117 protein-coding genes and 2 tRNA genes (1 of these 119 running past the window's edge) are annotated in these 115,343 nt (G+C 35.6%); 62 read left to right on the plus strand and 57 right to left on the minus strand.

Annotation, left to right across the window (positions count from 1 at the left end; genetic code table 11):
- Positions 1-792 carry the 3' portion of a phytanoyl-CoA dioxygenase family protein gene (locus ACRXC1_RS15865; RefSeq protein ID WP_433660267.1) on the plus strand. The gene continues 132 nt to the left of window position 1, outside the view, so only the last 792 of its 924 coding nucleotides appear in the window; the start codon falls outside the window, past its left edge; it ends in the stop codon at positions 790-792.
- Here ACRXC1_RS15865 and ACRXC1_RS15870 read toward each other — a convergent pair.
- Positions 778-1,557 carry a glycosyltransferase family 2 protein gene (locus ACRXC1_RS15870; RefSeq protein WP_433660269.1) on the minus strand — a complete coding sequence of 260 codons (780 nt, stop codon included), beginning with the start codon at positions 1,555-1,557 and terminating at the stop codon, positions 778-780. The genes ACRXC1_RS15865 and ACRXC1_RS15870 overlap by 15 nt on opposite strands.
- Before the next feature lie 133 nt (positions 1,558-1,690).
- Between ACRXC1_RS15870 and ACRXC1_RS15875 the strand changes: the two genes are divergently transcribed.
- Complete coding sequence (locus ACRXC1_RS15875; protein WP_433660271.1) at positions 1,691-2,752, plus strand: MraY family glycosyltransferase; 1,062 nt, start codon at positions 1,691-1,693, stop codon at positions 2,750-2,752.
- A gap of 67 nt (positions 2,753-2,819) precedes the next feature.
- On the opposite strand, the gene ACRXC1_RS15880 is transcribed toward ACRXC1_RS15875, so the two are convergent.
- The 3 genes from ACRXC1_RS15880 to ACRXC1_RS15890 form a co-directional block, all read right to left on the minus strand.
- Complete coding sequence (locus ACRXC1_RS15880; protein WP_021267602.1) at positions 2,820-3,044, minus strand: ATP synthase F0 subunit C; 225 nt, start codon at positions 3,042-3,044, stop codon at positions 2,820-2,822.
- A gap of 66 nt (positions 3,045-3,110) precedes the next feature.
- Positions 3,111-3,914 (minus strand): F0F1 ATP synthase subunit A, encoded by an 804-nt coding sequence (gene atpB / locus ACRXC1_RS15885; RefSeq protein WP_433660274.1) that lies wholly within the window; start codon positions 3,912-3,914, stop codon positions 3,111-3,113.
- A 2-nt stretch (positions 3,915-3,916) separates the two neighbouring features.
- Positions 3,917-4,285 (minus strand): hypothetical protein, encoded by a 369-nt coding sequence (locus ACRXC1_RS15890; protein ID WP_433660276.1) that lies wholly within the window; start codon positions 4,283-4,285, stop codon positions 3,917-3,919.
- Positions 4,286-4,341: 56 nt separating this feature from the next.
- On the opposite strand from ACRXC1_RS15890, the gene ACRXC1_RS15895 reads away from it, so the two are divergent.
- Entirely contained in the window at positions 4,342-5,514 is a 1,173-nt protein-coding gene (locus ACRXC1_RS15895) for an O-antigen ligase family protein (protein WP_433660278.1), read from the plus strand.
- Positions 5,515-5,556: 42 nt separating this feature from the next.
- Here the strand turns inward: ACRXC1_RS15895 and ACRXC1_RS15900 are convergent, their stop codons facing one another.
- The 7 genes from ACRXC1_RS15900 to dnaA all read right to left on the minus strand — a co-directional run bounded on the left by ACRXC1_RS15900 (position 5,557) and on the right by dnaA (position 16,194).
- Complete coding sequence (locus ACRXC1_RS15900) at positions 5,557-5,757, minus strand: hypothetical protein (RefSeq protein WP_433660280.1); 201 nt, start codon at positions 5,755-5,757, stop codon at positions 5,557-5,559.
- 2 nt (positions 5,758-5,759) lie between these two features.
- Entirely contained in the window at positions 5,760-6,596 is an 837-nt protein-coding gene (locus ACRXC1_RS15905) for a tetratricopeptide repeat protein (RefSeq protein WP_433660282.1), read from the minus strand.
- Positions 6,544-9,057 (minus strand): DNA gyrase subunit A, encoded by a 2,514-nt coding sequence (gene gyrA / locus ACRXC1_RS15910; protein WP_433660284.1) that lies wholly within the window; start codon positions 9,055-9,057, stop codon positions 6,544-6,546. Before gyrA ends, ACRXC1_RS15905 begins: the two co-directional genes overlap by 53 nt.
- A gap of 9 nt (positions 9,058-9,066) precedes the next feature.
- Positions 9,067-11,529, minus strand: a complete 2,463-nt coding sequence (gene gyrB, locus ACRXC1_RS15915; protein ID WP_393098978.1) for a DNA topoisomerase (ATP-hydrolyzing) subunit B — start codon at positions 11,527-11,529, stop codon at positions 9,067-9,069.
- A 64-nt stretch (positions 11,530-11,593) separates the two neighbouring features.
- Positions 11,594-12,676 carry a DNA replication/repair protein RecF gene (recF, locus tag ACRXC1_RS15920; RefSeq protein WP_433660286.1) on the minus strand — a complete coding sequence of 361 codons (1,083 nt, stop codon included), beginning with the start codon at positions 12,674-12,676 and terminating at the stop codon, positions 11,594-11,596.
- 4 nt (positions 12,677-12,680) lie between these two features.
- Positions 12,681-13,793 (minus strand): DNA polymerase III subunit beta, encoded by a 1,113-nt coding sequence (gene dnaN / locus ACRXC1_RS15925; RefSeq protein WP_433660288.1) that lies wholly within the window; start codon positions 13,791-13,793, stop codon positions 12,681-12,683.
- Positions 13,794-14,562: 769 nt separating this feature from the next.
- Complete coding sequence (dnaA, locus tag ACRXC1_RS15930) at positions 14,563-16,194, minus strand: chromosomal replication initiator protein DnaA (RefSeq protein WP_433660290.1); 1,632 nt, start codon at positions 16,192-16,194, stop codon at positions 14,563-14,565.
- A 242-nt stretch (positions 16,195-16,436) separates the two neighbouring features.
- On the opposite strand from dnaA, the gene rpmH reads away from it, so the two are divergent.
- From rpmH to ACRXC1_RS16020, 18 genes are all read left to right on the plus strand, one after another.
- Positions 16,437-16,589, plus strand: coding sequence for a 50S ribosomal protein L34 (rpmH, locus tag ACRXC1_RS15935; RefSeq protein WP_103218603.1), 153 nt, complete (start codon positions 16,437-16,439; stop codon positions 16,587-16,589).
- Positions 16,589-16,948 carry a ribonuclease P protein component gene (rnpA, locus tag ACRXC1_RS15940; RefSeq protein ID WP_393098986.1) on the plus strand — a complete coding sequence of 120 codons (360 nt, stop codon included), beginning with the start codon at positions 16,589-16,591 and terminating at the stop codon, positions 16,946-16,948. Before rpmH ends, rnpA begins: the two co-directional genes overlap by 1 nt.
- An 81-nt stretch (positions 16,949-17,029) precedes the next feature.
- Positions 17,030-18,502, plus strand: a complete 1,473-nt coding sequence (gene yidC, locus ACRXC1_RS15945; protein ID WP_433660293.1) for a membrane protein insertase YidC — start codon at positions 17,030-17,032, stop codon at positions 18,500-18,502.
- A 6-nt stretch (positions 18,503-18,508) separates the two neighbouring features.
- A complete protein-coding gene (locus ACRXC1_RS15950; protein ID WP_433660295.1) occupies positions 18,509-20,056 on the plus strand; it encodes a tRNA modification GTPase in 1,548 nt (515 codons plus the stop codon).
- Positions 20,057-20,197: 141 nt separating this feature from the next.
- Entirely contained in the window at positions 20,198-22,039 is a 1,842-nt protein-coding gene (mnmG, locus tag ACRXC1_RS15955) for a tRNA uridine-5-carboxymethylaminomethyl(34) synthesis enzyme MnmG (protein WP_393098993.1), read from the plus strand.
- Positions 22,036-22,701 (plus strand): 16S rRNA (guanine(527)-N(7))-methyltransferase RsmG, encoded by a 666-nt coding sequence (locus ACRXC1_RS15960; RefSeq protein WP_392910764.1) that lies wholly within the window; start codon positions 22,036-22,038, stop codon positions 22,699-22,701. Before mnmG ends, ACRXC1_RS15960 begins: the two co-directional genes overlap by 4 nt.
- A 36-nt stretch (positions 22,702-22,737) precedes the next feature.
- Positions 22,738-23,589: a ParA family protein gene (locus ACRXC1_RS15965; protein WP_392910762.1), complete on the plus strand. Its 852-nt coding sequence runs from the start codon at positions 22,738-22,740 to the stop codon at positions 23,587-23,589.
- Positions 23,590-23,605: 16 nt separating this feature from the next.
- On the plus strand, positions 23,606-24,574 hold the full coding sequence (locus tag ACRXC1_RS15970) for a ParB/RepB/Spo0J family partition protein (RefSeq protein WP_433660298.1): 969 nt from the start codon (positions 23,606-23,608) through the stop codon (positions 24,572-24,574).
- 103 nt (positions 24,575-24,677) lie between these two features.
- The gene (locus tag ACRXC1_RS15975; protein ID WP_103218611.1) at positions 24,678-25,010 is read left to right on the plus strand and encodes a bactofilin family protein; all 333 of its coding nucleotides are present in this window, start codon (positions 24,678-24,680) and stop codon (positions 25,008-25,010) included.
- 144 nt (positions 25,011-25,154) lie between these two features.
- Positions 25,155-25,598, plus strand: coding sequence for a hypothetical protein (locus tag ACRXC1_RS15980; protein WP_392910759.1), 444 nt, complete (start codon positions 25,155-25,157; stop codon positions 25,596-25,598).
- Positions 25,599-25,621: 23 nt separating this feature from the next.
- Complete coding sequence (locus ACRXC1_RS15985; RefSeq protein WP_433660301.1) at positions 25,622-26,149, plus strand: hypothetical protein; 528 nt, start codon at positions 25,622-25,624, stop codon at positions 26,147-26,149.
- Positions 26,150-26,165: 16 nt separating this feature from the next.
- A complete protein-coding gene (atpH, locus tag ACRXC1_RS15990) occupies positions 26,166-26,705 on the plus strand; it encodes an ATP synthase F1 subunit delta (RefSeq protein ID WP_393061761.1) in 540 nt (179 codons plus the stop codon).
- A 25-nt stretch (positions 26,706-26,730) separates the two neighbouring features.
- Positions 26,731-28,239, plus strand: a complete 1,509-nt coding sequence (atpA, locus tag ACRXC1_RS15995; RefSeq protein WP_433660434.1) for a F0F1 ATP synthase subunit alpha — start codon at positions 26,731-26,733, stop codon at positions 28,237-28,239.
- Positions 28,240-28,256: 17 nt separating this feature from the next.
- Positions 28,257-29,129: an ATP synthase F1 subunit gamma gene (atpG, locus tag ACRXC1_RS16000; protein ID WP_392910753.1), complete on the plus strand. Its 873-nt coding sequence runs from the start codon at positions 28,257-28,259 to the stop codon at positions 29,127-29,129.
- Between the two features lie 10 nt (positions 29,130-29,139).
- Positions 29,140-30,558: a F0F1 ATP synthase subunit beta gene (atpD, locus tag ACRXC1_RS16005; protein WP_392910751.1), complete on the plus strand. Its 1,419-nt coding sequence runs from the start codon at positions 29,140-29,142 to the stop codon at positions 30,556-30,558.
- 57 nt (positions 30,559-30,615) lie between these two features.
- On the plus strand, positions 30,616-31,026 hold the full coding sequence (gene atpC / locus ACRXC1_RS16010) for an ATP synthase F1 subunit epsilon (protein WP_433660304.1): 411 nt from the start codon (positions 30,616-30,618) through the stop codon (positions 31,024-31,026).
- Positions 31,027-31,131: 105 nt separating this feature from the next.
- The gene (locus tag ACRXC1_RS16015) at positions 31,132-32,691 is read left to right on the plus strand and encodes a hypothetical protein (RefSeq protein ID WP_433660306.1); all 1,560 of its coding nucleotides are present in this window, start codon (positions 31,132-31,134) and stop codon (positions 32,689-32,691) included.
- Positions 32,692-32,733: 42 nt separating this feature from the next.
- Entirely contained in the window at positions 32,734-33,225 is a 492-nt protein-coding gene (locus ACRXC1_RS16020; RefSeq protein WP_433660308.1) for an outer membrane beta-barrel protein, read from the plus strand.
- Positions 33,226-33,272: 47 nt separating this feature from the next.
- Here the strand turns inward: ACRXC1_RS16020 and ACRXC1_RS16025 are convergent, their stop codons facing one another.
- Entirely contained in the window at positions 33,273-34,451 is a 1,179-nt protein-coding gene (locus tag ACRXC1_RS16025; protein ID WP_393061765.1) for a patatin-like phospholipase family protein, read from the minus strand.
- Between the two features lie 78 nt (positions 34,452-34,529).
- Here ACRXC1_RS16025 and ACRXC1_RS16030 point away from each other — a divergent pair, with 78 nt between their 5' ends.
- The 4 genes from ACRXC1_RS16030 to radA are packed head-to-tail and all read left to right on the plus strand — an operon-like array spanning position 34,530 to position 39,583.
- Complete coding sequence (locus tag ACRXC1_RS16030) at positions 34,530-34,844, plus strand: hypothetical protein (protein ID WP_146037886.1); 315 nt, start codon at positions 34,530-34,532, stop codon at positions 34,842-34,844.
- Positions 34,816-36,303 carry a hypothetical protein gene (locus tag ACRXC1_RS16035; RefSeq protein ID WP_392909553.1) on the plus strand — a complete coding sequence of 496 codons (1,488 nt, stop codon included), beginning with the start codon at positions 34,816-34,818 and terminating at the stop codon, positions 36,301-36,303. Before ACRXC1_RS16030 ends, ACRXC1_RS16035 begins: the two co-directional genes overlap by 29 nt.
- A gap of 32 nt (positions 36,304-36,335) precedes the next feature.
- Positions 36,336-38,213: an NAD-dependent DNA ligase LigA gene (gene ligA, locus ACRXC1_RS16040; RefSeq protein WP_433660311.1), complete on the plus strand. Its 1,878-nt coding sequence runs from the start codon at positions 36,336-36,338 to the stop codon at positions 38,211-38,213.
- Positions 38,213-39,583, plus strand: coding sequence for a DNA repair protein RadA (radA, locus tag ACRXC1_RS16045; RefSeq protein ID WP_393061771.1), 1,371 nt, complete (start codon positions 38,213-38,215; stop codon positions 39,581-39,583). The genes ligA and radA overlap by 1 nt, the downstream gene beginning before the upstream one ends.
- 12 nt (positions 39,584-39,595) lie before the next feature.
- On the opposite strand, the gene glpK is transcribed toward radA, so the two are convergent.
- Positions 39,596-41,074, minus strand: coding sequence for a glycerol kinase GlpK (glpK, locus tag ACRXC1_RS16050; RefSeq protein ID WP_433660314.1), 1,479 nt, complete (start codon positions 41,072-41,074; stop codon positions 39,596-39,598).
- A gap of 37 nt (positions 41,075-41,111) precedes the next feature.
- On the minus strand, positions 41,112-41,330 hold the full coding sequence (locus tag ACRXC1_RS16055; protein ID WP_021267463.1) for a hypothetical protein: 219 nt from the start codon (positions 41,328-41,330) through the stop codon (positions 41,112-41,114).
- A gap of 53 nt (positions 41,331-41,383) precedes the next feature.
- On the opposite strand from ACRXC1_RS16055, the gene ACRXC1_RS16060 reads away from it, so the two are divergent.
- Positions 41,384-41,947 carry a TlpA family protein disulfide reductase gene (locus tag ACRXC1_RS16060; RefSeq protein WP_433660316.1) on the plus strand — a complete coding sequence of 188 codons (564 nt, stop codon included), beginning with the start codon at positions 41,384-41,386 and terminating at the stop codon, positions 41,945-41,947.
- Here ACRXC1_RS16060 and hutI read toward each other — a convergent pair.
- The 8 genes from hutI to ACRXC1_RS16100 are packed head-to-tail and all read right to left on the minus strand — an operon-like array spanning position 41,940 to position 49,696.
- Positions 41,940-43,166 carry an imidazolonepropionase gene (hutI, locus tag ACRXC1_RS16065; protein ID WP_433660318.1) on the minus strand — a complete coding sequence of 409 codons (1,227 nt, stop codon included), beginning with the start codon at positions 43,164-43,166 and terminating at the stop codon, positions 41,940-41,942. The two genes, ACRXC1_RS16060 and hutI, sit on opposite strands and share 8 nt — an antisense overlap.
- Positions 43,166-44,704: a histidine ammonia-lyase gene (gene hutH, locus ACRXC1_RS16070; RefSeq protein WP_433660320.1), complete on the minus strand. Its 1,539-nt coding sequence runs from the start codon at positions 44,702-44,704 to the stop codon at positions 43,166-43,168. Before hutH ends, hutI begins: the two co-directional genes overlap by 1 nt.
- A gap of 25 nt (positions 44,705-44,729) precedes the next feature.
- Positions 44,730-45,383 (minus strand): ribulose-phosphate 3-epimerase, encoded by a 654-nt coding sequence (gene rpe / locus ACRXC1_RS16075; RefSeq protein WP_392909563.1) that lies wholly within the window; start codon positions 45,381-45,383, stop codon positions 44,730-44,732.
- A gap of 22 nt (positions 45,384-45,405) precedes the next feature.
- A complete protein-coding gene (gene fmt, locus ACRXC1_RS16080; protein WP_433660322.1) occupies positions 45,406-46,350 on the minus strand; it encodes a methionyl-tRNA formyltransferase in 945 nt (314 codons plus the stop codon).
- Positions 46,350-46,940: a peptide deformylase gene (gene def / locus ACRXC1_RS16085; RefSeq protein WP_392861439.1), complete on the minus strand. Its 591-nt coding sequence runs from the start codon at positions 46,938-46,940 to the stop codon at positions 46,350-46,352. The genes fmt and def overlap by 1 nt, the downstream gene beginning before the upstream one ends.
- 55 nt (positions 46,941-46,995) lie before the next feature.
- Positions 46,996-48,102: an LptF/LptG family permease gene (locus tag ACRXC1_RS16090; RefSeq protein ID WP_433660325.1), complete on the minus strand. Its 1,107-nt coding sequence runs from the start codon at positions 48,100-48,102 to the stop codon at positions 46,996-46,998.
- Entirely contained in the window at positions 48,099-48,806 is a 708-nt protein-coding gene (locus ACRXC1_RS16095; RefSeq protein ID WP_433660327.1) for a hypothetical protein, read from the minus strand. Before ACRXC1_RS16095 ends, ACRXC1_RS16090 begins: the two co-directional genes overlap by 4 nt.
- A gap of 11 nt (positions 48,807-48,817) precedes the next feature.
- Positions 48,818-49,696 carry a hypothetical protein gene (locus ACRXC1_RS16100; protein ID WP_433660329.1) on the minus strand — a complete coding sequence of 293 codons (879 nt, stop codon included), beginning with the start codon at positions 49,694-49,696 and terminating at the stop codon, positions 48,818-48,820.
- Between the two features lie 142 nt (positions 49,697-49,838).
- Between ACRXC1_RS16100 and ACRXC1_RS16105 the strand changes: the two genes are divergently transcribed.
- Both ACRXC1_RS16105 and ACRXC1_RS16110 read left to right on the plus strand, forming a co-directional pair.
- Complete coding sequence (locus ACRXC1_RS16105) at positions 49,839-50,864, plus strand: hypothetical protein (protein ID WP_433660331.1); 1,026 nt, start codon at positions 49,839-49,841, stop codon at positions 50,862-50,864.
- Between the two features lie 96 nt (positions 50,865-50,960).
- The gene (locus ACRXC1_RS16110; RefSeq protein ID WP_433660333.1) at positions 50,961-52,928 is read left to right on the plus strand and encodes a hypothetical protein; all 1,968 of its coding nucleotides are present in this window, start codon (positions 50,961-50,963) and stop codon (positions 52,926-52,928) included.
- A gap of 36 nt (positions 52,929-52,964) precedes the next feature.
- Here the strand turns inward: ACRXC1_RS16110 and ACRXC1_RS16115 are convergent, their stop codons facing one another.
- Positions 52,965-54,425 (minus strand): hypothetical protein, encoded by a 1,461-nt coding sequence (locus ACRXC1_RS16115; protein ID WP_433660335.1) that lies wholly within the window; start codon positions 54,423-54,425, stop codon positions 52,965-52,967.
- Between the two features lie 127 nt (positions 54,426-54,552).
- Here ACRXC1_RS16115 and ACRXC1_RS16120 point away from each other — a divergent pair, with 127 nt between their 5' ends.
- The 5 genes from ACRXC1_RS16120 to ychF all read left to right on the plus strand — a co-directional run bounded on the left by ACRXC1_RS16120 (position 54,553) and on the right by ychF (position 59,201).
- Positions 54,553-56,358 carry a transglycosylase domain-containing protein gene (locus tag ACRXC1_RS16120; protein ID WP_433660337.1) on the plus strand — a complete coding sequence of 602 codons (1,806 nt, stop codon included), beginning with the start codon at positions 54,553-54,555 and terminating at the stop codon, positions 56,356-56,358.
- A 71-nt stretch (positions 56,359-56,429) separates the two neighbouring features.
- Positions 56,430-56,505, plus strand: a tRNA-Gln gene (locus ACRXC1_RS16125).
- 29 nt (positions 56,506-56,534) lie between these two features.
- Positions 56,535-57,482, plus strand: coding sequence for a ribose-phosphate diphosphokinase (locus ACRXC1_RS16130; protein WP_392861450.1), 948 nt, complete (start codon positions 56,535-56,537; stop codon positions 57,480-57,482).
- A gap of 11 nt (positions 57,483-57,493) precedes the next feature.
- Positions 57,494-58,075, plus strand: a complete 582-nt coding sequence (gene pth / locus ACRXC1_RS16135; protein ID WP_392909577.1) for an aminoacyl-tRNA hydrolase — start codon at positions 57,494-57,496, stop codon at positions 58,073-58,075.
- A 16-nt stretch (positions 58,076-58,091) separates the two neighbouring features.
- On the plus strand, positions 58,092-59,201 hold the full coding sequence (ychF, locus tag ACRXC1_RS16140) for a redox-regulated ATPase YchF (protein ID WP_392909578.1): 1,110 nt from the start codon (positions 58,092-58,094) through the stop codon (positions 59,199-59,201).
- A 109-nt stretch (positions 59,202-59,310) separates the two neighbouring features.
- Here the strand turns inward: ychF and ACRXC1_RS16145 are convergent, their stop codons facing one another.
- Both ACRXC1_RS16145 and ACRXC1_RS16150 read right to left on the minus strand, forming a co-directional pair.
- A complete protein-coding gene (locus ACRXC1_RS16145) occupies positions 59,311-61,362 on the minus strand; it encodes a lytic transglycosylase domain-containing protein (protein ID WP_433660340.1) in 2,052 nt (683 codons plus the stop codon).
- The gene (locus ACRXC1_RS16150; RefSeq protein ID WP_103218644.1) at positions 61,346-61,909 is read right to left on the minus strand and encodes a hypothetical protein; all 564 of its coding nucleotides are present in this window, start codon (positions 61,907-61,909) and stop codon (positions 61,346-61,348) included. Before ACRXC1_RS16150 ends, ACRXC1_RS16145 begins: the two co-directional genes overlap by 17 nt.
- A 149-nt stretch (positions 61,910-62,058) precedes the next feature.
- On the opposite strand from ACRXC1_RS16150, the gene ACRXC1_RS16155 reads away from it, so the two are divergent.
- The 4 genes from ACRXC1_RS16155 (at position 62,059) to ACRXC1_RS16170 (ending at position 65,309) form a co-directional block, all read left to right on the plus strand.
- Entirely contained in the window at positions 62,059-63,201 is a 1,143-nt protein-coding gene (locus tag ACRXC1_RS16155) for an Mrp/NBP35 family ATP-binding protein (RefSeq protein ID WP_433660343.1), read from the plus strand.
- Between the two features lie 3 nt (positions 63,202-63,204).
- Positions 63,205-63,738, plus strand: coding sequence for a hypothetical protein (locus ACRXC1_RS16160; protein ID WP_433660345.1), 534 nt, complete (start codon positions 63,205-63,207; stop codon positions 63,736-63,738).
- A 9-nt stretch (positions 63,739-63,747) separates the two neighbouring features.
- The gene (locus tag ACRXC1_RS16165) at positions 63,748-63,939 is read left to right on the plus strand and encodes a hypothetical protein (protein WP_021267727.1); all 192 of its coding nucleotides are present in this window, start codon (positions 63,748-63,750) and stop codon (positions 63,937-63,939) included.
- Between the two features lie 203 nt (positions 63,940-64,142).
- Positions 64,143-65,309 (plus strand): hypothetical protein, encoded by a 1,167-nt coding sequence (locus ACRXC1_RS16170; protein WP_433660347.1) that lies wholly within the window; start codon positions 64,143-64,145, stop codon positions 65,307-65,309.
- Between the two features lie 206 nt (positions 65,310-65,515).
- Here ACRXC1_RS16170 and ACRXC1_RS16175 read toward each other — a convergent pair whose 3' ends face one another.
- From ACRXC1_RS16175 to ACRXC1_RS16200, 6 genes are all read right to left on the minus strand, one after another.
- Positions 65,516-66,469, minus strand: coding sequence for an electron transfer flavoprotein subunit alpha/FixB family protein (locus ACRXC1_RS16175; RefSeq protein ID WP_392909586.1), 954 nt, complete (start codon positions 66,467-66,469; stop codon positions 65,516-65,518).
- Between the two features lie 14 nt (positions 66,470-66,483).
- Positions 66,484-67,272: an electron transfer flavoprotein subunit beta/FixA family protein gene (locus tag ACRXC1_RS16180; protein ID WP_392909587.1), complete on the minus strand. Its 789-nt coding sequence runs from the start codon at positions 67,270-67,272 to the stop codon at positions 66,484-66,486.
- Positions 67,273-67,274: 2 nt separating this feature from the next.
- Complete coding sequence (locus tag ACRXC1_RS16185; RefSeq protein ID WP_392988976.1) at positions 67,275-68,417, minus strand: acyl-CoA dehydrogenase family protein; 1,143 nt, start codon at positions 68,415-68,417, stop codon at positions 67,275-67,277.
- Between the two features lie 111 nt (positions 68,418-68,528).
- On the minus strand, positions 68,529-68,996 hold the full coding sequence (folK, locus tag ACRXC1_RS16190; RefSeq protein ID WP_433660350.1) for a 2-amino-4-hydroxy-6-hydroxymethyldihydropteridine diphosphokinase: 468 nt from the start codon (positions 68,994-68,996) through the stop codon (positions 68,529-68,531).
- The gene (locus tag ACRXC1_RS16195; RefSeq protein ID WP_433660352.1) at positions 68,996-69,196 is read right to left on the minus strand and encodes a hypothetical protein; all 201 of its coding nucleotides are present in this window, start codon (positions 69,194-69,196) and stop codon (positions 68,996-68,998) included. Before ACRXC1_RS16195 ends, folK begins: the two co-directional genes overlap by 1 nt.
- Positions 69,186-70,133 (minus strand): hypothetical protein, encoded by a 948-nt coding sequence (locus tag ACRXC1_RS16200; protein ID WP_392909591.1) that lies wholly within the window; start codon positions 70,131-70,133, stop codon positions 69,186-69,188. The genes ACRXC1_RS16195 and ACRXC1_RS16200 overlap by 11 nt, the downstream gene beginning before the upstream one ends.
- A 120-nt stretch (positions 70,134-70,253) precedes the next feature.
- On the opposite strand from ACRXC1_RS16200, the gene ACRXC1_RS16205 reads away from it, so the two are divergent.
- From ACRXC1_RS16205 to ACRXC1_RS16220, 4 genes are all read left to right on the plus strand, one after another.
- Positions 70,254-70,913 carry a LysM peptidoglycan-binding domain-containing protein gene (locus ACRXC1_RS16205; RefSeq protein ID WP_433660355.1) on the plus strand — a complete coding sequence of 220 codons (660 nt, stop codon included), beginning with the start codon at positions 70,254-70,256 and terminating at the stop codon, positions 70,911-70,913.
- Between the two features lie 70 nt (positions 70,914-70,983).
- Positions 70,984-71,736 (plus strand): hypothetical protein, encoded by a 753-nt coding sequence (locus ACRXC1_RS16210; protein WP_392909594.1) that lies wholly within the window; start codon positions 70,984-70,986, stop codon positions 71,734-71,736.
- A 39-nt stretch (positions 71,737-71,775) separates the two neighbouring features.
- Positions 71,776-72,690, plus strand: a complete 915-nt coding sequence (locus ACRXC1_RS16215; protein WP_433660357.1) for an aminoglycoside phosphotransferase family protein — start codon at positions 71,776-71,778, stop codon at positions 72,688-72,690.
- Positions 72,683-73,510 (plus strand): nucleotidyltransferase family protein, encoded by an 828-nt coding sequence (locus tag ACRXC1_RS16220; RefSeq protein WP_433660359.1) that lies wholly within the window; start codon positions 72,683-72,685, stop codon positions 73,508-73,510. The genes ACRXC1_RS16215 and ACRXC1_RS16220 overlap by 8 nt, the downstream gene beginning before the upstream one ends.
- Here the strand turns inward: ACRXC1_RS16220 and ACRXC1_RS16225 are convergent.
- Entirely contained in the window at positions 73,498-73,686 is a 189-nt protein-coding gene (locus tag ACRXC1_RS16225) for a DUF362 domain-containing protein (protein ID WP_084710518.1), read from the minus strand. The genes ACRXC1_RS16220 and ACRXC1_RS16225 overlap by 13 nt on opposite strands.
- Before the next feature lie 68 nt (positions 73,687-73,754).
- Here ACRXC1_RS16225 and ACRXC1_RS16230 point away from each other — a divergent pair, with 68 nt between their 5' ends.
- Genes ACRXC1_RS16230 through ACRXC1_RS16240 form a run of 3 tightly spaced genes read left to right on the plus strand, consistent with a single transcriptional unit; the run spans position 73,755 to position 75,261 of the window.
- Positions 73,755-74,429 (plus strand): hypothetical protein, encoded by a 675-nt coding sequence (locus ACRXC1_RS16230; RefSeq protein ID WP_433660362.1) that lies wholly within the window; start codon positions 73,755-73,757, stop codon positions 74,427-74,429.
- A gap of 18 nt (positions 74,430-74,447) precedes the next feature.
- Positions 74,448-74,885, plus strand: coding sequence for a hypothetical protein (locus ACRXC1_RS16235; protein WP_392909600.1), 438 nt, complete (start codon positions 74,448-74,450; stop codon positions 74,883-74,885).
- 31 nt (positions 74,886-74,916) lie between these two features.
- Entirely contained in the window at positions 74,917-75,261 is a 345-nt protein-coding gene (locus ACRXC1_RS16240) for a hypothetical protein (RefSeq protein WP_392909601.1), read from the plus strand.
- Between the two features lie 13 nt (positions 75,262-75,274).
- On the opposite strand, the gene ACRXC1_RS16245 is transcribed toward ACRXC1_RS16240, so the two are convergent.
- Entirely contained in the window at positions 75,275-76,108 is an 834-nt protein-coding gene (locus ACRXC1_RS16245; RefSeq protein ID WP_021267579.1) for a TIM barrel protein, read from the minus strand.
- A gap of 208 nt (positions 76,109-76,316) precedes the next feature.
- Between ACRXC1_RS16245 and ACRXC1_RS16250 the strand changes: the two genes are divergently transcribed.
- From ACRXC1_RS16250 to lspA, 4 genes are read left to right on the plus strand one after another with little or no spacing between them, the layout of a single operon-like run.
- Entirely contained in the window at positions 76,317-77,075 is a 759-nt protein-coding gene (locus ACRXC1_RS16250) for a hypothetical protein (RefSeq protein ID WP_433660365.1), read from the plus strand.
- The gene (locus ACRXC1_RS16255) at positions 77,072-78,949 is read left to right on the plus strand and encodes an ATP-binding protein (RefSeq protein WP_433660367.1); all 1,878 of its coding nucleotides are present in this window, start codon (positions 77,072-77,074) and stop codon (positions 78,947-78,949) included. The genes ACRXC1_RS16250 and ACRXC1_RS16255 overlap by 4 nt, the downstream gene beginning before the upstream one ends.
- Positions 78,950-78,960: 11 nt before the next feature.
- Entirely contained in the window at positions 78,961-80,463 is a 1,503-nt protein-coding gene (locus tag ACRXC1_RS16260) for a sigma-54-dependent transcriptional regulator (RefSeq protein ID WP_433660369.1), read from the plus strand.
- Complete coding sequence (lspA, locus tag ACRXC1_RS16265; RefSeq protein ID WP_392861487.1) at positions 80,460-80,960, plus strand: signal peptidase II; 501 nt, start codon at positions 80,460-80,462, stop codon at positions 80,958-80,960. The genes ACRXC1_RS16260 and lspA overlap by 4 nt, the downstream gene beginning before the upstream one ends.
- A gap of 2 nt (positions 80,961-80,962) precedes the next feature.
- Here the strand turns inward: lspA and ACRXC1_RS16270 are convergent, their stop codons facing one another.
- A complete protein-coding gene (locus ACRXC1_RS16270) occupies positions 80,963-81,403 on the minus strand; it encodes an indolepyruvate ferredoxin oxidoreductase subunit alpha (RefSeq protein ID WP_392909607.1) in 441 nt (146 codons plus the stop codon).
- Positions 81,404-81,574: 171 nt separating this feature from the next.
- On the opposite strand from ACRXC1_RS16270, the gene icmF reads away from it, so the two are divergent.
- Together icmF and ACRXC1_RS16280 are read left to right on the plus strand one after the other, a co-directional pair.
- Entirely contained in the window at positions 81,575-84,724 is a 3,150-nt protein-coding gene (icmF, locus tag ACRXC1_RS16275) for a fused isobutyryl-CoA mutase/GTPase IcmF (RefSeq protein ID WP_433660372.1), read from the plus strand.
- Positions 84,724-85,278 (plus strand): cob(I)yrinic acid a,c-diamide adenosyltransferase, encoded by a 555-nt coding sequence (locus tag ACRXC1_RS16280; RefSeq protein WP_392909610.1) that lies wholly within the window; start codon positions 84,724-84,726, stop codon positions 85,276-85,278. Before icmF ends, ACRXC1_RS16280 begins: the two co-directional genes overlap by 1 nt.
- 7 nt (positions 85,279-85,285) lie before the next feature.
- Here the strand turns inward: ACRXC1_RS16280 and ACRXC1_RS16285 are convergent, their stop codons facing one another.
- Entirely contained in the window at positions 85,286-85,840 is a 555-nt protein-coding gene (locus ACRXC1_RS16285; RefSeq protein WP_433660375.1) for an FHA domain-containing protein, read from the minus strand.
- Positions 85,841-85,927: 87 nt separating this feature from the next.
- On the opposite strand from ACRXC1_RS16285, the gene ACRXC1_RS16290 reads away from it, so the two are divergent.
- The gene (locus ACRXC1_RS16290; RefSeq protein WP_392909613.1) at positions 85,928-86,263 is read left to right on the plus strand and encodes a HesB/IscA family protein; all 336 of its coding nucleotides are present in this window, start codon (positions 85,928-85,930) and stop codon (positions 86,261-86,263) included.
- Here the strand turns inward: ACRXC1_RS16290 and ACRXC1_RS16295 are convergent.
- Positions 86,260-86,709 carry an FHA domain-containing protein gene (locus tag ACRXC1_RS16295; protein WP_392909615.1) on the minus strand — a complete coding sequence of 150 codons (450 nt, stop codon included), beginning with the start codon at positions 86,707-86,709 and terminating at the stop codon, positions 86,260-86,262. The two genes, ACRXC1_RS16290 and ACRXC1_RS16295, sit on opposite strands and share 4 nt — an antisense overlap.
- Before the next feature lie 152 nt (positions 86,710-86,861).
- Here ACRXC1_RS16295 and ACRXC1_RS16300 point away from each other — a divergent pair, with 152 nt between their 5' ends.
- Positions 86,862-88,385, plus strand: a complete 1,524-nt coding sequence (locus tag ACRXC1_RS16300) for a CDC27 family protein (RefSeq protein ID WP_433660378.1) — start codon at positions 86,862-86,864, stop codon at positions 88,383-88,385.
- Here the strand turns inward: ACRXC1_RS16300 and ACRXC1_RS16305 are convergent, their stop codons facing one another.
- Positions 88,386-89,690 (minus strand): aKG-HExxH-type peptide beta-hydroxylase, encoded by a 1,305-nt coding sequence (locus tag ACRXC1_RS16305; RefSeq protein WP_433660380.1) that lies wholly within the window; start codon positions 89,688-89,690, stop codon positions 88,386-88,388.
- Between the two features lie 113 nt (positions 89,691-89,803).
- Positions 89,804-89,878 (minus strand) — tRNA-Asn (locus tag ACRXC1_RS16310).
- Positions 89,879-90,057: 179 nt separating this feature from the next.
- On the opposite strand from ACRXC1_RS16310, the gene ACRXC1_RS16315 reads away from it, so the two are divergent.
- Positions 90,058-90,576, plus strand: a complete 519-nt coding sequence (locus ACRXC1_RS16315) for a hypothetical protein (protein ID WP_433660382.1) — start codon at positions 90,058-90,060, stop codon at positions 90,574-90,576.
- Here ACRXC1_RS16315 and ACRXC1_RS16320 read toward each other — a convergent pair.
- From ACRXC1_RS16320 to ACRXC1_RS16330, 3 genes are read right to left on the minus strand one after another with little or no spacing between them, the layout of a single operon-like run.
- Complete coding sequence (locus ACRXC1_RS16320) at positions 90,573-92,084, minus strand: aldehyde dehydrogenase family protein (protein ID WP_392909620.1); 1,512 nt, start codon at positions 92,082-92,084, stop codon at positions 90,573-90,575. The genes ACRXC1_RS16315 and ACRXC1_RS16320 overlap by 4 nt on opposite strands.
- 9 nt (positions 92,085-92,093) lie before the next feature.
- Positions 92,094-93,095: an arginine N-succinyltransferase gene (locus ACRXC1_RS16325; protein ID WP_433660384.1), complete on the minus strand. Its 1,002-nt coding sequence runs from the start codon at positions 93,093-93,095 to the stop codon at positions 92,094-92,096.
- 19 nt (positions 93,096-93,114) lie between these two features.
- Complete coding sequence (locus tag ACRXC1_RS16330; RefSeq protein WP_392909623.1) at positions 93,115-94,482, minus strand: aminotransferase class III-fold pyridoxal phosphate-dependent enzyme; 1,368 nt, start codon at positions 94,480-94,482, stop codon at positions 93,115-93,117.
- A gap of 72 nt (positions 94,483-94,554) precedes the next feature.
- On the opposite strand from ACRXC1_RS16330, the gene ACRXC1_RS16335 reads away from it, so the two are divergent.
- The 5 genes from ACRXC1_RS16335 to ACRXC1_RS16355 are packed head-to-tail and all read left to right on the plus strand — an operon-like array spanning position 94,555 to position 98,368.
- A complete protein-coding gene (locus tag ACRXC1_RS16335; protein WP_392909625.1) occupies positions 94,555-95,202 on the plus strand; it encodes a tetratricopeptide repeat protein in 648 nt (215 codons plus the stop codon).
- Between the two features lie 9 nt (positions 95,203-95,211).
- Positions 95,212-95,811: a cyclic nucleotide-binding domain-containing protein gene (locus ACRXC1_RS16340; protein ID WP_433660387.1), complete on the plus strand. Its 600-nt coding sequence runs from the start codon at positions 95,212-95,214 to the stop codon at positions 95,809-95,811.
- Complete coding sequence (locus tag ACRXC1_RS16345; RefSeq protein WP_433660389.1) at positions 95,804-96,835, plus strand: AI-2E family transporter; 1,032 nt, start codon at positions 95,804-95,806, stop codon at positions 96,833-96,835. Before ACRXC1_RS16340 ends, ACRXC1_RS16345 begins: the two co-directional genes overlap by 8 nt.
- Before the next feature lie 51 nt (positions 96,836-96,886).
- Positions 96,887-97,624, plus strand: coding sequence for an outer membrane protein assembly factor BamD (gene bamD, locus ACRXC1_RS16350; RefSeq protein ID WP_392909628.1), 738 nt, complete (start codon positions 96,887-96,889; stop codon positions 97,622-97,624).
- A 12-nt stretch (positions 97,625-97,636) separates the two neighbouring features.
- Positions 97,637-98,368 carry a tetratricopeptide repeat protein gene (locus ACRXC1_RS16355; protein ID WP_103218681.1) on the plus strand — a complete coding sequence of 244 codons (732 nt, stop codon included), beginning with the start codon at positions 97,637-97,639 and terminating at the stop codon, positions 98,366-98,368.
- Between the two features lie 78 nt (positions 98,369-98,446).
- Here the strand turns inward: ACRXC1_RS16355 and fliW are convergent, their stop codons facing one another.
- From fliW to flgF, 12 genes are all read right to left on the minus strand, one after another.
- Entirely contained in the window at positions 98,447-99,001 is a 555-nt protein-coding gene (gene fliW / locus ACRXC1_RS16360; protein ID WP_021267423.1) for a flagellar assembly protein FliW, read from the minus strand.
- A gap of 77 nt (positions 99,002-99,078) precedes the next feature.
- Positions 99,079-99,312 (minus strand): carbon storage regulator CsrA, encoded by a 234-nt coding sequence (gene csrA, locus ACRXC1_RS16365; protein WP_021267493.1) that lies wholly within the window; start codon positions 99,310-99,312, stop codon positions 99,079-99,081.
- Positions 99,313-99,428: 116 nt separating this feature from the next.
- Positions 99,429-100,466 (minus strand): flagellar hook-associated protein FlgL, encoded by a 1,038-nt coding sequence (gene flgL / locus ACRXC1_RS16370; protein ID WP_433660393.1) that lies wholly within the window; start codon positions 100,464-100,466, stop codon positions 99,429-99,431.
- A gap of 16 nt (positions 100,467-100,482) precedes the next feature.
- The gene (gene flgK, locus ACRXC1_RS16375; RefSeq protein WP_433660395.1) at positions 100,483-101,949 is read right to left on the minus strand and encodes a flagellar hook-associated protein FlgK; all 1,467 of its coding nucleotides are present in this window, start codon (positions 101,947-101,949) and stop codon (positions 100,483-100,485) included.
- Between the two features lie 11 nt (positions 101,950-101,960).
- The gene (gene flgN / locus ACRXC1_RS16380; RefSeq protein WP_392909632.1) at positions 101,961-102,464 is read right to left on the minus strand and encodes a flagellar export chaperone FlgN; all 504 of its coding nucleotides are present in this window, start codon (positions 102,462-102,464) and stop codon (positions 101,961-101,963) included.
- The gene (flgM, locus tag ACRXC1_RS16385) at positions 102,464-102,796 is read right to left on the minus strand and encodes a flagellar biosynthesis anti-sigma factor FlgM (protein WP_392909634.1); all 333 of its coding nucleotides are present in this window, start codon (positions 102,794-102,796) and stop codon (positions 102,464-102,466) included. Before flgM ends, flgN begins: the two co-directional genes overlap by 1 nt.
- The gene (locus tag ACRXC1_RS16390; protein ID WP_021267622.1) at positions 102,789-103,232 is read right to left on the minus strand and encodes a hypothetical protein; all 444 of its coding nucleotides are present in this window, start codon (positions 103,230-103,232) and stop codon (positions 102,789-102,791) included. The genes flgM and ACRXC1_RS16390 overlap by 8 nt, the downstream gene beginning before the upstream one ends.
- 129 nt (positions 103,233-103,361) lie before the next feature.
- Positions 103,362-104,366 carry a flagellar basal body P-ring protein FlgI gene (locus ACRXC1_RS16395; RefSeq protein WP_392909636.1) on the minus strand — a complete coding sequence of 335 codons (1,005 nt, stop codon included), beginning with the start codon at positions 104,364-104,366 and terminating at the stop codon, positions 103,362-103,364.
- A 3-nt stretch (positions 104,367-104,369) separates the two neighbouring features.
- Positions 104,370-105,131 carry a flagellar basal body L-ring protein FlgH gene (locus ACRXC1_RS16400; protein WP_433660398.1) on the minus strand — a complete coding sequence of 254 codons (762 nt, stop codon included), beginning with the start codon at positions 105,129-105,131 and terminating at the stop codon, positions 104,370-104,372.
- Positions 105,128-105,970 carry a flagellar basal body P-ring formation chaperone FlgA gene (gene flgA / locus ACRXC1_RS16405; protein ID WP_433660400.1) on the minus strand — a complete coding sequence of 281 codons (843 nt, stop codon included), beginning with the start codon at positions 105,968-105,970 and terminating at the stop codon, positions 105,128-105,130. Before flgA ends, ACRXC1_RS16400 begins: the two co-directional genes overlap by 4 nt.
- A gap of 17 nt (positions 105,971-105,987) precedes the next feature.
- Positions 105,988-106,833, minus strand: coding sequence for a flagellar basal-body rod protein FlgG (gene flgG, locus ACRXC1_RS16410; RefSeq protein ID WP_021267403.1), 846 nt, complete (start codon positions 106,831-106,833; stop codon positions 105,988-105,990).
- Positions 106,834-106,839: 6 nt separating this feature from the next.
- Positions 106,840-107,625, minus strand: a complete 786-nt coding sequence (flgF, locus tag ACRXC1_RS16415; protein ID WP_433660403.1) for a flagellar basal-body rod protein FlgF — start codon at positions 107,623-107,625, stop codon at positions 106,840-106,842.
- Positions 107,626-107,807: 182 nt separating this feature from the next.
- On the opposite strand from flgF, the gene xseB reads away from it, so the two are divergent.
- From xseB to ACRXC1_RS16435, 4 genes are all read left to right on the plus strand, one after another.
- Positions 107,808-108,017, plus strand: a complete 210-nt coding sequence (gene xseB, locus ACRXC1_RS16420) for an exodeoxyribonuclease VII small subunit (protein WP_433660405.1) — start codon at positions 107,808-107,810, stop codon at positions 108,015-108,017.
- A complete protein-coding gene (locus tag ACRXC1_RS16425; RefSeq protein WP_392909640.1) occupies positions 108,010-108,789 on the plus strand; it encodes a hypothetical protein in 780 nt (259 codons plus the stop codon). Before xseB ends, ACRXC1_RS16425 begins: the two co-directional genes overlap by 8 nt.
- Positions 108,786-111,527, plus strand: a complete 2,742-nt coding sequence (locus ACRXC1_RS16430) for a penicillin-binding protein 1A (protein WP_392909642.1) — start codon at positions 108,786-108,788, stop codon at positions 111,525-111,527. The genes ACRXC1_RS16425 and ACRXC1_RS16430 overlap by 4 nt, the downstream gene beginning before the upstream one ends.
- A gap of 72 nt (positions 111,528-111,599) precedes the next feature.
- Positions 111,600-112,490 carry an energy transducer TonB family protein gene (locus tag ACRXC1_RS16435; RefSeq protein WP_433660408.1) on the plus strand — a complete coding sequence of 297 codons (891 nt, stop codon included), beginning with the start codon at positions 111,600-111,602 and terminating at the stop codon, positions 112,488-112,490.
- Between the two features lie 3 nt (positions 112,491-112,493).
- On the opposite strand, the gene ACRXC1_RS16440 is transcribed toward ACRXC1_RS16435, so the two are convergent.
- The 4 genes from ACRXC1_RS16440 to ACRXC1_RS16455 all read right to left on the minus strand — a co-directional run bounded on the left by ACRXC1_RS16440 (position 112,494) and on the right by ACRXC1_RS16455 (position 115,304).
- Positions 112,494-112,787: a hypothetical protein gene (locus ACRXC1_RS16440; RefSeq protein ID WP_392909644.1), complete on the minus strand. Its 294-nt coding sequence runs from the start codon at positions 112,785-112,787 to the stop codon at positions 112,494-112,496.
- 187 nt (positions 112,788-112,974) lie between these two features.
- The gene (gcvH, locus tag ACRXC1_RS16445) at positions 112,975-113,355 is read right to left on the minus strand and encodes a glycine cleavage system protein GcvH (RefSeq protein ID WP_392861533.1); all 381 of its coding nucleotides are present in this window, start codon (positions 113,353-113,355) and stop codon (positions 112,975-112,977) included.
- Positions 113,355-114,425 (minus strand): glycine cleavage system aminomethyltransferase GcvT, encoded by a 1,071-nt coding sequence (gene gcvT, locus ACRXC1_RS16450; RefSeq protein ID WP_433660411.1) that lies wholly within the window; start codon positions 114,423-114,425, stop codon positions 113,355-113,357. The genes gcvH and gcvT overlap by 1 nt, the downstream gene beginning before the upstream one ends.
- A 15-nt stretch (positions 114,426-114,440) precedes the next feature.
- Positions 114,441-115,304, minus strand: coding sequence for a bifunctional 5,10-methylenetetrahydrofolate dehydrogenase/5,10-methenyltetrahydrofolate cyclohydrolase (locus tag ACRXC1_RS16455; protein ID WP_433660413.1), 864 nt, complete (start codon positions 115,302-115,304; stop codon positions 114,441-114,443).
- Positions 115,305-115,343: the final 39 nt, after the last annotated feature.

Consider the following 115,343-nt stretch of genomic DNA (forward strand, 5'->3'; position numbering starts at 1 on the left):
TTTATAAAACTACAAAATGAAGAATCAAGTTTTTTAAAATCGATGAAGCAAAATGGCTACTATATTTTCAACTATAAGCTTCCAGAGAACTTAGTTTCAGAAATTAATCGAGAGATTGCTAAACAAGAATACAATATAAGAAATGTTAACGGTAATAACCAACTAGTTCATTATAAAAAATTCAATGTCGCTCCGGAATCTAATCGTTACGATCTTGCCGCAAACAGTATTCTTCAAATAGAAGACTTAATTGATCTTTCCTCTTCCCAAACACTTGTAAACCTTGCCCAAAACTATCTAGGAACAAAACCAATATTAGATTTAATCACATTATGGTGGTCATATCCTACAGATAATACAGCTCTTAAAAATATTGGTGCACAAATGTATCACTTTGATATGGATAAAATTAAGTTCATCAAATTCTTTGTCTATCTAACAGATGTAGAAATGGATAATGGTCCACACTGTCTATTCAAAGGCTCACATAATAAGCTTCCACTTAAACTTAGAAAGAAGGGCCGCTTCACTGATCAAGAAGTTGCTCAAGCATATGGTGCAGACAAAGAAGTTAAAATTACCGGAAAACCAGGTTCAATTATTGCAGTAGATACTAGATGTATTCACAAAGGTGATCCTATCCTTAAAGATTCAAGATGTATTTTTCAATTACAATTTAGTAATTCAACATTTGGAAAAGAATACGAAAATGTTAATGCTCCACTATTTATCAATAACCTTAAAGAAAAGAAAATTTATGATAAATCAATTTACCAATTATTTCACGAGTAAATTTTTAAAAATTCTAAAATAGCTAATTAGAAAGTAAGTCATAAAATAGAACGGAAATGTTAAAGTCTTATAAGATCTTAAAACACGTAAGACTTTTAGTGAGTGTTTAATCTTATTGCGCGAAAGACTACTTAAAAGAATTCGATAAGCAATAAGATTCTCTTTAATTAAAACAGCTTTTGATCCATCTTTTAGTAAAGATAGCCATAGGTAGTAATCTTCTACTCCACTAAATTCTTTTGCTTCATTAAAATTATAGCTCAACTTATCTTTTTTAATTAATACAGATGAAAGATAAATCGTATTTTTAATTAAAGTACTATTATAAGAAATATCCCTTGTTTTAATTTCATTTAAATTATCCTTAAAGTTATAACTTTCACCATCAAGAAAATCATATTTTAAAGAAGAAACTAAGACAGCATTAGAGCTTTCAAGGTATTGAAGTTGAATTTCTAATTTCTTAGGATGCCATATATCATCTGCATCTAGGAAAGCAATATAATCACCAGAACTACAATTCACGCCTATATTTCTAGGGCCTGCAGGTCCACCATAATTTTGTTCACACTTTTTTAATATGAATTTTACATTGCAATTAGAAAGATAATTTTGGACAACTTCATAAGTATTATCCTTAGAACAATCATCAACTACGATAATTTCTAAATTTTTATGTGTTTGGTTTACAACGGATTCTAAAGTTTCAACAATGTATTGCGAAGCATTGTATACAGGAATAATAACTGAGACTAAGTCGTTCATTTTAATGTGCCATAATTTTAATAAGTAAGAATATTAGATATATCATGTAGATTATAGCAGAAAAATGTTTAATAATAATAACTAAATTAAGAGATTTAAATATTCTATTTAGAATGTAAAAGTAAATAATATTATGATTTTTAAAGTACTCCTCTATCTATTTTCTGCATTTATCATTACATATGCAACAATTCCAATTCTTATTAAGTTTGCAGAATTTACGAGACTGTATGCAGAGAAAAATCATAGAACATGTCATGAAACACCAATTCCATCACTAGGCGGAATTGCTCTATTTATGGGAATATGTTTTTCATCTCTATTACTAACACCAAATGCTGAATTTGGAACAATTCAATACTTACTGGCCACTCAATTTATTATTTTCTTTCTTGGGCTTAAAGATGACATCTTTGTACTTTCTGCAAAAAAGAAACTATTAGTACAAGTTATATGCGCACAAATTATCTTTTTTTATTCAGGTGTAAAAATAGATAATTTCTACAATGTTCTTGGTATTGGTGAACTAAATGAAGTTAGCTCTAATATAATTACGACTTTAACGTTTGTTGGCCTTATAAATGCTTTTAATCTAATTGATGGAATTAATTGGTTAGCAGGACTTATTTCCATATCAGCATGTTTATTCTTAGCAACATGGTTTGGTATTAATGGTTTTCAAGTTGAACTTGGCGTCACTCTCTCACTTATAGGATCTTTACTGGCTTTCCTAAAATTTAACAAAACTCCTGCAAAAATATTTATGGGAGACACAGGCTCACTCCTAATAGGCCTGACTATATCCTATCTTCTTATAAGATTTATAAATTTAAATCACAAATCTACTGATTTAGTTTTTCAATTCAGATCAGCACCTTCAATAGCTGTAGCAGTTGTCTTTGTTCCTCTACTCGATACCCTAAGAGTAATGTTTCTAAGAATACTAAGTGGGCACAGTCCTTTTACACCTGATCAAAATCACTTACATCACATACTTCTGAAACGTGGACTTACACATATACAAGCTTCACTAGTGTTATTCACTATAAACTGTATCTGTATTATCGTGGCCATCACACTTCATAGGGTTACAGGAAAAATTGTAATACCGACGATGTTTATCTTCCTATTCACTTTCTTTAATTTGATCGCTTTTAATCGAATGGGAAGAAAGTATCTTAATGTTACAATTTAAAAATTAGATATAAAAAAAGGCAGTCCTAAGACTGCCTTCCTTTAAAAATCAATTTTAGATTTTCGAATTAACCAGCAAGGAATACTGAGATAAGTACGAAAATTACAAGTGATTCCATAAGTGCTAGACCAAGGATCATTGGAGTTTGAATCTTGTCAGCAGCAGATGGGTTTCTTGCGATACCTTCTAGAGCAACAGATGCAGCTCTTGATTGTGCAGCAGTACCACCGTATGCAGCGATAGCCATTGCTAAGAAATACGCGATGTACTTAATTGCTTGAGTGTTTTCCATAATAGTCTCCTAAAACGTTAGTTACTTTGATCAAGTAACAGTTAAATTATTAAGTTTAAGTTTTAATTAGTGTGCGTGGTGCTCATCATGATCGTGGTGAGCAGTTGCAAGACTAATATAAACCATTGATAACATTGTAAATACGTAAGCTTGGATAAAACAAACTAGAAGTCCAAGTAAGTAGAATGGAATTGCAGCACCAAACATACCAACATTCACACCAAGAATTTCAAGGTTAAGGAATGTTGTAAGTACGTGGTGGTCACCCATCATGTTACCTCTAAGACGTAATGCTAGAGATAGTGGACGAATAAAGTTTGAAAGAATCTCAATTGGGAAAATTAAGATTGCCATGTACCAAAGTGGACCTGCAAAGTGTGCAAGGTAGTTCATTGTACCAAGTTCTTTACAACCTTTGATGTTGTAGTAAACAAATGAAAGTACACCAAGAGCAAGAGTTGTGTTGATGTATTCAGTTGGAGGTAAGAAACCTGGAACAAGACCAATTACGTTCGCTAAGAAAATTGTAATAAATAGGAACGAAATGAACTTGAAGTATTTTGGTGCATCGTCTTCACCAAGAACTGCACGACATTGAGTGTAGATAAATGATCCATACATCTCAACGATGTTTCTTAAAGAAATTCCTCTATCTGGTACTACAGTCTCATCTAGAGTCATTTTAGAAACACGCATTCTATAAAGAAGTGCTACAAGTAAAATGATGATAGCAACGAAAGACTTAGTGAAGATGTGATCCACATAACCTAAGTGAAGAGCATGTGAAATTTCTCCTAACCAAAGGAAACCACCTGCTGCCTGTGCATTTGTTGCTAATAAAGTAGTTAAAAGAAGGGCTATTTTTTTCATTATTAGTCCTTTTTGATGCTGACACCCAGCACAAATATATTTAAGAAATAATTTATTACCGGTATAATTATCTTACTTTGAAGTATTTGTACACCAAATAATAAGGCGCCGATTAAAATAACAAGCTTTCCAATAAATAAAAATGATAGATATTTTCCATTGGCCTTGTAGCCATCGACGCGATGTGGTCTTATTAGCTCATCCACGGCCATCCAAAACATCAATAAATAAATTACAGTGGCAGCATAACATACTGCGAACGCTATCCATTCCTTACCTGGAGTCAATAAATATAGACACGCAAGCGCCATAGGGAGTGACAATAAGAAGAAGCGTATAAAATCAATTTTATTAAGAAGTTCTTTAAACATGGATGCATTGTTACTATAATTTGCGTTGATTTCAAATACTTTTGACAGGGATAACTATGACTGAATCAAGAAAGCTCAATTTGTTTGCTTGGGCCATTTTCTTTTACTTAGTAATGACTATTTTTCATAAAGCTTTTGTTTCTGTTGGTATGCTTTTATTTGTAGTTCTCGCATTCAATACTTCTAAAGAATCTTTTATTAATGTTTTTAAAGATAAGAAACTCATTTTCTTAGTGTTATTGATTTTAATTTTCATTGCATCATTGCTTTTCAATGAAGCAGGTAATTACAATAAGCTTAAATATTATCTGCCACCCCTGTTATTTGTTGCTGCTTATTATCAGTTTGGTCCTAAATTATCTGATACTTGGATTAAAAGAATTATTTTTTGGCTTTTAACTCTTAGCGCCTTAAGTTCGGTCGTTGGAGTAATAACAGTTATCTTTGATTATAATATTTTAAAGCTTAAATTTGATGATTACCCAAGGAATAAGGGAGCATTTCTTGGAATTATGTACTACTCATATACGAATGCAATAATCTGTGCAATCTCAGCGGCACTTCTTGTACATTATAAAAAATTTAAAAAGTATGTAAGTTTTAAATTAGTTCTTATCAGTTTGATATTAAACTTAATTGGATTATATTTCACATATACTCGCGGTGCTATTCTTGCTTTATTTGCGGGCCTTCCGTTTATTTTTTATTACACTAATAAAAAAACTTTTATATCACTTTTTTTAGCAGGCTTGTTACTTGCCTCAGCTGTTGCTTATCTTATCTTTGGTAATTCGGGGATATCATTCTATCGTTTCAGACCAAATGCAACTAGTGATAATGCTAGAATTGTTATGTTTAAAACAGCTGCTATTATGTATTCTAAAAAACCAATCATAGGGTATGGTTTTCAAAATTACCATGAGCCTTGTAAAGTTATCCAAGACGAATATGATCTAAAACCTAGATGGTGTCATTACCACTCACATAACCAGTATCTAGATGCATTTGCTTTAGCTGGTACTTTTGGCGGAGTTGCATTCTTACTATTTTTTGGTTCGTGGCTTTTTACTTACCTAATTGGTTATCGCGATATCTACTTATTTTCACTGCCCGGCCTTGTTACATTCTTAGCAATATGTATGACAGACACTCCTTTCTATATGGGAGCAGTTTGTTCAATAATATTCACATTATTTGGAATGATGTTTGTAAACAGAGAAAAGACGTAAATTACATAATATACGCCGGTATGTTCTTAAGTATCGGCGTTTTTATTTCTTTTTAAGCGCATACACAACCATCGATATCAAAATATTCCCAATTACCGCCAGAAAAATTCCCACGGCCCAGCCTTGTGTGATGATATCTTTTTTAACGAGTTCCCAAAGTCCCCAGGCAACAACGAGGGCCGTTGAAGGCAGAGACATGGCAAGTGCCATGGGCTTAATCCATTTCGGGTCATATAGGGCCATAGCTACCTCTTTCTCGCTACACGACGTTCATAAACTGAGTTAAGGCGGTCTTGGATAACTTTATTATTTGGGTACTCACCTAGGATTGAATAGTAGAGGTCATAGGCAGTTTGAAGGCGTTCAAGTGTTTCATAGCAATTGGCCATGAGAAAAATGGCGCGGACTTTTAGGTCGCGGCGATCTTCACGCTTGATATACTCGCGAAAGTATTGAACAGCGCGGTTCCAATCTTGTGACTCAAAGTACATGATTCCAGATTGGAAGAAGCTATCAACAAAGTACTTGTGGTTTCCATTATTGTGCATAGAAACTAAGTGCTCAGTGGCCTTATCATATTGCTTTAATTTGATATATGAACGGGCCAGGCGAAATTCGTAGAGGTCGTGATTAGAAAGCTTAGGCCTAAATGCAGAAAGCTTATTATAAACCTCAGCGGCCTTTGCATAATCATTGATATAGAGAAAAGCGATCTCACCAATACGCTCTTGAGTTTTTACCAGCCAAACTGGGTCAGTCGTAAGTTTAGGAATTTTCTCATAGAAATAAATTCCACGTTTATACTGGCCAAGAGAGACGGCATAGAGTTCTGCGATCTGATAATTGATCTTGATTTTGATTTCGTCATTTGGCGCCATCTCTAAGATCTTGTGGTACTGCTTTACCGCTTGGGCGTACTCTTGATTTGAGATGTGATTTTGCGCAATGAGGATGTCTTTGTGAATTCTTGGTGTGAAATCACAAGACGTAAGTAAAACGAGGGCCAGTAAAAAACTGGCCCTTATGAATTTATTCTTCAGAAGTTGATCCATCTTCGTCATCTGCTTCAATAATTTTTGCAATTGAAACAACCTTCTCACCTTCTTTAGGCTTAATTAGACGTACACCTTGAGTCGCGCGTCCCATTAGAGAGACACCACTTACTTTCGTACGAACAACTTGGCCGCGGTCAGTAATGATCATGAGATCATCTTTATCTGTTACTGGTTTAATTTGAACAATTTCACCGTTCTTCTCAGTTAATCTCATTGCAAGAATACCTTTCCCACCTCGAGTCTGCTTACGGTATTGAGAAGATTCAGTTCTCTTACCGTAACCTTGAGAAGTTACAGATAGAATTTCCATATTATCGTCAATTAATTCCATACCGATGATTTTTTCTTCTTCTGGATTAATATTGATCCCTTTTACACCTTGAGAAACACGGCCCATAGGTCTTGCATCATTAGTGTCAAAACGGATGATCTTACCAGCTGAAGAACATAGAAGGATATCTTTTGATCCATCGTTGATTCTAACATTTACAATATGATCACCATCTTGAAGTTTAATTGCAATTAGACCCGATTGTTTAACATTTGAGTACTCTTCAAGAGCTGTCTTCTTCACTAGACCTTTGTTAGTTGCAAAGATTAAGTACTTCTCATTAAGATCCATATCATGTGGTACACAGATAATTTCTGTTACACGATCACCACTTGGGATTTGAATAAGGTTTGCAATATTACGTCCCTTAGAAGTTCTTGTTCCTTCAGGAATTTCGTAAACTTTCTTCGAGAATACTTGCCCACGGCTTGTAAAGAATAGAAGCTTATCGTGAGTATTTGCCGTAAAGATATTTGTGAAGAAGTCGTCTTCGTTAGCAGCACCCTTAACACCCTTACCACCACGCTTTTGCGCTTTGTAAGTATCAAGAGGCATACGCTTCACATAACCCTTGTGAGTGATTGTTACAATCATTTCTTCACTTGCAACAAGGTCTTCGATTTGAATTTCGTCAGCTTTAGCAACGATTTCAGTTCTTCTCTCGTCACCATATTTCTCAATCACTTCAGTAAATTCTTCTTTGATGATTGCTTTAATCTTATCTTCAGAACCAAGGATTCCTTCTAAGCGTGAGATCTCTTTCATAATTGCTTCGTAATCAGCAATAATCTTATCTCTTTCTAGACCAGTTAGACGTTGAAGTCTCATATCTAGAATAGCTTGTGCTTGGATTTCACTTAGCTTAAATGTAGACATTAATTTCTCACGAGCATCTTGAGGCCCGTCAGACTTTTTGATCATCTCAACAACTTCATCGATATTTTCAACAGCTACTTTTAAACCTTCTAAGATATGCGCACGCTCACGTGCTTTCTTAAGTTCGTATACTGTACGACGAATAATGATCTCTCTTCTGTGATCAATGAAACACTCAAGTTGTTCTTTAATATTAAGAACTTTTGGAGAAGAGTTAACAATTGATAAGAAGATAATACCAAATGATGATTGTAGTGCTGTTTGCTTATATAGCTTATTCATTACTACTGTTGCGATCTCACCTTTTTTAAGGTCGATAACAACACGAATCCCCTCTCGAGAAGACTCATCACGTAGATCTGAAATTCCAACAAGTGATTTTGAGTTTACAAGGTCTGCAATCTTTTCAATTAGCTTAGCTTTGTTAACTTGGTATGGAAGTTCAGTAATAACAATTCTTTCACGATCTTGTTTCTTACCATGGATTTCCACATCCATTTTTGCACGCATCTGAACAACACCCTTACCTGTTTTGTAAGCAGAGCGAATCCCTTCAGTTCCGTGAATTGTCCCTGCAGTTGGAAAGTCTGGACCAGGGATAATTTTCATAATGTCTTCAATCGACATTTCACGATTATCAACAAGTTCAGTCAATGCCGTCATAACTTCAGTTAAGTTATGTGGAGGAATATTTGTTGCCATACCTACGGCAATACCAGCAGATCCGTTAACTAGAAGATTAGGAATCTTAGTTGGAAGAACTGTTGGCTCTTTAAGAGAGTCATCGTAGTTTGGTTGCCAATCAACTGTTTCTTTATCTAAGTCTTTTAGCATCTCTTCAGAAAGCTTTTGCATTCTGATCTCTGTATACCTCATGGCCGCAGCATTATCACCGTCAATTGAACCGAAGTTCCCTTGACCTTGAACCATTGGATATCTCATAGAGAAATCTTGGGCCATACGTACGATTGTATTATAAACCGCAGAGTCACCGTGTGGGTGATACTTACCAATAACGTCACCAACAACACGGGCAGACTTAAGGAATGGTTTATTGTGGTAGTTACCTAGTGAGTGCATTGCATACAGACAACGACGGTGAACTGGTTTCATCCCGTCACGTACATCTGGAAGAGCACGACCAACGATTACAGACATTGCGTAATCGAGGTAACAATTTTTCATCTCATCGCGAATACCGATTTGTTGAATATTTCCGTGGTTATGGCTTCCACCATCTCCGTTATCATTTTCATTTGTGATATTTGTTTCATCAGTCATAACTTAGTCCTATACGTCCAGATTTCTAACATTAAGTGCGTTTTCTTCAACAAACTGTCTTCTTGGTTCTACTTGATCACCCATAAGAACAGAGAATACTGAATCCGCTTCAATCGTATCTTCGATTTTAACTTGAAGAAGTGTTCTATTTTCAGGATTCATTGTTGTTTCCCAAAGTTGTTCAGGGTTCATTTCTCCAAGACCCTTATAACGTTGGATGTACGCGCCTTGTTTAGCATCGTCGATAATATAAGAAGCAAATGCTCTTAGTGATTCAAATTCCTTAGCTTCACCCTTTTCACCTTTAACGATAAATTTTCCAATTTTAAATTTTTGGATTCCATCATATAGGTTCATTAGATCTGCATATTCAGAAGACTCTAGGAAGTATGAACTTAATTTAAACTTCTTCGTTCTCGCTGTTGTCTTAACATTGATACGAAGTAAATGTGACTCATGCTCTTTATCTTCTTCAATTGAGAATGTGTAATTTCTTAACGTTTCAGATTCTTGAGTTTTGAAGTGTTCATCAAGTTTATTAACGATTGCTTCAAGCTTTGAGCGATCTTTAAGATCAGCTGCTGTGATACCAATTTCTTCAATTAGATGTCTTAATAAGAATGTATCGAAGTGAATATCATATGACTTAAGAGTTTTATCATATTGAGTAAACTTATTGATTAGGCCCTTAGCAACTTCTTCATCAATCATTTCACCATCGAAATTAATAGAAGTACCTTCAATTGCATTTGCAACTAAGAAAGTCTCAAGAGCTTTTTCATCTTTAAGATAAATCTCTTTCTTACCTTTCTTGTACTTATATAAAGGCGGTTGTGCGATATAAACATAACCTTGCTCAATCAGCTCAGGAAACTGACGGTAAAGTAGAGTTAGAATAAGAGTTCTAATGTGAGAACCATCGACGTCGGCATCTGTCATGATAACTAGCTTGTGGTAACGAAGTTTTGAGATGTCAAAATTACCTTTTCCAATCCCAGTACCCATTGCTTGAACGATCATTTTAATTTCGGCGTTACCAAGCATTTTGTCATAACGTGCTTTTTCAACGTTTAGAATCTTCCCTTTAAGTGGAAGAACGGCTTGATACTTACGATCACGTCCCTGCTTTGCAGAACCACCGGCAGAGTCACCCTCAACGATATAAATTTCTGAAAGTGCTGGATCTTTTTCCTGACAATCGGCCATCTTACCTGGCAGACCACCCATATCAAGAACAGACTTTCTTCTTGTTAATTCACGAGCACGTCTTGCAGCTTCACGAGCGGCAGCAGCATCAACTGATTTTCTAATAATCGTTTTTGCTGTCGACGGGTTTTCCTCTAAGTATCTTCTAAGAGCATCACCAACTAGAGAGTTTACGATACCTTCAACTTCAGAGTTACCTAGTTTGTCTTTTGTTTGACCTTCAAATTGAAGCTCTGGAAGCTTAACAGAGATAATTGCTGTTAACCCCTCTCTCATATCATCACCTGTTAAATTCGCTTTAATTCCTTTAAGCAGGTTATTTTCTTTTGCATATGCATTTAGAACACGAGTAAGAGCTGTTTTAAAACCAGAGATGTGAGTCCCACCACCTGGAGTTGTAATCGCGTTAGCATAACCAGAAAGAACTTCTGAGTATGAATCAGTCCATTGCATTGAAATTTCAACTTCGTAATCTTCTCTTGATTCTGCAATATAAATTGGATCTTTATGAACAACAGTCTTTGCTCTGTTTAGGTACTCAACGAATTGAATAAGACCACCCTCATAGTGGAAAGTTTCATTCTTATCAGTTCTCTCATCTTTAACAACGATCTTAAGACCTCTGTTAAGGAAGGCCATCTCTCTAAAACGATTTGTTAGAGTATCGTAATTGAATTCGTGTACTTCAAAAATTTCATTGTCCGGCTTAAAAGTAACAGAAGTTCCCGTTTGATTTGGATCTTCTAATTCACCTACAACTTTAAGTGGCTCTTTAGTTACACCATGGTTGAATTCTACTTGGTGAATTTTTCCATGCTTTTTAATTTCAACCTTAACCCACTTAGATAGTGCGTTTACAACAGAGGCACCAACGCCGTGTAGTCCACCTGAAACTTTATAAGCTCCACCATCTTCGTTAAACTTTCCACCAGCGTGAAGCTTTGTATATACAAGTTCTGCTGCAGATACACCTTCTTTAGGGTGAATATCGACAGGGATCCCTCGACCGTCATCGATAACAGTTACAGAGTTATCAACGTGAATAATTACTTTAATTTCGCTACAATAACCCGCAAGTGCTTCATCGACTGCGTTATCAACAATTTCATATACACAGTGATGTAGACCACGATTGGCCGTATCCCCAATATACATACCTGGTCTTTTTCTTACGGCCTCTAGTCCTTCAAGAACACTAATCTGGCTTGCGCCATATTCCTGTCCGACCTTACCAATACTTCCTGCTTGATTTTCTTGATTTTCCAAAAGGAACCTCTCTTCCAATTTCTTGTGTCAGTGTGTTGTTGTAAAAATATAATTTTTTGGAAGACTAGTTAACGGAACCATTCGAAATATAGATCTTATTTGCGCCATTAATTTTTTCTAATTCTTCCTTAAATTTTTCATTAGCTGTCGTGATTAAAACTTGGAACTCTCGTTGTTCCAAAAATTTAACCAGCCTACCCCATCTCGCCTTGTCTAGTTCCCCTGAGACGTCGTCGATAAGTACAATTGGATAGGTATTAAAGTTATACCTAAATAGCTCTATATAGGCAAATAAGAGGCTCAAATAAGACATTTTTTGTTGGCCTAAAGAACAAAATTCGTATGCATTCATCCCATCAAAAAGAAGCACGTAGTCATCTTTATGAACTTGATAGGTCGTATGCCCTACAACTAGGTCCTTTTCTAGCCTTTGTTGCATATAATCAAAGATCATCTCTGGTGAATAACCATGAAAACGAGAGTCAACTTCGATTTTTAGTGAATGATCTTCTGAGAAGATATCGCGATATGTATTTTCACAAAATGGAATGAGTTCAGTGACGAATTGATTTCTCATGGCCACTAGCTCATAAGCGTAGTCCGCCATTTGGCGATCAATAACATTTAACTGTTGACGAAATTGTGAAGGTTTCTTTGAAAGAAGAATATTTCTAAACCTAAGCGCAGAATTGTACTGATTTAATACCTTCTTATAATCGCGACTTAGCATTGATAAATGATCATCAAACCACTTTCTTCTAAAGCTTGGGATATTTGAAAAAGAATATGAATCAAATGGATTGATAAAGACTAGTTTTGCATCGAGCTTCTTTTTCGTATTCTTACCATTTAAGGCCCAAGTTGAACCTTGAGGATTCATCTTTCCACTGAAGGTAATATTGTCTCCATCGTGATCAAATAGCGATGAAAATAATATCTCAGGGTTATCCCCATCAATACTTAATAGCTGTGGAAAAGTAGTGTTTTTACGAAATGATTTTCTTGTCACTAGAACATGTAAAGCTTCTAATATATTAGTCTTTCCATTTCCGTTCTCACCTAAGATACAATTGATATTTCCGTTGAAAGAAATAATATCTGGTTCTAGGTTTCGAAAATTTGTTACCTGAAGTTTTACAAGTTTCAATTTACTAGATTCTAAGTGGCATAATGATTCCAAGATAATTTTGGATATCATTTGATCTAACAATTACCGCTGAAAATTCATTATTAAATTCAAAAGTAACATTCTCTGTATTTAGAATTGCAATTGAATCTAATAAGAAACGAGCATTAAAACCAATCTCAATTTCCTTACCTTCGTAATCAACTGGAATTGTCTCTTTTGCATCACCAAGTGAAGGATGGTTTGCAGAGATCGTCATATGGTTCTCAGTAAGCTTAAGCTTTACAGCATTAGACTTCTCGTTAGACATAATCTTGATGCGTCTAATAGCGTTTTGAATAACTTCTTTATCAGCTGTTAGTGAATAAGTTGTCTTAGCAGGAATTACTGCTTGATACTTTGGGTACTCTCTAGCAATTAAACGAATACCAAGTTGATATTGTTCATTAGCTGTTACATATAAATATGAGTCATCAACAGAAATAAACAGATTAGCACCTGGATAAGTTTCTGCGATTTTTCTAAGTTCTGCTACACCCTTCTTAGGAATAATAATTCCATTGATAAGAGCTTCGTTATTTTGTTCAGAGATATCATTTTCAATTAGAGACAGACGATGTCCATCAGTTGATACAGCTCTTAACTTCCCTTCTACTTCTTGAAAATAAATTCCGTTAAAGTGAAGTCTCGTTTCATCGTTTGAAATAGCATATGAAGTTTTAGTGATTAAGTTTAGTAGATCATCTGAATTTAGAGTGAAAGTATTTTCGCTTCCAAAGTGTAACTTAGGAAATTCATCTGCTTCGTAAATTAAAAGTGAATAATGGATTTCTTCACAATTTATTTTTAGGAGATTTTCACCATCTTCCAACTCAATGTTGATATCTGTGTTAGGAAGTTCTTTTAATATATCAAATAGGTTTTTAGCGTTTATACAAAATGAAGCTGTTCCTTCAGTTGACGCATTAATTGAATACTTTGCTGATACTTCAAGATCTGTTGCTGAAAGATATATTTTATCATTGCTAACAGTTAGTAACGTGTATGTTAATATTGGTCTTGAATTCTTCTTATCAATAACAGTTAAAATTTTATTTAATGCATCTCTTAAGTTATCTGTATCAACCCTAAGCTTCATTTTTAATCCTATCAGAAAATTATTTGTAATGTTGTATAATGGAAAACATTAGTTAGCAAGCGTGTCTAGAGCATTTAACTCTTCTTCTTTTTATATATATTTATATATATATTATATATAATCCTGTGGATAAGTTCATAAGTGGCAACTCCCCTTTTATTAGCTTGTCTTCTCAATTTGGCCATTGTTAGCAATCGTTGACTACTTTTTTTTATGCTTTGCATTCATTCGTATATTATTAAAATTGTAACAAAAGTATCATGTTATTAGATTTTTGCTCACGGCCTATTGTGAATAATTTTTGGGCCAAGAAAATTTCTTTAAAAAACCCTGTTTTGGCCAGTCATTTACTCACAAATTACAAACATGTTGATAACTTTTTTATCCACGGCCTTAAATTGTGTCGATAATATTATTAACGGCCGTGAATAAGTTTTTAAATATTATATAAGCTATTGAAATAACTACATTTATTAATTCACAATTAATTTTCTTGGCCGTGGATTGGCCGTCTAGGGCCGTGAATAACTCCCATTTCGTAGGACCAAAACTGACTAGTCAAATACTGGTGTGAATTTGTCGGCCTAATGACTAGTCAATATATCAACATTCCACAAATTTTTCGTTGATAGAGTCGGGGACTGGCCACTCAATTATTCACGGCCGACTGGCCAAATGGCCGGCCAATATTGAGCATACAAAAAAGGCCGTGAATAACACGGCCTATATCTTGGTTAGTCAGTTGACTAGTCAATAGTTTGATAGGGGATTATAACGAGTTTTCAATCGTCATAATTGTCTTAGAAAGCATTGGATCTTGAGACAGTTGTTTTGAAATTTTTTGTTCAGCGTGAACAACAGAGCTGTGATCACGTCCACCAAAGAACTGACCAATCTCTTCATGGGTTGCACTTGCAAGCTTACGACTTAAGTACATGGCCACAAAACGAGCATTAGCAATATCTTTTACACGTGATTTAGATTTAAGATCAGCAACTGGAATTTTGAAGTACTGTGAAGTTTGCTTCGCAATTCCTTCAATCGTTATTTTCTTTTCGTCTTCGTAGTCTCTAAGTCCTAGAACCTCTTTAACCATTTCTAATTCGATATCAACCTTCATGATATCAGAGTAGGCTGAAAGCTTAATTAGAGCACCCTCAAGCTCTCTAATCGAGTTTTTAACATTACAAGCAATCAGGTTCACAATATCTTCAGATAGGAATAGGTCAAGATCGTCGGCCTTAGCATTAATGATAGCAACTCTTGTTTCAATATCTGGCTTTTGAATATCAACAACTAGACCCCATTGTAGGCGAGTCTTAATTCTTTCTTCTAGTCCGTTAATCTCTTGTGGTGTTTTATCAGACGTGAAAATTAACTGTTTACCTTTTTGATAGAGCTCATTAAAGATGTGGAAGAATTCTCTTTGAGTTCCTTCTTTACCTTTAAGTTCATGAACATCATCAATCATAAGAACATCAACTTTATCAGAATACTTAGAACGGAATTCTGGAAGTTGTTTGTTGCGAATCGATTCAATCATTTCCTTCATGAAGTCACGTGCTGTAATCAAGCAAATTACATAGTGAGGGTATTGATTGTGAATACCGTTGGCCATGGCATGTAAGAGGTGAGTCTTACCAAGTCCCGAGTTTGAATGAATATAAAGTGATGGATACTTACCAGCTTTACCAGGACTTTTTGCAATCGCTAAAGAAGCGGCATAGGCCATATTATTAGATGGACCGATGACAAAGTTTTTAAATGTTTTGCTTCGATCAATAACGATATTATTATAGTCATCACTTACGTGATCAATATACTTAGATTCAACTTGAGAGAGTAGATCATCTTGAACCGGCTCTAAATCTAACGAAAAAGAGATTTCATTGGCCGATTTTGGCCTATTTTGAGTTGGTTCTATAGGACCATTATTTAAGTGTTGTGATAGGCTGTTTTGAGCTAAGTTATTGTTATTATTAGCTATTAACTCAATCTGATATGATTTACCTAACGTATTTACAATACTTTGGCTAATTTGGTCTAGGTTCTTCTCAATAAATGACTTAATAAAGTTAGTCGTCGTTGAAAAGATTGCTCTTTCACCATCAATATTCATTAATCTAAAGAAATCACCTTGGAAGAATGATGCATATTTTTGTGCATTTATTAATGATTTCAAAGAGTTATGAATTTCTGTGTTCATCATATCTAGTTCTTCAGCACTGAAGAAATCATCCGATAGGCTAGAGTTATTATATGATGGTTGATTTAAATTTTGCTTAATATTGAAGGGATCTTCAATAATATTCTTATTGGCAAGATCTTCTATGTTGTTGATTTTATTATTTGATGGGTTAGAATTCTTTAAAAATTCATTAAAAGGAAAATTTCCCTGCATGTTGGATTCCCTTGAGCATCTACTCGTCAATTTTTCTTTAATTACGTGTTGTGGGGAGAATTTGTATCATGGCCCAAAATCCTAGGCCAATAAAAAAATGGGTTTTTTACGCATGGCCAAATAAATCAATTATTTTGGCCTGCACTATGTACAGGGCCATTGACCAGTGATGCGAAATGGTATAATACTAGCCCTTACAATATTAATTTTTAGTTAAACAGTTATAGTTAGGTAGGTTGAAGATGTCTAAAAGAACTTGGCAGCCAAAAAGAAAGAAAAGAATGAGAGTACACGGTTTCCTTAAAAGAATGGAAACAGCTGGTGGTCGCAACGTTATCAAGGCTCGTAGAGCTAAGGGACGTAAGCAACTTACAGTTTCTCACGGTAAGAAATAATGACATCAGTTGATAGCACTTTTGATAAAAGTTCAAGACTGCTATCAACTGAAGATTTTTCTTATTTAAGAAAAAATTCTCAAGTAATCACTGATCGTTGGCTTCGTATTTATTACAAGCCATCACGTCTTAACTCTGAAGTTTCCAGAGTCGGTTTTTCTGTTACTAAAAAAGTCGGTAAAGCTAATAAGCGTAATCTTTGTAAGAGAATTATTAGAGAATTCTTCCGTAAGAGTTCGTATCGTAATAACGGTAAGGACTTTATGATTGTTGTCTCTAATCGCCTTTTTAAAAATTCACAAAATCCTAAAGAAGATCTTCGAAATTCCCTTGTGAACGCCTTTGCAAAAATTCAATAAAAGATTAACAACTCCTTTATAGCGTGTTAAAAATCTCCATACTTAAGCACTTAAGAAAATACACTTTAGGAGTATTAAAGAATGAATAATGACCAAAAACGCACTGTCTTAGCGTTTGTTCTTACTGGTGTAATTGTCTTTACATGGCAAGCACTTTTCAGTTCAAACCAAACAGTTCAACAACCAGTTAAGCAAGAACAAGTACAAACTCAAAACACAAAAGGCACAGCAACAACTTCTTCATCAGAAACGAAGCCAATTGCTACACAAACAAATAAAGCTACTAATCTAACTTCAGTAACTCTTAAAGCAGGTTCTTTTTTCTATACAGTAAATAGTGATCTTTCTTTCAGCGAAGCTGCTGGTAATAAAACATCAATGACTTTAAAAGAGCTTTCAGACAAAGATAACTTTTTTAACTTCAAGTTAATTGATACGAATAACAATCTTCAAAATTTCAATTTTGTTTTTGATGAACAAACAGCAGAAAATGAAGTTGTAGGTAATGACCTTAATAAGCAAATTTCAATTCGTTTAAAACTAGAAGATGATGGCCGTCTTACTTACCAGTTAAATGGTGCTCAAGATTTTAGACTTTCATACAATATGTCAGCTACTGAAAAACAATCTGATAATAGAACTTATCGTCAGTACGTTGTTCAGGGAATGGATACTGATCGTTATAATCTAGAATCAGATGAAAAGGGTGAGGGGAGCTTAAAGTGGGTTGCCCTAGATTTTAATCACCATGTTTTCTTTAACGTATTTACTGAAAAGCAAACGATCAATTACATGGCCACTGAAAGTGGTGAGATCTTTTTCCAAACTGTAAATGGTAAGAAGAATTACAATGGTTATGTTCTTTACGCTCTTAAAAATTATGACTACCTTTTAGGATTTGATAATCAACTAGATCTATCAATCGATTTTGGTATCTTTGGAATCTTTGCTGTTCCAATTCTTAAAGCAATGCAAATGCTTTACACTTATGTAGGAAACTACGGTGTTGCAATTATCCTTTTAACAATTGTTATTCGTCTTGCAACTTATCCTCTTCAAGCTAAGTCTTTTAGATCGATGAAGAAGATGCAAGTTCTACAACCTGAAATTGCAAAGCTTAAAGAAAAATATGCTGACGATCCAATGAAGCAGCAAAAAGAAACAATGGAATTATTTAAAAGATCAGGTGCTTCACCATTAGGTGGATGTCTTCCGATGGTTCTTCAAATTCCAATTTTCATTGCCTTCTATCAAGCAATTTCAAACTCTGTTGAACTAGTTGGTTCGCCATTTTATTTTTGGTTAACTGACCTTAGTGCAAAAGATCCGTACTATATTCTTCCTGCAATTATGGGGATTACAATGCTTGTGCAAACAAAGCTTAATCCTTCAACTTCTGCAGACCCAAATCAACAGAAGATTATGTACATTATGCCGATCGTTTTCATTTTCATTATGAAAGACCTTCCAGCTGGTTTAAACCTGTATTTCACAGTTTCAAACATTCTGGGAATTGCACAACAACTATACGTTTATAAAACTGCAGAAGCATAATTAACCATGATATATGAAACGGATGACCTACCTATTGTCGCTTGCTCGACTGGCCTAAATGAGAATACGGCCATAGGGGTTATCCGTTTATCTGGTTTTTCCCATATTGGTTCTATAGGACCATTTTTCAAAAAAGATTTATCAAACCTTGAAGTTCGTAAAGCAACCTTTACTAAATTATATGACCAGGAAGGAAACTTCTTAGACGAAGTCGTTATAACGTATTTTAAGGGCCCAAATAGTTACAATGGTGAAAATATACTGGAGATAGCTGCACACGGTAATACACTTAATTTAAAGCGTATTATGAATGCATTCATTAACTCTGGTGAGTTTCGTTTAGCAAAGAATGGTGAATTCACTTATCGAGCACTAAAGAATAAGAAGCTCTCTCTTGCACAAGTCGAAGGACTTGATGCTCTTTTAAATGCTTCTTCTTCTCTAATGCTTGATGAAGGACTTAAACTTCTTAATGGAAGCCTTTATCAAAAATATACTGATCTCTACGATAAGTTTTTAAAACTAAAAGCAGCTGTTGAAATTAATATCGACTTTGCTGAAGACGTAGGGGAGGAACAGTCTCAAAAATTATTAGACGATGCTGTTGCTGATATCAGTGGTCATATTACTTCACTTCATCGAAGTGCCAGTGTGAATGCTAAAAGTTTAATGTCTCCAGACATTGTTCTTTGTGGTGAGCCCAACGCCGGTAAGAGTTCATTATTCAATTTATTCTTAAATGAATCACGATCAATTGTTTCTGATATTGCAGGAACCACACGTGATTATATTTCTGAATATATCAGCCTTGGTAATGAAACTTTCAAATTAGTTGATACGGCCGGACTTCGCAATACCACTGACGTTATTGAAGAAGAGGGGATTAAAAGAAGCCGTAATCTAATTGAAAATGCCTTCTATAAAATCCTTCTTGTGAATATTAATGAAGTTGAAAAATATCAATATCACGATATTAAAGAGACACTTTTTGATGCTTTAATCTTTACACATTTTGATGAATTTAAAGGTTCTTTCAACTTAGATAACTTAAAAGAAAATCTTCCTAAGGCTATTAAATACTATAGTGCCGACACTTCAAAAGGTGAGGGAAGTCTAGTTCAAATAAGTGGTCCTATCGGACCAGATTCAAAAAGTGGTTCTATAGAACCAGAACAAATTAATAATGGTCCTATGGGGGCAATTCAGAATAATGGTCCTATAGAACCAAAAGAAATCAATGGTCCTACAGGGGCAGCCAAAAATGGTCCTATAGAACCAGCTCATATAACTGACTTAATTACTCAAGATATATTATCTAAGTATTTAAAATTACGTAATAGTGATCCAATCTCAATAGAGAGACATCGTGTTGTTATCAATGATATCTATGGAAAATTCACGGAGTTCTCTAATAATATCAAGTACTTAGATGATATTGCTATTATTTCCTCTGAGGTTTCAATCCTAGAAAAGAAAACCGCAGAACTTATTGGAATCATTAGTCCAGATGATACTCTTACACATATCTTCACTAACTTCTGTATAGGTAAATAATATATAAACCATTGATTTTTCTTAAAATATAGCTTAAATGTTCCACGTAGAACTTTATTATTAGAACTGCGCCTATTTGTTCCACGTAGAACAAATCTTGGCAAAAGTTCCACGTGGAACACGTGTAGAATCGGAATTAATATGTTTGATGTAGCCATCATCGGTGGAGGACATGCAGGACTTGAAGCTGCTTGGGCCGCCGCTCAGTTTGATTTAAAAGTTGCAATCGTAACTATGCCTGGTGTGAGTATAGCATCAGCACCCTGTAATCCAGCAGTTGGTGGAGTGGGGAAAGGTCAGGTTGTAAGAGAGATTGATGCTCTAGGTGGTATCATGGGGAAATTAGCTGATCGAAGTGCAATTCAATATCGTACATTAAATGAATCCAAGGGTTATGCTGTACAGTCAACTCGTGTACAAATTGACAAGGAAGTATACGCCAGGAATGCAGAAGCTGAAGTTGAGGCCAATGACAATATAACTGTTATTCGAGAGATGGTAGAGAGAGTAAGTAAAGATCAAGACTCTTTCGTTATTAAAACAGCTGAAGGCGAGTATCTTTCAAAGAAGATCGTTGTTACGACTGGTACTTTCTTAGCAGGTAAGATGCATACGGGAGAGGAACAGTCTGACGGTGGACGAGTTGATTGCCTTAAGGCAGATTCTCTAGAGAATATCTTTGTAGGTGTAACTGCACTAAAGACTAGATTTAAAACAGGAACTCCTGCACGTCTTAAGAGAGATTCCATCGATTTTTCCAAGATGGTGGAGCAGGAAAGTGATCCTACTGCAGTAAATTTCCACTTTGGGCATGATTTAAACGAAAGATTTGTTAAGCAGGTCTCTTGCCATCTTACTAAGACAAATGAAAAGACCCTAGGGATTATACGCGACAATAAAGAAAGAAGTCCTATCTTTAATGGTCAGATCAAAGGTGTTGGACCTAGATATTGTCCCTCTATTGAAGATAAGGCCTATCGTTATGAAGATAAGGATGTTCACCACGTCTTTGTTGAGCCAGAATCACTAGAATTAGATACGTTTTATCCAAATGGTATCTCTACATCTCTTCCACGTGAGATACAGCTAGACTTTATCCGTACTATAGAAGGTTTGGAGAATGCCGAGATTGCTATCTATGGATATGCTGTAGAATATGATGTTGTCGATACAACATGCCTAGATAGAACACTTCAGTCAAAAGAAATGCCAGGTCTCTACTTCGCTGGGCAAGTAAATGGTACTTCTGGTTACGAAGAAGCTGCGGGACAAGGATTAATTGCAGGAATTAATGCTGCTAGATCAGCTATTGGGGCAGAGAAGTTTATATTAGATCGTGAGGATTCATATATTGGCGTTATGGTAGAGGATCTTGTATCGAATAAAAGAGATGAGCCTTACAGACTATTTACTGCACGTAATGAAAACCGTCTCTACGTAAGAGAGGATAATACGATTCTACGTATGAAAAAGTATCGTCAACAGCTAGGCTTATATGCTGATGTAGACCAATACCAAGAAACATTTGAAAGAAGTTTTAATATCATATGGAATATAGCTAAGAATTATACATATAAAGCTAATCCAAAAAATAAAGACCATTTTACACAAAAAGGTTATGGACCTCTTAGTTCGAATATTACACTTGCTGAATTATCTAAAAGAGCACATTTAAATCCAGTTGATGTACTAGCAGCGGAGTTGAATGAGAATAATATGGCCTTCGATCCGAATGTTATCCGTACAGTAGCTATCTCTCTTAAATACGAGGGTTATATTGATCGTGCACTAGTAGAGAATGCAAAGATAAATCGTTTGAGTAAAAAACCAATTGATTGGACGGTATTAGTAGCTAGTGAAAATATCTCATTTGAGTGCCGCCAACGTATAACAGAAATTAAGCCAGAAAGCTTTGGCCAATTACAAAGAATAGTAGGGATTCGTCCTGCAACCTTAGCCTATGTAGCAGGTAATATTTTATGATGAAAGATACAGAGTTTTGCCAGAAGTACCTAGAACAAATCAACGGTCCTTTTGCAGGAATTAACTTAACAAGAATTAATACACCAGAAGAGTTTTTTGATAAGCAATATGTAGATAGTGTTAAACCTATCGAAAATGTAGCTTCACTTAAGAAGATCTATGACAATACTAAAATCCATGTCGATATTGGTTTTGGTGGAGGCTTTCCTTTACTACCACTTGCTAGCTTAAATCCAGATAAGAAGTATATTGGTTTTGAAGCAAGAGGGAAGAAGTCAAAGGTTGTTAATCAGATTGCTGAGGCCATCGGTCTTGATAATGTTAAGACATATCATCAAAGATTTGAGAACGTGTATTTTGATCGCGACTGTACAATTACATTCAAGGCAGTATCAACGATACAAAACCTTCTTCCATTAATTATCACAGATAAAACTGTAAATGTTATCTTCTACAAAGGTCCAAACTTCTATGAATTAGAAGACCTGGATTGGCTTGGTAATAAGTGGGAGATTGTTGAAGAGACACTTGTTGATATTCCTAATACTGAAGGGCGTATGATGATTGCCTTACGTAATAAGAATGTTCTACGTGGAACAGAAATAACGAGTTTTAGAAAAAATAAAAATAAACAGCTTGTCACTTTGTCTTCATTTCTTTAAAAATATAGTAACAACTATATCTTTTGGGAGACATAAATGGCTAAAATTATTGCACTCATGAATCAGAAGGGTGGTGTTGGTAAGACAACTACTACAATTAACCTTGCTGCCTGCCTTGCAGTAGCCGAGAAAAAAACTCTGGTAATTGACCTAGACCCTCAGGGTAACGGTAGTGTTAGTTTAGGGCTTGATTCAGCGCAGCATAATGGAAGCAATATCTATCATGCAATGATTGGTAAAACAGATATTCGTGAATGTATCTACGAAACTGAATTACCTAATCTTCATATCTGTCCATCTGATAATAACTTATCAGGAGCCGAGATTGAGTTAGTAAGTGAATTCGCTAGAGAGTCAAAGCTAAAGACAGCTTTTATGCCAGTGATGGATTCTTACGACTATATCCTAATTGATTGTCCTCCTTCACTTGGTCTTTTAACTGTGAACGCGCTTAACGCTGCTCATAGCTTTATTGTACCAATGCAAACTGAATACCTTGCAATGGAAGGTCTGGCACAACTTGTAAACACAGTAAAACTTATTAAAGCAAATTTAAATCCTACATTAGAAATGGACGGAATCGTCCTTACTATGTTTGATGGAAGAGCATCTCTTCACAAGCAAGTTGCAGAAGAGATTAGAAGGCACTTCGGCGATAAAGTATTTCAATCGGTAATACCTCGAAATGTAAAACTCGCCGAGTGTCCATCTTTTGGTAAACCAATTATCCTTTACGATATTGAATCAAAAGGTTCTGAAGCTTACTTATCACTAGCTAAAGAACTTATTATTAAAGATCGTGCACAATCAGTAGAAATTCAAAATGAACTACCACAGGTTCCATCTTCAAATGAAGTTGATGGTTCATTAGCTGGTAACATTCAATAGGTAAGGGGAAGAGAGAATGGCTAAGAAAATGGCGTTAGGAAAAGGAATGGGATCGTTACTTGGTGGCACTCAAGGTGCTTCTAAAGCATCAAAGGCTCAAGCAGCTTTTTCTGATCTACAAAAAGTAGCAGCAGATAATCCAGCTCCTACTAATAAACCAGTGCTTAATGCAACTCCTGTAGTACAAGTAGAAACTAATCCTTCAATGCTTGATATTACAGTAATTCATGCAAACCCAAACCAACCAAGAAAGATCTTTAAAGAAGAAGAACTTCATGAGCTTTCAAACTCAATTAAAGAAAACGGTGTTATTCAACCACTAATCGTTGTTAAGGCCGATAATGGATATGAACTTGTTGCTGGTGAAAGAAGACTTCGTGCTTCTAAGTTAGCAGGTCTTACTCAGGTTCCAGTTGTGATTAAAAGAGCGACTGACCGTGAAAAGATGGTTATGTCGATCATTGAAAACGTTCAAAGATCTGATCTTAACTGTGTTGAAGAAGCTCTTGCATACTTTGCACTTATGGAAGACTTCAACTTGACTCAAGAGGAAGTTGCAAAGAAAGTAGGTAAGGAAAGATCTACAGTAGCTAACTTCCTACGTATTCTTAAGCTTCCACGCGATGTTGTTGAATTAATTCAAAAGGATCAACTTTCATTTGGTCATGCTAAAATTTTAGCTGGTGTTAAAGAGAGAGAAGATTGTATCCGTATTGCAAATAAAGCAGCTCTTGATAATCTATCAGTTCGCGAAACTGAAAAATTAATCAAGTCAGCAAAGAGACCAACAAAAGTTGGCAAAGAAGAAGAAAACTTCGACTTTTTTAATGGAAAAATGTCACAGTACCGAGAAAAATTAGAACAAAAAACTGGTTATCATTTCGGTATTAAAACAAATAAAAACGGTGGAGGAGAAGTTGTACTAAAGTTCTCTAATGAAGCCGAATTTAATGATATTTTTGAATACTTACTTTTAAATAGATAATGTTTTATTGGTCCTATGGGACCAGTCTTTATGGCCGGTCCTATAGAACCAAAATTTAAATCAAATATGGTCCTATAGAACCAGCCACGGAAAGGGTAGATTTATGACACAAGGAACAATGGCAGCGATTATCGAAGACGGGTGTAAACTCGAAGGTAATATCACACTAAACGGTGTAGGGCGCATAGCGGGAATTGTGAACGGAACTATCTTTTCAAACGATACGGTAATTATTTCCGAGGCCGCTGTAATTAATGCAGACATTATTGCAGATGTAATTATGATTAGTGGAATCGTAAAAGGTGACATCAAGGCGACTTCTCGCGTTGAGATTATTAAACCAGCTCGCTTCGAAGGGACTATCACTACACCTTCGCTTATTGTGGAAGACGGCGTTATTTTCCACGGTACAACGAAGATGCACGACGAGAAATAATTAAATAAATTTGATTATTTACAACTTAAATAAATATTAACAATCATTCAGAAAAAAGCGGTTTATCTTGACGATAGGCCAGATAAAGTTTAATTATTAGTGAACTTTTAACCAATCTTATTACACAATTTGGGGTAGTCACTAATGGATACTATCAATACAGTATTAAACTCTCTAGGTATCAACTCTACTTTTTTCATTCAATTGGCCATCGTTACAGTTCTTTACTTTGTAACAAGAAACCTGATCTGGTCTAAGCTTCAAGAAGTTCTTGAAAATCGCGAAGCAAAAACTACTAAAATGGAATCTGGTGCTGACGAAAAGTCACGTCTTGCGATTGAGCTAGAAAATGAATATAAGTCAAAAATTGAAGGTGCTCAATCTGAAGCTTTCAACTTAATTCAAAATAAGAAAGAAGAAGTTACTAAGCGTGAAGCAGTTAAAGTAAAAGAACTTGCTAATAAGCTTGAAGCAGAAGCTAACTCAGAAAAAGCAAAATACTCTCAAGAATTAGAAGAGAAGAAAGTTGCTATCATGAAAGATGCTGATGAGCTTTCATCACTTCTAGTTGATAAAATTGTACAGTAGTCATTAAATTATAAGGATACTAAATGAAATTATTATTAGCTCTAGTTTTTAGTAATATCGTATTTGCAGCTGGTGGCGAGTACCACGGTGGTCATTTATCAGACCTACTAGTTCCTGCAATTAACTTCACAATTGTTTTTGGATTCATGGCATGGAAAATAATCCCTTTCATGAAAAACTCATTTGTAGAAAAAGCAGATTCTATTAAGGATCTTGTAGAGTACGCAGCGGAGAAAGATGCAAAAGCAGAAAAAGAATTATCAGCTTCAAAAGCTAAGCTTGATAATATCGAAGGTGAGAAAGAGCAAATCATCGCTAATGCAAAAAATGATGGTGAAAAGTTCGAAGAAACTTACGTTCAAGAAATCAAAGCATCAATGGAAAAAATGGAAGTAGATTCTTCACACAAGTTAGAATCTGAAAAGAAGATGATGCTTAAGCAACTTAATGAATCACTATTAGATGAAGTAATTTCTAAAACAAAGAATAAAATTCACTCTGATAGTTCATTATCAAATAAAGCAACAAGCAATTTAATTTCAAGACTATAGTTCTAGGGTTAGTAAGATGAAAGAAAAGAATGTAGCCAAAGCGTATGCAAAAGCGATTTTCAGCCTAGGTAAAGAGTCTAATATTAATACAGCACAAGAGCTTACTGCTCTTACAGAAGTAATCAATGCAAGCAATGATTTAGAAAACGTTATGTTTCTAGATGTATTTACTATTGAGGAAAAAGCTTCTGTTCTTAATGATGTATTAGCAAAGTTAGGGCTTTCTCAAGTTGTAAAATCATTTATTAATTTCCTACTTCAAGAAAAGAGAATTGGTATTCTACCTCTAATCTTTAAAGAAGTTATCGTTATGGATGATCATGAAAAAGGTTTCATGAGAGGAACAATTGAAGGTAGTTCAGATTCAATTGATACTGAGTCACTTAATAAGATCAAATCTTTTATTAAGTCACAACTTGGATCAGAACCTGAGTTAACTTATACAAAAAACGAAAAAATTACAGCAGGTGTTCGTGTGACAGTTGAAGACTATCAAATCGATGCATCTGTAGATAAACAACTTAATACTTTAAAAGAATCAATTATAAATGGCTAATGGCCAATTATTGTAGAGGTAAATGATGTCAATGAATCCAGAAGAAATTACGAGCATTATCAAAGACAGAATTGCTAACTTCGAAACTAAACTTCAAGTAGACGAAGTAGGTACAGTTCTTACTGTTGGTGATGGTGTTGCTAGAGTTTTCGGTCTTAAAAACGTAATGGCCGGAGAGCTTGTAGAATTTGCTACAGGTACAAAAGGTATGGTTCTAAACCTAGAAACTAACAACGTAGGTGTTGCTATTCTTGGTGATGATCCAAAAATCACAGAAGGTTCAACAGTTAAAAGAACTCAAAAGATCGTTGAAGTACCAGTAGGTGACGCTCTTTTAGGTCGTGTTGTTGATGCTATTGGTAATCCAATTGATGGACAAGGTGAAATCGTTTCTGAACACACTAGACGTGTTGAAATTAAAGCTCCAGGTATTCTAGGTAGAAAATCTGTACATGAGCCACTTCAAACAGGTATTAAAGCAATCGACGCTATGATACCAATCGGACGTGGTCAACGTGAGCTTATCATTGGTGACAGAAAGACAGGTAAAACTGCTGTTGCAATCGATACAATCATCAACCAAAAAGGTAAAGATGTTGTTTGTATCTACGTAGCTGTTGGTCAAAAGAACTCAACAGTACGTCAAGTACAACAAAAACTAAAAGAAGCTGGTGCTCTTGATTATACAATCATCGTATCTGCAACTGCTTCTAACTCTGCACCACTTCAGTACCTAGCACCATATACTGGTTGTACAATGGGTGAGTACTACAGAGATAGCGGAAAGCACGCACTAATCGTTTATGATGATTTAACAAAACAAGCTCAAGCTTATCGTCAACTTTCACTACTTCTTAGACGTCCACCAGGACGTGAAGCATTCCCAGGGGACGTTTTCTACTGTCACTCAAGACTACTTGAGCGTGCGGCGAAACTATCTGATGACCTAGGAGCTGGTTCACTAACTGCACTTCCTGTTATTGAAACTCAAGAAGGTGACGTTTCTGCATATATTCCAACAAACGTAATTTCAATTACTGATGGTCAGATCTTCCTAGAAGGTGACCTTTTCAACTCTGGTATTCGTCCAGCTGTTAACGTTGGTATCTCAGTATCACGAGTTGGTGGTTCTGCTCAGATTAAAGCAATGAAAAAAGTTGCTGGTACACTAAGACTTGATCTTGCTCAGTACCGTGAACTTCAAGCTTTCGCGGCTTTCGGTTCAGATCTAGACGAAGCTACTCAAAAACAACTTTCAAAAGGTGAGAGACTTGTTGAGCTACTTAAGCAAGCACAATATTCTCCATTCGACGTAATCGATCAAACTGTATCTGTATATGCTGGTACAAAAGGTATGTTCGATTCAGTACCTGTTGATAAGGTAAGAGTTGCTGAAAAAGATCTTCTAGATCACCTAAATACTTCTCACTCAGATCTTATGAATTCATTAAGAGCAGAGAAACAAATCTCTGGTGAGAACGACGGTAAATTAGCAACTGCAATTAAAGAATTTATTGCAAGTAAGAACTACTAATTAATTGAGGAGCCATAATGGCAAATATTAAGGATCTTAAAAAGAAAATCAAAAGTACTAAGGGTACTTTAAAGATTACGGAAGCTATGAAACTTGTTTCAGCTGCAAAGCTAAACAAGGCTCAGAATGCTATTCTGAATGCGCGTCCTTATGCAAATGAATTAGAAGATTCAATTAAAACAATTTCTGCTTTAGTTGAAGATTACAACCATTCTTTCTTAAATAATAACGAATCTAAGAAAGAAGTACTTCTTGTAATTTCTTCGAATAAAGGTCTTTGTGGTGGTTATAACTCAGGTCTTGCAAAAGCTGTTAAAGCTTATCTTGCAAAACATGAAGATACTAACAACCTAGAAGTTCACTTTATCGGTACTAAAGTAAAAGAACTTGTTGTGAAACTTGTTAATGAAGGTGAAACTTATGGTTTTGAAAGAACAGAACCACAATTTCATGAAGTTCAAAATATTGCGTCTAAGCTTTCTGAGCTTTTCGCAACTGGTGAAGTAGGAAAGGTAAGTATTGCTTACAATATCTTCCATTCTGCTATCCAGGTTGAACCAACTGTTAAACAAGTACTTCCAATGACTCTTGATTCATCTGAAAGAGATGAGCTAAAGGAAAAGTATCCGTTTGATTTCAGATACAACCCTGGTGCTGAAAATATTTTAGATGGCCTTATCCCAGAAGCATACACAAGTGCAATGTGGACTGCAGTATTAGATGCTACAGCAGCAGAGCATGGATCACGTATGTCAGCAATGGATAGTGCCGTTGGAAACTGTAAAGATGCAATTAGAACACTAACTATTAAAATGAATAAATTGAGACAAGCGGCGATTACGACTGAACTTATTGAAGTTGTATCAGGTGCTGAGTCCCTCAATGGTTAAGGAGCGTAGAATGTCACAAGCAAAAGGTGTTATTCGTCAAGTTATGGGTCCTGTTGTAGACGTTGAATTTGCTGATGGAAATTTACCGGAAATCTATAACGCCCTTTTAGTTACAAACTCAACAATCAACGACAAAGAAAATAACCTTGTTCTTGAAGTTGCAACTCACCTAGGTGATAACGTTGTTAGAACGATCGCTATGGACCAAACTGAAGGTCTATCAAGAGGACTAGTTGTTACTGACAGTGGTGCTCCAATTCAAGCACCTGTAGGTCGTGAATGTCTTGGTCGTATCATTAACGTAGTTGGTGAGGCGATTGATGAAGCTGGTGAATTAGGTAATAAAAAATCTTACTCAATCCACAGAGAAGCTCCATCATTTGAAAATCAATCAACAAAACTTGAGCCATTCTTTACTGGTATTAAAGTTATTGACCTTCTTGCTCCATACCTAAAGGGTGGAAAGATTGGTCTATTTGGTGGTGCTGGTGTTGGTAAAACAGTTCTAATTATGGAACTTATCAACAACATTGCTACTCAACACGGTGGTTTCTCAGTATTCGCTGGTGTTGGTGAAAGAACTCGTGAAGGAAACGACCTTTACGAAGAAATGAAAGAATCAGGAGTTATCGATAAGACAGCTCTAGTATATGGTCAGATGAATGAGCCACCAGGTGCCCGTGCACGTGTTGCTCTAACTGGTCTTTCTCTAGCGGAATACTTCCGTGATGAAGAGAAACAAGACGTACTATTCTTCGTTGATAATATCTTCCGTTTTACACAAGCTGGTTCAGAGGTATCTGCACTACTTGGACGTATTCCATCTGCCGTAGGTTACCAACCAACTCTTGGTACTGAGATGGGTGCTATGCAGGAGCGTATTACTTCAACTAAAGATGGTTCGATTACTTCTATCCAAGCTGTATACGTACCTGCCGATGACTACACGGATCCGGCTCCAGCAACTACATTCGCTCACCTTGATGCGACTACTGAACTTTCACGTTCAATTGCTGAAAAAGGTATCTACCCAGCGGTAGACCCACTAACATCATCTTCAACTATTCTATCTCCAGCTATCCTTGGTGATGATCACTATGATACTGCTCGTTCAGTTCAACAGATCCTTCAAAGATATAAGGAACTTCAAGATATCATCGCGATTCTTGGTATGGATGAACTTTCTGAAGAAGATAAAGTACTTGTTGGTCGTGCAAGAAAGATTGAGAAATTCCTTTCTCAACCATTCTTCGTTGCTGAGCAGTTTACAGGTATCCCAGGTCAATTCGTTGATATCAACGATACGATCAAAGCATTCAAGGCTATCTTAGCTGGTGAATGTGATGAAGTTCCTGAGCAAGCTTTCTACCTTGTTGGTAACCTAAACATGGTATATGAAAAGTGGGAACAACTTAAGAAAGACGCATAACTAAGTAGTAGGTTCCATGGGCCAAAAGCCTGTGGAACTTAAGCAAAGGATTAATAAATGAGTAACTTTGTTGTAAATATTCTAACGCCTAGCTCAGTTGTTGCGAAGAACGTACCAGCAGACTCAGTTTTCATTCCTACTTTAAAGGGTGAGATTGAAGTTCTTGATGGTCACACTCACATTGTTGAGAAGCTAGCTACTGGTAGCGTTGCTGTACACGGTGAAGATTCTGAAAGATTTTTCACTGTTACTGACGGTATCGTAAAGGTTTTAAACGACCAAATTACTATCCTATCTCTGACTTCAGAAGAAAACTGTCAGATTGATGAGGAAAGAGCTACAAATGCACTAATCTACGCTCGTGAAAAGCTGAAAGGAACACTTACTGATGAAGAATTAGTTAAGTATCGTCGTAAGCTTGAAAGAGCGGAACTTAGATTACAACTAGTTAAGCAAATTTCAAAATAATAGATTAGGCCCTGGAAACAGGGCCTTTCTTTTGCCTGTCAGTGACCACTCGGCAATTTCTGCCCCTTAAGTCCTAAATATTCCAATAGTGAGAAAATAGAGCTAATGATTATTAGGTTTATTTATCTCTTCATTTCTTTATTTCTAGCAAATGCTTATGCATTAAGTGGCGGAGATATAGTTACTCTTAAGCCTAAGAGCTTCGATGTTAAAGAAACATTTGAATTACATAAACGCTTTGTTCCACCTATTGCTTATCAAGGTCATATTGAATCTGATGAAATTATTATGGCAAGTTCAGGGGTTAAAAAAGGTGCCAAAGTAAGTGGTAATATCAAAGATGGGGAAGAACTCGTATTCTTTTCTTACGGCGATAATAAAGGTAAGAAAGAAGCTCTCAAGAAGCCTTCAGCTTTAACGAAAGCACCAGTAGTAACTGCTACACAAAAGGTTGCTGGTAAACCTAAAAATTATAAACCTGTTATCGATTTTTCAAGCTTTATTCAGTCAGCTGCACGTAAGAAGAAATCTGTTTCAAATTTCAAGGTGAAACTACGTGAGTTTGGTCCTAAAGGCATAGCAAAGAATAACTTAACTGATTTTGACTTAGTTCCTACTTATAACTTAAACGAGCTATTTACTGATGCAGGGATGGGGGAAATCTCAATTCCAATTTCTAGTGATGATAGCTTTTCTACTTTTCGGGGATCCGTTGCTGCTCAAGGAATTATTAGAACAAATTTTGAGTTAAGTGCACGTAGTGATACGACCTTTGATATTCCTGTCATTAATGATGATTATCTCTATAAAATATTAGAAAAGAATAAGGTAAAAGAAGAGACTGGGGCACATATTTTAGTGGATCTAGGTGATAAGATCGATACTTCGACATTTATGGGTGCCTTTAAAAAGAAGGTGTTTTTAAATCGAAATTTTAAAGAAGTTGAACCTGGTGATTCCTTTGTTTATGAGCTTTATCTCGATGTTGAGCTAGGAAATCATTTAATAAAGTATATGGACTTTAAAGGTAAGGTCGCTCAAAAAATTATCCATCTTGTCCAAGATGAAATTACATATGAAGCACCTTATCTTTTAGACGCTAAGGCCATTAATTTTTCTGTATATGAAGAAAATCTCGCAGCTAAAACCTTACAGTCATTGAACTTGAACGATAGTGATATTCGCTACTTTAATCGTGAGATCAGTGCTTCTAAAGTCGGGCTTAATCGCTATAAAATTCTTACCCCGTTGCGGGATGCAAGTTTTAAACACTATATTGAAGTTGGTAAAGAGACTTCGGTCTTTGTGGGATTCAATGATATTAAAAAAGTCGTTATTCCCTCCATTGAGTATATTGACTACTTAAAAGAGCTCTTTCAAAATCGGGCCGATAATGGTGCATGTGTTATTCAAATAAACTTGAATAATCCACTCGTTGGTTTTGAAGCTTATATGTCGTCGCAGCGACCTTCTGGTTCATATGATTTCTATTATATGGAAAAAGATGGAACAGTTAGTGCTGAAATAACAGGACTTACAGAGAAGGTATTTGTAATTTCTCATGACTATGGGATTATGAATACAAAAATTGACTCTGGGGAAGGCAATATTCAATACACGCAAAGTTTCTGTACTGAAGGATTATATATTATTGAAAATATCTAGTTTGAGAGAATATTACTAGATTTATCTTATTGAGGAGATTGTATGAAAAAGATTTTAGTTGCAATGATGATTATGATTGCTGGTTTCCAAGCACAAGCTGGAATTTATGTTGAACCATACCTAGCGTATAATATTTTAGGTGATACTGATGGCGATGATACTACTGGTTTAAATATCGGTGGTCGTCTAGGTTACTCACTTCCAATGCTTGTTAGCTTTGGTGTTGATTATAATATGGGTACATATGATATTGATGGAACTGATGCTGATACTACTAATCTAGGTGCTTTCGTAGCAGTAGATTTACCAATTCTTTTAAGAGGATATGCAAGTTATTACTTCTCTTCTGATTTAGAAGCAGGAAATGTTACTTATGATGGTTCAGGTGTTGCTCTTGGTGTTGGTTTCACAATGCTTCCATTTGTATCTCTAAACGTAGAATACCGTACAATGAGCTATGATGGTTCTGGTGCTCAAGCTGACTTTGATGCAGAAGAAATTCTAGTTGGAGTTTCTCTACCACTTGATCTTTAATTTTAAAAAATTAATAAATAAGAAAGGCCTACTTAAGTGGGCTTTTTTTATGACTCGTATTCTTTATTATTAAAAATTTCCATTGTTCGCTTGTAGCCGGCCTCAAGCATCTTAGTCATTTTCTTTGGATTTAAACTGAAGATATCTGCAAAGAAAAGATTATAATCGTCATGCTTTGGATAAATATCAATAAGCTTTACATCAGGATTGAAGTTAAGCTTTCGCTCGATGATTGAAGTAATATGACGTCTCTGTTCATTGCTGAATTTTTCATTGATCATATACTGGTTTACAGTATCGATAATGTCTTGAGCAGCGATACGTCTGGCCCTTGAATCAACAATTTTCTTTTGAATCATTAAATAAATGGCCTGAGTACAAATAGCAGGAAGGCCATAGTTAGCAAGGGAGCCAATTTCATCCTGATAATGATATGGCGTATGGGTCCAGCTTGAGATGATATATTCACAACTATTATCAACGGCCACGTGAGTTGATAGTGTCTCGCGAATTTCACCATCAATATAAAAGTCAGTTGTATCAGTTACCGTATTATGAATAGGGTATGGAGTGTAAAATGGTGGAACACTCATCGAGGCAGTGGCCGCTTCTGCAATTGGAATATCTGTATAGTAATGTGCCGTTGGATCATGACTTGGATTTGGATAATTGTAGCGTGAGAATATTGTCTTACGCGAGTTATCTAATTGAGTCGCAATAATGAAAAGGTCAGCATCATAATCGTCAAAATTATTTGATTTGATTATATTTTCAATAATGTAGTCGTGAAGTCCCGTTGTTGAAAAGAGGCCAGAGACTGTCATGATAGGCTTTAAAAGACTTTTGATAACAAGTGGAAAGCCATCCAAAGGATCATAGAGATTAGGGTGATGAGGCTTTAAACTTGGCCTCTTTAGAGAAAGCATATCCTTGTATGTAATAGGCTTCAAACCAGTTTTATTTTTATGAATAAAAGCTTCAATGACTTCTAAAGGTGAATGTCCAGAGGCTAAAAAGAGACTGATAAGTGCCCCAGCACTTGAACCAACATAAGTTGAGATTTCATAATCAGGATTTACATCAGAATGATTATGCTTGAATGTAAAACCAAGATCGTGGAGTGCCCAACTTACTCCAAGGTGCCATGCGGCAGCTTTAACGACACCACCCGACAGAACCAGGGCAGTCTTTTTATTCTTGAAGTTTTCTATATCAACTCTGTTCATAAAAAAATTATACTCGAAATACGAATTTATGTATTGATAATTTTTGGCAAAGCACGTCAAGTTGGTTAAAATTAAGAAATGATTTGGATGGACATAAATGACTATTCATTGTTGAAGGGAATCTCAATATCAACAATTCGTCGCTATATAAAAAGAGATAAATTAATTTGGAAATTTGATCAGGGTAAATATCTGATACAAATGAACGAGTGGGAATATAACGATTCACTAAGTGCATCGAACGCCATCGTATACCTTAAGCGTTTACAAGAAGAACATGAGCTTCTTAAAAAAGAATTAATTAAAACCAAGCAAGAAAATAATGAATATAAAATGCTCGTAGATCTCTACGAAGGTCGTCTCAATGAAAATAATCAAATTACTTATAACTAGTTTTTTACTTTTACTAGCACTTGATATTTTTGCTGCACCAAGCGCACGTCGTTGTATGATTCTCCCCGTAAGGGATTCTGTTGGTGGAGCACTTGGTTATGAAGTCTTTGCTAAAATTGAAGGCTATTTAAAATCCTCACGTTGGTGTTACTACCAGTATAATTCTGAAATTATCAATATTTTATCAAACTATAAGAAGAATTTAGATGCAGCTCTAGAGAATCCAAAGGTTTTAAAATTAGTTTCTGAAAAAACAAATGCAGGATCACTAATTAAAGTGAAGATCGAAAGTTTACCAAAAGGTGTTGCTGTTAATATGCAAATTTTTGGTGCAAATGGAAGAGATATTTATTTTAATGAGAAAATTGAACTCAATAGTGATGATCCTGGACTAATTGCTCAGACGGCCAATAATTGGCTAGATCAATATGAAAAACAAATCCCTTATGATGCTCGTGTCTTAGGTGTCCTTGGTCAGCAGTTCTCTATTGATCTTGGTAAGGATGCCGGAATCTTTACTGATTATGAAGTGAAGGTCGTGCGACCTATGCGACGTAGAAAGCACCCTCTTCTTCAGGAAGTCGTTGACTGGGAAACAAAAACGATTGCTACGGGAAGAATTATTCACGTCGGTGAATCACTCTCTCAAGTTAAAGTGCTTCGCTATGAAGACAAGAGTCTTATTCAAGCAGAAGATTGGGTATTAATTTCTAAGAATACGAAAGAATCTGAAAAAAGAGATTTAAAATATGACCCAGTTGAAGGAAATGATCGTACTTCTTCATTTGGAAGATTAGGTGAATTCGGATTAGCTCTTAAGATTGGGACCGGATCTAATAATAATTCATCAATTTCAAATGGAACAAAATCAATTAACGGAGTTGATTTTGCAATTGCCTTCGATAGCGAACTTTGGCTTACTAGAAATTATTGGGTAGGACTTGAGTTAGAAAAGGGTTTTGGAAAATATTCTAAGGATGCAGGTAATTTAGTGTCTGATAGCAACTCGATGGATTCATCTCGTTTTAGATTACTTGCAGGTTATAAATATCTACCGATGGGCTTCTTCTATGGACCTCAGGTTGATGTCTTCATAGGGTATGGATCTTATACTCATGGATTTGATAATCAAGTTGCTGATGGATTCACTGAAATTAATTTTAGCGGGATCTTAGTGGGTGCCAGAGCAAGTATGCCACTAGTTAGAGGTATTAGAATTTATTTTCAATTCGATTTTATGCTTGATCCTGGTTATGAAGAAGATGTTTCAATATTCGGTAGTGCAAAAGATACGAGCAATTTTCATGTTGCTGCTGGTGCGGAATATAAGTATGGACCAAATATCAATCTATACGGTGGAATCGACTACTTAAGTGATAAAGCTGAATTTGCAAGTGATGGTACAAAAGTAACTGTTAAGAACACGGCCTTGAAGGGCGGTGTGAAGTTTGCATTCTAAAAAATGACAATCTAGATCAGAAGAGAATTAAAATGAAACGTATAAAAGAATTGGCAGATCAAATTAAGATCCATAAGGCATTGTACTATGCTGGAAAACCAGAAATTTCAGATATTGAATACGATAAATTAGAAGATGAGTTAAGACTATTGGATCCAGAAAACTCTGTTCTTAATCTTGTTGGTTCAACAGTCACTTCACTTGATAAAGTAAAACACGATAAGAAAATGCTTTCATTGGGAAAAACTTATAAAGTGGATGAATTAATTTCATGGGCAAAAAAATATGAAGTCTTAGGGATTTATAAAGTTGATGGTGTCTCATGTTCTCTTATCTATGAAGATGGTCATTTAGTTCTAGCAAAAACTAGAGGTGATGGAACTTACGGTGAAAATATCACGCAAAAAGTTCAGTGGATGAAGGGAGTTCCAGGATCTATTTCGATCAAAGATAGAATTGAAATTAGAGGCGAGATGTATTGTGATGAGCAGTCTTTCTTTCATCTCTCAGAAACAATGGTTGCCCAAGGTTTAGAGAGACCGTCGTCACAACGAAATATCGTAGCAGGTCTGGTGGGCAGAAAAGAAAATATCAGTCTCTGTTCTTATATAAATTTCAAGGCCTTTGATTTGATAGGTCTGGATTTTGAAAAAGAAAGTCAAAAATACGATACACTGAAAAAAGAAGATTTTGATATTCTTGAATATACCCTCATGCATTCAAAGAAAGATTATGAGGTGGCAATTGATGATGCTAAAGATTTTATGGCCAATGGTGATTATCTAATTGATGGCCTCGTCTTTGTTTACAATGAAATTAAATTACATGATGAACTTGGAGAAACAGCTCATCATCCTCGTTATAAGATGGCCTTTAAGTTTGAAGGAGAGACGGTACAAACAACTCTCAACTCGATAACTTGGCAAGTCTCTAGAAATGGTATCTTAACTCCTGTAGGAGAAGTTGAGCCTGTTTCTATTAGTGGTGCAGTTATTTCTCGTGTGACCCTTCATAATTATGGAATGGTTAAACAGCATAATTTAAAAGCTGGTGATAAAATTGAAATCATCAGAAGTGGTGAAGTTATTCCTAAATTTCTGCAGACAATTGAAGAATCTCAAAATGATTTTTCAATCCCAGAATGTTGTCCAAGTTGTGACTCAAAAGTGGTTATCGAAGATATTCGACTTTTTTGTAAGAACCCAGCTTGTCCTGCCCAAATTAAAGAAGCAATCTTAAACTTTATACAGAAGATTGGAATTGATGATTTGAGTTCGAAAAGACTTGAAGAGATGATTCGTAAGAAATTAGTTACGAGAATCGAAGATCTTTATAAGCTTGAAATGGATCAGTTACTAACCCTCGATAAAGTAAAAGATAAATTGGCCACAAAGCTCCTTGCAAGTATTGAAAGCTCAAAGAAGGCAGATTTGATCACTTTTGTTTCCGCATTAGGAATTACGGGTGGTGCTTATAATAAATGTGAAAAAGTTATTCATGGTGGTTTTGATTCAATTGAAAAACTTTTAAATATGAGTGCAGATGAGCTTGCTACTCTTGAAGGTTTTGCTGAGAAGTCAGCTACTACATTTGTAAACTCATTACAGGAAAAAAGAGAATTAATAAATAATCTTCAATCTCTTGGTTTCACTTTTGAAGTATTAGAAGAAGAGATTGGCTCTGGATTGGCTGGATTGAAAATTTGTATTACTGGTTCTTTATCACGAAAAAGAAGTGATATCGAAAAAGATATTAAAGCTGCTGGTGGAACACCTGTAGGATCTGTTAGTAAGAATACTGATATTCTTCTTACAAATGAGACAGAAGCTAAATCTTCCAAATATAAGAAGGCTTTAGACTTAGGAATCATAATTAAATCAGAAGATGAAGTAATGGGAATGATTGATTAATGGCCAAGAAAAGTAAAAAAGTTTTTGAATGTTCAAATTGTGGATTTCAAACTGCAAAGTGGATGGGACGTTGTACTGATTGTGGTGAGTGGAATAGTTTTGTAGAAGAAACTTTTACACCTGTCCAAGAAAGTATAAAGGTTAAGGCCGTTGGAGAGACTGCTCCTAAAAAACTAAAAGAAATTGAAGTCGAAACTTATAATCGAGTTAGTACTGGCATAGGTGAATTTGATCGTGTCGTTGGTGGAGGATTAGTTCCTGGCTCCCTTATACTTATTGGTGGTGAGCCTGGGATTGGTAAATCGACTCTATTAACAGAAATGCTTTCTAAGCTTTCTGGTCAGCAAAGTGACCAAAGCTTTCTTTACGTTAGTGGGGAAGAGAGTGAAGGACAGGTCGCAGGACGTGCCAAACGTATGGGCCTGAAAAATGATTCGTTCTATATTTACAACGAAACAAATTGGCAAAATATTTTAAATCAAATTAAAAAGATTAAACCTCGTTTCATGGTTCTTGACTCGATTCAAACGACCACATCGAGTGAGCTACAATCTCCTCCTGGTACAGTTTCGCAAATTCGTGAGGTTACTTACGAGTTAATGAATCATGTTAAAGCAACAGGTATTACTTGCTTTATTGTAGGCCACATTACCAAAGATGGTGCTATTGCTGGTCCAAAAATTCTCGAGCATATGGTTGATACAGTTATCTATTTTGAAGGTGATCAATTTGGTCACTATAGAATGCTTAGAGCAATTAAAAACCGTTTCGGAAATACTAACGAAGTTGGAATTTTTGAAATGCAGGAAGATGGACTAAATGAAGTTAAAAACCCTTCACAATTCTTTTTAGATGATGATCTTGAAGATAGCTTTGGAAAAAGTTTAACTTGTATTAAAGAAGGAACCAGACCTTTGTTTGTCGAAGTTCAAGCTCTTGTAGCTGAAAATAAATTTGGTAATGGCAGACGTACAACTCAAGGGCTTGATAATAATCGAGTTGCTATGATGGTTGCGATCATTGAAAAATATGCAAATATTCCTATGGGAATGAACGATATCTATGTCAACGTTGTTGGGAGTATGAAGCTTACAACGAGAGAGTCTGACTTAAGTATTATTGCTGCTCTTTTAAGTTCATATAAGTCTAAACCAATTCCTAAGGATACTGTCTTCTTGGGAGAAGTGGGGCTTACTGGTGAAGTTAGAACTGTTCCACATATGGAAATGCGTATTAAGGAAATGGAACAACTTAATTACAAGACGCTTGTGGCCTCACCAAAAGTTGCAAAAGATTACTCTAAAAAATCAAAATTAAAAATTATACCAGTAAGAAAAGTTACAGATATTTTTAAAGTACTAGGGGACTAGCCCCTAGTATTTTCAAAAATTTACTTGAATATATTTATTCCAAAGATTCTTCTTGTATTCAAAATATTGAGAATTAGTTTTAGAAGATTCAAAGAATGATTCTTTTTCCCATTGCTTACTAACATCATCAATAGACATTAGACCAGCACCAATAGCTGCTGCTAGTGCTGCTCCATATGAAGTTGTTTCAATCACCTTCGGTCTTGTCACATTGATTCCAGAAATATCGGCCTGAATTTGCATAAGAAGATTGTTTGCAACAGCACCACCATCGACTTTAAACTCTTCGAGATCACTACCCATATCGCTTTTCATGGCCTTAATTAAATCATTAATACTTAAAGCAATTCCTTCAAGGGCAGCTCGACAAATATCATTAGTGTCGGTAGCTCTTGTCATGCCAATTAATGCTGCCTTCGCGTGTGGCCTCCAGTACGGCGAACCTATACCCGTGAAGAATGGCAGAAGAATCAGATCTTTAATTTGATTTAAATCTTTAACAGCATTTGCTTTATCTTCTGTTTGGGCCGCATTGTCGATGATTTGAAGGTTGTCTCTAAGCCATTGAACACATGCTCCTGCAATATAACAAGAGCCTTCAAGCGCATAATAAGTTTTACCCTGGTACTTGTAGGCAACTGTAGTTAGAAGTCCGTGTTCCGAATATTTTTTTTCTTCCCCTGTGTTAACAAGCATAAAAGCACCTGTACCGTAAGTACATTTACCTGTTCCTTTTGTGAAACAAGCTTGGCCAAAGAGCGCGGCCTGTTGATCACCAAGTATACCGTTAATAGGGATTCCATCTGGTAGAAAGTCTAGGTCTTTTGTATGTCCAAAATCGCAAATTGACTCACAAACTTCTGGTAAACAATTCTTCTCAACTCCCAAAGTATCACACAGATTAGAGTCCCAATTACATGTATCAAGTGACATTAGTAGAGTTCTCGATGCATTAGATACGTCTGTCTTAAACGATTCACCATTAGTTAGGCGATAAAGTAGGAAAGTATCGATAGTACCAAAACGTAGGTCATGATTCTTGTAGGCCTCTTTTACATATTGGTTATTATTTAATAACCAGTGCATCTTCGTTCCTGAAAAATATGGATCAAGTGGAAGTCCAGTGACTTTTTTGAAGTTAGCTTCATGCGATTTCATGCTCTCGCAGAAGTCTGCTGTTCTTCGATCTTGCCAAACGATGGCCTTTGCCAAAGCATCACCTTTGCGATTAAAAGCACAAGTTGTTTCTCTTTGGTTAGTGATTCCAATCGATGCAATGTCTTTGGCATCAATATTATTTCTTTTAAGAACACTTTGTACGGTGCTCTTAACACTCTTCCAAATTTCGTCGAGATCGTGTTCAACCCAACCTGTGTCTGGGAAGTATTGTTTGAATTCTTGATTTTCTTTATCAACAAACTTAAAAGTTTTGGCGTCGATAATAGTAGCAGTAGTACCAGTGGTACCTTGATCTAAAGATAAAATATACATTTTTACTCCAGTATAAGAGTTAATTTATAGTAAAAAGCTATTCAGTTAATTTTACACCGGGATTATGGCCTGGGTAATTACGCGCAATGCTGTTGATTGCAATTTCCCATTGTTTAGCTAAAAAGAAGTTACTTCCCTTTAGAAGTGAGACGGATAGACCGATTAAGATAACAAGTAAAAAGATGAACTCGACAAAGGTTTGCCCAGCTTGATTAAGAATTTTTTTCTCTAGCTCTTTGTCTTGTGTTTTTTGCATAGTGCAATCTTACCTAATTAAGTGTATAATACCATTCTAACTGGGGTTAAGAGTTGAGTACAGAAAGAAAAAAATTTCCATATAAGATCCTGCTAGTTGCATGCATACTAGTTCTTGGATCACTATTTGTGACTGATGACAGTTTTACTACTGCAAAGGTTGCTGGTGTGGATGTTAAAAAGATTCAGCATTATGAATCAATGCTCGTTCGTCCCGATTTGAAATCAACAGAAGGTAAAACTTATAAAAAAGAAGAGCTTTCTAAGGGTGTTGTTATTTTAAATTTCTGGGCCAGTTGGTGTACACCATGTCTTGAAGAATTTCCAAGTTTGATAAGTCTTCGTTCTGAAATCAAAGACCCAAAACTTAAGATTATTGCAATTAACTCTGACGAAGGTCAAAAGCAACTCAAAAAAATTAAAGACGTTGTAAAAAAATACAATGTGAATTTTGATGTCGTTAAAGATACTCAAGGTAAGTTAACAGATGCCTTTATGGTTTCTGCCATCCCTGTATCGATCGTTTACAAAGATGGCCGTGTCGTAGAAGTTGCAAAAGGCTCTAAAGATTTTAACTCTGAAGAATTTAAAGAAAAAATTCGTGAGTGGCTTAAATAGAGCTCTTATCAACTGCTAAATTTCTACCCCAATTATAAGTAATTTCAGAAATCGTATCTGTTTTAAAAATACTAAAACGAGGTTTGAACTTTTTGATGATTGCACCTTGGTCATACTTTCCAACTGCAGCAGCTGCATTCAAAGTAATTCCCACCCACATTTGAGTCATATTGATCTTATACATTGGAGCACAGATTGAAGCTAGTAAAAGTAGGTTATCACAGTGGCAAGATCCTGGATTATAATCTGAAGCAATTGCTAGCTTACAGCCACCGTCCACTAGTTGTTTGGCATCTGCCTTAGGCTTTCCTAAGAAGATTCCTGTTCCTGGAAGTACCGTTGCTACAGTCTTGGATTCTGCTAATTTCTTTATTCCATCTTCCGTTGTACATAGAAGGTGGTCAGTACTTAGAGCACCTAATTCGCAAGCAAGAATAGCGCCTTTATTATCATTAAATTCATCAGCATGTGTCTTTAATGGTATTCCATATTCTTGAGCAACTTGAGCTAACTTTTTAACATCTTCAGATTCAAAGTAGCCTTGTTCATGGAAGATATCTACGCAATCAATGATATTAAGTGGAGCGACTTCATGTAGAAGAGGGATAACAATTTCATCCATATACTTCTGTGTTGAATCATAATTTTTTGGAAGAGCGTGGGCCGGCATAAATGTATTAAAAATTTGAATATCTGGAGCAAATTCTTCTTTTAACTTTGCGATTAACTTTGTCATTCGCATTTCACCTTCAAATGAAAGTGAATAACCAGATTTAACTTCAATTGTGCCTACACCGTAACTAGCAATTCTCTTTATTCTATCACGACAGTTACTAAGTAGTTCTTCGTCACTTGTGTTATTAGTTCCATTCGAAGTTGCAACAATTCCGCCACCAGCTTTAGCTATCTCTTCATAATCAGCACCATTTAATCTCATTTGGTATTCGTTTGCACGATTACCCCCAAAGATAAGGTGTGTGTGAGAATCAACAAGTTCAGGAGTGATAACATAACCTTCGAGGTCTTTTACAACTTTTGCTTTTTTTAGATATTCTACAGGAATACTATCGCTGTCACCAACCCACACGATCTCATCTTCTTCGAATACGATTGCGCCGTGGTGAAGAATAGAAATATCTTCAGGAAGAAGATTGCGGCCGTCTTTTTTTTGGGCCGCCTCAAGAGTTAAGACTTCGTTAATATTCTTGTAGATAATCATTACTGTAATTTTCCTGTATGCTTTTCAACTGCTCTCAGTAATTCACCATTAGCAATTAGAGCTTCGATATTATTGATGTCACGATAGAAAACTCTATCTTCTACAATTTTATCAACAGACTTTCTAATGTGTGAAATTAACTCTTCAATTGCAGGTGAAGATTTAAGAGGGCGATGGAATTCAATAGCTTGTGTGTTACATAGTAGCTCGATTGCTAAACATTTTGTCGCGTTCTCAATAACTTCATGAAGTTTACGCCCTGAAGTTACACCCATTGAAACATGATCTTCTTTATCTGTTGAAGTTGGAACTGAGTCCACACTTGCTGGATGACATAGGTATTTATTTTCTGATGTTAAAGCTGCTGCTGTAACGTGTGCGATCATTAAACCACTATTAAGTCCTGACTCTGGTGTTAAGAATGCTGGTAGGTCAGAAAAGGTTGGGTTCATCATTTTTTCAACACGTCTTTCACTGATATTACAAAGCTCTGCCATACCAATTGCTAAGTAATCCATTGCCATTGCAATTGCTTCACCGTGAAAGTTTCCTCCTGAGATAACTTCATCTTCACCTAAGAAGATTAGAGGGTTATCTGTAACAGCGTTAAGTTCAATTCCTAAAACTTCTTTTGCATGAGCAAGCGTTTGTCTTGAGGCACCGTGAACTTGCGGAACACATCTTAATGAGTAAGGGTCTTGAACCTTTCCACAATCAACATGTGAATTTAAGATTTCACTTCCAGCAATGATATTGTTTACGTTAATAGCACTTGCAAGTTGGCCTGGGTGTGGCTTAAGTCCGTGGATTTTGTGATCGTATGCTCTTAGTGTTCCACGAACTCCATCAAGAGTTGTAGCTGCACAAATATCGGCAATACGAACTAAATTTTCAGATTGTTTAATTGCAATTGCACCAAGTGCGGCCATAACGGCCGTTCCATTAATAAGTGCAAGGCCATCTTTTGGGCCTAGTACAACGGGCTCTTTACCAATATCTCTAATTGCAAAATCAGAACGAACTTCTTTTCCACCATAGATAACTTCGCCTTCACCAATAAGTGCTAAGGCAATGTGCGACAGGGGAGCAAGGTCACCTGAAGCACCAACTGAACCCTTCTCTGGAACAACTGGAATAATATCATTGTTGATAAACTCAATTAATAATTCAATTGCATCAATTGTTACACCAGAGAAACCTGATGCAAGACAATTTGCTCTTAAAAGCATGATTGCTTTGGTTACTTCTTTAGAAAAAGGTTTTCCAACTCCAGTACAGTGTGAACGAATCAAGTTAACTTGAAGTTGAGAGAGATCCTCTTTCTTAATATGCTTGTCAGATAAAGCACCGAAACCAGTGTTAATACCATAAACTGGTTCACCCTTATCGACGATATTTTGTACGTACTCTTTTGATCTTAAAATATTTTCGCGAGCGATATCGCTTAGTTTAACTTTAACTGCACCTTTTTTTGCAAATGATGCTTCATAAATGTCATCAACACTTAGGCTGTGGCCATCGATAATAATTTCTTTCATCTTTGTCGTCCTATTTTGTCTAATCTTATCTTAATGTCTCTATTTGTGTTTTATATTGATCCTTGGCCTTGCCGAAAATATACGACCCAGCAACAAGGTTGTGAGCACCTTTATCAAGACATAGTTTAGCTGTGTCTTGATTGATCCCACCATCAACTTGTATTTGTAATTTTAGGTTATGCTCTTCTTTCATTTTTTTAAGGTATGCAATTTTATCTAAAGCATTTGGCATAAAACTTTGTCCACCAAAACCTGGCTCAACAGACATAACGAGAAGTAGATCAATCTCTTTTAAAAGATCAAGTGGAATGCTCTCGACATCTGTTGCTGGCTTAACAGAGAGTCCAATGCTTTTATAGTTGTTACGATATTTCTTAATCATTGCATGATGATCACAATCGATTTCAAAGTGATATGTAATATTCTCAATTTCAGAATCTTTTAGTGCTTCAAAGTGGAACTCTGGATTTGTCACCATTAGATGAACATCGAGTGGAATGCTTGTTATTTTTTTTATTTGCTTAATTACGGGAATACCAAATGTTAGGTTTGGTACGAAGTGGCCATCCATAACATCAAGATGAAGCCAAAGGTCTTTTACATCCTCAATTACTGAAATATCAGATATTAGGTTAGTAAAATCAGCAGCTAAAATGCTTGGTGAGATAATTGTTTGCATCTAAATCCCCTTAGCAATATTGTTATGAAATTTTAAAACTATCGAATTTATTAGTAAGGCCATTAACCGCGTCTGTATCACGGCAAGCTTTTTTACCTTCAAGTTGGATCATATCTAGTCTTATTGTCGAATCTGTACATCCAACCAAGATTTTATTGTCCGCTACTTTAACTTCACCAGGTTTAAGCCCAGCATTATCATATTTTGAAATTTCAATAACTTTAAGACGCTTCTCATTTAAGAAACAATAAGTTCCTGGCCAAGGCTTTAGCGCCCTAACTTGGTTATGAATTGTGTTAAAGTCACTTTCTAAAAACTTTAGATGACCGTCTTCTTTCTTAAGTGTAGGTGCAAAGCTAACTTTTGATTCATCTTGCTCATACGAAGTTACTTCATCGTTAAGCATATCTGTGATGAAATCATTAAGTGTTAAAGATGCAGCAAACTTAAGTCTTGTATAAAGCTGTCCACCAGTTTCTTCAAAAGCAATTTGAAGATTTGATTCTTTAACAATATCACCAGCATCCATTTTCTTAACCATCTTCTGAATTGAAACACCAGTTTCCGTGTCACCATTTAAAAGAGCATATTGAATAGGAGCTGCTCCTCTATACTTAGGAAGTAGAGAAGTGTGAATATTAAAACATCCAAGTTTTGGTTTATTTAATACTTTTGAGCCAAGGAATTGAGCAAAAGCAAGAACTAGATAAAAATCTGCATCAACCTCATCTAATAACTTAAGAAGCTCTTCGTCTTTATTAATATTTTCCGTTTGATAGAATTTTATCTTATTGTCTTTACAATAAGTAATAACAGGAGGGGACTGAAGCTTTTGTCCTCTACCTGCTGGCCTATCTGGCATACTAATAACAAGTTTAAGATCAATTTGTGGGTGATTGGCCAGAAGTTCTAAACTTGGGCATGAAAAATCTGGTGTACCAAAGAATACTGCCTTAAGTTTTTTCACTATCTACCCTTAACCCTTTTCATATATCTCTTTGTTAAAAAGTTTCTTTTAAGAGTTGATAGTCTTTCAAGAAAAACAATCCCATCGAGATGATCATTTTCGTGTTGAATACAAACAGATAGAAGTCCATCAACTTCTAAAACTTGCTCGTTACCTTCAATGTCTTGGTAAGTAACACGAATTTGTTCCGAGCGTTTTACTTCCTCATAAATTCCTGGAACTGAAAGACATCCTTCTTCATAAAGAATTTCACCTTGAAGTTTTTCAATCTTAGGATTGATAAAAATTCTTGGGTTAAAATTTGATAACTCTTGATCTTTGGTCCCATCAGCACGAGTAATTTCTTTGCTATGAAAATCAATATCCATAACAAAAATGCGATCTGAAACACCAATTTGTGGTGCTGCTAAACCAATTCCCGGAGCATGGTACATTGTAAAAAGCATATCCTTACAAAGCTTTTTAAGCTCGTCATCAAACTTTTCAACTGGTGCTGCCACCTTCTTAAGAACAGGTGCTGGGTAAGTAAAAATCTCTAGCTTTTCACCTTCTAGAGTGTAATCTTTTAAAAATTCTTCTGATTTATTCATGGGACTCTTATAGCATGTGTGCGACGCACAAGTCCAGTGTTCAACTGTAAATCATTTACGTTAAACGTCTGTTTTTAAAGAAGATAAGAACGATAACAATGGTGAACAGAAAGGGGACTGAAAATGTCGCTAAGAACGGACTAATTTTCAAGTTCTTACCTAACTCAATAAAATACGATTGCACTAGCCAGTATAGAATTGTGAAAATAAAAATAAAGGCTACACTGCGTCCAAATGAGCTATTTCTACGGTTTGGATTAAAGATGCTGGTTGCTGCGATAAGTGCGAAGATAATACAAATAAGTCCTTCAGAAATATGCATATAGAACATAACAAGATACTCATTAACATTTATCCCATTATTATTTAGTTGGGTAATATAGTCGTAAAGACGTAGAAAAGTTAACGTCGAGATATCGGCTTCAATTTTAGTGAACTCTTCAATACTTTCATTGAGGGTAATTGGCAGCTCTACAATATCTATTTTTGGAAAAGATGGAGAATCAAGTTCATCATAACCTGTCCCATTCGTTGGCCACCACCTCTCGGTGCGAGAGTCATAGCTTAGCATTTTGAAAGTATCGATTTTTGTGAGGTCACGACCTGCATTGTAGTGATAAATCGTTACTTCATTTAAGGTATTAGTTTTTTTATCAAAGCTTGAAAAGGCAAAGTAGTACTTAGGTGATTTATACCAGATCTTACCAGATTTAATTGTGGAAGAAGAGAGTCCTTTCTTTTTGAAAACTCTAAATTTTTCATCTGGACTATCAAGGATACTAAATCTTCTCGAATTAATATACGGGCTGATATAGGCACTTAGGATGAATTGAAAGATTGCTACATAAATAGATGTTAACAGGATATCTCTAAGATAGCTTTGTCGAGAGTAGCCCCCGGCGAAGATGGCAACTAACTCATTTCGACTTTTGAGCTTATTAATTGAAAATAAGCTACCAATCAAACACGAGATAGGAATTACTTTTATTAAGAAGCTTGGTAGTTGGATGAAGTAACTTAAAAGAACTTCTTTTGCTGTTACATTTTCTCTTAAAAAGCCAGAGATAAGATTTCCTAAAGAAAGCAATAAGAGTAGAACCACTGCCGAAGCAGCGAAAAATTTAAGCCATTCTCTTGTGATTAGGTTTCTAACTACACTCATTTTAATATTTTATAGATTAAATAAATTAATGGTTTAATTAATAACTTATTAAAAATGAAATCTAAAGATTTATTCTCTTCAAATTTCTTAACAATATGAGGCGATACCTCATAATAACGATTAATGAATCCTTGTCCTAACTTATATTTTGCGAGTGTTGGTTTGATGCTTCTTAGTGTATCAAGAAGGTCTTCATTATTTGGATAGGCATGTGTTGCTAAATAGCAATTTTTAGAGCGTACATTAATTTTATCGTAAGCTTGTTGAAAAGCTTTTTTATTATGGGCCTGTCCCGATCTTAGAAACTTTTTTACGATTTGGGCATTAGCGTGTTGATATTTATAGCCTATTGAAAAGGCAATAAATTGTTGTAGGCAACGCATTGACTCGTTACGAAGCTTTGGACTCTTGTCATAAGATTTTGCAAGATTCCAATAGGCTTGGCTAATCAGTAAAAGTTCAGAGATATCTTTTTGTGAATCAAACATCTTTGGTGTTAGATGCTTTTCTGTTGTGCGATTATAAGCTGCCAATATTCCCAGGTAATGATTAAACTTTTCTACACTATGTGGAATATCATTTTTGGCCACAAAGTCCAGAGCTTGCTTTAGTGTTTTTAAACGATCAGTGTAAGCATTCTTAACACCTTCGTTAAGCTCTTCTTCACCATCTTTGGTTTTATTTTGGGGCTTCTTTGTTGCCATTATATCTACTCTTAGAAGCGATACGAAACAGAAAAAGATGTTTCTTTGATATCTTGTGCTACTTGCTTAAGTTCTATCGATTCTTCCAGACTGATATTTCTAATTGCGAAGTTGAGTGTTAGTTTTGGTTGAATCCAGCTAAGACCAAAACCAGAGCCTGATTCAAGAGCAATTTGATCATCATACATACCAGCTCTCAGATAAATGTCGCTTAAGACTCTGAATTGGATAGCAGCTCGCCATAAAGAATTTTCTGATATTTCTTCATTGTAATTTGCGCCAGCATCTAACATGAGAGAAATATATTGTTGAATCTGATACTGCATTCCTAAGATTACTTTTGTGTTATTTGGTGAATTTTCAAATGGATCCATTGCAACAAGGCCTAAAGAAAAGTTAGGAGTTATAGCGTGAAAGACACCGATATTTACTTGTTTATAATCTGTCTTTTCTTTAACACCAAGATAGACATCTTCTCTTTTCATGTCCTGGTAAGTGAAACCCAATGAAGACTTACGACCAATTGTTGAAGCAAATGAAGTTGATAGTTGTTTATAGCTTTCTTCACCACTTTTTGCTTTTACATATGATATTGAACCTTTTAGGGCCTTTGAACTATCAGAGGCTATAACAGCGTAATTAGTTGAGTCACCAATAGGTGAATCATTAAGATCAGTATTATCTGCTTTAGTTTGTTCTAAGTAGACAGAAGACATATTGAAGAATGCAATTGGTGCAGGGTTTAGAACTGTTGCTTCATCCATGAGGAGTGAAGCAACTCCAGCACCACCTGTCGACTTTAAACGCGTTGTCTTATAGTCCATGATCTTTGCAGATGTATTGAATTGAAAAACTAATATAGTAGCAATTAATGAAAGTGTTTTAGTCATGTATTATCCTTAATGTATATAACAATTATAATCATAATTTTAAAATTCGTCACTTAATAGTGATTGACCAAAAAACTCAGTGTTTTAGTTGTTACGACGAGAATATTTTTTTGGTAATATAGGGAGATAATTTAGGAGATATATGAAAGTAATAACTTTGTTGGCAACTATATTAACTGTAAATGTATTCGCAGCGATTCCTTCACTTGAGGGCCTGATGAGAAATTCATCTAATAAAGAGCTTGATAAACAACTTGTGGTTGCACATGTTGTTGTGAAGCGTGTTGGCGCAGACGAAGAGTTTGCTACAAGTGAAAACCTTGTCACAAATTATTTTAAGTATATGTTCATTACGGCAGAGAATGAAAAGGACTATAAGAAGTCACTTGTGATTCGCTATGATGATCCTTCATATAATGTGTCAGGTGTCTCAAATGTTAGGGCCTTTGATAATGTCGAAAAGCTCTTAGGCAAGGATATGACAAAGGATATTTTACAAAGCTCTATTCTAAGCTACGCATATAATAGCTCTCTCGGTTTCAATAAGGTCTTTAAGGCGATTGAACCAAGTTACAAATCAAACTCTGATCTTATTAATAAAGAAAAAGCTTCTTTAATCGAAGACTATAAGAATTTTCTTGTTAAGAAAAAAGAGTATGAAAAGAAGGCCAAAGAGTATGAAGAGTCTGTTGGTGAAGCACCAGTCTCTCCGCTAGAGTCAGACAATGATCAGAAACAAGCTGAACTGAAAAGTATTATGAACTCTTCCCTATATAAGGGTAGTAATAACTTAAAATTAGAAAAGCGTAATCGTGAATTTGTTTGGTCGATAAAATTAGATAATATTAAGGGTGAATTTAAGAATGAAAATCATCAATTAATTTATCTAGACTTAAATACAGATAATGGGAATTACACAATTGTTCCAAAGAGTTTTGTTACTTATAACGGTCAATATACACTACCAAAATATATTGAAGTAACGACTTCAGATTATCGTTATGAAATTGAAATACCTACTTATTATCTTTTGAATTCAACAAATAAGTCGATTGCGGACCGTAATCGTGAATACATGAAATATCTTGAGCGAAATCAACAAAGACAAGGTACTCAAGTTAATGTTGAAGGCCAAGAAATTGAAGAAAATATTAATTTATTATTCTAGCTAAGTATCTGTTATTACTAATTAGTTGTTAATAGCCTTTAAGTATTTAAATAATTATCCGATATGACTTAAGCGATACTTTAAGTAGGGTAATATATGAAAAAGGCAAATCAATTAAAGTTTTTAATTTGTACATTAGCACTGGCGTCTGCACAGGCAAAGGTTGTTTTCTCTGGTATGGGATCGAGTGGGACTCGAAGTACGAATCAATCAACGGCCGGAACAGTAACAGTTTCATCATCGAGTCAGTCAACGACGATTGAGTGTCGAAGAGATGATGCAGTTTCATATGGGTTCATGAAGACACTCCTATTAGGAGATACTCCAAGATACACAATTGCCAATGGCAAAATCTTAGTAAATTTACCAACGAGAGTTTCCGCTTGTATTAAAGATATCAGTGCGGAAGCAATTTCAAATCCTATTGATAATAATGTTTACTTGAAGTTCAATGTGAAAATTGACTCTAGTCAATATCCTGCTGGTACACAATCAATCGAAAAAGAATATGAAAAGTGTATGGCCCATCTCTCTGGTGGTGATTCATCTTTTTATACAGTTGATAAGTTAAGAGAAAAAGGACACCTTGCTCCTCCTGTAACATTAGATACAGATCTTCCAGATATCGATGCTAACAGAAACTCTGAGTTAGTAATTGCATCTACAAATAAAGACTTTGACTACAAAAATGATATGCCATTTGGTTTAGCAAATGTTGCTCAACACACTTCGTTCAGTGATCCTTCATTCAATTGTATGGATTATGCAAAACCAGCAGAGAAGAAAGTAATGGCAAATAAAACTAATGAGTATGAACTTCGTGAAGAGGCCATTGCTGCATGTAATGGAAAGAATCTTACGGATATCTCTGAAAGTCTTAAAAAGCTAAGAAGTGACTCAGGTGGAAATTATGATGATCTAACAAGAATTCTTTCAGGAATTCAACATCAACTAATTGATGAAGAAGTAAATCAAATGGTTGCCAGAATGGAGCAGATCGAAAGTGATATTTCTCCATCGGTTGAGGATGTGAAAGAAGGTGATAAGTTTGGTGTTAGTAAAGATGCTAGAAAAAAGCTTCTGCAAGAATACGCAAGTCACATGAATAAATTTTCAAAAGAATTACTTCCTGCAATGAAAGATGAATTGAAACATTTAATGGAAGAGTATGCAGACCTAGGTGATAGTGAAGCAGATGAGAGACGTAAAGATCAGATCAATGAATCAATCGAAAGAATCAATGACGTGATTGCTAAATTTAACCGTCAAAATGAAAATGGTGCTGAATATAAGAAAGTTGTTGAAGCACTTCGTGAAGGCAATATGCAAACTTCTGGTAGAAAAATTCTATCTGGTATTATCCTTGCTCAAGAATTCTCTCATGTGAAACTTGAAGGGACTAATAAGAGAAATGTAGAAGAAGCTGAAAACAATAGTGAAAGAAGTATTGCTCGTCTGAAGCAGGGAACACTTGCTGACTGGGGTGATGAAGCTCTTATTAGAGCAGGTGATAATTCTCCAATTAAGAGACGTCAGCAAATTCTAAAAGGTATTCAGCAAAGAGCTTCTAAAGATCGTAAAAACTATATGACGAAGCTTAATGCTTACGATGATTATATTCAACAATATGCTCAAGATCTTGCAAGTAGTTACTGTACATCTGGTGGAAGTTACGAAGATTGTATGACTGTTAGAAGTACTTATCTTCCTTATATTTATAACCAGTATAGCTCTTGGAAGCAAAATTCTTATCAGGATTATAACCAGACATATAATGCAAAATATGGTGCTGCTTATAATGAACAAAAGAGTATCTTAAGTCGCTTTAATGGTCTTTATAGTAATTACAAGTTAAATGCTATGCAGAGCCAATTAGCTGGAGCGACGTCAAGTAGTCCATTCGATCTTTGGACTGGTGCTGATACTTCTTATTCTTCTGGTATTCCTGGATTAAATTTTGATCTTTCAGGTGCTGGTAATACTAACTTTAATAATAACTTCAACTTAATGCAGCCACAGCAGAGAACACCTAGCAGTTCAACATGGACTAATCCATATCGATAAAAAAAAAGGCTTCCAAATGGAAGCCTTTTTTATTTCTTAAAACTTAATGTCTGCACCGAGATAAATTAGGTAAGTATCATTTGTTTCGTTAGGAGTGGCAGCATTTGAGAATGCATAGTAGTCTCCAACAAAGAAGTAACCTAAATTTGCATTAAGTGTTACAGAAGTATTCCACTTATAAGAAAAATTTGAGTCAATTTCAAAACCAAGATCATCTGCCTGATCTGCATTTGCAGTGAATCTCTTATTTTTTTCGTGGTTAATAGCATCTGAACCAGCTTTTGCAACTTGATCAGCTTTTGCCCAAACAACAGAGTTTGTCCAAGACCAAGTTCCAGAGTCATAACGATGACCAAACTTTGCATAAGTAGCGTTTGCAATTCCAGAGTTAAATACATTTTGATTTGTATCTGCAATGGCCGCTAGGTTATAGCGAAACATGATATTTGCAACTTGAAAGTTTGGATTTAAATACATCGCTCCATAAGTTTGGTTATCAGCATCTGAACCAGAAACCATACCAAAGTCAAAGTGGAATGTGTGATTTGTATTTAGTTTATATGTGTTATTTAGTAGGAATGCCTTCGCATCAACTTCGGTATCGGTCACACCAGGATAGATTTCACCCATATCACCAGTCATTAGTGGAACTTCTGCTTCAACTGTATATTTTCCAAAAGTCTTCTTCAGGTAAAGATCGATCATCGTCACACTAGTTGCACCAAGATCTGTTGCAGTTGTATCACCATCAACATCTGTTTGAATTCCTGTTGCTGATCCAGAAGTGTTCTTATTGTAAAGAGCACCAAATGTGAATTCCTTATCTAGGTTTTCATATAATAGAGAAATTCCCATCTCTTTTACGCGACCAGTTTTAGTTAAGTTATTTGCTTTAATCTTTGAATAGTATGGAGAGAATTTAAAGTTTCCAATTTTGAAATCAATTGTGATCCCATCTCTCATTGAAGCAAATCTTGAACCTGGAGCATTCCCATCGTTATAGATTGCACCCATACCCCAATTAAACTTTTGACGTCCCACTGTATAAGTTGCTGTATCTGAATAAAAGACTGCATTGGCCTGAGTTAGGTTTACTGGATTGTCCGTTACTGTATTGAAAGAGTAACGAGCATTAGCATATGAATTTGTCGGAACTTGATTCTTTGTTCTTCCATCATTTGAAGAGTCTCCAAAATTTCCGCCGTATCCATAACCCGAAGTTAGTTCAGCATTAATCGTCGTTGAATCATTAACGATGATTGTTGGCTGTAGCTTAAAGATATATGTTTGAAAATTAGATGAATCTGGATCAGCATCTGACATATCAAAAGCTTGGTCACCATTATCTAGTGGTCCAGCTCCTTGTTGAACTGAACGGTTATAATCACCAAGCGAGTGTAGGTCTGTTTGTAGTTCACCATGCCAGTCAATTGGTAGTGCCAGTGTAGAAGTTGCTAACGTGGCAAGAATTGCGGCCTTATTTAAGTTCTTTAACATAAGTTGTTATTCCTTTTATAATTTAACAAAATTGTACTGAAATAATATAAGATGACTTTATATAACGTCAAAAAAATAGGTGTTTTCGAAGGTGTTTAAAAAACGATTAAAGATATTACTATTCTTGATGATTGGATTAATTGGCCTATGTGTCATGTATTCTATCAAAACAATAAATGACGCAGACTTAACACGTATTATTTCACCTAAGCCAGCTGATGCAAATTCTAAAACAGTTCTTTTTGAGGAAGGAAGTTTTGTAAAGAAGCGTGACTTTCTTTTTTTTAAGGCAAACTCTAGAGATGAGCGTTTTAATTCTGTCTTCTTTGAAAAATTTGATGACCCTAAGAAATCAATTTTAAGTGTAAAAGAAAGTTTTGAATTAAATTCAGTTCGCAATAATGATTGTAATTATAATCGCTGTCTTCAGTATAAAATTAATTTCTATAATATCCCAATCATTCTATCTAAAGGGCTCATTGGAATTGAAGATTTTCGCTTTCTTGAGCATATAGGAATTGATTATATATCGATTATACGTGCTATTATTGCAGATATTAAGGCCGGAGCACTTGTTCAAGGTGGCTCAACTTTAACTCAGCAATTAGTTAAAAATATCTATTTTACTAATGAAAAGTCATTTAGCAGAAAAATTAAAGAAGCTATCTTAGCGGTCTATATTGATTTTAAATTTGATAAGTCTTCGATTCTTGAAGCCTACTTCAATGAAGTATTTTGGGGGAGTCTTGGTGGTATTAGAATCAAGGGTGTTAACACAGCGGCCGTTTTATACTTTAATAAACCTATTTCAGAACTTGATCCGTATGAGTCTGCTATATTGGTGTCGATGTTAAAAGGCCCAAGTTATTATCATCCAATCTATCGTACAGATAGGCTAAGAGGTCGAGCAGATTTTATTTTTAATAAATTACAGAGCTTAGATCTCTTTGATAAGAATACTGATTATCAATGGTCGGATGAGAAGTGGCAGAGCTGGCAGAAGCAATTAGTTTCTTTTCAAAATGACTCTTTCTATGAGGCGATTTATTTAACGGCCACTAGAATTAACAAAGACCCTCATCTGAGTGAATACCGCTTTTATAAAACAGTAATGGCATCAAAGAATCTCTTACGTGACCTAAAGGGGATTGAAGAGAACCTTGCTGTTAAGATAGCCTTTGGAGGACCAAAGCATAGGAGTTTCTACTATTCAAAGTTTGAACGAAATGTAGATAAGGCTTTTAATGAAGAACGCCATAGTGTTGGTTCAACGCTAAAGCCTGTACTTTTTCAAATTTATTTAGAGCAAGGTTATAAGATTGATGACATGGTTTCAACTAAGCCAATTACCTTAGATCTTGTGAGTGGTAAGTGGACTCCTTCTGAGTCGCATACACCTTCTGCAAGTGAGTATCCAATTTCTCAAGCACTACAGGAGTCATTAAATAATCCGGTCGTAAGACTTGCTCACGATATTGGTTTTGATAAAGTAGAGGCAATATTAAAGAAAAAAATTAATCACTTAAAGACACCGTTGGCCGAGTATCCGGCTCAGCTTTTAGGTGCCATTGAATTGTCTGTTTCCGAGTTATTTAAGCTATACGAAGACTTTATGACGGCCCAATGTAGTGTAGTAGGCTCTGGAGTCTATGAATCTCTAGCAGATCCAAGTCAGACAACAATTAGACGAATGGTAAAGCCAGCTCTAAGACAACAGCATTTCTTTGGAAAAACGGGAACTTCTAATAATGGCTTTGACAATCTCTTTGTGGGTTATGATGGCCATGATCTTTTTACGATCTGGGTCGGATATGAAGGTGTTCGATCAAATAAGAAAGGTTTAAGACTTTATGGTAGTACAACAGCTTTTAAGCTTTATCAGGAGATTATTTTGTATTCTGGCCAACGAATTGCGTCTTTGGCCTGTGAATAACTAGGCAAAATTAAAAAATTCTTGTCAAAAATAAGAAACTAGCTTATATATTACATACAAATCTACATTGCTGGGGTATCGACAAGTGGCTAAGTCAGCAGATTTTGATTCTGCCATTCGAAGGTTCGAGTCCTTCTACCCCAGCCATTTTCTCACGGATAAGAGAAGGGAATAAGGTGATGAAAAGGATCGTTCTCGTATCAGGCACGTCAAATCCAAAACTTTCTTCCGATATCTCCAAAATCTTAGATGTACCCCTAGTTGACCCCCAAGTTATTAAATTTGCCAATGGTGAAACTTTTTGTGAAATCGAACAAAATGTTCGCGGTGCTGATGTTTTCATTATTCAGTCAACGTGTGCGCCAGTAAATGATAACTTAATGGAGCTTTTAATAATGATTGATGCTCTTAAGAGAGCTTCAGCAGCTTCGATAACAGCAGTAATTCCACACTATGGATATTGTCGACAAGATAGAAAGGCGTCACCTAGGACTCCAATTTCGGCAAAACTTGTGGCCGATTTAATCACGGTAGCAGGTGCAAATCGTGTGATTACGATGGATCTTCATTCTGGACAAGTTCAGGGATTCTTTAATATTCCATTTGATAATATTTTTGCTTCACCTGTCCTACTAAGCCATATCAAAAGAGAATTAGTTACTGAGAATACGATCTTTGTTTCACCAGATGCTGGTGGAGTTGAGCGTGCTCGTCATTATGCTAAGAAATGTAAATGTGACATCGCCATGATCGATAAGCGTCGTACTGGTAAGAACGTTGCAAAAGCAATGAATATCGTTGGTGATGTAAATGGTAAGGACTGTATTATTCTCGACGATATGATCGATACGGCGGGAACCTTAATTGAGGCCTGTAATGCACTAAAAGATAATGGCGCTAGAAGTGTTGTTGCCTGTGCCACTCATCCAATCTTTTCTGGGCCTGCCATTGAAAGAATTAATAACGCTGAATCTTTGAATAAGGTTCTAGTGACAAATACGATTCCTTTGAGCAAAGAGGCACGTGAGAGCGGTAAGATTATATCTGTTTCGGCCGCTGAAATATTGGCCAAATCGATTCATCGCACGTTTAATAACGATTCAGTTAGTTCATTATTTTTATAAACGGATAACCTATGAATTATTTAATTGTTGGACTCGGCAATCCGGGTTCAGAGTATAAAGGTACCAGACATAATATTGGCTGGGATGTTATGAACTTCATCAAGCCTATAAAAGACTTACCATTTAAAGAGAAGTTTAAAGGTATTTGGTCTTCATTTGAAACTGATGAAGATAAATTCTATGTACTTATGCCTCAGACATATATGAACCTAAGTGGTGAAAGTGTTATTCCATTTGCTCAATACTTTAAGATTGATCCAGAAAATATTTTAGTTATTCACGATGAATTGGATTTACCGTGGGGAACTGTTGCGTTTAAAGACGGTGGCGGTCTTGCTGGGCATAATGGTTTAAAATCAATTGCAGGTCAATTGGGGCATAATAATTTTAAACGCTTACGAATGGGGATTGGTCGTCCTCAACACGGAAGTGTTTCAGATTGGGTACTTGGTCGCTATTTTGGTGCTGAGGCCGACTTTATTGACGATTACTTAGAAAAAGCTTCAAAAGCCGTTGAATGTTATGTAAAAAATGGTTTTAAAACAGCTATTCAAAGATATAAAAAGAAACAATTACTAGATTTAAGTAAATAAATATCAGGAGAAAATAATGGCCCTAAATTGTGGGATTGTAGGACTTCCAAACGTAGGTAAATCAACAATTTTTCAAGCTCTAACTTCAGCACCAGCTGAAGCTGCTAACTTTCCATTTTGTACAATTGAACCAAATATCGGAATCGTAAATGTTGGTGATATTCGCATGCAAAAAATTGCGGATATTATTGGGCCTCAAAAAGTTATTCCAACAATTGTTGAATTTGTTGATATTGCAGGTCTTGTTAAGGGTGCTTCAAAAGGTGAGGGACTTGGTAACCAGTTCCTTGGAAATATTCGCCAAGTAAATGCGATCGTTCACGTAGTTCGTTGTTTTGATGATCCAAATGTTGTTCACGTACACGGTGAAGTGAACCCGGTTGATGATATTGAAACAATTAACATGGAACTTGCACTGGCCGACCTTGAAGTTGCGCAAAGAAAACAAACAAATCTTCCAAAGCTTATGAAGAATCAAAATAAAGAAATTTCATCAAAAGCGAAGATGTTAGTTCCTGTACTTGAAAAATTAGTGGCTCACTTAGAGCAAGGTTTAGCTGCACGTATTCTTGATCTAGATAAGGAAGATCTTGAATTAATTCGTGATCTAAATTTAATCACTCTTAAGCCAACTCTTTACCTATGTAACGTAGATGAAGATAGTGTTGGTGAAGATAACGACTATGTAAAGGCCGTAAAAGAATTTGCTGAGAAGGAAGGTTCTCGCGCAATTAAGATTTGTGGAAAGCTTGAATCTGAAATTGCAGCTCTTGAAGATGAAGCAGATAAGAAAGATTTTATGGAAGCTGCTGGGATTGAAATCTCTGGACTAGAGACTCTTACTCATGAAGCTTACAATATGTTAGGTCTTCGTACCTACTTTACAGCTGGTGTTAAGGAAGTTCGTGCCTGGACTTTCAAAGATGGTGCTAAGGCCCCTGAAGCTGCAGGTGTTATTCATACTGATTTTGAGAGAGGATTTATTAAAGCAGAGATTTATCACTATGATGATCTGATTGCTAATGGATCTGAAGCGAAAGTTAAAGAAGCTGGGAAGCTTCGTATCGAAGGTAAAGAGTACGTTGTAAAAGACGGCGATATCATTCACTTTAGATTTAATGTTTAAGCACCCCAATACTTTAGCTAGAGAAATATATTCAACAAGCCGGGTTCAAGCCCGGCTTTGTTGTCTCTGGAGCAAAAAATCTTTGCATAAGAACTTACTTTTTTATTGTTTACAATTGAGATGAAATTGCACGTTTGGCTTCCTTCTTAGGAAAGGCATTAAAGGTCGAGGCAACACTCTTTTCTAAAATATAATTATCCTTCATAAGATTATAGAAGAAGAAATTACGATAAATAAGTTTTACGTATAGCCTCGTTTCCTTATATGGAATTTGTTCTATTTGAAAAATAGGGTCTTCTACATCCATTAGATCTTGGGCCCATCTTGTAACTTTGGTTGGCCCAGCGTTATAAGATGAAAGTGCATAAATGATATTGCCATCAAATTTATTTAAGAGTTGTTTAAAGTATCTGACACCAGCATCGATATTTTTGTGTGGCTTAAGTAGTTCATCAGTCTTTCTAAATGTTGTCATCTGCCTTGCTGTTGCAGGCATTAGCTGCATGAGCCCTAGCGCACCAACTGCTGATTTAGCATTTGGATTAAAAGCACTCTCTTGTCTGATGATTGATAACACTAGAAGAGGATCAATGTCAGCATTAACACCTTCGATCTTGTCTAAGTGAAGAATAGGAAAGAGAGTGGTGATATCAATCTTTGAAGGCCTAATAAGGTTTAGATCAATTGTTCTTGAGACTAATTTGAAGCTCGACAAGAAATCTCCACTTTCTTTAAAGTGATGGAGGAAGTAATTAAATATCGCTACTCGTTGCTCTTCAATTGGAAGTGCATCAAGCTTTTTTCTATTTAATATATCTGTTTCTGGATTAAAGCGAATGAACTCATAGATTAGTTTATCGACTTTTCCTACGAACTTTAACTCATGCCATATATTAGACTCTCGAATATTTCTTTGCTTTGCCTCTGTGAAGTCAGCTAATTCGAGCTTCGGAAGGTTAACAGTGTTCTTATGAAAGTATAATGATTTTACGTAATTCTTATCAAACTCTGGAAGATAGTCCTGGGCAATAATCGAATAGAAACTTAGAGGATTACTATTTATCATTAGTTTGAATAAGTGTTTAGCAAGGGACTCATTGCCATCTTTCATATAACTATATGCAATCCAAAATTTTGTTTTAGTATAGAGATTAGTGAAATCATCAATTAGCTTATAATTTTGAACTGTTACTATACTCTCTTTGTAGTTTTCATGTTTAATTGAATTCCAAAGAAGAAGGAATAATGACTCGTTCTTTGATTCGTCATTGTAGCTAATCTCGTAAGAGCGGGCAAAGTAACGATTGGCGTTTTTAAGGTCGTTATTATTCAATAATAATTTTCCAATATAGCGAACACGTTTCCAAGATGATTTCTTATAAATATAATCTTCGTTTGCTTTTTCAAAAGTTAAAAACTTTGTTAACTGTGAACTGATATCAGCTTTTTTAGTCGCATTGTCCTTAACTAGTTTTTTGATTCCTCTATATTGCTTTATAAACTCATTTGTAATCGTAAGTTTATTCTTCTTTATTCGATGGAGGTTATTTTGGAAAAGAAGTGTAATATCTTTATCAAAATCAATATGTGAATAAAGTCGTGCATCAATCTTTAGGCCATTGATCAGTGTTATCTCAATTAATTGTTTCTTTATGTGTTGGTATATCTTGGAATCTTTATCAACTTCTTCAAGCTTCTTGATAAAGAGGGTGTTTCGTGATGTTGCTAAATATTGAATGGCCTTAGCAAAGTTCTCTTCATCTTTTACAATATCATCGAAATATTTATCATTAATGAGATAGTTTACGGTATGGAAGCAGTAGTTTTTTATATTTCGGACAAAATCATCTTCAACACGATTCGTTTTGTTACTTTTGATATCACAAGAAAAGTATCGATCTTTTTTAAGTGAAGTTTTTAACTCACTCAAGAACTCAAGGTGAGTTAGATAGTTTTTGAAAATACCACCGTCTTTAATGGATCTAATGGCGCTGGATATTTTATGGTTGGGTAGCTTCTTTCTTTTTAGAATTCGTTCAATCTCAGAAATATGGCGAGCTGCTTTAAGCTCTCTATCCTTGAGAGATTCCTTCGCAATGCTTGTAAAAGACAAACTAGCGGTAATAGAAAAGAGAAAAAACTTTTTACCCAATAAACTCATTGAAACGACCTTCCATACTTTTTAACTTAGTGACTACATCACTTAAGATTAATTTCTTATCGTCAGGTACAACTTGTTGTAGGTTCTTTAAGTAGTTACAGATCTCATCAATATAGACAGTGTCTTCCTTAAAATGAGTTTGGAAGTACTCTACTGTTAAATTAACTTCATCTGCGACATCTTGAAAATAATCGCCTTCTCTAAATGAAAGCTTTCTTTCAAACCCTGTGTGTCTTAGTCCAGCAAGATATTGTTTTAACTTATAAAGCGGGCCTGCAACTTTGTGAGTAAAGAAAATACATACTACAAAGATGAGGATCCCAAAAAATGCTTGGCATAAAATGAGGAAGTTTAAAAGATCACTCTTCATTGTTGCAATATGCTCAGCAGATTGTGGAAATTTTTCTGAAATATTTGTTAACACCTGATAAATCACAAGTGGGTAGAACGCACTAAGAACTAAAATTACGATACAAATTAATGCACTGAACCTCAGCTGAAATTTAGAGTCGACTATGATTATTGAACGCTTATATGGCTTAGACACAATATCTCCAAACTTTAATTTAGTTTCTTTAGTAATTATAACATCTTATGAATTTTGTTGTAGGGCAAAAATTTGCTTTACTCGTTGAATAAGTGCCCAATATTTAATAAAATCCTCGCGTAAAACGAAAAAAAACTGAGAGAATTAGTATGCTAAATATTGAAGTAGTTAAAAGTAAATTAGTTGAGGTTAATAACCCAAACACTGGAAAGTCTTTATTAGATGAGAATCGTTATAAGGATATTGCAATTGAAGATAAGAAAGTCACAATTGTCTATAACCGTGATGGTATCACCCCTGCACAAAAACGTGAGATTGAGGATGCTATTGTAAACTCGCTATCATCAGTGGTTAGTGAAGATGATCTTTTCATTAAAACTATTTCAACTCAGGAAGCTCCTGCTCAACAACAGCAAAAACCTCAACAAGGTGCAAAGCTTGAAGTTGGTCACGCAAAAGCAGCACCTCAAAAACGTGATATCCAGGGTGTTAAGAAGATTATCGCTGTTTCATCAGGAAAGGGCGGTGTAGGTAAAAGTACAGTATCTGTAAACTTGGCGCTAGCTCTTAAGAATCAAGGTAAGAAAGTTGGGCTATTAGATGCTGATATTTATGGCCCTTCAATTCCAATGCTGCTTGGGCAAAGAAATGCAAAGCCTCTAGCAACAGATGATAAGAAAATTGCCCCTATAGAAGCACATGGACTTAAGTTCATTAGTTTCGGTCTATTTATTGAAGAAAAAGACGCCGTAATTTGGCGTGGCCCAATGCTTGGTGGTGTTTTAAACCAATTCCTTTTTGATGTTGATTGGGGAGAGCTTGATTATCTTGTTCTTGACCTACCTCCAGGAACAGGAGATGTTCAGCTATCAATTGCTCAGACTTTAAACTTAAGTGGAATCGTTGGTGTGTCGACACCACAAGATGTAGCTCTTCTAGATTCAAGAAAGGGCTTCAATATGTTCGAACAAGTTAATATCCCTGTTTTAGGGCTTATTGAGAATATGAGCTACTTTGCTCCAGATGATATGCCAGAGAAGAAGTACTATATCTTTGGAGAGAAAGGCGGGGCAGATATTGCTAATGAACTAGGTTACCCATTTCTAGGAGAGGTTCCAATCGAAATCGCTCTACGTGAATCTTGTGATAAGGGAATTCCTTATATGTCTAATAATTCATACGAAAATAGACCAGTATGGAAAGCATATTCCGGTATTGCAAAAAAGATCATTGAAATAGAAAATAATGATGGTGAGGGAAAAGGTTTTTTCTCAAAAATTTTCAAAAGGTAGTAAATGTCCATCATACAGAAAATTGAAGAGCAGTGCTCTTTTAATTTCACTGGTAGAATTAATATTTTAAAAAGGGCCGATCGACAGTTCTTAGGCGTTATTTATATTAGCGAAGGAATTGTTGTTGCGGCTCAATTCTCTAAAAAGACAGGACTGAAGGCCCTTTACTCACTTGTCATCTTTGAAATGGATCATATTGAAGAATTCACACTTGTGGCTGAGCCAGAAGTTGTTTCTGAAAGTGATTATGAATTCAAACTAAAATTTAGTGAGTTAAGAAATAATATTGAAAATGCCTACTCACAGCACTTGAAGGCAAAGTCACTTCGCCCACCAGAAAATATTCACATTTTGATCAATTCCGCGTTTATAAAAAATGGAAAAAAGACTGGTGCAAATGAATTTTTACTATTAAAAACTATAGCTGAATACAGCAAGGTTAAAGATATTTACAGCAATTGCGAATTATTTGATTTTGAAGTTACCCAAGCATTAGTAAATCTAAGAAAAATGGGTGCCTTGAAGGTCGTAAAGTAGGAGTTTTAAATGAAAGATCAAACACATAACCAAGGCAATCTTAAAGAGCTTAAAGTTATGATCGAAGAAAACGTTGTTACCTCTTTTGAGCTAATGTCTCAGAATACTGGGATTGAACTTGAAGAGCTTATTGTTGTCGCTCTAAAGCGCTTTAGAGCTTCTCATAGTGACTATGAGAAGAAGACTTTCCAAGTTGATTAATTATTATTCATATTAGAGTAAACACACCCTATGGTGTGTTTACTTTTTCTACAGTGTTAAAAATTTAACAGCCTGATTCCTAAACAATCCAATAATTTTCATTAAATTCGAACGTGTTTTCATATAGTTAGCAGATAGACGTATTTGTTCAACTTGGCACGACTGTTGCTTCTATATACGCATATAGGTTTTAGGAGCACTGTATGAAAGCAACATCAATTTACAAGAAATTCATTATCGCATCAGTACTATCAGGGTCATTCCTTGTATTCGGTGGAATCTATCAGGGAATTTCGGTAACTGATAATTCATTTATGCAACAGAAAGATATTTCTTTTGAAAAGAGAGTAGATGAGAGTGTTGATCGTATCGTTGCTTCTTCTGATCGTGAGAAGATTTCAGTTCAATACCTACCAGTTGCAGAATATGCACAAATTATTGATGGCCAGTGGGAAATCGTTAGAGTTGAAAATCACGAAGGAAATGAAATCTTTAATGAAAAAAATGCTAACTCTAAAAGATTAGTAGATATGAAGTTAATTGGTACAGGTCTTGTACAGCTTAATAAAAGTGATGAGTATACATTTGATGTATCTTTCCTTCACGAAAATAAAAAGAATATCTCTATCTTTAGAGCTTATGAAGATGGTTTTGAGTTAATTGAAGCTAGAAAAGTTATTGAAGAGAAGAAAGAAGTATCTTTAGAAGTAAATGTAGATAAGGCACTTGAAGAAGTTGCAGTTATCAACGAGAACGAAAGAAAAGAATTAGTTATTGAAAGAGTTGTTCTTCCACAACTTAATAATAAGCTAATTCGCGGTGAAGATAATATTGAAGGAAGTGTAACTGTTGGGCCTAATGGTGTTCAAGGTTTATACTTCAATGTTTTTGAGAAAGATATCAATGAAGTACTTGGAGATATTAAACTTAAAGATGGAAACTCTTTTGAGGTAGAAATTCAAGGACAACTATCTCACGGCGTATTTGCTAGAAATGGTGAAAATGGTTACCGTCTAAGATTTTCTACCGGTCCATATGCTGGTGGTCTTATTAACTTCGTAACTTATGATGAGCTAGAAAGAATTAATACTGAATTTGAAAATATGGAAAGAGCAAAAGAGGAGTCTCGTTTTGAAAGATCACTAACTGAAGAAGGATCTTTTGAAAATGATATTAACTTAGCTCAAAGCAATGCAAACCCAGTATCTTTTGAAAAACAAAATAATGAGCAAGCTGAAGAGGAAAGCTACGAGGAAGAGCAATATGAAGAAGAAGCTCTAATTGATGATCCAGCAGCTAGATTTGAAGAGCAACAAGAGCTTGAGTATGAAAGACAAGAAGAATTAGACAGACAAGGTTACGGATTCTAATCCTAAAATATAAAAGAGAGAAGAGAAGATAAAACAAAGGCCCTCAAAATTGAGGGCCTTTTATGTATTCGATATGCGAAGTTTTTTTGCTCCTGAGGCGAACCGCTCGGGCTTGAACCCTCGCTCTCGTTCAGAATATGCTCCTTACATGGGGAGCTAGCACAGCAGCCAATAGTTTGCCTTTGGGCAAACAATGCTGCAGATGCTTAAAGAACCTTCTTAAGTTCTTCTTGTAGAAGAGGTACGATTTGGAAAAGGTCTCCAACAATACCGTAATCAGCTTTAGTAAAGATTGGTGCATCTGGGTCAGTGTTGATTGCAACGATAACCTTAGATGTTCTCATCCCTGCTAAGTGCTGAATAGCACCTGAGATACCACAAGCGATATATAGTGATGGAGCTACTGTCTTACCAGTTTGTCCAACTTGCATTGCGTGTGGAGCATATCCTGAGTCAACAGCGGCACGTGAAGCACCAACAGTTGCACCAAGAACTTCTGCTAGGTCTTCAAGGATCTTGAAGTTCTCAGCAGACTTCATTGCACGACCACCAGAAACGATAATATTCGCTTCAGTTAGGTCAAGCTTCTCAGAAGCACCTTTAACGATTTCTTTAATTACTGCTTTGATATCACCTGCGTTAGCAGCAACTTCATTAGTTGCACCAGCACCAGCTGTTGGAGCTTCTGGCATACCAAGAGCGTTTGGTCTTACTGTAATGAAACCTGGTTTAGGTCCATCAAGTTCAACTTTAGCTAAAACCTTACCTGCAAATAGTGGTCTTGTTCCAGCAAAGTTGTCACCATCCATTACAAAGTTTGTAACTTCTGATGCCATACCTGCATCAAACATACCAGCTAGTCTTGGCATTAGGTCTTTTGCAAGAGAAGTTGCACCAGCAAATACGTAATCGTAGTTTGAACCGATGAACTCTTTAAGTGCGTTAGCGTAACCTTCTGGTGAGTACTGATCTAAGTTAGCACCTTTAAGGTTGTGTACGTTTGCAGCACCATATTTTGCTAGGTCAGCAGCAGCGTTTGCACCCATATCGCCAACAACTGCAACGTCAACAGTGTGACCAGCAAGCTTTCCTAGGATCTCAAATGTAACAGATTTAACTGTTTCACCACTTGTTTCTGAAAATACTAATACTTTTGCCATTTTAATAATCTCCCTTAGATAACCTTAGCTTCTTCTCTTAAAAGCTTAACAACTTCAGCAACAACACCTGCTTGAGCAGCTTCATCCATTGCATCAAATTTCTTACCAGCTGGTTTCTCTGGTGGAAGTTGGAAACCTGAATACTTAACACGACGATCATCAGCAGATACACCTACATCTGACAGTGAGTGTTGAGCAAGAGGCTTTCTCTTAGCTTTCATGATACCAGGTAGAGAAGCGTAACGTGGGCTATTTAGACCTTTGTTAGCAGCGATAACAGCTGGAGAAGTTACTTCATAAACTTCTAGTGCTCCACCTTCGATTTCTCTTTTAAGAGTGTATTTCCCACCTGCTTCTTCGCAACCATCAACAACAGTTACAGAAGGCATTCCTAGCATTTGTGCTAGAAGTTGTGGAACTTGAAGACAATCGTCATCAATAGCTTGTTTTCCAGTGAAGATTACATCTGGGTTTTTACCTGACTTTTCGATTGCACCCTTAAGTGCCTTAGCAGTCATGTAAGAATCTAAGTTGTCATCTGCTTCAACTAGGATTGCATCGTCTGCACCCATTGCAAGAGCAGTTCTTAGTGCTTCAGTGTCCTTAACACCACCAACTCTAACAACTGTAACAGTTGAACCACTATTAGCAGCTTTAGTAAGTAGAGCTTGCTCTACCGCAAATTCATCATATGGATTCATGATCCACTTAATCGAAGAAGTTTCGATATAAGATCCATCACCATTTGGAGTAATTTTAGTTTCCGTGTCTGGAACTTGTTTAATACATACAAAAATGTTCAATTTTAGCTCCTTGTAAAAATTTCTTTAGCAATAACTAATCTTTGTATTTGTGAAGTGCCTTCATATATTTGAATGAGTTTGGCGTCTCTCATTATTTTTTCAACTGGGTACTCTTTGCTATATCCATAGCCACCGAATACTTGTACCGCATCTGTTGCAACTTTCATGAACATATCAGCGGCTTTAGCCTTTGAATATGAAGAAAGTTCTGGATTTGGTTTTCCATTATCAATTGACCATGCTGCTTTTTGAACAAGTAGGCGTGCGGCTTCAATTTCAATTCCCATATCGGCAATCATCATTTGAATAGCTTGATGGCGAGAAAGAGGTACTCCAAATTGTATTCTTTCTCCTGCATACTTAACTGCATGGTCCATGGCACATTGAGCTCCACCTACTGCTGAGCTAGCAACCATTGGCCTTGAGTGGTTTAATGTGGCCATAGCAATTGGCCAACCTTGACCTGGCCCACCCAAGATATTCTCTTTTGGGACTTTTACATTTGTAAATGTAACTGCTCTTGTATCAGAACAGCGATGTCCCATTTTATTCTCTTTTTCACCAAGCTCGATACCCTCGGCTTTCCCATCAATAACAAGTGCCGTGATACCTTTGTGCTTTAGTGCGGTGTCTGTTGTTGCATAAACGACAAAAAGATCTGCATAGCCTGCATTTGTGATCCACATCTTATTTCCATTTAATAAGTAGTGGTCACCATTATCTTTGATTGTTGTTTTGATACCTGCTGCATCTGATCCGTAACCAGGCTCAGTTAAGCAGAAGGCTGCAATTTTATAATCTTCAGTAAAAGGAGTTAGGAATTTCTTCTTTTGCTCGTCATTACCACCGATAACAATTGGAAGGAGGGCAAGATCATTTGCCATGATCGCTGTATTCATTCCTAGACAACCGTAAGCTAGTGCTTCTGTTATAATCATTGAATCAATAGTTGAAAAGCCTGCACCGCCGTATTCTGCTGGAATACAAGTGTTAACTAGTCCTAGCTCCCACGCTTTGCGAAGAATCTCGAGAGGCATTTGGGCCTTCTCATCATATTCGCCAGCTTTCGGCATCATTTCATTCTTTGCAAATTTCATTGCAAGGTCTCGAATTTCTTTTTGCTCGGAAGTTAATTCAAAGTTGATCATGATGGAACCTATTGTTCGAAAGATAATGTGACATTATTATAGATATGTTTTCAGTATTTAGTAAATAGGTAATAAAGGCTTAAGATACCGTAATAAAACACGATGGTACTATTCGAGTGGTGTTGCATCATTATTGTCTAGATCTAGAATTTTATAATATGACTTATAGTCGTTGTAGCTTGGAAGATCTTTTAATGGTTCGAGAACAAAACTTCTTTTTCTAAATTCTTTATGGGGAATAGTTAAGTTCTCTGAGTGATAATTTAATTTATCAATAAAAATAATATCGATATCAATTTCTCTTGGGCCCCAGTGGTAGCGGTGTTTACGCCCTAGCTTTACTTCAATTTCTTTTGCAATGTGCAAAATCTCTTCTGGCCCAATTGTTTTATTCGTCTCAATCTCTAGGGCCATATTGTAAAAATTTGGTTGATCTTGTGGGCCAAAAGGTGGTGTTTCAAAAATTCGACTTAAATACGCCTTGGCATTTAGGGCCAATTCGATTTCTTTAGTTGCGCTAAGAAGCAACTCTGTTTTGTTATCTAAATTAGAACCGAGGCTAAAGATGATATTCATTAGTTTGAATTAGACTGTTTAGAAGATTTCTTAGCTTCTTCTTTTTTGTCATTACTCTTGGTTTGTGTCTTAGGCCTTAGTACTTTTTTATTTTGTTCAATAAATGAAGGGAAATTATCATTCTTAGGTTTTGGCGGAGCTTTAACTCCACATGAGACAAAAACAAAAGAAATAAAGACGAAAAATATTTTAGAACTCAAGTGCAAGTCCGACTCCCATTACATCTGTTCCAATGTCTACACGTAAAAACCAACCAGGAACAAGTCTTTTGAACCCTGTCGCACCAAAGACAAATTCATCTTGTTCGACACTTGCTACAAGGTCAAGTTCTCTTTGCGCTTGATCACTACCAACCTTAGATACATCTCCTGCACCAGGGCTGTCAGCAGTTGCAAACTTATAACCTACATATGGCATAAAGACTGTGTATAGAGGGCCTTCAAAAGCATACTTTGCTCTGAAGATATACTGGTTAACAGCGGTATCGATATCTTCAGCAGGAAAGGCACGGATTAAGTGTCTCCCAATAAATCCTTCAACCCAAATGTTTTTTTCAATTTGAAATGACCAAGCGGCATTGTATTGAGTATTTGTATCTTGTTTTCCTGCTGTATTAAAACCATCAACAAGCCCTATACCCACAGATGCAATATTATCGTTTTTTATAACACCTGTTTGTTGGTTGTCTTCACCATACAGGTCTTCTTCTAATAAAGTAGTATCATCGTATAGTGATTCACTATCCGTTATTTTAAATTGATCTTCTGGATTTTCAGAAGGCTTGCCATAAGCTGAGTCATCACCTCGTAGGATTTGAACGTCTTGATTAACAAAGAAGTTCTTGAATAAATCCTCATCGTAAATTTTTGTGATTTTAACGGCCGCTTGATTTTCTTCTTGTTTTGGAACGACTCCACGAGCAACAGGTACCTTATTAATAAGGATAGTAATATAGTCGCCTTTAGCGAAACTATCTTGACTGTTGCTAACAAGAATAATTCTTCTTGTTCCTGAAATTCTTAATAGCTTTTCATTAGCTAAGTCATAGTTAGCTGAATTAGAGAAGTCATTTACTGCACTTTGAGAAAAGGCAGTAGTTGATAAAAATAGTAAGAATAGGATCAATATATTCTTCATACGGAAAAATTGTACATCGCATGAAGAAATTAGTCTAGGCGGTTAATATTTAAATATCTATTAAAAAGTAACCGAAGGGAATTACATATAATTGTTACTATTTAAAAGGGGTAATATACCATGAAAAAGATATCATTATTATTTTTAGTCTCATCTTTAACGTTTACTTCATGTTCATTCTTCAAAAATAAAGAAGGCGAGGTAGCGGTTGCTGAGCAGACAGAAGAAATCTCTATTGATGACTCTGACTTTGTAGTTGATGCAAATGAAGACTTAGACCAATTAGAAGAAACTGCAATGCCATCATCTGAAGAATCAGTTGCAGTGCTAGGAAGTGAGCCTGTTTCTCCTACAGATGAAATTCTACTAGAAGAAAATGTTGCTTTAGAAAAAGATGTCGTCGTTACAGCTTCAGACTATTATGAAGTTCAAAAAGGTGAAACTCTTATGTGGATTGCTTTTAAATTATATGGTGACTACAGAAAATGGAGAGATATTCAAGCAATGAACCAAGAAGCTTTAGCTGATGGCCTTCAAGCTGGTGATAAAATTAAATATCAAAGCGGTCAGTTTAACTGGAATCCAGTTGGACTACCTCACCTAATTAGAAGAGGTGAAACACTTGGTGTTATTTCACAAGACAAATATGGAACTCCTGCGAAGTGGAGATCTATTTGGGATAATAATAGAGATATGATTAAAGATCCTAACTTAATTTTTGCTGGTTTTACTCTTTATTATGTTCCTGAGGAAAGAGATGTTGCTTCCGAGTCTATGTAATTCATGTATAATAGATTAGTTATATAAAGCTCTCATTTTGAGAGCTTTTTTATTTTTTACTTTATAGATAATGAGAATTTTAATCTTTTTAACAATATTTACTTTAACGTCATGTACTTATCTTTATAAGAACGATAACGAATATCCTTATAACTACCAAGACACATTCACATCGCAAGATTACTTGAATCATCTTGAAGGTATCGCTAACTTATTCATTGAAAATAATAAAGTTAAAAAACCAAATCAAAGATCGCGTCGTTATTTAAATAAAATAGCAAAAGAGCTTTATCTTAATAACCAAGGTCTCTTTCAAAAAGATGATTTTGGAATTAATTTCTATATCGTTGAAGATAATCGAAATTTCTATTTTTCCCTTCCAAAAAATAATGTTTTTATGTCTAGGGGCCTTCTAAGAAACTATATGAATAGTGAGAATATCTTTGTTGCTGTTCTGCTCGGAGAGCTGATTAGAAGTAAAATTGGAATTTATGAAAAAAAGAAGCTTATCCCACTTAACTCATATACGATTGATGATATGATTCGTATCAATAGTCTAGATTTAAATGCAAAGCGTGACTTAAATAATCTCGTGTACGAAGTTTTAATAAAATCAGGATATGATCCTGAAGCGCGTCTTCTATGGTTGCAAACTTTGAACCGTCAATCAATTAGCTTTAGCGTGCAGGGAGTTCACTCTCACGAATTATCAAAAGAAGAATTCTTACTGAAAAACTATATGGTAAATAGTGGTGAAGATGAAAATTTAATTTTCGAAAAAAATTCATCACGACAATTTTACTATTTTAAAGAAAGTATCTAATGAGTATTTAGGATGAATAAAGAATCAATTATACATAAGTTGAAAGAAGCTAGTTTCTATAATGATAAGAGTTTACTGGAGAAACTCTCTGGTGATGCTTCAAGTAGAGAGTATTATCGATTAACTAATGAGTCGCAGTCTTTTGTAATATGTGTTGAATCATCAAATGGTCAACAAAGTTGTGATTTTAATATAGTCACAAATAATATTTTAGATAATATCAAAACACCTGAGATTTATTATTATGATCCAGAGTTTTCAATTCTTGTATTAGAAGATATTGGCAGTGTTTCACTTAAGGATTTTTATGAAAAATCAGGTCTAAGCAAGCATATCCAAGCAGTAGAAGATATTAAAAAATATCAAAAGATGCCTTTGGAATTTTGTATGGATCGAATCTTTGATAGAGAAAAGATTGGGTTTGAGTTTGATCTAGCTTGTGATTATTTCTTGAATCAATACCTGGGTGTTACTTTGAACTCGAAAGAGTGCGATATTGTTAAAGCTGTTCGGGAAATCATTATTGATTATTATGAATCTCATAGGGATGTTGTTTGTCATCGCGATTATCATTCGAATAATTTATATGTGAAGGATAATACTCTATATCACATTGACTATCAGGATATGAGAGTAGGGCCTAAAATGTATGATTTAGTCTCACTTATTGACGACTGTTACATTGAATTTTCTGAAGAAGAAAAAAAGAAATTACTCCTTACATATGATAAAGAATTTTTTGAAAAGTATGACCATGATTATCATATCGTCCAAGTACAGCGAACATTTAAAGCTCTTGGAAGTTTTGCGTACTTAAAGATAGATAAGAACAAAGAAGGTTATCTTCAGTTTATTCCAACAAATTTAAAGAAACTAGTTAGTATTTGTGAGAAGAGTTCAATTGAGGCGTTTAGATCTTTTTCTGAAATTTTAAAAAGAGGCTTAGATGATTAAGACATGTTTCATCGCAAGCGCCGGATTCGGTACGAGAATGGGGAATTTAGGTAAAATTATCCCTAAACCTTTATGGCCTTTCTTTAATCTCAGACTATTAGATTTACAAGTTGCGTATGCTAAAATGTTAGGTTGTGAAAAAATTTATATTAATTCACATCATTGTCATGAAGAGATGGAGAGCTGGGCGCAGGGAAAAGATGTTGTCTTACTGCATGAGCCGGCGATTCTTGGAAGTGGTGGTTGTATCCACAATCTAAAGAATTATGTTGATAATGAGATTATTTTCGTTATTAATTCTGATCAGTTTTATTTTTTCGACTTTTCTCAAATTAGCGCTGATATTAAGCGAATGGATGAAGATGACGCTATTGCACATCTATATGCAATTGAAGTTGATCATAATGCTTCTTATAACGAGACAAAAGTTATTGATGGAAAGTTAACGAGTATCGCTCCTCATGATGGCACTAGCAGTTATTTAACTTATTCAGGGGTAGGGATTCTAGACTTAGGTAAGATTCCTCAAGTCGAGGGTGAATCATCTTTTTTTAAAACAGTGGCCGATTTTAAAAATAAAAATGTTCATATGAGTTTACCTAAAGAGCCTATCTTTTTAGATCTAGGAACTTTAGATAAGTATATTGATGTTATATCTGAGCTTGAAAATCTTCCTGCAGTTATTAAGAAGTTTGTTGCGGCAATCGAAGAGCTAGACGGCGTCGATTTCAAGTCAACTGCTACTATGGAGTGGGCAGGGGTCACATTTAATTTTGACACACGTACAATTACTTATGAAGGAAAAGACTATTCTTTTTGAGTAACTTCTTTAATGCAGTCTACGGGGCAAACAAGAGTACATGCATTACACAAAGTGCATGCCCATGGTTCAATTGTATACTTACCCTTATCCATAAAAATGGCCTTTTCTGGGCAAATGAGCCTGCAGTTATCACACTCTATACAACGTGAAGAAATTTCGAGATAATAATCCATATATTAATTATAACAAATTTTGAAACTTAAGGTAAGAATTGCACAATACTGACACTCTAACATTCAAATTGCTAAATATTCTGTTTGTGGTATTTTCTCTGTTTTTTCTGCATACATGTTACTCGCTTGATGCAGACGTTTCAGCAATTGATTTAAATCGCTTTATTGGAATCCTCACAACATATAAAATAACAACGGCACTTGCGGTTTTCTTAATCTTTAAAGTGCTATTTATGGGAGAGCTTACCATAGTAATCCTGTCGGTTTTTGTGCTTAATATTTTCTATAAAGTTTTTTCTCTATTCTTAGTAGAGTACGACAAAATTATTCTTCTAATGGCCGTTATCTTCTTGTTGGTCTCATATAATATGATTCTGTTATTAAAAGAAGAATTAGCACAGGCCATATTTAAGCCAATCTTTACAAGAGAAAATTTCAACTTTGATGGCTTTTGCTCACTTGAAGGGAATGTCTACTTATCTTCTGGTTCTTGTTTACCTGTTAAGGTTTCTAACTGTGATGATAAAGGTATCGTTATTTATACTAGTGAGAAAATATCTAAGGGCGAGAAAGTAGAATTTGAGTTAGAATATGAAGGTAAGAAATTTATTGATAATTTTTGTGTCGAATTAGTTTACCCAGGTGGATATGGATTAAAGTTATTATCAACTGTTGAAGATAATAATTATAACTGGATTACACTTTATAATATTTTGAAACGTCGAGGAATAGTTTCATTATAATCTAGGAAGGATCATTTAATGTTTAAGTATTTAATCATCTTATTAGTTTTTATTTCATGTAACTCTAACAAATCACCGGAAGGTGTTTTAAGAAGCTTTATTGAGAAAAGACTTAATGACGAAATTAAAGTGGATGATTTAGAGGACTACTTAACAGGAAGCCTACTTGAGGAATACACTCAGGCATTAAATGATGACCCAAAGAAGCTAAATGAAATGTCTAAATTTGAGAAGTCTCGCTTGTCTATTGTATACAAGAACTGTTCAGGAGATGAGTGCTCAATCACATATTCAGTTTCTTATGACGATGAGGCCACTGATGGGAAAACAAAACAAGATGTCTCAATTTCAGTTAAAAAGATAGCTCTTATTATTAAAAAGGATGATAAGTGGTTAATATCAGATATTAGTGATGTGAAGTCATTTTACGAATTTAAAGAGACTGACGTTCGTTAAGATATCTTCTTTCCTTACCGATAAGTAAGGCGTGAAAAGCGGTAAAATCTTAGATCTTTCATTTGAGAAACTTGTTGGTGAGACTTTCAATTTAACAGAAAGTGCCAATTCTAATGCTCATCAACTAAATTATATTTCAGAAATTAAGTCATATCGACTTTGGATAGGCGCTACATTTGTCGATTTCCCTCAAGGTCTTTCCTTTATAGATGACCTCAAAAAAACGAGCTTTATCGAGTTGAAGCTTTATGACAAGGCCCTTAATGATGGCCTAAAAGAAGTTCTCAATACCCATGAGGACTTGGTTGTTTATATGATGGATGAAGATATTTTTATTGAAACAAAAGAATATGAAGAAATAAAAAAAGCGGCTTAGAAGCCGCTTTTATTTATAGTGTATTGTAGTAATTTTTAAGCATTAATGCATCATCTTCTAGGTTTGGTGAGTTACAAATCATGTATCCACCACAACCATTTTTCTTAAGTGACTTAAGAAGGTCTTTCCAGTTGAAGTCAGACTTCTCAAGGTTAAGGTGTTTTAGATCACCTTTAGAGTTAGTGCTGATTCCTGAAATATGAATGTGCATATTTTTAACCGAGTCTTCACCTAATTCTTCTTTTAGTTTTGCAATTACTTCATCAAACTCTTCTTCAGAGTTGTACTGATTAGTACGTGCATATAGGTGAGAGAAGTCCATACATGGGCGACAAGAGTCTACATTCTTAGTTAAGCTGATTAGCTCTTCTAGTGAACCAAACTGTGAAGTCTTTCCTGTTAGTTCTGGGCGTAGCTCAATTTCGATATCAAGTCTGCTTAGTCTTTCTTCGATTACATTCATTGATTTTTCAACTAAGTCGAATACATCATATGGAGAATCTTTCATGTAGAAAGCTGCGTGGAAAGTCATTGATTCTGCACCACAAAGGTCAGAGATCTTTGCCGTTTGAATGATTCTTTCAACAGAAGAATCAATCTTATCCTGCTCTCTAGCATTTAGGTTGATATAGTATGGGCCGTGTGAAGTTAATGGAACGCCTAGCTCATATGATACTTTTCTTAGATTTGAAGAAACTTCTTCCTTCATTCTTACGCCGTGTGCAAACTCAAGTTGCATACAATCAAGTCCAAGTTCGTGAATTCTTTTAACACCTTCTACTGGATTGTTCTTTTTAACTGTAGAATTAGGAACACCTGCTGTACCAAAAAGTAGCTTAGTATGCATTCAAAATACCCCTTCTGCTTATATTTAAAACGTTAATGCCTTGTGTATCACAATTAAGGATTCCACAATAGTCGCACTGCAAAATTTAGTGTCTGGCGCTTCAAATATATGCGCTTTTGTCTAACTGTGATTCAGATGACTTATAGCCGGATTTTGGATTTGGGTCTATAATTAGAGAATATCTTGTAAAAAAAATAGGGACAAAAATTTGTTTAGTGTATTAATTTCATATTTATTAAGTCTTTTTATCATCTTCATTCAGGTATTTTTCCTGGCCGGAGGCTTCATTGTATTTAGTACGAACCTACATATTTCGAGTTCGGTCACTCTAGCTACATTAATTTATGTAATTTCATTTACTTACATTATTCCTTCTATTGTTTTATCTAGACTAAACCCAATTCGATTAGACAAGAAGGAACACGTGGCCATTTTTAATAAAATAAATGGACTTCACTTCAGAGGTAATAAGGGGAGACTGAAGTTCTTTGAGAGTAAGAGTGCTCCATTTTTTGTAATGGGAAGCCTGCTGGGTTCGGGTTACGTCATTATAAACTCTGCAGTTGTAGAGAGCCTGGGCCCCTCTGAGATGGATAAATACTTAGAGGCAGAACTCAGCTTTAACGAAACAATTAATGCAAAAGTATTAACTCACATATTAATCGTTCTTCTATTTTGGCGTGGCATTTTTAACTGGATTTTTAAGCTTGCTAGAGCGGAAGCCGTTTTTCGCTATATGTTTGCGGTACCGAGGCGATTATTTAATCGACTTTCAAATAGCTTCAAAAGTTACCATTATAAGAAACACGAGAGTGTGGATATGAGGGGTGTTGCTCAAAAGGTAATCTACTTAGAAAATGCAATGATTAATGATGTTCATTTCAATGTAGCCTCGACAACGATGTGGTCAATTCTTCGTTCGCCAGATGCAATGGATGAAAGATTTCATCAAAGTGAGTTACTATGAAGAACTTTTTTAAGTACTTCAAAGATTTAGATTTCACCAAATACTATCCAGCGCTTTTTACAGTCGTCTTTTTATCAGTGCTTTTTCAGTACAAATTTCAGTCCATTGAAGCGATCTTCTATGATTTAAGACTTAAGTTAGACATGACTCTTGTTCATGATGACAATATTGTTTTAATTAAGATTGACGAAGAAAGTGATGAGTTCTTAGGTGAGAGCTATCCATATACTTATACAACTTATTTAAAGTTATTTAGGAAAGTCTTAAAGGATAAGCCGGCCATCATTAATTTTTTTGGTGATTTATCGGCTCCTTTAAATGAAAGAGAGGCGGCTTCTTTACAATCACTCCACGATGAAATTAAGGCCTATATGAAACAAGGTGGGCTTTATCGCTATGGATCAGAGCTTGATTCTTGGGGTGAGCGTCTTCCTCCACAAGAATTAAGAGACCTTGGTTATTCTCCAGCAGTGGTAAATATTGATAGTAAGCTATTTGCCAAAGATGATGTTGTTAGAAGAATGGTTCTAAATATTTCGGGAGAAGAAACACTCGATTTTTGGACGGCCAACGAATGGAGAATTATTAATAATGAAGAACCATTGGTACTAAATAAACTAAAGAGTGCTTACTATATGCCAGAAGCTGATGCGAGCTTTAGTCTATTTCGCTATCCTCTAAGGTCACTTGAGCATCTTGAAAAACTACCGGTGCATAGAGTTGTTGTAGGTAATATTCCAAGTGGTTACTTTAATGGGAAAGTTGTTTTAATCGGCCCTGCATATATCTCGAACTTAAGGCATTACGCGAAGACTCCTTTCGATAAGGATCAGAAACGAACTTCTAAATTAGAAATTCACGCCAATATGACTAAGGCGTTAATGGAAAATCAATTGATCTATTCAATACCTCTTTGGGTAACGAAATTGCTTTCAATGCTAATTGGTGTCGTCTTATCAATTGTGATTTCTAGGATTCAACCTGCTAAGGGTCTACTTATTACTTTTGGGATCATTGTTGGAACAGTTCTATTTTCTTATTTAATCTTTCTGCTCTTTGGGCTCTGGCTTTATATCACCCATATCTTATTAACTGTCTTTGTCGTTTATTATATTTGGGTACCTTTTAGGGCCATCGGTGAGTATCAAAGGCGATATAAAATACAAGAAGAGACAAAACTCTTAAAAAGGGTTGAAAACTTAAAGCAAAACTTTATCTCTTTAATGAGCCATGACTTAAAAACACCAGTCGCAAAAATTGCTGGTGTTGCAGACAATATGTTGCAACGTAATCGTGGAGGGGAAACCTACATGCACGATGGCCTTAAGACTATTATTGATTCGACAAAAGAACTTAATAATTTCATTACTTCGATTTTAGACCTAACAAAGGTAGAGTCGCGAAATATTTCTCTTAATTTACAAAGTAAAGACGTCAATAAGATCATCGAAGACTGTGTGAATAGTTTAACTTATTTAGCTCGCTCTAAAGAGATGACTATTGAGACAGAGCTTGGCCCGCTATTTCCAATCGAAATTGATGTGAGCTTGGTTAATCGAATTGTTTCTAATATTGTGGAGAACTCGATTAAATATGCTGGAGAGGGAAAGACTATTAATATTAAGACTTGGGATGATGATACTTGGGTCTTTATTGAAATATCTGATAATGGTGTTGGTATGGACCAAGACGATGTCGATAATATATTTGAGAAGTTTTATCGGGTTAAAAATGATGCATCCCATATTATTAAGGGGAGCGGTCTAGGTCTTTATCTGGTAAAATACTTCGTAGAACTTCATGGGGGTGAAATTTCTGTAACATCATCACCTGGAGAGGGAACTAGTTTTCTAATTAAATTTTTGAATAAATAAATGGAGTGCATATGCATAAGGTTTTAGTTGTCGATGATGATAAAGTTTTACAAACCTCAGTAAGAGAGGCCCTTGAATTTCATCACTTTGCAGTAGATGTTGCTGACAACGGAAAAGAGGCGTTAAGTGCAGTTTATAAGACTAAGTACGACTTAGTTGTTATGGACGTAAACATGCCTGAGATGGATGGTATTGAAGCATTAACGGAAATCAAAAAACATGACCCTTCTGTTATCGTTATTATTTTAACAGCTTATTCAAATGTTACGGACGCTGTTAAAGTCGTAAAAGAAGGTGCCTACAATTATTTAGAAAAGCCAATTAGTTCTGATAACTTAGTCTCTTTAATAAAGCGTGCCCTCAAGGCCCGTTCATTAGTTGAAACGGTAGGGTTTTCTGCACCAGTTCTTTCACTTGGTGATACAAAGAATAAATTTGTTGGCGAATCAGATGTAATGCAAAAAGTTTTCAATGTTATTGGAAAGCTGGCGCAAGTTAATACACCTGTTTTAATTCGTGGTGAGTCTGGTACTGGTAAGGAACTAGTTGCTCGTGCAATTCACTTTAATGGACCAAGAAAAGATGAGAAGTTTGTGACGATCAACTTAGCGGCCATACCTGAAAACTTAATTGAGTCAGAGTTGTTCGGACACGAAAAAGGCGCTTTTACTGGCGCTAATGAAAGAAAAATCGGTAAGTTTCAGTTTGCAGATGGTGGAACTTTATTTCTAGATGAAATCGGTGATGTTTCCCCAACGATGCAAGTAAAGCTACTTCGAGTTCTTCAGGAAGGAACTTTCACTCCTGTAGGATCAAATAGAGAAATTAAAGCGGATGTTCGTGTTATTGCAGCCTCTCACAAACCATTTGAAAAAATGATTGAAGAAGGAACATTTAGAGAAGATTTATTCTACCGCTTAAATGTTCTTCCTGTTTATCTACCTCCTTTAAGAGAAAGAAACTCTGATATCCCACACCTAGTTGATTACTATGTTAAGTATTTTAACAACGTTCATAACCTAGAAATTAGTGGCCTTGATGATGAGGCGATGAAAATTATGCAAGGTCATGATTGGCCAGGAAATATTCGTGAGCTTAGAAATGTTATTGAACACGCTTTCATTATTGAAAGCGGCGATATCATTAAAGCAACGTCTCTTCCGGATAAAATAAGAAAGTCAGTTACTGTAGAAAATGTTGTCGAAGAATCACAGGCAATTATTGATTATGATGAAATCAAGGATTCGGTACTAACTGATGCTGGTCAAGATGAACAACTGATTGCAAGTGCTCAGGGATATCAATTTGTATTTGCAACAAGTGAAGTTGACGGTGAACTGAGACTTAACTTTTCTCAAGCTAAAGATATCTTTGAAAAAGAATTTATCATTCAGGCGTTGAAAATTAACAATGGTAAAATTAATCAAACAGCACTTAAGGCAAATATTCCTAAGAAGACTCTTCTTAGGAAGATTGAAAAGTACGAAATTAATCCTAAGGAATTTTATAAATGAATCGAATTTGGCAAATGACACTACTAATTGTTGGAATTCTTTTCTTAGATCAATTCTCTAAGGGGGCAATTCAATCTAGTTTTAAGTTAGGGGAGACACTTACTGTTATCCCTGGTTTTTTTAACTTAACATATGTGAAAAATCCTGGTGTCGCGTTTGGGATGGGAAGTGAATTTCCAGATGTCATCAGAATGATCCTTTTTAAAATTTTACCTGTAATCGCATGTTTCTGGTTTGTTTATCTAATCTGGGATTCAAGAAGAAAGAGTTATATGCTCTGTCTCGCTTATTCTATGATCTTTGCAGGTGCAGTGGGAAATCTTATTGATCGCATCTCTTTAGATTATGTGGTTGATATGTTCGATTTCTATTATAAGGGATGGCACTTTGCTGCATTCAATGTAGCGGATGCATCAATATCTGTTGCAGCAGGTATTTATATTATTGATTATTTTTTAACTGAAGTTCGTGGAAATAAGAAGAGTGCTCAAGCCTAGGCTTAAGCGCTCTCTTCTTCTGTATTTGATTCTTCGCTTGGTTTTTCTTTTGTGATTCCGTATTCGTTGTGTAACTCATTAAGTGACTCTTCTGAGACATAAAGTTCTGACTTAAGAGTTTCGCGTCCCCAAATAGCAAAAGCATCATTATGCTCATACATTGTAATCGTTTCCCAAGGACAGTCTTGAGAACAGTTTTGACAACCGATACATCTTGCAAGATCGATTTCAACTGTTTGATTAAATTGTGGGTTCGTTGGATTAGGGCCTGGAACTAGTTCAATTGAATCAACCGGACAACCTTGAATACAGATCTCACAACCTGTACAGCCTGACTGGTGAACAACAGCTAGTAGCTTTGGACCTTTCTTACCCTTACGTGCTGGCTTAAAACGTGCCGAGTGGTAAGGATTCTCCACTAAAAATTTAACATCTTCGCTCATTAGCAATTCCTAATACTAAGTTAATTAGCAGTATTTTAACGTATATCAACGCATCATAAAAGGGATTTTTGCCTGATTAAAATACATTAGGTATAGTCCTTTAGCAATATTGAAAGATAAAAAGCTTGGGTAAATAATTGTTTTTACCTAACGTGATATCAGAGGTTTACAGTGAGAAAATTAAGATTTGTCACAGCGGCCAGTTTATTTGACGGCCATGATGTATCAATAAATATTATGAGAAGACTTCTACAGTCAAAGGGTGTGGAAGTAATTCACCTAGGACATAATCGCTCTGCCCAAGAGGTGGTCGATGCTGTTTTACATGAAGATGCAAATGCAGTTGCCATGAGTTCATATCAAGGTGGCCACAATGAATACTTTGCTTATGTTCGCGAACTTCTCGATCAGGCGGGTGCCACAAATGTTCGTATCTTCGGTGGTGGAGGTGGTGTAATCACTCCTAAGGAGATTAAGGCCCTTCACGATAAAGGTATTACGAGAATTTATTCTCCAGAAGATGGAATGAAATTAGGTCTAGAGGGAATCATTGATGACATGATTGAGAGAGCAACTCACTCAACACTTGATGGATTCAAATTGGATGCTAAGGCGAAAGATCTACCAAGGACTCAACTTGCAAAAGTTATAACGGCCATTGAAGATGGTGCTGAAATTGAAATCCCTTCTTCGGAAAAAAATATTCCAGTACTTGGTATTACAGGAACTGGTGGTGCAGGTAAGTCATCTTTAATTGATGAAACTCTTTTAAGATTTCACCGCTTCTATCCTGAAAAGAAAGTTGCACTAATTTCAGTTGATCCAACGAAGAAGAAAACTCAAGGTGCGCTTTTAGGTGACCGTATTAGACTAGGTTCTGCAAACTTTGAAAACTTCTATATCAGATCTCTTGCAACTCGTGATTCTGGGACAGAGCTTTCTCCGCAAATTAAAAAGACAGTTAATTTTCTAAAGGAGCAAGACTTTGACTTAATTATTGTCGAGACTTCTGGTATTGGTCAGGCTTCTGATGAAATTACAAAAATTTCAGATAAGTGTGTCTATGTGATGACTCCTGAGTATGGAGCTGCAACACAACTTGAAAAAATTGAAATGCTTGAGCAGGCAGACTTTGTTGTTTTAAATAAGTTTGAAAAGCCTCGTTCAGAAGATTCTTTAAGAGATATCAGAAAACAATATCGTCGCAATCATCAGTTATTTGCTGGGCATCCAGGTTCTCCAACAGATGAAGAACTTCCAATTTTTGGAACAATGGCATCGAAGTTCAATGATGTAGGTGTAAACGCTTTATTCCAAGCTATTGCGCAGACATTTGAGTTTGATCAAGCTCCACTTGAGGGAATTGTTGCAAATCGTGCAAGTAATGATAAGACAAGAATTATTCCTGCTGAAAGATCGCTATACTTAAGAGAAATTGCAAAAGCTTCTCGTGATTATAATCTTGAAACTGAAATGAGAATGGAAAAGCTTCGTGATATCGAGGCCCTTGAGATAACAAGCAAGATTGTTCCAAGTAATGAAGTTGATGCAAAGCTTGCTCAACTAAAGTCAGAACTTGGTGAAGATGTTGAAAAAGAAATCGAACAATTCCAATCAGTAGTTAAACAATACCAAGACGGAACTTTCACATATCATGTACGTGATCGTGAATTCAAAGTTGCGACAAAATACACATCTCTTTCTGGCTTAGATGTTCAAAAGGTAGGAACACCGAGATTCTCTTCTAAAGTTGATCAGTATCGTTTTATTAGAGATGTTAATATGCCTGGGTTCTTTCCATTTGGTGCGGGAATTTTCCCATTCAAACGTACTGATGAAGATCCAAAGAGAATGTTTGCTGGAGAAGGTGGGCCAGCAAGAACGAATAAGCGTTTCCACTACTTATCTAAAGATGATAAGGCCAAACGTTTATCAACTGCATTTGACTCAGTAACTCTTTATGGGGAAGATCCAGATCTTCGTCCAGATATTTTCGGAAAGATTGGAGAAGCTGGAGTATCAATTGCAACAGTTGAAGATATGGAACTACTATTTGATGGTTTCGATCTTTCTGATCCATATACATCAGTTTCGATGACGATCAATGGACCAGCTCCGATTATGTTAGCTTTTTACCTAAATACTGCTTTAAGACAAAAGCTTAAAGGTGATGACTACTACGATACTGAAAAACGTCTAGCAATTCTTCAGCAGATTCGAGGGACAGTTCAAGCTGATATCCTAAAAGAGGATCAGGCGCAAAACACATGTATCTTCTCTCTTGAGTTTGCACTTAAGATGATGGGAGATGTTCAAGAATACTTCTGTCAGCAAAAGATTAAGAACTACTATACAGTTTCAATCTCTGGTTACCATATTGCTGAGGCAGGGGCGAACCCAATTACTCAAGTTGCATTCACACTTGCAAATGGTTTCACATTTGTTGAATACTACCTTGCTCGTGGGTTAAATATTGATGAGTTCTCACAAAACTTATCTTTCTTTTTCTCAAACGGACTTGATCCAGAGTACTCAGTAATTGGACGTGTTGCTAGAAAGATTTGGGCAATCACAATGCGTGATAAGTATGGTGCAAATGATAAGTCACAAAAGTTCAAATACCACATTCAAACTTCTGGGCGTTCACTACATGCTCAAGAAATTGACTTTAATGATATCAGAACAACACTTCAGGCTTACTTAGCACTATCTGATAATTGTAACTCTCTTCATACTAATGCTTATGATGAAGCAATTACAACTCCAACTGAAGAGTCAGTAAGACGTGCTATGGCAATTCAGATGATTATTAATCGTGAGTTCGGTTTAAATAAATCTGATAACCCAATGCAGGGTGCTTATGTAATTGAAGAGTTAGCGGACCTTGTTGAAGAAGCAATCTTAGCAGAGTTTGAAAGAATTTCTGATAAGGGTGGTGTTCTTGGTGCAATGGAAAGTATGTATCAGAGATCAAAAATCCAAGAAGAGTCTCTTTATTATGAGACACTGAAGGACTCTGGAGAGCTTCCTATCATTGGTGTAAATACTTATATTGCAGACAATATTGATGAACAACTAAATCAAGAAATTGAACTTTCTCGTTGTAGTGACGAGGAAAAGAAAGGCCAAATTTCTCGTTTAAATGATTTCAAAGAAAGAAATGCTAATAAATCTGATGAAGCGTTAGATAAGCTAAGAGCTGTTGCACTTTCTGGTGGAAATATTTTTGCAGAGCTTATTGAAACAGTTAACTATTGTTCTCTTGGACAGATAACTAATCTACTTTATGAGATTGGTGGGAAGTACAGAAGGAATATGTAATGAAGAAGTCTAAGATCTACACTCGTACAGGTGATAAAGGTGAAACAAGCCTTGTTGGTGGACAACGAGTCTCAAAGGCCAGTGCTCGTATTAATCTTTATGGAAACTTGGATGAATTAAATAGTTTTGTAGGTCTTTCACTTTGTTATATTGATGTTTCAAGAGTTAAAAATACTTTTAATTCAATTCAAGAAAACCTTTTTGTTCTCGGTTCTAACTTTGCAACCCTTAGAGAGGACCGAGACAATTTCAAGCTTCCTAAATTAAGTATCGAAGATATTCTTCACCTTGAAGGTGAGATTGATTACTTTGACTCAGTTGTTGATCCTCTAAAATATTTTATTCTGCCTGGTGGAAGTGTTGCCGCTGCTAATGTTCACATTTGTCGTACTAAAACAAGGCAAGTAGAAAGAGAAGCTGTAGAATTAGGGGATGTCGATCCAATCGATTTAGAGTATTTAAATCGACTTTCAGATTATTTCTTTATCGTAGCGCGATTTTTAAATAAGCATGAGAATATTCAGGATATTCCATGGGTTCCGAAAAAAGATTAGAGTAAGTTTACTTAAAGAACTTTAAGATTTTTGTCATGACAGTTTTATCTTCTGGCTCAACCCTCTTCTTCTTGGCGACTTTCTTTTTTGTTCTTTGTATCGGTTGCTTTTTGCTTACTTCGGCTTTTACTTTTTGTTTTTCTAGGGAAAGATTATTTAAGGCCAAGAAGCCTGTTTGATCAGCAAGGGCCGTGGAAGTTTGTGTATTTTCATGAGCATCTTCATTTGGATCGATTGGTCGAGTTAGAAATTTATACTCAATATCCGTTAGATCATTTAAATCGATACAGATAATACAATTTCCAATGCGAATTGTTTCGTAAATATAAAGACGTTGATCACTTGTGACTTTCTTATTGTTAATAAAGGTACCATTAGTTGAACCTAGGTCTTTAACAACAATTTCCTTATCTTTATAAGTAATTTCGAGATGTTTAGATGAAATTTTTGAGTCATCGATTGAAATATCAACTGACGACTTAGAGCGTCCAAAGCTTAATTTAGGTTTAATAAGAACCTTAGCTTTATTTTCACCGCTCTTAATAATCAATGAGATAGACATTGTTTCTTGCTCCTATATAAAGTATATCATCAATATGATATAATTTAGGTGTTGGTCATTATTACCTACGTAATATTAGAGGTTTATATGAACGAGTTATTAAATGTGACGCCAAAAGCAGTTGCGCAAATAAAAAATATTTTTACGAGTGAAGATCGCTCAACACAAGACTTCGGTCTGCGCTTAGGTGTAATTGGTGGTGGATGTTCAGGTCTTTCTTATAATATCGATTTTGATGCCCCAAAAGATTCGGACAATATTATCGAATTAGATGGTATTAAAATTCTCGTGGATCCAAAATCATCAATTTACTTAAGTGGTATCACTCTTGATTTTAAAGACGGCCTTAATGGAAAAGGTTTTGTTTTCGAAAACCCAAATGCAAAGAATACTTGTGGTTGCGGTGAAAGCTTTAGTGTTTAGGCTTTACTTTTAACTTTGGTTCTTTTCTTTAATTGTTCTTTTCTTTTTTCCTCTTCAAGGGTGAAGCGAAGGGTCTTATGAATATTGGAAATATTCTCTCCCCAAGCATTAGGTTCGTCCTGTCGAGAAAATTTAGAAAGCTCTAAGTTATTTAAAGATTTTTGATCTAGTCTGATACTAAAATTCCCAGCTGTAATTACATCGTATGTATATAAAGTGATTTCTTCCTCGATGCGTCTTCCATTAATATGGGTGCCATTCTTTGAGCCTAGATCTTTGACTAGAATTTCATCACCATCGAATAATATTTGAAAATGGACTGAAGATACTTTTGAGTCATTTAAGAAAATATCAGCATCTTCTTTGCTTCGGCCAAATGTTAAATTTGGTTTTAAAATTACAATATATGATTCTTGCTTTGATTGAATTTTGAGTTTAACGGCCATTTTATATCCCTTTTTTAAAATTGTATCACTTAATGTAATTAAATTATATTTAATATTATTTACCGCCTATGATTAATGACTTGTGTTGTGGAGCGGTAAAAAATGTTGGCAAGGGGCTAGTAATTAGAAAAGCTGTGAAGTAAATTACTGATATGATGATTGATGATACATATGTAAAAGAAAAGGTTTATGAATTCTTCTTCAGTGAGAATACTTTCTCATTAAATGGACATAGTGTTTATAAATTCATCGGTGATGAAACAAGAGACTACTTACAAAGGCAGATTACTGCAGATGTCGCCAAGTTAGAGAATAGTGGGACTCTTGCCTGTCGTTTGGATAGAAATGGTCGGGTGTTTTCTTTTTTCTATCTTGTGAATATTGATCAGGCTTTTTATATTATCGTCGATTCAAAAATTGCAGATGAAACAGTTAATGAGTTAGAGAAGTTCATCATTATGGAAGATATAACGATTAAACATACTCAATTAATTGCTGCACTATCGTCACGTTCTAGTGAAGGTTTTGTTCCAATTAGTATTTTTGATAATGAAGGTTATATTGGATTTATAAGTGAACAGTTGCCAATAACAGATTTTCATAATCAGCTATGCGTCTTAACTGGATGGCCGCAGCTAGATGTTACAGTTGAGCGCACTAACTTAATTAATGAAACAAGATTAAATGAATTTGCTATCAGTTATAATAAAGGGTGTTTTCTAGGGCAAGAAACAGCTTCTAAAATTGAAAGTCGCAGAGGGGCTGCTCGTTATCCAGTGCTATTAATCTCCAAGAATCCAATAGAAGAGGAAACTATATTAAAGGATAAGAAGGTAAAGGTCCTTAATTTTGTTAAGTCTGATGATTTTTACTTATCTGTGGTAAGAGTCCCTCGAGATTTATTGATTAATGGTTTAGAAATAGAATTTGACGGAGGCACAGTTCGTATACTTACATATCCAATTATTAAAGAAGATAAATTGGAAATAAGTGAGCACTATTTTAATAAAGCCGTTAAGCGATTTCATCAGGGTGAAGTCAATGAGGCTATCATGCTCTTAGATCAAGTGATTTCTTTTAACCCTCACTATGCAGACGCCTACGAGTCAAAGGGTGTTATTCTAGGAAATAACGGTGATCATCAGAAGGCCATTGATGTTATGGATGAGCTCTTAAAAGTTGATGAAAACTCTGTGATGGCCCATACGAATAAGTCACTCTATCTTATGAAATTAGGCAAGATTGAAGAAGCTGAAGAAGAGAAGTCTCTTGCGACTGTAGCTTCATTTAAGCGTTTTGGAGATGAAGCTAAGTTTAAAAAAGAGCAAGAAGAACGAGAGCGTGCCGAGAAAGAAGATCGTGCTCGTCGTTTTGATATGTTTAATAAAGTATTGGCCATTGATGAGAATGATGTTGTCGCCAATTATGGCCTAGCTGATATTCACTTTAGTAATGATAAGTATGATAAAGCGATGGAACATATTGAAGTTGTTCTTAAAGAAAACCCTAAATACTCAGTTGCTTACCTTCTAAAATCGAAGCTCTTATTTAAGCAAAAAAAATATGAAGAGTGTCTAAGTGTTATTGAAGAGGGGATGCCTATTGCAACTTCTCAAGGTGAGTTAATGCCCGCAAATGAAATGCAGGCATTAAAATCTAAAATCTCAAAATTATAGTTAATAATATTCGTTACGTGCCGCTAGAAGTTCATTTTTTAGTTCTTCTACGGCATTAGAATTTAAAAACTTTTCAAGTGCAAAAATATGCTCTCGATGAGAGTCAACCATGGCCTTAAACTGTAGATAGACCTCATATCCTTCTGGAGAAACGATTTCTTCCCTATATGCCTTTTCTAAATCTTGTTCGCAAAACTGCAGCATATAGTACTCTTCAATAGCTCGCTCCTGAATTTTTCTAAATTCAGATTCACTGAAATCATGATCTGTAAGACGTGAAAGTGAAGAGAATAGTTCTAGTGCCCAGTAAAACGTCATATAAGCGTGATAAATGCCCCTTATTGGCCTTAGAGCTCGCCTCCATGGACTGTAGTATATTTTTTCTTCAAGCTCTTCTAAGAGCTCTTCTTGATTTAAATAGCTATTTAAAACATGATGACCATTTTCATGAAGCAGGTCATCCATTAGATCCATATCGTCTCTATCGTATGTATTAATAGATGAGTATCCAGGAAGTGTTTGCATTGAGTAGCTAACGATACCTTTTTCATTTATTGGAATAATATTTTGTGTGAACTCTTTAAAAACCGTAAAAAGTTCAGGAGTATATTTTTCAAGTCTACGATAGGCCTTTTCAATCTTGGCCGTCATTTCTTTTGACGTGTTTTCTAGCTCTGAATAGAAGATAATTTTAAGCTCATCAATATCTGAAACAACAGCAGCTCTCTTTTGTGATTTTTCATTAAGCTTAGCTAAAACCTTGTCTTCAAGATTATTAAAGATAATTCGTTGGCCATTTTGATAAGCAGATAAATTATCATCTCCAAGTTCTGGGACATTTAAGTACGTAAGATCGCTAACGATTTCTTCTTCAATGTGAATGTTGAAAAATGCGATAATATTGTCTTCTAAAACTGTAACAAGCTTTTTGGATTCAGCTAAAAGATCCTTTGATTCATTAAGTGAGTTTAAGAATACCTTTGCTAAATTACTATCATGCCAGAAATTAAATATGGCATCTTCAGACTCACTCATTTCAAAATCTTCACCAACTTCAAATTCACTATGATAAGAAATGATTTCTATAAGTGCCTCAATAAGGTTGAACCAATAGAAGTTGAGGTTGGAGTAATTATCAAGCTTGTGAGAGAAAATGGCCTCTTTATAAAAGCTTTGGAATTTTTGAGAGAGAAGTTCATTTTCATCTTCATTTGAACGGGCATCTTCACGATAAAGGGCCAGGCCTTCAAGATATGATTCTTTAAATGCATGATTGTTTTGAATGAAGTGATTAAAGTTATTCATAAGATATCCATAAGTAAAAATTCATTACAGATATAACACTATAACAAGATAAGATAAATTCTTATGATACTTAATGTGAATATATGGGGGATTTAAAAGCGGATACAAAAGAATGGCTGGGATGGCGAGATTCGAACTCGCGACCAATAGATTAACAGTCTACTGCGCTACCGCTGCGCCACATCCCAGCAATCTTAAGTAGTTAATTTTATAAACTCGTTTTTTCAAATTGTAAATATTTTCTTTTATGGGAAAAATATTTAGTTTTACCTAACTTGTTGAATTTATTGAAACTCAATTAAAATTACTAAATTTTTTTTTTCAAAAACCGACAAGTAAACTCAGATACTGAGGTAAAATAACAGCTATGATGACTCAAGGTAACCTAATTCGTAATTTATTAAGGGTGTTAACACCAGAGGAAGTCTCTGACTTAACAACTCTTGGTGATGCTTCTGCAAAAGATGCACTTACGGATTTATTACTTGCTCAAAACCGCGGTGATAAGATTTCTTACTCACCTCATGGCCTTGCTAAGGTCATTCCTTTTCCAGATCGTTTTGAAGCTTCAAAGACGTCTGCTCTGGACCCTGATGAGGAGATTGTGACTGGGCCTAGAGTTGATCAATTCATTAATCAATTTGTCACTAAAGTTAAATTTGAATCAGGAAAAGTTCATCCTGGTGCAAAGCCTGTTGAGACAAGTACTTTCATTTTGAATGAAAAAGAAAAATTTAAAGCAGTTTACACTCGATTAAAGAGTCGTGAAGTTTTAGATTTGTATGCAAAGAATTCGGTTGTGGATCTTGAACAAGAGAGAAAGAACCGAAGAGACCTGTCAAAGAATTCTTCGACAGGCGTCCTCGTTAATAAGAAACATTATTAATCTGCTAATCCTTTAATATTTCCACTTGCACTTGGAGAATCAATCTCAAGTGTTGCAAGTTGATAGACACAGTGATCAACAGTAGCAACAGCTGCTGGACGATAGTTTCCAGAGTTCTTTACACCACCAAATGGTAGTTTAGAATGTGCGCCAACAGTTGCGCGGTTTAAGTTTACTAAACCAGCATCAATATTATTCACAGCGTGCTTAAAGCGAGCGTGATCTTTAGTGAATACAGAAGCAGCTAGGCCGTACTCAGTTGAGTTTGCGATATTAATTGCTTCATCAAAATCACTATATCCTACAAATGTAACGTTAGGGCCAAAGATTTCATTTGCAAGGAAGTGACTCTTTGGAATTAACTTATCTGCATAGTGAATTGAAGGAGAAACATAGTAACCTGGAGTTTCTCTTTCTAATTGCTTTCCACGCATAACTTCTTGTAGGCCTTCTCTTTTGGCCATGCCCATAAATAGGAGATACTGATCAAGAGATGCTTGATCAATTAATGGCCCCATAAATGGTTCAACTTTGTGATCAATTGGATGATCCACAATGATTCTCTTAGCTAGATCATGGAAGCGCGAAATAAATTCGTCTTTAATTGAGTCATGAATTGCAACTAGGCCTGTTGAAGTACAACGTTGACCAGCAGTTAAGTATGAACCAGTTAATAGCTCTTCAATTGCATAATCAAGATCTGCTGTCTCATCGATGATTGATGTGTTCTTTCCTCCAAGTTCTAGAGAAACTAGTTTTGAAAGATCTGTATGAGTTGTTTCTAGAATTTTTTGTCCGACTTCTTTTGATCCAGTGAAGAAGATACCTTTGATTCTCTTATCTTTAATAATTCTTCTTGCTACTTCTCCATCACCTTGAACAAGGTTAACAACACCCATTGGGAATTTTGCTTCGGCAAGACATTCAAACATTAACTGTGCTGAGTAACATGTCTTTTCACTTGGTTTGAAAATAATTGAGTTACCAGAGATTAAGTTTGCTGTGATTTGTCCGTTTGCTAAGTGACAAGGAAAGTTAAATGGTCCAATGATAAAACTTGGCCCAACTGGTTTGTAGTAAATATGAGCATTAGTCCCTGGAGCAATACCTTCCATATTCTTCGTTTCAATCCTAGGAAGAGATGCCGCGATCGTCACATCGACCTTTGCAATTAATGCTGCCGCTTCTGTGCGAGCTTCCCAAAGTGGTTTTCCCACTTCAAGAGCAATTGCTGTCGCAATTTGATCTTGCTTTGTCTTTAGTACTTCTTGATATCTTCTTAGGGCCTCAATTCTTTCTTCGATGGAAGTATTACGCCAAGTTTGAAAACCCTTGTGGGCAGAATCGATTAGCTCTTCGATATGAGCATAATTTACATTCAAATTCCAAAGTGTCTTTGTCGTATCACTTGGACACTCTCGAGTAATAGTTCTGTCATTTCTTAGATTTGCTGAATCATCAAACGCGATAAATTCATTGTTATAAAATGATCCTTTTAGTTGAAACATATCTTCTCCTTAGATCGCCATTATTGTTTTAACTGCACCATCCTCTAATCCAAATGATGATGGTTCATCTACAGTTAGTATATCATTGTTTAAATTACCTTTTAGGCAAACAACTTCAAATTCTTCATTATCAGTTAGAACGAGGTAGAATTTAGGTGAACTTGTTTTACCTTTCTTTATTTGTGCTTGTTGAATTGTCTTAACGGGCTTTATATCTTCTAGTTGACATCGATAGTGAGGGCCACCATCAAAAGGGTCGACTTCATGAGTATATTTGAATCCAATAGACTCAAGCATTCGCTTAACAGGTTCAGTATCAGCACCAACTTTTCCAACTGCATCTCTTGCTTCGATTGGTAAAAGTGTTTCGTAGATAGTTCCTGAAGGGAAAAGGCTAAGAATAAATTCCTTATTCTTACGACTCAGGACATCGGCATCGTGATATTCCATATTTAAGAATCGTCGTCCGATAGCTTCCCAAAGTGGTGATTTCCCATCAGCATCAAACGGAGGCATAAGCTCAGAGTGAATAGTTTCTTTAAATCGATCCTTATTAAGTCCCATGTAAAGAAAACGTGAAAATGATAATACTTTACCAAGTTTAAATGGATTACCTCGATATGTAGGATCGAGGATAAGGCCACCAATCTCCGTTGGCCCGTCTGTATCATAACCAAGTTTAAGTGTGCCGTGGATAAAGCCTGTATTAATTGATTCCGAAAATTTATTTTCTTGTCCTACTTTTAAATAAAAGTGAGGCTCTTCTTCATCACCGTGCCTTGCATGAATCATTGAGCATCCAATAACACGAGAAGATTCAAGATCTTCCAGAACAAAAATGTAATGATCATTTGAAAGATTATCACTTTTTTGTTTGAAAGATCTTAGTGAGCTTTCTATTTTTGAGCTAATTAGCTCTTTGTCTGGGGGAAGGTTAATAAATGTGTAGAGACCTGAAAGGTCATACAAGTCTTCTAAGTCATCTGCTCTTACGGGTCTAATCTTAAACATCTAATCTTCCTATTTAATCCTATTTAATTTGTTCAAGTACGGTTTTTTCGATAATTGAGATAATGTCATCAATATGCTCATCAGTCATTGCAAGAGGCAATAGGAGACGAACTCTCGTAGGCTCTTTACCTGCCATAAAGGCAATAATTCCATTATCAAATAGGCTCTTAACAAAGCTTGATACAGTTTCAGTTGTTGAGTCTCCAACTTCAAACGCAATCATTGTGCCGATTCCACCAACATAAGTAATCTTGTCTTGGCAAGAATTCTTCATTAGATGAGTAAGCCTTGAAATAAACTTGTCTTCTAACTCTTTGATTCTTCCATTTTCCCCATAGAAGTTTCCTTCCGTTAGGTATTTAACTAATTTACTACCAGTTGATAGTGCTGAAACTGAACCATTGAATGTACCAGCAATAAGTCCTGGTTTAGGGTTTAGCTCCTCGCTGAATAGAACACCACAAACTTGTAGGGCCTTACCAACAGAAACAATATCGACGTACTTATCGAGACCCATTGTTTGGAATGCGAATAGTTCTCTTGTACGTCCAAAAGTTTGAACTTCATCAACCCAAATATAGATACCTTTTTTCTTTGCCCACTTAAAAATTTCTTCGTAATACTCTTTCGGACCAAAAATAAATCCACCTTCTCCTTGAATGATCTCAAGCATAAGTGCGCAATGTTGATTCGGGTATTTTGTTGTTACTTCTTCAAGTGCTGCTAGAGTATTTTTTAACGATTCATCAGGGTTATTTTGATCAAAGTGTGGAACGTGATCAACATCGAGAGACTTTGGCATACCTTGGCGGTAGTTTGCATTATGTGTAATGTCTTGAGTTGCTACTGAGCGACCAGCGAAAGCCTTTTGAAAAGCAATCACGCGGTAAGCAGGATCTTTCTTTTGCCAAACAAGTTTAAGTGCTAGGTCATTTGCGAAACTTCCTGATCCCGTAAACCAAAAGTGTTTCAGGTTACTTGCTTCTACGGCCTTTAGTAGATTGCTTGTTAATTCAATGGCCTGTGGATACGGTTGTAGGTTTCCACACATTACCGTATCACCTAGAGCGGCTTCAAGGTGTGACTTAATATATATAGGGTGAGAGTGACCAAGAAGGTTAGGTCCAATACCACCAATTAGATCGTATTTTACTGATCCATCAATAAGTTCAGTAAAAGGCCCATGACCACGTCCCGAAGAAACGTAGTTAAAGTAAATTCCCTTTCCTCTTTCTTGGTTATATTTCTTTAAAGTGTCTTCAACTAGGTGCTTCTTTTCTTCTAGAGGACCACGAACTTCCATGAAATTCTTTTGCTCCTTAAGAATTGAAGAAAATAGTTTATCAAATTGATCATTTATTTCGTTATTTCTAACACCGTATTCCATATCCAACCTCTTTTTATGTGGTAGAATTATCACTCACTTGCAAACGCTACAAGCCAAATAGATAATAAATTTATGTCAGATACTAACACAGGAAATCCACTAAAAGAATTAGAAGACCTTTATAAAAATAAAGATTATGAAGGCTATAAGAATCTCTTGATTAAGAATAAAGATTTGTTCGTCGACGCGCAGTATTTCTACAATTTGGGCACTGCGTATCTGAAGTTAGAGGACATTGGGGCGGCCCGTTTAAACTTAGAGAAGTCTTATCAGCTAGGGCAGCAAGACAAGCTTGTTACGAATAATATTAATTATATTAAATCGCACTATGACCTTGTGAGTCAGGATGTGAATTTCGTTGCAAAAGCGATGGATATTCCAGCTGTTTATTTTACAAGCTTTTCATTGATTCTTTTGATTATTACATTAATTTTGAATTTGAAGACAAAGCTGCATAAGGCCATGATTTTCACTTTCTTTTTGATCTCTCTGACGCCACTCATTTTTAGCAATGTCTATTTGAAAGGTAGTTATAAAAATGCCATTGTTATGAAGAATGCTGATATCTTTGAAGGCCCTTCATCAATTTTTGAACACAATCAAATTGCCAAAGAAGGCTTAAGAGTTATCACTTCTAAGAAAAACGACAATTGGTTCTTTATCTATTGGCCTAGCGAAGCTAAGGGATGGATAAAAGCTGAAAATATTGAATTCTATTAAAGGCCATATATGACTGAAAAGTATTCAAAAGAAGATCGCATTGACATTAATTTGATAAAGTTTTTGTGGTCCATTAATCCTCTAGTTAAAAGTAATAAGGTAACAATTCCATACTTATTGAGGGATACCGTTATTCTAAGAAGCTTAGGGGAGTTTGAGCTATTTCAGTTATCAAAATACTTTCATAAAAGAACCTATGAAAAAGGTGAAGTCATTTTCAAAGAAGGTGATTTTGGGATTGGTTTCTATATCATTGTTTCTGGTCGAGTTGAGCTTTCAACAGAGAGAAATGGGAAGAAATTTCATGTAACAAATCTCGATCGTAAAGATTACATGGGAGAGATAGGTCTTTTAGAGGACGGTCACAAGAGGTCAGTGACAGCAACTGCTGCAGAACCACTAGAGCTCTTAGGGATCTTCAAACCAGATGTACAATTAATGATTTCAGAAAAGCCGGCCCTTTCTTCAAAATTTTTACAGGCCATGAGTGAACTTGTTGTAAAAAAACTTCATATTCTGGCCCGTGAAATTAGAAAGCTTAAGGTGGAAAACTCTCACTTGAAAGATGAAGTTGTTAATTTGAAAGAAGAGATTGCTAAGAATGACTAGTAATGATCGCCTTAGGGCCATTATCTTCGGATTATTTATCATCTCTTCGATGTTGTTATTTTTCGTTTTTCCACGAGTCGCAACACCGTTACTGATCTGTTATGTTTTGACACTGATTCTAAATCCACTTCTCTTGTTTTTTGAGAGGTTTGGAATTAACCGTACAGCTTCATCAGCACTAGTTGTTACACTCCTTCTTTTTTTAACGATCTATCCTATTGTAAAGGTAACTCCTTTAATGGTTAGTGAAGTAAATAACCTTGAAATCTATATTCCTAAGGTCGAAAACTTTCTTAAATCTGTATACTCTCAATTTCAGGCCTTCGTTGCAGAACGCACTGGTTACCACTTAAGTAGTGGCTACCTCTTACAATCAATGAATTTTATTAAAGATGAGTTTAGTGCATTTGTTCTTTTAGTTCCAAAGTATCTAGGTTCTGCACTTGAGCTATTCTTTATTGTGCCACTCTTCTTATTCTTTACTTTAAAAGATATGAGAAACTTCAGAGAGCGTGTAACAAGACTTCTTCCAAATAAGTATTTTGAAAAGCTTTACCATCTTTCATTTCAATTTAACCGCCAGATTGGTGACTATATTCTAGCAAAAGTAATTGAGGCCAGTATTCTAGGTGTCATTATTTTCACGGGACTATTCTTTCTCGATATTAGATTTTCTCTTCTATTTGGCCTACTTGCAGCAGTGACAAATATTATTCCTTACCTTGGTCCTGTATTTGGAGCAATACCTGCATTTATTTTTATTGCTGCAGAATACGGTATGGGTACGCACTTTGGTGGAGCCTTTATTCTTTATATGGTTGCAAATGTTATCGATATCGCTATCGTCTTTCCATTACTTGTTTCTAAGATCGTTGACCTTCACCCTGTGCTTGTCGTGGTGAGTGTTATCCTTGGTTCACAGCTCTTAGGAATCACTGGAATGATCATTTCAATTCCACTAGCTGCAGCCGTTAAACTTCTTATAAATCAAATGCTTAAGGACGTATACGAAGAGCGTTATTAGCTTTGACGGGCCTTGCTAGAAAGTGCTAGAATTGCCTCTATAGGGGGCAATGTGCACAAACTTATATCAATCATTTTCATTCTATTAATGACGTCATGCGCAGTTAATCGTCCGCAAGGAAGTACTGAAGCTGAAGTACTATTTAAAGAAGCTGAAAGACTAGTTAAATCTGAACGCTATATCATGGCGTTAGAAAAACTTAATAAAATTAAATCTCAATATCCATATAGTTACTACGCGACGTCTGCTGAACTTATGCAGGCCGATATTCTTTATAAGCAAGAAAATTATGAAGAAGCCGCCGCTGCTTATTTGCTATTTAAGGACTTTCACCCGAAGCATCCAAAAATGGATTATGTAACTTTCAAAATTGCTGAAGCTTATTATAAGCAAAAGCCTTCAACTTTTGATCGTGATCTAACTCCTGCCAAGCAGGCCATCAAGTACTTCAATGAACTTAGAAGTCTATATCCTCAATCTGAATATCTGAAAGATGCCAGAGAGAAAATTGATGAGTGCTATAAAATGATTAAGGATAAGGAATTATATATTGCTAATTTCTACTTTAGGACAAAAGATTGGCAATCGGCTTCATTTCGTTATGAACAGCTTCTAGCTCAATTTAGTGATGATGGTGTAAAGAAGTTAGCAAGTGATCGCCTTGTTCACATTGGTTTGAAAAGTGCTAGACCTGAATTATGTGAATTAGTTTTTAAAAATTATCGCTACTTATACAAAGATAAAGATCTTTCTAATTTAAAGAAAGACGTTAAAAAGTGTATGGAATAGGGGACTTTGACTATGATGAAATCTTTTGAACAAGAAAAATTATCAAAGAAGGCCAAAGTCGCTTTTGAAAATCGTGAATATAACAAAGCGATTTCAATCTATAATGAACTTTTGGAAATTGATGCTAAAGATGCTGATGCTCTTTTTAATATTGCTAATATCTTTCACTTAACAGGAGAGATTTCAAAAGCAATTAAGGCCTTTAAAAAAGTTTTAGAAGTAAGGCCAGATCATACTGATGCAGCTGTTAGTTTATCTGTTCTGTATAATGATATTGGTCAATATGAAGAAGCGAGTAAGATTTTTCAAATCGCGTCTCAAAAAGTTAAAGTGAACTCAAAGAGCGCTGAGCTTAATGATAATCATATTGATAGAAAATTTGCGATCAAGCACTATGAATTAGCTGATCTGTACCTAACATATAATCGTTATGACGAAGCCTTATTTGAATATGGAAAAGTCTTAAAACTTGATCCGTCTAACCTAGAGGCAAGAGTAAAGATGGCCAAGGTTTATGCAAAGAAAGGTTTTGTGAATAAGTCCTTCGAAGAACTTTCTAATTTAAAAAATGAAAGGCCTGATTATCTTCCAGGTAGAATTGCTCTTGGTGTTCTTCACTATGGTAAAGGTGATATCTTAAGTGCGACTAGTGAGTGGGAAAAAGTAATTTCTGTTGATCCTCTTAATAGTGAAGCTCAAATGTATCTGAATTTTGCAAAGAATGCGACTGAGACGACTCTTTAAAACTATCTAAAATTTGAAAATAAAAAAAGCACCATTACTGGTGCTTTTCTTTTATATGTTTTCTTTTGGGAAATTGAATTAAGCTTCAGCTGAATGATCAACTGAAGTTTCTGTTGAAGATGATTGCTCTACAACAGTTGGCTCTGTAGCAACACTTACATTCGTACGAACAGAATCATCAGAGTGGAAATTCATGATCGACTTTTTTAGTGCATTGTACATTTCGAATTTTACTTCAAGCTTATTATCTTGAAGAACAATTTGACGAGCTTTGTGTGAATCATTGTTAATAATGATTGGTGCCTTTAGGTTTGCAGACATTTGAGTTACATCCGTTGGAATAGTTAGGATTGTATAAACGCTTGCATTAGAAAGATTTTCTAGTTTAAGGCTATTTAGTTCAGCCGGTAGTAGGCTGATTGAATAATCTTCTTTAAAAATTTTTGGCTCAATGATTGGGAATGCTGTTGCACCGTCATCAGTTGATTGAAGCCATAGGATTAGAGTCTGATCACCTGGATCAACAACAAAGAAGTCCTTAAGGTTCTCAAAACCAAGAATACCTTCTTCGAACCTGATGATATCTTTATTGTTAACTTCTAATTCCCCAAATCGTGTTGTGCTTACTTTCACTGTCGTTCCTCCGAATTCAAGTTTAAGAACTTGATAACAGATTTTAACAGCCGTAGGGGCAAAAGAGCAAGCGGAATTTATTTCTTATTGCGCAGCGCATCCGTTAAGTCAGATAGACTTTCTGGGCCAGCTTGGGAAGCTTCGTAATTTTGTTCCTGGATAGCTTTATAGACTTCTTCGCGGTGAATTTTTGTTTCTTTTGGGGCCTTAATACCAAGACGAACTTGTTTGCCTTTAATTTGCACAACGACAATCTTAATATGATCGTCGATCGCTATACTTTCCCCTAGCTTCCTTGTTAAAACCAGCATTTCACATCCTCAATTTTGAACCGTCCTGATTCATCAGGTAATGGTTCATATATTATCCATAACTTTAAAAATCAAGTAAAAAATCAACTAAATAAAAAAAAAGTAGCAGCAGCGTGTTAGCGTAAAAAGTCCAATAGGTTCTTGTTTAAAAGCCCTTCAGAAGTTTTGTACGCAGTTTTCAAGATCTCTTGCTGACGCGTAATGTCTGAGAATAATTCAGTAACATCTGCATCGACGAGCTTGCTCTTTCTTTCCATATTGTCGATATTATTTGCTTCAATCGTGTTCACATTTGTCATTACTGAACTTGCGACTGAGCCTACACGTGTTCGTAATGTTACGAGACGTGTTACCGCTGTATCAAATTTTTCTAAAAGATTTTGAATTTGATCAGGGTCATTATTTTCTAAAGAGATTGCAAGTGAATCAAGTAGACCAAAAAGGTTAGCTGACTCTGTATACTTACCGGCATCCTCACCAATTGGAGTTGATGCGATCTCTCGATTGTTTTCTTCGGACATAATCTCGCGATTTTTACTTTTTTCTCGCGAATTTGCCATTTCAGGAAATTTTTCTAGGGGGTGATTAACTTGTGAATCTGTTTCTGATTCGGCCATGAATACTTCCTTACCGTGCAGGTTAACCTGAACGAAGAAGTCTTTTCCAACCTCAAGAGTTATATGGCCATTATCACCTTTATATTCACCATTTTCATTAAATGGAGTATCAAGCGTTTTAAAACCCGAGAAAATATAGCGTTGTCCAACACGTTTATTGGCAATTGAAAGGGCGAGGTTTTTAAGTTGCTTAACTTCATTAGCAACATTATTTCTAACATCTTCATTATAGATATCAGAAGATTGCGCGATTGCAATCTCTTTTGCCTTACCCATAATATCAGTAAGGTTTTCAAGTGCTTTTTCTGTGATATTTAGTTGAAGTAGTGCGAAGTCCGCATTTCTTTTAAATTGGGAATTATCTTTTGTTACACTAGAGATCTGTAGTGCTTCAATATTTGCTGCAGGATTATCCGAAGGCTTACGCATACTCTTAAGAGTCGTCCCCTTCATTTGCAGGTCTTCCATTTTAGACTTGTGCTTGTTAAGCGTATGCCTAATCGAAAGAGTCGTTGAATTTTCTGACACTCTAGTCATTTTTCAATAATCCTAATTACTGCTTAATTGATAAGACAGTATCAAACATCTCGTTTGCAGTTTTCATTACTTTAGCAGCAGCTTCATATGCGTGCTGGTACTTAATCATATTTGCCGCTTCTTCATCGATTGAAACACCACTAATTCTCTCTCGAATTGAATTTGCTTGTGCTAGAAGTCCTTCTGATTGTTCTGCGTCTAGCTTGGCCTTACCTGTTTCAAGTCCTACATTACCTACTGTTTTAAGATAGTCTTCTTCAAGTGTTGCAGTACCACCTGACATTAGTCTTTCATGCTGTAGTTTTGAGATTGCAATAGCAACGCGGTTATCCCCGGGACTGTTTGGAGATAGTGCAGTTGCAATATTCGAAATATCTGATTTGATAGCATCACTTAGGTCAATATTAAGTGCTGCTCCCTCTATTTGCATTGGCGTTGAGAAGAAGTTATTTCCTGTCGTTGGTCCTTTGCTATCCATTGCTACAGGTTTACCATTAACATCTGTTTGTATCTCACGATTAACATATCCTCTTCTGTGGATAGCGTTTACGTAATTCATAAACTCATATGCTGTTTGGTCTAGTTTTTCTTTTAATTGCTTGATGTCGTTATTTCGAACTTTAATTACTGCACCTAGTGAACCACCTTGAAATTTTTCAGTAATTTGTTGTCCTGAACGGCTTGCCCAAAAAATCTCCATTGAGCCATCTTGGCCATTAGTCGATTCATCTTTACCAAATACATATGTTCCAAGCTTTTGTGCTTGTGCTGCTGTAACAAGTGTTCCAACACCAGGGGATTGAACGTTATAATTTCCACGCTCATCTTGATATGTGTGGATTTTTATAATTTTCGATAATTCTTTTACTGATAGATCTCGCTGATCTCGAAGATCTCCAGTTTCATCGCCTGTTGCTTCAAGCTCACGAATCTTTCTGTTTAAGGTCGCAATAGAGTCGATATGTTGATTGGCATCCTTAACAGAGATCATGATCTTGTCATCAATACTCTTTGAAATTTCATCGAGAGTCTCTGCGATTCTTCTAAAGTCTTTTACAATTAACTGTGCTTTATCACGTACAACTGAACGAACTGTTTCGTTTTCTGGTTGATTTGCAAGATCTCGAAACGAGTTAAAGAAATTATTGAGAATTTGATTAAGTCCTTCATTGTCGATTTCATTGAAGATATCTTCAACACGACTCATTTGTTCTGCTCTATTATTGTAGTAGGACTCACTACTTTGACTATCACGTAATTTTCTTTCGACAAATTTATCGTGAACACGATTAATACTTTTAATTCTTGTACCACTACCAGTTACTAAACCGTCTTTGATAAGTGGCATATTTGATTGTTGGTGAACACGCTGACGAGAATATCCTTCTGTATTCGCATTGGAAATATTATGCGACGTCACCTCTAGTGATTTCTTAGAGGCGTTAAGTCCTGTATTCGCAATGTTTAACAGACGTGTAGACAAATAATCTCCAATTAAGGATTTCGCTCAAGCGATCGTTGCTGAGTGATACCTTTGGCGTTATATGTAGATACTGTCTTAGTACCCATTGCACTTTCTCTGATCTCACGAAGAGAGTTTAGCGCTTTGTTAATAAATAGTTGGTTCTTCTTATTTTGCGTTTGAATCTTTTCAATAATATCTACTAAAAGACTATTGAATCTAAATAAGTGTTTCCCATTCTTTTCAGCTTCAAACTTAGAGAAAAAGTCAACAAGGTCATTGATTGAATTAATCTTTAGTTCTTTATAATCCTTTTGGATATTGGCAAGGATTTCATTTCTTGCTTTTTCATTTACTTCTATTTTTGAAATGATTTTCGACTTTTCAGAAATTTTTTCTTCTAGCTCATCAATCTTACTGTCGAGTAGGAGAGCATACTCATCACAAGTTAAGTCAAATAACTTATAGTGAAGCTCACACTGTGACTTCCAGATATCTGTGATTTGAAAGTAATATGTTGCTAGTTGTGTTTTCATTATACTCCGAACTCTTCCCCAAGAATTTTATCTGCCATTTTGTCGTAATCCATTTTGTAAGTTCCACCTTGGATTTGAGCTTTTAGTGCAGCAATCTTTGCAGAGTTATCAATTTCTGGTGCAGCATCAACTGCTTTCTTGATATGTGCAAAGTCCTTTACTGCCTCTGGTATTGAAACCCTGGCATCATTTCTTGTTTGATTATCGATATAAGCTTTTTGAGCATTCGTATTTCTCTTAATTGGAGCTTGCTTCTGGATCTCTTGTGATCTATCGGCCGTAGTCTTAGCATTTGGAAAGAAACTTGATCTCGTATTTGTTACACTACTCATACTTTACTCCAATTTGTTTTGCCTGTTTCATTGCTATTGATTGAGAAGGTTGAGTTGGCCCTTCTTCAATTCGAATTTGGTTCTGTGCATATTTATTTTTATTGTCCAAATAATTTTGATAATTTTGTTCATTCCTCATATGCTTTGGATAAATTTCATTCAAAATCATCTTCTGTATTTGGCTATCTTCTTTGACAAGTGCTTTAGCACGTTCACTTGTCATAAGTCCGTTATAGAAATTACCAGCTGTACTTTGCACGCCACTGTTAAGCGACTTTGTCATTTCTTTAACCATTAACTCGTTAAATTGTGCTTCTAGCCCTTGAGCAGCACCTTTGATCTCTTCAGGAATATATTTGTCAGAATTTGCAGGACGAACAGATTTTTGCGCATTTGCGTTTTGAATTTGTGGTCTATGAATTTTGATTTCATTCATAATACTCATCCTGAGTTTCTGGCCGTTCAATCCTTGAAAAGCCCATTATCATTAATATTTTAACATTTTTTTTAGTTTTTTTATACCTAGCTCTAAAAAATGGTAAAAAATGCTATTTGACATTGAAAGTTAAATTAGCTCAATTTCTCCAACTAAAGCACCATTTCTCTTAAGTGCCTGAAAAATTGAGATCAAGTCCTCTGGTGTGGCCCCTAATGCATTAAGGCTCTTAACGAGATCATTTAGTGTAGTTGTCTTGTCAACTAAACGAACACTTCCTTCTTCACCATCTTTCTTTTTGTCTTTGACCTGTATATTTAGTCCGCCATGTGAGATGGCCACTGCTTGTACAGTAATGTCTCCACCTGCAACAATAGTACCTGTTCGCTCATTGATGATGATCTTAGCAATGCGATCTGTGTGAACTTTAAAATTTTCAATGATTGCTAAAAGTTGTACGATCTTTCTTTGGTACTGTATTGGTACAATAATATCAACAGTATTTGAGTCCTTTGCTATGGCATACTTTCCACCCAGCTCTTGATTGATCGTTTTCTCAATTCTTGCAGCTGTTGTGAAATCAGGACTTTTAAGTGCTAGTCTCAATGATTTTTTCTTATCAAAGTCTAATTGTAATTCTCTTTCAACAATAGCTCCCTGTGGGATAAGTCCAGTCGTCGCAAATTTCTTACCATTTTCTAGGCCACCAATTGAAATCGATCCATTTGCTACGGCATAAACATTTCCGTCACCACCTTTTAGCGGAGTAATTAAAAGAGTACCTCCAGCAAGAGAAGAAGCATCACCAATCGATGAAACTTTTACATCCATTTTTTGTCCAACACGGCTAAACGATGGAAGTTCTGCTGTAACAATTACGGCCGCAACGTTCTTTGAACTAATTTCATTTTGTGGATTAAGTCCAAGCTTTTGAAACATACGTTTGAGTGAAGTATTTGTTACTTCTCCACCACCGTCACCAGTTCCATTTAGTCCGACAACTAAACCATAACCAACGATAGGATTTTTTCGAACGCCCTTAACATCTACTAGATCTTTTAAACGACTCATCTTTGCCTCAATATGAGTCCCAAAAGATAGAAGGATAAGACCGAAAATTAATTTTTTAAACATTAATTACCTCAATACCGTTACAGAGCTTTCTAAAAATTTTGTCGAATCAATTGTATCGTCTTCATTAATATCTTTACGTGAGATTAATGCTTGCAATTCAACTAGGTGTTTACGATTTTTAAAGAGAACATTTTTTTGTCCACGTACAAGTAGGTGATCACGGCTGATTTCTTCAACAATAACTCCTGAGATCTTGTCATGAACTTTATTTGATGCACTTGTGTCTTCACCTTCTTCTGCTCCTGCTGCTGCTTGTGCCTGACCAGCTGCTGTCGCTGTAGTCGTGCTTTCAGGAGTTTGCCCAGCAAGTGATGGCATCGGTGGAAAGGCCCTTTTGAGCTCCATTGTAATATCATTTTTAAGACGAGTTTGTACGTTTACTAAAATAATATCACCGTTTCGCTTCCATTTATTTTTTGTGAATAGATAGTTCTCATTTCCGTTGCCGGCCCAAAGGCTGCCAGTGTTCCCATGGTCATGGAAATTGTTGGCGGTTACTCTTTTAGGTTGCTGCTGTTGTCGTTGAGATAATTGATTATTGTTATATCTTCTTTTAACTTGTGGAGCCATATTAGGAGTATTGGCAGAAGTCTGTCTTCTATCTCCATAAGAGTTACGGAATTTATCAAATGTATTATCAACATTTGCTCTTTTTTGTTCGAGATCTCTTTGGTTGACACCATCTAATTCGTTATACATTTTGTTAATGTAGTTAGCACAAGATGTTGTTAGTAGTGCTAGTGTTAAAAATAAAATTTTTCTCATAAATCTACCTTCACTTCATTGAGTCCAATTACTTTCGCAGTGAATACCTTATTAGTTTTTATGTTTTTCACTTTTATGAAATCTTGTAACTTACCTGTCGACATTGGCAGCGCTTGACCCGTTAACTTAATTCCATTGCTATTAAGGATTACTTTTACCGGAACTCCAAATGTCACAAGATTAATAGGTGAGATGTCTCTTTTATTAATCGTCTCACCTGGTGAGATAACTTTATTTGACTTGTAAAAAGCAATTTCATCTAGGTTTTTAAAAACGGCTTTCTCATCTGTTGTATAAATTGTCTTTTCTTCAACGTTATTTGTATTGATTGATTTGAAACTTAGGCCAATTTCATTCTTGGCGACAATGGCCCTAACTGGTTTTTGAATAACGATATCAAACCACTTTGTCATACCATCTAACGAAATTTTTAGTTTGTTATGACCAAGCTTGTTGCAGTCGTTACACATCAGCTCGAGTGTTGTTAAATTATCAGTTGTTATTGACTTAATTGGTGTTCTCGATTTGAAAGTTATTTTCCAATCATCATGAATCGTAAATTGTGTTTTAATTGTCTCATCTAAATTAATGATTACTGCGTCTTTAGTTAGAAAATTAATGTCATTTTCTTTTAAGTCTCGACTATGATTTAAATAGAAATTACCACGTGCTGAAATAAGCATTTCATTAAGAATTTCAAGTTGTGATCGATTACAATTTTTAGACTTATACGTAATAGCAGAGTTTTCGATACGATAGTTTTTTTGCGCCATCGTTACTTCACAATTACTTGCAAAGGAAAAGCTTGTAATAAATGTTAAAAGAATTAGTTTAAACACTCTCTCTCTTCTTCCTATTATCTTGTTATATTGTTAACAGTTTGTAGCATTTGATCGGCTACTCCCATTACCTTAGAGTTCATTTCATAGGCCCTTTGCGCCTTAATAAGATCCGTCATCTCATTCATAAGACTTACATTGGCCATTTCAAGAGCTCCTTGCTGCATTGAACCTGTATTATTCGTTCCCGCAATACCCTGAATAGGTTGGCCACTTGCCGTTGTTTGACGATAGAAGTTTCCTCCATCGTTATGAAGACCTGGGTTATTTACAAATGTGAATACAGGGATTTGTCCAACAACTTGAGGTTCTACTTGTCCATTAAAGTAGGCTTCAACTGTTCCATCGTTACCAATGCTAACTGTTGCTACACCTGGTGGGAATGTTATCCCTGGAAAGACTTGGTATCCTTGTTTTGAAACAAGTTGCCCTTGGGCATTTACATTAAATGCACCATCTCTTGTATAAACAATTTGTCCATTTGGTTTAATGATTCCAAAAAAACCATCACCATTAATCATTAGATCAAAAGGGTTATTTGTTACTTTGGGTGCACCTGCTGAAAAGACCTTTCTTACACCACTGATTTTCGATCCTGAACCAACTTGTACACCAACTGTGTAATTTGAGTTCGCATCTGAACGAGAACCTGCTTCAGTGATTGTTTCATACATAAGATCTTCTGATTCAGCTCTTTGCTTTTTATATCCGATGGTATTTAGGTTAGCGACGTTATTTGAGATCGTGTTAACGTGCATCTCTTGTGTCGCCATCCCTGTTGCTGCAATATTAAGGGCCTTCATCATTCCAAATGAATAGCGGGCCATGAGTAGGAATGTAATAAATAGAATAATATTTTTCATACTACCTCAGAATTTGATCATTTCATTAACTGACTTAGAGCTAATTTGATCATAAGTTTTAATTGCTTTTTGTATTGATTCAAAATGACGGTGTGCTTTGATTAACTCAGACATTTCAGAAACAGCATTAACATTCGATTGCTCAATGAATCCTTGGTGAACAGAAGTATTAATCTGATCTTTAAGGTTACCTTCATTATTATTGATATAAAGAGAGTTACCTTCTTTTCTTAAGGCATGCATATCATTAAATTCTGTAATATTTAGTGCACCAACTTGGTTATTATTTGCATAGACTGCACCATCAAGAGCAAAGGTAATATTTCTTGTACCTGGTGGGACTGAAATAGGTTGGTTATCTTCTCTATTAAGAACTGGATACCCTTGTTGAGTTGTAATCACTCCATCTTGGCGCAGAGAAAGTGTTCCACGCCTTGTGTAACGTACACCTTTTGGTGTTTCTACAGCTAAGAATCCATTGCCACGAAGACCAATATCAAGTGGATTACTCGTAGGAGATAGTGTTCCTTGAGTAAAATTTGTGTATGAGCCATCGACCTTAACCATTGCGTGTTCTGCACCATAGCTGCGATAGAAGTCTTCTGGTGCCCACTCTTTATTAGGTAAATCAATATCTTCAACACCTTTGTCTAGTGCTGTTAAATACTCTTTAAATGCGAGTTGATCTTTTTTAAATCCAGGCGTGTTGGCATTTGCAACATTATTGGCAATTGTATCAACTTTCTGTTGTTGTGCGATTGCACCGGATAACGGTACCCATAGTTCTTTCATCTGCCCTCCTGGCAAATTCTTCTTTAACTATACCAACCAGGGTGCCAAATTACCTACATAGGTAAAAATGACCCACGATGTAAGTAGTGATTATCACACCTTTTTATTTAAAGAACATGCAAAGTATGGGAATATTAGTCCATATAGGTTTTAATAACGTTAAGAAAATGACACGGTGAAATATGGTCAAGAAAATTGATATTGAACAGAATTTGAAAAGATTAGAAGAATTAGTTCATGGACTTGAATCAGGTGAACTTACTCTCGATGATAGTTTAAAAAACTTCGAGGAAGGGGTTAAGTTATATACTGATAGCAAGGGCTACCTTGAAAAAGTCGAAAAGAAAGTTTTAGAACTTACAGATAAATTAGAAGAAAAAGAAATTGAATAAATTAAACTTCATTCTTATATTCTTGGTCTTTGTTTTCTTGAGTAATACTTGCCAGACACAACCGGAAGAAGAACAAAGAGTTGTAACGATCTCAGTAGACGCTGAAGAAACAAGTGTCATACCTTCAGTTGATGAAAAATCATCATATACTGAGTATGGCCCTGGACAAGTAAGCAGTGGTACAAATCAAAGTTTAAAAGGTGAACGTATTAATACTGTCGGTATTATTATTGGTGCTAGTGAAGACTTTAATACAGATGTAATGGATTATGTTTCATGTCTTATGAAAAATGATGTGAAAATTAATTTTGTTGCGGGAATTGGAAGTTCTTCTGCAATTGCGGCCATGCTTTCACAGACGAAAAAGCCTGAACTTGTTAAGTGGAAGTTTTTTAGATTAAAAGAAAGAGATGATGCGAACGAAATAATTGAAAATCTAAACATAAACGCTAGGTCTATCAAAAAATCTAGTATTGCCTATTATCTTACAACTGTTGCACCAAATGGAAATATTACCTTTAGAACGAAAGGTAATATTGTAGATGGTGTAAGAAATAATATTGAAAATAATAAGAAAGTACTCGCTGCTCAAATTGAAATTACTTCAGAAGACATCTCTCGTCTAATTGCCCAGAGAGTGTTCGTCTTTGCATATGATAAAAACTTATCGGTTTCTAAAAATCAGATAAATGGTAAAATGATTCAAATCAATATGCCTAAGCAGAATTATAGCTTAATGAAGAAGTGTGAAATTATAAAAGAGAATTTATGAAACATTTAAAAAGATTATTAGTATTAATGTCCTTCTTGGTTTTATTTGGAGGATTATTTGTCTTCTCGATACTAGTATATTTTTCTTTTACATTACCAAAAATCAGTAGTCTTGCAGATTACAATCCACCAATTAAATCAAAAATCTTATCTAAGGATGGTGTCGTTCTCTATAATATTGGTAAAGAGAATAGAGAGGTCGTGGAGTTTAATGAAATCCCTCCACGTATTGTTGATGCTTTTCTATCAGCAGAAGATTCAAATTTTTATAACCACGATGGTGTTGATTACTTTGGGGTAATGAGAGCTCTTGTAGCAAACCTTAAGGCAGGACGTGTTGTACAAGGTGGGTCTACAATTACACAACAGGTAGCCAAGTCTCTACTTCTTTCATCAGAGCGTTCAATCACTAGAAAGATTAAAGATTTTCTGCTCGCTCAAAAAATTGAAAAAAGATTTAATAAAGAAGAGATTTTGTTTCTTTATTTAAATCAAGTATACCTTGGTGGTGGATACTACGGTGTTAAGTCTGCGTTTCGCGGCTATTTTAATAAAGAATTGAATGAAGCAACAGTTGCAGAGTCTGCTCTTATTGCAGGACTTCTTGTTGCTCCAGGAAAGTATTCTCCATACCGAAATCCACAACATGCGAAAACGAGACAGGCTTACGTTCTTGGTCGTATGTTCGCGAACAAGAAAATTACTAAAGAAGAATATCAAGAAGCGCTTCAGGAAAAGATAAAGTATCAGCTTAGAAGAAATAGTCCTTTTCTTGCTGGTTACTTTACGGACTGGGTTAGAAGACAGGCTATTGATATTGTAGGTGAGGAAAAGTTTCTTACTGAAGGTTTTACTGTTCAAACAACTTTAAATTATGACCTTCAAAAAACGGCCGAAGAAAATATTAAAATAGGTGCTGACGAAATTGATAAGCGTCAAGGCTTTCAAGGGCCTATCGGTCATATTGAATTAGAAGAGCTAGACAAGTATATCGAAGAATTCCGAGTTGAGTTATATAAAGAGAAGTCAAATTACTTCACTCTTACTGAAAATAATGAAAGAGAGTACGAGCTTCAATTAAAAGAAGATGAGCTTGCTGTATTAAAAGATTTTACTCAAGAACAATTAGCTAAACTTTATTCTTCTAGATTTTATCCTGGATATAGTGCTGATGATCAATTACTTGGGCAGTTAGAAAAAGATAAATTATATAAAGCGGTAGTTTTACGCTTAGATAGACGTATGAGAAATATCATCATTTCTGTCGGTGGAATTACGGGTGTTATTCCTTATGAATCTTATCGTTGGGCACACGAGAGAAAGTATACAGACGCGAGAAAGTACTTTCCTTATGTTAAAAACCCAAATGATATCTTAAAAAAGGGTGATATCATTCATGTAAAGATTAAGGATTTTAGTTCAAAGTTTTCAGAACATGTATACTCGCAATATCTTAACACTTACAAGAAGCTTAAAGATTATAAGACACTTGAAGAACAAATGTATCTTGAGTGTTCTCTTGAGCAAGAACCAAAGGTTCAAGCAGCACTTTTAAGTCTAAATCCATTTACTGGTGAAGTTATTTCAATGGTTGGTGGTGTTGATTTTGAGAAGAGTGAGTTTAACCGTGCTCTACAATCAAAGCGTCAACCAGGTTCAGCTTTTAAACCACTGCTTTTTGCGGCAGCACTAGAAAATGGTTACCAACCCAATACAATCATTTTAGATACTCCTGAGGCCCTTGGAGGGGCCAACCAAGCGCTAAATTGGAAGCCTCGTAACTATGATGGAAAATTTAAGGGGCCAATGACATTTAGAGAGTCTCTTGAGTTCAGTAGAAATATTCCGACTATTAAGATTGCACTTGATTTGGGAATGAATAAAATTTTTAACTACTTAGATCGTATTAATTTCCATGCTGATATGCCAAATGATATGTCGATCTCGCTTGGATCTTTTGGTGTTACACTTCTTGAAATGATTCGCGCGTACTCAATTTTTCCAAACGGGGGAAAAAAGGTACTTCCTAAATCAATTATTTCAATCACAGATCGTAATGGAAAAGAGTATTTCTTCCAAGATGACTTTGCGACACAGTCTAAACTTGAATTAGAGAAGCTTGCTAAAGAATCTAAAAACTTAAATCAAACTGATAATGTTCGTGAAAAGGAAAGTGATTCTCACAATGAGTTTGAAAAAGAAGCGGTCAATCCATATTTATTAAATCTAGATGAAGAACAAGTTTATGATCCAAGATTGGCCTATATTATGACAAACCTTCTCAAGGGTGTTGTTCATAATGGGACAGGAAGACGTGCTCTTAGTGTAAGTCAGTTCTTAGGTGGTAAGACAGGAACAACGAGTAGTTATGTTGATGCTTGGTTCTTAGGCTTTTCACAAAATATTGTTACTGGTGTTTGGACAGGGATGGATGATAATCAGACAATGGGATGGCCTGAAACTGGAACAAAGGCCTCGATGCCTATTTGGAAATCATATATGCAACGTTCTATTCAGATCTATGGAGAAAGAGACTTCCAGATGCCTGCTGGTATTGTAAACGTATCAATTGATAAGAAAACTGGTGAGCTTGCAAATGGCTCAGGATCAAAGTTTTTGGAAAGTTTTGTTGAAGGAACTGAACCTGGATCTAATTCTAAGAATAACTTCTTTAAGAAAGAGGAAAATAGTCAAGAAACAGGTGCAATTCTTGAAGATGATGATTTCTTTAACAATTAATCAAAATATGTAGTAAATTTTTCGATATTTTCTCCGAGAAGGCTAAAGAATAGTTAGTTTCTCGGAGACACTTTGGAATTAGTTCACAAAACCCATAAGACATATATCTACCTAGCAATAGCATTATCGCTAGTAGTACATATTTCTTTGATGCCTTCAAAGCTAACATCTTTTTCATTATCTCTTACAAAGCCTCAAGAGGAAAAAAAGCCTGAGCGAATTCGTCTGAGACTAAACAGAGAAAAGCCTCGTCAAATTGTTACAGCTGCTAAAACGAATCAAGAATTAGCAGATAATGCCAAATATTTGAGTGAAACTAATAATAAGGTTGATCGTGAAACGAAGGCCAAAGAAGTTGCCGCTTTTAATATAGGTGGTGTTGGTAATTCTAAAATTGATCAGAAAAAGCAAGGTTCTAAAACTAAGAAGAAAGAGCAGCGTAAGATGACAAAGTCCAAGACTGGACGAATTAGCTTCGAGGACTTTGCTGTTGCACAAAATTCTCCACTTGAGAAAGATCAGAACCTAGTAAAAGGTACAAAGACTGGCAGTAAGAATCATCGAGGTATTGCTAGTTCAAATGACCACCTTGAAGATGTGAAGTTAGGTGACTTCACTAAGCTAAATACCGTTGAGTATAAGTATTATGGTTTCTACTTTAGAATTAAACAGCAATTAGAGCAACACTGGGGATCAACTCTACGTCAAAAAATGGAGTCCCTATATCGTCAGAATCGTCGTGGACCTGCAGGAGAAAAGTTCCTAACAAATGTACGTGTTGTCCTTGATAATGACGGTAAAATCATTAATGTAATCGTTAATGGAACTTCTGGAGTAAAAGAGTTAGATGATGCTGCAGTTGAGGCTTTTAATAAAGCTGGGCCATTTCCTAACCCACCATCTGGCCTAGTTAAAAATGGCCATGCAAATATCGATTGGGGCTTTGCCGTTACAAAGAACTAAGACTTAGTGCTTTGTATTTCCTTTAAGCATCTTTTTAATATTGTTAATACCTTCCATAAGAACGTAGTCAGTCCAAACCTGATCTAATTCTTTAATCGTTTCAACGATTTTAATAGCGGCTTGATCGTAAGAGATACGATCAGTTTCTGCTAATTGTTGAATGGCATTTGAAATAGCTGCAATAGCAGTCGAGTTACATGCTTGGTTTAATCTATCCTCATAAGTAGTATCGATCTTCTTCTCTTTACCCTTGATGATTGCCGTATTGATTAGCTGAATAGATTCTTGATTATGCATTTAATACCTGTCTCTATTTATTGATGAACATTGGAGAATGCGAGTATGAAGCCTTAGTAGGACTTCGTAAAGGAAAAAGTTGGTCAATTGAAAATATTTTTAAGTGAGAAATTTGTAAGTTACTGAAATAAAAAAATGCCCTCATTTCGAGGGCATATGTAAGAATTTAAAATAGATTTTATTTTGTTTATTCTTGACAAAGGCTTTCGTATTCTTCGTTTGAAAGAAGGTCTGAAAGTTCATCTTGATTAGACATTTTTACCTTAATCATCCAAGACTCATAAGGCTCAGAGTTTAGATTGTCTGGTGAGTCTGGAAGTTCCTCATTGATTTCTGTAATTGTTCCAGAAACTGGAATATAAAGATCACTTGCTGACTTAATCGATTCTACAACTCCAAAAGTGTCATCTTTAGAGAATTCTTGACCTACTTCTGGTAGTTCAACAAATACGATATCTCCTAGAGAGTTTTGTGCGAAATCTGTAATACCTACTGTTAAGATATCACCTTCAATCTTTGCCCACTCGTGTTCTTTTGTATATTTAAGATCTGTTGGAATGTTAGTCATTATTTGTGCCCTCCGGTAACAAATGGTTTTGTATGATAGTTCGAATCTATTACATTCTTTCGAATTTGTATTCTAAATTTCTTATTTTCAGGAAATAAATCACGCTTTACAAGTCCAAGGCAAATCCCTTGAGAGTTAGTCACAGACATTGTTCCACTTGTTACAACCCCAATGATTTGATCTTGGTCATTTAGGATCTCGTAACCTTCTCTAGGGATCCCCTTATCAATAGAAAGCTTAACTAGTCGGTGAGTGGGCGTCGTTTCTTGAAGAGCATTCTTACCAATGAAATTTTCTTTGTTTAGTTTTACCGTCCACTTAAGGGCCGAGTCTAGTGGAGTTAATTCATCATTTAACTCATGGCCATATAATGGATAACAAACTTCTAGTCTTAAAACATCACGTGAAGCTAGCCCGCAAGGAGTAACTCCTGCACTAAGAAGTTCTGACCAAAGCTTTTGAATCGTTTCATGTGAACCAAAGACTTCAAATCCATCTTCACCTGTATAGCCTGTTCTTGCCATGATTACGTGCTCATCATTCCACATACTTTCATAAGCCGAGTAATAGGCGGCGCTTGTTACTGAGTCAAAGCCAAGTTTAGAAAGAACTTCTTCTGTCTTAGGACCTTGAATCGCAAGTAAAGAATAGTCTTCTGATTGATTTGTCAGTTCAATATTGAAACCTTGCGTTTTTGATGAAATCCAATTCCAATCTTTATCGATATTTGCAGCATTTACACAGATTAAAACTTTTTGATCTTCTAACTTGTAAGCAATTAAATCATCAATGACTGTTCCATTTTCACGACAAAGTGGTGAGTAAACAGCTTTGCCTGTTTCAGCATTTGTAAAATCATTAGTAATAATATAGTCAACGAATGCTACGGCATCTGGCCCTGTTACAAAGAATTCACCCATATGTGAAACATCGAAAACACCGATGTTACTTCTTACAGCTTCAACTTCAGATTTTACGCCAGCATATTGAATCGGCATTTCATAACCTGCAAAGTCTGCCATTTTTGCCTTAAGGTCGCGATGCGCCTGTGTAAGTGATGTTTGTTTCATAAATTTCCTTAGGTTTTATTTCTTAGCGGCGCTAATTAAATTCTGAGAGACACTGAAAATAGTCATTGGACCAATTCCTTTGGGAACTGGAGTAATGGCCGCTAATTGATCTTTAATATTTTCAAAATCACAATCACCGCAAAGCTTGCCTTCACTGCTTCGATTGATTCCAACATCAAAGACAACTTGTGATTGATCGTTTCTAAAGTAATCTTTTGTAAAGAGTTTAGGTGAGCCAATTGCTGTTACAATAATATCTGCAGATTTCGTTAGCTCTTTTAAATTTTGCGTTTTTGAGTGGGCAAGTGTAACTGTTGCATTTAAGTTCGTTAGTAATAAAGAAAGTGGTTTACCAACAATTAGACTTCTTCCAACGATAACAACATTTTTTCCTGAAAAATCTACTTTGTAGTACTTGGCCATTGTCACAATGCCTTTTGGTGTACATGGAATCATTGACGTTTCACCAAGCTGTCCACGATAAAGCTTAGCAACGTTTTCGTAGTGAAAACCGTCGACATCTTTATGAGGGACAACAAGGTCTGTTGTATCAATTTGTGAAAGTGATTCTGGAAGTGGTAGTTGAATAAGAATTCCGTGAACATTTGGATCTTCGTTAAACTGATTAACAATTTTTACGAACTCTTGCTCACTAATTGTTTTATCTAAATTAACAATTTCACAGCTTGCACCAATTTTCTCTGCAAATTTCTTCTTACTATTTGTATAAATAACACTTGCTGGATTATCTCCAACAAGAATTACTTTTAAACTAGGAACCACACCTTGTTCTTTCAGGGTGATACACTCTTGTTTAAGGAGTTCAACTTGCCTTTCTATGACTGGTTGCGCATATAGTAATTTTGTCTCATTTTGCATTAACACATATTATCTTTATTGCTTGGTATTGGCAATTTC

The organism is Halobacteriovorax sp. GFR8, from assembly GCF_050955245.1.
In the GTDB taxonomy this organism is placed as follows: Bacteria; Bdellovibrionota; Bacteriovoracia; order Bacteriovoracales; family Bacteriovoracaceae; genus Halobacteriovorax_A.

Bases quoted from the DNA above. Each gene is read 5' to 3' on its own strand.
- ACRXC1_RS15870 (WP_433660269.1), bottom strand. From the start codon at position 1,557: ATGAACGACTTAGTCTCAGTTATTATTCCTGTATACAATGCTTCGCAA.
- ACRXC1_RS15875 (WP_433660271.1), top strand. From the start codon at position 1,691: ATGATTTTTAAAGTACTCCTCTATCTATTTTCTGCATTTATCATTACA.
- ACRXC1_RS15880 (WP_021267602.1), bottom strand. From the start codon at position 3,044: ATGGAAAACACTCAAGCAATTAAGTACATCGCGTATTTCTTAGCAATG.
- atpB (WP_433660274.1), bottom strand. From the start codon at position 3,914: ATGAAAAAAATAGCCCTTCTTTTAACTACTTTATTAGCAACAAATGCA.
- ACRXC1_RS15890 (WP_433660276.1), bottom strand. From the start codon at position 4,285: ATGTTTAAAGAACTTCTTAATAAAATTGATTTTATACGCTTCTTCTTA.
- ACRXC1_RS15895 (WP_433660278.1), top strand. From the start codon at position 4,342: ATGACTGAATCAAGAAAGCTCAATTTGTTTGCTTGGGCCATTTTCTTT.
- ACRXC1_RS15900 (WP_433660280.1), bottom strand. From the start codon at position 5,757: ATGGCCCTATATGACCCGAAATGGATTAAGCCCATGGCACTTGCCATG.
- gyrA (WP_433660284.1), bottom strand. From the start codon at position 9,057: ATGACTGATGAAACAAATATCACAAATGAAAATGATAACGGAGATGGT.
- dnaN (WP_433660288.1), bottom strand. From the start codon at position 13,793: ATGAAGCTTAGGGTTGATACAGATAACTTAAGAGATGCATTAAATAAA.
- dnaA (WP_433660290.1), bottom strand. From the start codon at position 16,194: ATGCAGGGAAATTTTCCTTTTAATGAATTTTTAAAGAATTCTAACCCA.
- rpmH (WP_103218603.1), top strand. From the start codon at position 16,437: ATGTCTAAAAGAACTTGGCAGCCAAAAAGAAAGAAAAGAATGAGAGTA.
- rnpA (WP_393098986.1), top strand. From the start codon at position 16,589: ATGACATCAGTTGATAGCACTTTTGATAAAAGTTCAAGACTGCTATCA.
- yidC (WP_433660293.1), top strand. From the start codon at position 17,030: ATGAATAATGACCAAAAACGCACTGTCTTAGCGTTTGTTCTTACTGGT.
- ACRXC1_RS15950 (WP_433660295.1), top strand. From the start codon at position 18,509: ATGATATATGAAACGGATGACCTACCTATTGTCGCTTGCTCGACTGGC.
- mnmG (WP_393098993.1), top strand. From the start codon at position 20,198: ATGTTTGATGTAGCCATCATCGGTGGAGGACATGCAGGACTTGAAGCT.
- ACRXC1_RS15960 (WP_392910764.1), top strand. From the start codon at position 22,036: ATGATGAAAGATACAGAGTTTTGCCAGAAGTACCTAGAACAAATCAAC.
- ACRXC1_RS15965 (WP_392910762.1), top strand. From the start codon at position 22,738: ATGGCTAAAATTATTGCACTCATGAATCAGAAGGGTGGTGTTGGTAAG.
- ACRXC1_RS15970 (WP_433660298.1), top strand. From the start codon at position 23,606: ATGGCTAAGAAAATGGCGTTAGGAAAAGGAATGGGATCGTTACTTGGT.
- ACRXC1_RS15975 (WP_103218611.1), top strand. From the start codon at position 24,678: ATGACACAAGGAACAATGGCAGCGATTATCGAAGACGGGTGTAAACTC.
- ACRXC1_RS15980 (WP_392910759.1), top strand. From the start codon at position 25,155: ATGGATACTATCAATACAGTATTAAACTCTCTAGGTATCAACTCTACT.
- ACRXC1_RS15985 (WP_433660301.1), top strand. From the start codon at position 25,622: ATGAAATTATTATTAGCTCTAGTTTTTAGTAATATCGTATTTGCAGCT.
- atpH (WP_393061761.1), top strand. From the start codon at position 26,166: ATGAAAGAAAAGAATGTAGCCAAAGCGTATGCAAAAGCGATTTTCAGC.
- atpA (WP_433660434.1), top strand. From the start codon at position 26,731: ATGTCAATGAATCCAGAAGAAATTACGAGCATTATCAAAGACAGAATT.
- atpG (WP_392910753.1), top strand. From the start codon at position 28,257: ATGGCAAATATTAAGGATCTTAAAAAGAAAATCAAAAGTACTAAGGGT.
- atpD (WP_392910751.1), top strand. From the start codon at position 29,140: ATGTCACAAGCAAAAGGTGTTATTCGTCAAGTTATGGGTCCTGTTGTA.
- atpC (WP_433660304.1), top strand. From the start codon at position 30,616: ATGAGTAACTTTGTTGTAAATATTCTAACGCCTAGCTCAGTTGTTGCG.
- ACRXC1_RS16015 (WP_433660306.1), top strand. From the start codon at position 31,132: ATGATTATTAGGTTTATTTATCTCTTCATTTCTTTATTTCTAGCAAAT.
- ACRXC1_RS16020 (WP_433660308.1), top strand. From the start codon at position 32,734: ATGAAAAAGATTTTAGTTGCAATGATGATTATGATTGCTGGTTTCCAA.
- ACRXC1_RS16025 (WP_393061765.1), bottom strand. From the start codon at position 34,451: ATGAACAGAGTTGATATAGAAAACTTCAAGAATAAAAAGACTGCCCTG.
- ACRXC1_RS16030 (WP_146037886.1), top strand. From the start codon at position 34,530: ATGATTTGGATGGACATAAATGACTATTCATTGTTGAAGGGAATCTCA.
- ACRXC1_RS16035 (WP_392909553.1), top strand. From the start codon at position 34,816: ATGAAAATAATCAAATTACTTATAACTAGTTTTTTACTTTTACTAGCA.
- ligA (WP_433660311.1), top strand. From the start codon at position 36,336: ATGAAACGTATAAAAGAATTGGCAGATCAAATTAAGATCCATAAGGCA.
- radA (WP_393061771.1), top strand. From the start codon at position 38,213: ATGGCCAAGAAAAGTAAAAAAGTTTTTGAATGTTCAAATTGTGGATTT.
- glpK (WP_433660314.1), bottom strand. From the start codon at position 41,074: ATGTATATTTTATCTTTAGATCAAGGTACCACTGGTACTACTGCTACT.
- ACRXC1_RS16055 (WP_021267463.1), bottom strand. From the start codon at position 41,330: ATGCAAAAAACACAAGACAAAGAGCTAGAGAAAAAAATTCTTAATCAA.
- hutI (WP_433660318.1), bottom strand. From the start codon at position 43,166: ATGATTATCTACAAGAATATTAACGAAGTCTTAACTCTTGAGGCGGCC.
- hutH (WP_433660320.1), bottom strand. From the start codon at position 44,704: ATGAAAGAAATTATTATCGATGGCCACAGCCTAAGTGTTGATGACATT.
- rpe (WP_392909563.1), bottom strand. From the start codon at position 45,383: ATGCAAACAATTATCTCACCAAGCATTTTAGCTGCTGATTTTACTAAC.
- def (WP_392861439.1), bottom strand. From the start codon at position 46,940: ATGAATAAATCAGAAGAATTTTTAAAAGATTACACTCTAGAAGGTGAA.
- ACRXC1_RS16090 (WP_433660325.1), bottom strand. From the start codon at position 48,102: ATGAGTGTAGTTAGAAACCTAATCACAAGAGAATGGCTTAAATTTTTC.
- ACRXC1_RS16095 (WP_433660327.1), bottom strand. From the start codon at position 48,806: ATGGCAACAAAGAAGCCCCAAAATAAAACCAAAGATGGTGAAGAAGAG.
- ACRXC1_RS16100 (WP_433660329.1), bottom strand. From the start codon at position 49,696: ATGACTAAAACACTTTCATTAATTGCTACTATATTAGTTTTTCAATTC.
- ACRXC1_RS16105 (WP_433660331.1), top strand. From the start codon at position 49,839: ATGAAAGTAATAACTTTGTTGGCAACTATATTAACTGTAAATGTATTC.
- ACRXC1_RS16110 (WP_433660333.1), top strand. From the start codon at position 50,961: ATGAAAAAGGCAAATCAATTAAAGTTTTTAATTTGTACATTAGCACTG.
- ACRXC1_RS16115 (WP_433660335.1), bottom strand. From the start codon at position 54,425: ATGTTAAAGAACTTAAATAAGGCCGCAATTCTTGCCACGTTAGCAACT.
- ACRXC1_RS16120 (WP_433660337.1), top strand. From the start codon at position 54,553: ATGATTGGATTAATTGGCCTATGTGTCATGTATTCTATCAAAACAATA.
- pth (WP_392909577.1), top strand. From the start codon at position 57,494: ATGAATTATTTAATTGTTGGACTCGGCAATCCGGGTTCAGAGTATAAA.
- ychF (WP_392909578.1), top strand. From the start codon at position 58,092: ATGGCCCTAAATTGTGGGATTGTAGGACTTCCAAACGTAGGTAAATCA.
- ACRXC1_RS16145 (WP_433660340.1), bottom strand. From the start codon at position 61,362: ATGAGTTTATTGGGTAAAAAGTTTTTTCTCTTTTCTATTACCGCTAGT.
- ACRXC1_RS16155 (WP_433660343.1), top strand. From the start codon at position 62,059: ATGCTAAATATTGAAGTAGTTAAAAGTAAATTAGTTGAGGTTAATAAC.
- ACRXC1_RS16160 (WP_433660345.1), top strand. From the start codon at position 63,205: ATGTCCATCATACAGAAAATTGAAGAGCAGTGCTCTTTTAATTTCACT.
- ACRXC1_RS16165 (WP_021267727.1), top strand. From the start codon at position 63,748: ATGAAAGATCAAACACATAACCAAGGCAATCTTAAAGAGCTTAAAGTT.
- ACRXC1_RS16170 (WP_433660347.1), top strand. From the start codon at position 64,143: ATGAAAGCAACATCAATTTACAAGAAATTCATTATCGCATCAGTACTA.
- ACRXC1_RS16175 (WP_392909586.1), bottom strand. From the start codon at position 66,469: ATGGCAAAAGTATTAGTATTTTCAGAAACAAGTGGTGAAACAGTTAAA.
- folK (WP_433660350.1), bottom strand. From the start codon at position 68,996: ATGAATATCATCTTTAGCCTCGGTTCTAATTTAGATAACAAAACAGAG.
- ACRXC1_RS16200 (WP_392909591.1), bottom strand. From the start codon at position 70,133: ATGAAGAATATATTGATCCTATTCTTACTATTTTTATCAACTACTGCC.
- ACRXC1_RS16205 (WP_433660355.1), top strand. From the start codon at position 70,254: ATGAAAAAGATATCATTATTATTTTTAGTCTCATCTTTAACGTTTACT.
- ACRXC1_RS16210 (WP_392909594.1), top strand. From the start codon at position 70,984: ATGAGAATTTTAATCTTTTTAACAATATTTACTTTAACGTCATGTACT.
- ACRXC1_RS16220 (WP_433660359.1), top strand. From the start codon at position 72,683: ATGATTAAGACATGTTTCATCGCAAGCGCCGGATTCGGTACGAGAATG.
- ACRXC1_RS16225 (WP_084710518.1), bottom strand. From the start codon at position 73,686: ATGGATTATTATCTCGAAATTTCTTCACGTTGTATAGAGTGTGATAAC.
- ACRXC1_RS16235 (WP_392909600.1), top strand. From the start codon at position 74,448: ATGTTTAAGTATTTAATCATCTTATTAGTTTTTATTTCATGTAACTCT.
- ACRXC1_RS16245 (WP_021267579.1), bottom strand. From the start codon at position 76,108: ATGCATACTAAGCTACTTTTTGGTACAGCAGGTGTTCCTAATTCTACA.
- ACRXC1_RS16255 (WP_433660367.1), top strand. From the start codon at position 77,072: ATGAAGAACTTTTTTAAGTACTTCAAAGATTTAGATTTCACCAAATAC.
- ACRXC1_RS16260 (WP_433660369.1), top strand. From the start codon at position 78,961: ATGCATAAGGTTTTAGTTGTCGATGATGATAAAGTTTTACAAACCTCA.
- lspA (WP_392861487.1), top strand. From the start codon at position 80,460: ATGAATCGAATTTGGCAAATGACACTACTAATTGTTGGAATTCTTTTC.
- ACRXC1_RS16270 (WP_392909607.1), bottom strand. From the start codon at position 81,403: ATGAGCGAAGATGTTAAATTTTTAGTGGAGAATCCTTACCACTCGGCA.
- ACRXC1_RS16280 (WP_392909610.1), top strand. From the start codon at position 84,724: ATGAAGAAGTCTAAGATCTACACTCGTACAGGTGATAAAGGTGAAACA.
- ACRXC1_RS16285 (WP_433660375.1), bottom strand. From the start codon at position 85,840: ATGTCTATCTCATTGATTATTAAGAGCGGTGAAAATAAAGCTAAGGTT.
- ACRXC1_RS16290 (WP_392909613.1), top strand. From the start codon at position 85,928: ATGAACGAGTTATTAAATGTGACGCCAAAAGCAGTTGCGCAAATAAAA.
- ACRXC1_RS16295 (WP_392909615.1), bottom strand. From the start codon at position 86,709: ATGGCCGTTAAACTCAAAATTCAATCAAAGCAAGAATCATATATTGTA.
- ACRXC1_RS16300 (WP_433660378.1), top strand. From the start codon at position 86,862: ATGATGATTGATGATACATATGTAAAAGAAAAGGTTTATGAATTCTTC.
- ACRXC1_RS16305 (WP_433660380.1), bottom strand. From the start codon at position 89,690: ATGAATAACTTTAATCACTTCATTCAAAACAATCATGCATTTAAAGAA.
- ACRXC1_RS16315 (WP_433660382.1), top strand. From the start codon at position 90,058: ATGATGACTCAAGGTAACCTAATTCGTAATTTATTAAGGGTGTTAACA.
- ACRXC1_RS16320 (WP_392909620.1), bottom strand. From the start codon at position 92,084: ATGTTTCAACTAAAAGGATCATTTTATAACAATGAATTTATCGCGTTT.
- ACRXC1_RS16325 (WP_433660384.1), bottom strand. From the start codon at position 93,095: ATGTTTAAGATTAGACCCGTAAGAGCAGATGACTTAGAAGACTTGTAT.
- ACRXC1_RS16330 (WP_392909623.1), bottom strand. From the start codon at position 94,482: ATGGAATACGGTGTTAGAAATAACGAAATAAATGATCAATTTGATAAA.
- ACRXC1_RS16335 (WP_392909625.1), top strand. From the start codon at position 94,555: ATGTCAGATACTAACACAGGAAATCCACTAAAAGAATTAGAAGACCTT.
- ACRXC1_RS16340 (WP_433660387.1), top strand. From the start codon at position 95,212: ATGACTGAAAAGTATTCAAAAGAAGATCGCATTGACATTAATTTGATA.
- ACRXC1_RS16345 (WP_433660389.1), top strand. From the start codon at position 95,804: ATGACTAGTAATGATCGCCTTAGGGCCATTATCTTCGGATTATTTATC.
- ACRXC1_RS16355 (WP_103218681.1), top strand. From the start codon at position 97,637: ATGATGAAATCTTTTGAACAAGAAAAATTATCAAAGAAGGCCAAAGTC.
- csrA (WP_021267493.1), bottom strand. From the start codon at position 99,312: ATGCTGGTTTTAACAAGGAAGCTAGGGGAAAGTATAGCGATCGACGAT.
- flgL (WP_433660393.1), bottom strand. From the start codon at position 100,466: ATGACTAGAGTGTCAGAAAATTCAACGACTCTTTCGATTAGGCATACG.
- flgN (WP_392909632.1), bottom strand. From the start codon at position 102,464: ATGAAAACACAACTAGCAACATATTACTTTCAAATCACAGATATCTGG.
- flgM (WP_392909634.1), bottom strand. From the start codon at position 102,796: ATGAGTAGTGTAACAAATACGAGATCAAGTTTCTTTCCAAATGCTAAG.
- ACRXC1_RS16390 (WP_021267622.1), bottom strand. From the start codon at position 103,232: ATGAATGAAATCAAAATTCATAGACCACAAATTCAAAACGCAAATGCG.
- ACRXC1_RS16395 (WP_392909636.1), bottom strand. From the start codon at position 104,366: ATGTTTAAAAAATTAATTTTCGGTCTTATCCTTCTATCTTTTGGGACT.
- ACRXC1_RS16400 (WP_433660398.1), bottom strand. From the start codon at position 105,131: ATGAGAAAAATTTTATTTTTAACACTAGCACTACTAACAACATCTTGT.
- flgG (WP_021267403.1), bottom strand. From the start codon at position 106,833: ATGAAAAATATTATTCTATTTATTACATTCCTACTCATGGCCCGCTAT.
- flgF (WP_433660403.1), bottom strand. From the start codon at position 107,625: ATGAAAGAACTATGGGTACCGTTATCCGGTGCAATCGCACAACAACAG.
- xseB (WP_433660405.1), top strand. From the start codon at position 107,808: ATGGTCAAGAAAATTGATATTGAACAGAATTTGAAAAGATTAGAAGAA.
- ACRXC1_RS16430 (WP_392909642.1), top strand. From the start codon at position 108,786: ATGAAACATTTAAAAAGATTATTAGTATTAATGTCCTTCTTGGTTTTA.
- ACRXC1_RS16440 (WP_392909644.1), bottom strand. From the start codon at position 112,787: ATGCATAATCAAGAATCTATTCAGCTAATCAATACGGCAATCATCAAG.
- gcvH (WP_392861533.1), bottom strand. From the start codon at position 113,355: ATGACTAACATTCCAACAGATCTTAAATATACAAAAGAACACGAGTGG.
- gcvT (WP_433660411.1), bottom strand. From the start codon at position 114,425: ATGAAACAAACATCACTTACACAGGCGCATCGCGACCTTAAGGCAAAA.
- ACRXC1_RS16455 (WP_433660413.1), bottom strand. From the start codon at position 115,304: ATGCAAAATGAGACAAAATTACTATATGCGCAACCAGTCATAGAAAGG.